At 62.5% G+C, this 113273-nt stretch carries 110 protein-coding genes and 2 tRNA genes (2 of these 112 cut by a window edge); 58 read left to right on the top strand and 54 right to left on the bottom strand.

All coding sequences use genetic code 11. From position 1 onward, the window contains the following. The 7 genes from G471_RS0109965 to G471_RS0109935 form a co-directional block, all read left to right on the top strand. On the top strand, positions 1-311 hold the end of the coding sequence (locus G471_RS0109965) for a class 1 fructose-bisphosphatase (protein ID WP_028995223.1). Its footprint begins 751 nt before the window's first position; the window shows 311 of its 1062 coding nt (coding positions 752-1062); the start codon falls outside the window, past its left edge; the stop codon is at positions 309-311. Positions 312-350: 39 nt separating this feature from the next. Continuing rightward, the gene (locus G471_RS0109960; protein WP_028995222.1) at positions 351-1223 is read left to right on the top strand and encodes a phosphoribulokinase; all 873 of its coding nucleotides are present in this window, start codon (positions 351-353) and stop codon (positions 1221-1223) included. Between the two features lie 31 nt (positions 1224-1254). Further along, positions 1255-3288 carry a transketolase gene (tkt, locus tag G471_RS0109955; protein ID WP_043421384.1) on the top strand — a complete coding sequence of 678 codons (2034 nt, stop codon included), beginning with the start codon at positions 1255-1257 and terminating at the stop codon, positions 3286-3288. Positions 3289-3333: 45 nt separating this feature from the next. Further along, positions 3334-4338, top strand: coding sequence for a type I glyceraldehyde-3-phosphate dehydrogenase (gap, locus tag G471_RS0109950; RefSeq protein WP_028995220.1), 1005 nt, complete (start codon positions 3334-3336; stop codon positions 4336-4338). A gap of 9 nt (positions 4339-4347) precedes the next feature. Further along, a complete protein-coding gene (fba, locus tag G471_RS0109945; protein ID WP_028995219.1) occupies positions 4348-5385 on the top strand; it encodes a class II fructose-bisphosphate aldolase in 1038 nt (345 codons plus the stop codon). A gap of 81 nt (positions 5386-5466) precedes the next feature. Beyond that, positions 5467-6171 carry a ribulose-phosphate 3-epimerase gene (rpe, locus tag G471_RS0109940; protein WP_028995218.1) on the top strand — a complete coding sequence of 235 codons (705 nt, stop codon included), beginning with the start codon at positions 5467-5469 and terminating at the stop codon, positions 6169-6171. Further along, entirely contained in the window at positions 6168-6830 is a 663-nt protein-coding gene (locus G471_RS0109935) for a phosphoglycolate phosphatase (RefSeq protein WP_028995217.1), read from the top strand. Before rpe ends, G471_RS0109935 begins: the two co-directional genes overlap by 4 nt. A gap of 22 nt (positions 6831-6852) precedes the next feature. On the opposite strand, the gene G471_RS0109930 is transcribed toward G471_RS0109935, so the two are convergent. From G471_RS0109930 to G471_RS0109905, 6 genes are all read right to left on the bottom strand, one after another. Continuing rightward, complete coding sequence (locus G471_RS0109930; protein WP_028995216.1) at positions 6853-8040, bottom strand: ATP-binding protein; 1188 nt, start codon at positions 8038-8040, stop codon at positions 6853-6855. Positions 8041-8191: 151 nt separating this feature from the next. Then, a complete protein-coding gene (gene fba / locus G471_RS0109925; protein ID WP_028995215.1) occupies positions 8192-9256 on the bottom strand; it encodes a class II fructose-bisphosphate aldolase in 1065 nt (354 codons plus the stop codon). Positions 9257-9302: 46 nt separating this feature from the next. After that, the gene (gene pyk / locus G471_RS0109920; RefSeq protein ID WP_028995214.1) at positions 9303-10742 is read right to left on the bottom strand and encodes a pyruvate kinase; all 1440 of its coding nucleotides are present in this window, start codon (positions 10740-10742) and stop codon (positions 9303-9305) included. Between the two features lie 39 nt (positions 10743-10781). Next, positions 10782-11888 carry a GGDEF domain-containing response regulator gene (locus tag G471_RS0109915; protein WP_028995213.1) on the bottom strand — a complete coding sequence of 369 codons (1107 nt, stop codon included), beginning with the start codon at positions 11886-11888 and terminating at the stop codon, positions 10782-10784. A gap of 5 nt (positions 11889-11893) precedes the next feature. After that, a complete protein-coding gene (locus tag G471_RS0109910; protein WP_028995212.1) occupies positions 11894-13078 on the bottom strand; it encodes a phosphoglycerate kinase in 1185 nt (394 codons plus the stop codon). Positions 13079-13096: 18 nt separating this feature from the next. Beyond that, a complete protein-coding gene (locus tag G471_RS0109905) occupies positions 13097-14128 on the bottom strand; it encodes a type I glyceraldehyde-3-phosphate dehydrogenase (protein ID WP_028995211.1) in 1032 nt (343 codons plus the stop codon). Between the two features lie 274 nt (positions 14129-14402). On the opposite strand from G471_RS0109905, the gene G471_RS0109900 reads away from it, so the two are divergent. Beyond that, positions 14403-14912: a hypothetical protein gene (locus G471_RS0109900; RefSeq protein ID WP_028995210.1), complete on the top strand. Its 510-nt coding sequence runs from the start codon at positions 14403-14405 to the stop codon at positions 14910-14912. Between the two features lie 47 nt (positions 14913-14959). On the opposite strand, the gene gap (G471_RS0109895) is transcribed toward G471_RS0109900, so the two are convergent. Then, positions 14960-15988 (bottom strand): type I glyceraldehyde-3-phosphate dehydrogenase, encoded by a 1029-nt coding sequence (gene gap, locus G471_RS0109895; RefSeq protein WP_028995209.1) that lies wholly within the window; start codon positions 15986-15988, stop codon positions 14960-14962. 35 nt (positions 15989-16023) lie between these two features. Then, positions 16024-18027 carry a transketolase gene (gene tkt, locus G471_RS0109890; protein WP_028995208.1) on the bottom strand — a complete coding sequence of 668 codons (2004 nt, stop codon included), beginning with the start codon at positions 18025-18027 and terminating at the stop codon, positions 16024-16026. A 188-nt stretch (positions 18028-18215) separates the two neighbouring features. Between tkt (G471_RS0109890) and G471_RS0109885 the strand changes: the two genes are divergently transcribed. Together G471_RS0109885 and G471_RS0109880 are read left to right on the top strand one after the other, a co-directional pair. Further along, a complete protein-coding gene (locus G471_RS0109885; protein WP_028995207.1) occupies positions 18216-18818 on the top strand; it encodes a TRAP transporter small permease subunit in 603 nt (200 codons plus the stop codon). After that, positions 18818-20563 (top strand): TRAP transporter large permease, encoded by a 1746-nt coding sequence (locus G471_RS0109880; RefSeq protein ID WP_043421383.1) that lies wholly within the window; start codon positions 18818-18820, stop codon positions 20561-20563. The genes G471_RS0109885 and G471_RS0109880 overlap by 1 nt, the downstream gene beginning before the upstream one ends. A gap of 121 nt (positions 20564-20684) precedes the next feature. Here the strand turns inward: G471_RS0109880 and G471_RS0109875 are convergent, their stop codons facing one another. From G471_RS0109875 to G471_RS0109860, 4 genes are all read right to left on the bottom strand, one after another. Beyond that, entirely contained in the window at positions 20685-21818 is a 1134-nt protein-coding gene (locus tag G471_RS0109875; protein WP_028995205.1) for a TRAP transporter substrate-binding protein, read from the bottom strand. 141 nt (positions 21819-21959) lie between these two features. Next, complete coding sequence (locus G471_RS0109870; protein WP_028995204.1) at positions 21960-22973, bottom strand: class 1 fructose-bisphosphatase; 1014 nt, start codon at positions 22971-22973, stop codon at positions 21960-21962. Positions 22974-23006: 33 nt separating this feature from the next. Beyond that, on the bottom strand, positions 23007-25490 hold the full coding sequence (locus G471_RS0109865; protein ID WP_028995203.1) for an EAL domain-containing protein: 2484 nt from the start codon (positions 25488-25490) through the stop codon (positions 23007-23009). A 61-nt stretch (positions 25491-25551) separates the two neighbouring features. After that, positions 25552-26109 (bottom strand): thioredoxin family protein, encoded by a 558-nt coding sequence (locus G471_RS0109860; protein WP_028995202.1) that lies wholly within the window; start codon positions 26107-26109, stop codon positions 25552-25554. Between the two features lie 42 nt (positions 26110-26151). On the opposite strand from G471_RS0109860, the gene G471_RS0109855 reads away from it, so the two are divergent. The 9 genes from G471_RS0109855 to G471_RS0109820 all read left to right on the top strand — a co-directional run bounded on the left by G471_RS0109855 (position 26152) and on the right by G471_RS0109820 (position 33984). Then, positions 26152-26889, top strand: coding sequence for a 16S rRNA (uracil(1498)-N(3))-methyltransferase (locus tag G471_RS0109855; protein WP_028995201.1), 738 nt, complete (start codon positions 26152-26154; stop codon positions 26887-26889). A gap of 2 nt (positions 26890-26891) precedes the next feature. Beyond that, the gene (pap, locus tag G471_RS0109850) at positions 26892-28391 is read left to right on the top strand and encodes a polyphosphate:AMP phosphotransferase (protein ID WP_028995200.1); all 1500 of its coding nucleotides are present in this window, start codon (positions 26892-26894) and stop codon (positions 28389-28391) included. Position 28392: 1 nt separating this feature from the next. Continuing rightward, positions 28393-29712: an amino-acid N-acetyltransferase gene (gene argA, locus G471_RS0109845; protein ID WP_028995199.1), complete on the top strand. Its 1320-nt coding sequence runs from the start codon at positions 28393-28395 to the stop codon at positions 29710-29712. A gap of 239 nt (positions 29713-29951) precedes the next feature. Continuing rightward, a complete protein-coding gene (locus G471_RS18770) occupies positions 29952-30353 on the top strand; it encodes an Arm DNA-binding domain-containing protein (RefSeq protein ID WP_081700205.1) in 402 nt (133 codons plus the stop codon). Beyond that, positions 30341-31618, top strand: a complete 1278-nt coding sequence (locus G471_RS0109840; protein ID WP_028995198.1) for a tyrosine-type recombinase/integrase — start codon at positions 30341-30343, stop codon at positions 31616-31618. The genes G471_RS18770 and G471_RS0109840 overlap by 13 nt, the downstream gene beginning before the upstream one ends. Positions 31619-32157: 539 nt before the next feature. Beyond that, positions 32158-32517, top strand: coding sequence for a hypothetical protein (locus G471_RS0109835; protein WP_028995197.1), 360 nt, complete (start codon positions 32158-32160; stop codon positions 32515-32517). Between the two features lie 99 nt (positions 32518-32616). After that, the gene (locus G471_RS19510) at positions 32617-33180 is read left to right on the top strand and encodes a JAB domain-containing protein (protein ID WP_051295421.1); all 564 of its coding nucleotides are present in this window, start codon (positions 32617-32619) and stop codon (positions 33178-33180) included. Between the two features lie 43 nt (positions 33181-33223). After that, positions 33224-33547: a DUF4258 domain-containing protein gene (locus G471_RS0109825; RefSeq protein WP_028995196.1), complete on the top strand. Its 324-nt coding sequence runs from the start codon at positions 33224-33226 to the stop codon at positions 33545-33547. A gap of 2 nt (positions 33548-33549) precedes the next feature. Then, the gene (locus G471_RS0109820; RefSeq protein WP_028995195.1) at positions 33550-33984 is read left to right on the top strand and encodes a helix-turn-helix domain-containing protein; all 435 of its coding nucleotides are present in this window, start codon (positions 33550-33552) and stop codon (positions 33982-33984) included. A 206-nt stretch (positions 33985-34190) separates the two neighbouring features. Here G471_RS0109820 and G471_RS0109815 read toward each other — a convergent pair whose 3' ends face one another. Beyond that, positions 34191-34751, bottom strand: a complete 561-nt coding sequence (locus G471_RS0109815) for a recombinase family protein (RefSeq protein WP_028995194.1) — start codon at positions 34749-34751, stop codon at positions 34191-34193. Between the two features lie 283 nt (positions 34752-35034). On the opposite strand from G471_RS0109815, the gene G471_RS0109810 reads away from it, so the two are divergent. From G471_RS0109810 to G471_RS0109765, 11 genes are all read left to right on the top strand, one after another. Further along, positions 35035-35361 carry a type II toxin-antitoxin system RelE/ParE family toxin gene (locus G471_RS0109810; protein WP_028995193.1) on the top strand — a complete coding sequence of 109 codons (327 nt, stop codon included), beginning with the start codon at positions 35035-35037 and terminating at the stop codon, positions 35359-35361. Next, positions 35358-35684, top strand: a complete 327-nt coding sequence (locus tag G471_RS17325; protein WP_051295420.1) for a helix-turn-helix domain-containing protein — start codon at positions 35358-35360, stop codon at positions 35682-35684. Before G471_RS0109810 ends, G471_RS17325 begins: the two co-directional genes overlap by 4 nt. A 32-nt stretch (positions 35685-35716) precedes the next feature. Continuing rightward, a complete protein-coding gene (locus G471_RS19115; protein ID WP_169720489.1) occupies positions 35717-36313 on the top strand; it encodes a hypothetical protein in 597 nt (198 codons plus the stop codon). A 155-nt stretch (positions 36314-36468) separates the two neighbouring features. After that, on the top strand, positions 36469-36696 hold the full coding sequence (locus G471_RS0109800; RefSeq protein ID WP_028995192.1) for a helix-turn-helix transcriptional regulator: 228 nt from the start codon (positions 36469-36471) through the stop codon (positions 36694-36696). Then, positions 36693-36917, top strand: a complete 225-nt coding sequence (locus G471_RS0109795) for a hypothetical protein (RefSeq protein WP_028995191.1) — start codon at positions 36693-36695, stop codon at positions 36915-36917. The genes G471_RS0109800 and G471_RS0109795 overlap by 4 nt, the downstream gene beginning before the upstream one ends. Next, a complete protein-coding gene (locus tag G471_RS0109790) occupies positions 36914-37135 on the top strand; it encodes a hypothetical protein (RefSeq protein WP_028995190.1) in 222 nt (73 codons plus the stop codon). Before G471_RS0109795 ends, G471_RS0109790 begins: the two co-directional genes overlap by 4 nt. A 371-nt stretch (positions 37136-37506) precedes the next feature. Then, positions 37507-40395, top strand: a complete 2889-nt coding sequence (locus G471_RS0109780; protein ID WP_028995188.1) for a tape measure protein — start codon at positions 37507-37509, stop codon at positions 40393-40395. A 12-nt stretch (positions 40396-40407) separates the two neighbouring features. After that, positions 40408-40959, top strand: coding sequence for a hypothetical protein (locus tag G471_RS19110; RefSeq protein ID WP_157272493.1), 552 nt, complete (start codon positions 40408-40410; stop codon positions 40957-40959). Then, complete coding sequence (locus G471_RS0109770) at positions 40952-43744, top strand: DUF927 domain-containing protein (RefSeq protein ID WP_028995186.1); 2793 nt, start codon at positions 40952-40954, stop codon at positions 43742-43744. Before G471_RS19110 ends, G471_RS0109770 begins: the two co-directional genes overlap by 8 nt. An 891-nt stretch (positions 43745-44635) precedes the next feature. Then, the gene (locus G471_RS18765) at positions 44636-45121 is read left to right on the top strand and encodes a transposase (protein ID WP_081700203.1); all 486 of its coding nucleotides are present in this window, start codon (positions 44636-44638) and stop codon (positions 45119-45121) included. Between the two features lie 199 nt (positions 45122-45320). Next, positions 45321-45593: an oxidative damage protection protein gene (locus tag G471_RS0109765; RefSeq protein ID WP_028995185.1), complete on the top strand. Its 273-nt coding sequence runs from the start codon at positions 45321-45323 to the stop codon at positions 45591-45593. A 48-nt stretch (positions 45594-45641) separates the two neighbouring features. Here G471_RS0109765 and G471_RS19105 read toward each other — a convergent pair whose 3' ends face one another. Then, complete coding sequence (locus G471_RS19105; protein WP_157272492.1) at positions 45642-45791, bottom strand: hypothetical protein; 150 nt, start codon at positions 45789-45791, stop codon at positions 45642-45644. Positions 45792-45891: 100 nt separating this feature from the next. Next, the gene (locus G471_RS19100) at positions 45892-46059 is read right to left on the bottom strand and encodes a hypothetical protein (protein WP_157272491.1); all 168 of its coding nucleotides are present in this window, start codon (positions 46057-46059) and stop codon (positions 45892-45894) included. 154 nt (positions 46060-46213) lie between these two features. Here G471_RS19100 and G471_RS0109750 point away from each other — a divergent pair, with 154 nt between their 5' ends. After that, positions 46214-48046, top strand: coding sequence for a GGDEF domain-containing protein (locus G471_RS0109750; protein ID WP_028995184.1), 1833 nt, complete (start codon positions 46214-46216; stop codon positions 48044-48046). Between the two features lie 101 nt (positions 48047-48147). On the opposite strand, the gene rpiA is transcribed toward G471_RS0109750, so the two are convergent. Then, entirely contained in the window at positions 48148-48816 is a 669-nt protein-coding gene (rpiA, locus tag G471_RS0109745; RefSeq protein WP_028995183.1) for a ribose-5-phosphate isomerase RpiA, read from the bottom strand. 113 nt (positions 48817-48929) lie between these two features. Between rpiA and G471_RS0109740 the strand changes: the two genes are divergently transcribed. Continuing rightward, on the top strand, positions 48930-49511 hold the full coding sequence (locus tag G471_RS0109740) for a hypothetical protein (RefSeq protein ID WP_028995182.1): 582 nt from the start codon (positions 48930-48932) through the stop codon (positions 49509-49511). A 51-nt stretch (positions 49512-49562) separates the two neighbouring features. On the opposite strand, the gene arsA is transcribed toward G471_RS0109740, so the two are convergent. From arsA to G471_RS17315, 6 genes are read right to left on the bottom strand one after another with little or no spacing between them, the layout of a single operon-like run. Further along, entirely contained in the window at positions 49563-51308 is a 1746-nt protein-coding gene (gene arsA / locus G471_RS0109735; RefSeq protein WP_028995181.1) for an arsenical pump-driving ATPase, read from the bottom strand. A 10-nt stretch (positions 51309-51318) separates the two neighbouring features. Next, a complete protein-coding gene (gene arsD, locus G471_RS0109730; protein ID WP_028995180.1) occupies positions 51319-51681 on the bottom strand; it encodes an arsenite efflux transporter metallochaperone ArsD in 363 nt (120 codons plus the stop codon). After that, positions 51668-52369, bottom strand: a complete 702-nt coding sequence (locus tag G471_RS17320) for an aquaporin (RefSeq protein ID WP_043421381.1) — start codon at positions 52367-52369, stop codon at positions 51668-51670. Before G471_RS17320 ends, arsD begins: the two co-directional genes overlap by 14 nt. Next, on the bottom strand, positions 52366-52770 hold the full coding sequence (locus tag G471_RS0109720) for an arsenate reductase ArsC (protein WP_043421377.1): 405 nt from the start codon (positions 52768-52770) through the stop codon (positions 52366-52368). Before G471_RS0109720 ends, G471_RS17320 begins: the two co-directional genes overlap by 4 nt. 8 nt (positions 52771-52778) lie before the next feature. Beyond that, positions 52779-53279 carry an arsenate reductase ArsC gene (locus G471_RS0109715; RefSeq protein ID WP_028995178.1) on the bottom strand — a complete coding sequence of 167 codons (501 nt, stop codon included), beginning with the start codon at positions 53277-53279 and terminating at the stop codon, positions 52779-52781. Further along, positions 53276-53641: an ArsR/SmtB family transcription factor gene (locus G471_RS17315; RefSeq protein WP_043421376.1), complete on the bottom strand. Its 366-nt coding sequence runs from the start codon at positions 53639-53641 to the stop codon at positions 53276-53278. Before G471_RS17315 ends, G471_RS0109715 begins: the two co-directional genes overlap by 4 nt. Positions 53642-53780: 139 nt before the next feature. On the opposite strand from G471_RS17315, the gene G471_RS17310 reads away from it, so the two are divergent. Next, on the top strand, positions 53781-55343 hold the full coding sequence (locus G471_RS17310; protein WP_051295418.1) for a CYTH and CHAD domain-containing protein: 1563 nt from the start codon (positions 53781-53783) through the stop codon (positions 55341-55343). A 57-nt stretch (positions 55344-55400) separates the two neighbouring features. Here the strand turns inward: G471_RS17310 and G471_RS18370 are convergent, their stop codons facing one another. After that, positions 55401-55832, bottom strand: coding sequence for an NUDIX hydrolase (locus tag G471_RS18370; RefSeq protein WP_081700202.1), 432 nt, complete (start codon positions 55830-55832; stop codon positions 55401-55403). 282 nt (positions 55833-56114) lie between these two features. Between G471_RS18370 and G471_RS17300 the strand changes: the two genes are divergently transcribed. The 10 genes from G471_RS17300 (at position 56115) to G471_RS0109650 (ending at position 67348) form a co-directional block, all read left to right on the top strand. Beyond that, complete coding sequence (locus tag G471_RS17300; protein WP_081700201.1) at positions 56115-57767, top strand: methyl-accepting chemotaxis protein; 1653 nt, start codon at positions 56115-56117, stop codon at positions 57765-57767. A 127-nt stretch (positions 57768-57894) separates the two neighbouring features. Then, the gene (locus tag G471_RS0109690) at positions 57895-58926 is read left to right on the top strand and encodes a substrate-binding domain-containing protein (protein WP_028995176.1); all 1032 of its coding nucleotides are present in this window, start codon (positions 57895-57897) and stop codon (positions 58924-58926) included. Between the two features lie 66 nt (positions 58927-58992). Further along, positions 58993-60372: a phosphate ABC transporter permease subunit PstC gene (gene pstC, locus G471_RS0109685; protein ID WP_028995175.1), complete on the top strand. Its 1380-nt coding sequence runs from the start codon at positions 58993-58995 to the stop codon at positions 60370-60372. Beyond that, complete coding sequence (gene pstA, locus G471_RS0109680) at positions 60373-61740, top strand: phosphate ABC transporter permease PstA (RefSeq protein WP_051295416.1); 1368 nt, start codon at positions 60373-60375, stop codon at positions 61738-61740. A 56-nt stretch (positions 61741-61796) separates the two neighbouring features. Continuing rightward, positions 61797-62597, top strand: a complete 801-nt coding sequence (gene pstB / locus G471_RS0109675; protein WP_281170395.1) for a phosphate ABC transporter ATP-binding protein PstB — start codon at positions 61797-61799, stop codon at positions 62595-62597. A 39-nt stretch (positions 62598-62636) separates the two neighbouring features. Then, complete coding sequence (gene phoU / locus G471_RS0109670) at positions 62637-63326, top strand: phosphate signaling complex protein PhoU (RefSeq protein ID WP_028995172.1); 690 nt, start codon at positions 62637-62639, stop codon at positions 63324-63326. Next, a complete protein-coding gene (gene phoB, locus G471_RS0109665) occupies positions 63323-64009 on the top strand; it encodes a phosphate regulon transcriptional regulator PhoB (protein ID WP_028995171.1) in 687 nt (228 codons plus the stop codon). Before phoU ends, phoB begins: the two co-directional genes overlap by 4 nt. A 6-nt stretch (positions 64010-64015) precedes the next feature. Continuing rightward, positions 64016-65296, top strand: a complete 1281-nt coding sequence (gene phoR / locus G471_RS0109660; protein WP_028995170.1) for a phosphate regulon sensor histidine kinase PhoR — start codon at positions 64016-64018, stop codon at positions 65294-65296. 68 nt (positions 65297-65364) lie between these two features. Continuing rightward, entirely contained in the window at positions 65365-66165 is an 801-nt protein-coding gene (locus tag G471_RS0109655) for a UDP-2,3-diacylglucosamine diphosphatase (protein ID WP_028995169.1), read from the top strand. A 1-nt stretch (position 66166) separates the two neighbouring features. After that, positions 66167-67348 (top strand): glycosyltransferase, encoded by a 1182-nt coding sequence (locus G471_RS0109650; RefSeq protein WP_028995168.1) that lies wholly within the window; start codon positions 66167-66169, stop codon positions 67346-67348. Positions 67349-67354: 6 nt separating this feature from the next. On the opposite strand, the gene G471_RS0109645 is transcribed toward G471_RS0109650, so the two are convergent. The 4 genes from G471_RS0109645 to G471_RS17295 all read right to left on the bottom strand — a co-directional run bounded on the left by G471_RS0109645 (position 67355) and on the right by G471_RS17295 (position 70723). Then, complete coding sequence (locus G471_RS0109645) at positions 67355-67729, bottom strand: Crp/Fnr family transcriptional regulator (RefSeq protein ID WP_028995167.1); 375 nt, start codon at positions 67727-67729, stop codon at positions 67355-67357. A 112-nt stretch (positions 67730-67841) separates the two neighbouring features. Next, on the bottom strand, positions 67842-68702 hold the full coding sequence (locus G471_RS0109640) for an EamA family transporter (protein ID WP_028995166.1): 861 nt from the start codon (positions 68700-68702) through the stop codon (positions 67842-67844). Beyond that, complete coding sequence (pbfA, locus tag G471_RS0109635) at positions 68695-70026, bottom strand: (R)-1-hydroxy-2-aminoethylphosphonate ammonia-lyase (protein WP_028995165.1); 1332 nt, start codon at positions 70024-70026, stop codon at positions 68695-68697. Before pbfA ends, G471_RS0109640 begins: the two co-directional genes overlap by 8 nt. Further along, positions 70016-70723, bottom strand: a complete 708-nt coding sequence (locus tag G471_RS17295; protein WP_051295425.1) for an FCD domain-containing protein — start codon at positions 70721-70723, stop codon at positions 70016-70018. Before G471_RS17295 ends, pbfA begins: the two co-directional genes overlap by 11 nt. A gap of 176 nt (positions 70724-70899) precedes the next feature. Here G471_RS17295 and G471_RS0109625 point away from each other — a divergent pair, with 176 nt between their 5' ends. The 8 genes from G471_RS0109625 (at position 70900) to G471_RS0109590 (ending at position 79547) form a co-directional block, all read left to right on the top strand. Next, entirely contained in the window at positions 70900-71928 is a 1029-nt protein-coding gene (locus G471_RS0109625) for a putative 2-aminoethylphosphonate ABC transporter substrate-binding protein (protein ID WP_043421374.1), read from the top strand. Between the two features lie 63 nt (positions 71929-71991). After that, positions 71992-73059 (top strand): putative 2-aminoethylphosphonate ABC transporter ATP-binding protein, encoded by a 1068-nt coding sequence (locus G471_RS0109620; protein ID WP_028995163.1) that lies wholly within the window; start codon positions 71992-71994, stop codon positions 73057-73059. Continuing rightward, positions 73056-74744 (top strand): putative 2-aminoethylphosphonate ABC transporter permease subunit, encoded by a 1689-nt coding sequence (locus tag G471_RS0109615; RefSeq protein WP_051295414.1) that lies wholly within the window; start codon positions 73056-73058, stop codon positions 74742-74744. The genes G471_RS0109620 and G471_RS0109615 overlap by 4 nt, the downstream gene beginning before the upstream one ends. Positions 74745-74764: 20 nt before the next feature. Beyond that, positions 74765-75883, top strand: a complete 1119-nt coding sequence (locus G471_RS0109610; protein ID WP_028995161.1) for a 2-aminoethylphosphonate--pyruvate transaminase — start codon at positions 74765-74767, stop codon at positions 75881-75883. After that, a complete protein-coding gene (locus G471_RS0109605; RefSeq protein ID WP_028995160.1) occupies positions 75880-77103 on the top strand; it encodes an NAD(P)/FAD-dependent oxidoreductase in 1224 nt (407 codons plus the stop codon). The genes G471_RS0109610 and G471_RS0109605 overlap by 4 nt, the downstream gene beginning before the upstream one ends. 27 nt (positions 77104-77130) lie before the next feature. Continuing rightward, the gene (phnX, locus tag G471_RS0109600; RefSeq protein WP_028995159.1) at positions 77131-77943 is read left to right on the top strand and encodes a phosphonoacetaldehyde hydrolase; all 813 of its coding nucleotides are present in this window, start codon (positions 77131-77133) and stop codon (positions 77941-77943) included. Positions 77944-78003: 60 nt separating this feature from the next. Beyond that, complete coding sequence (locus tag G471_RS0109595) at positions 78004-78420, top strand: diacylglycerol kinase (RefSeq protein WP_051295413.1); 417 nt, start codon at positions 78004-78006, stop codon at positions 78418-78420. Beyond that, positions 78420-79547 carry a glycosyltransferase family 4 protein gene (locus tag G471_RS0109590; RefSeq protein ID WP_081700199.1) on the top strand — a complete coding sequence of 376 codons (1128 nt, stop codon included), beginning with the start codon at positions 78420-78422 and terminating at the stop codon, positions 79545-79547. The genes G471_RS0109595 and G471_RS0109590 overlap by 1 nt, the downstream gene beginning before the upstream one ends. On the opposite strand, the gene G471_RS18365 is transcribed toward G471_RS0109590, so the two are convergent. The 8 genes from G471_RS18365 to glyQ are packed head-to-tail and all read right to left on the bottom strand — an operon-like array spanning position 79544 to position 88908. After that, complete coding sequence (locus G471_RS18365; protein ID WP_051295412.1) at positions 79544-82597, bottom strand: ATP-binding protein; 3054 nt, start codon at positions 82595-82597, stop codon at positions 79544-79546. The two genes, G471_RS0109590 and G471_RS18365, sit on opposite strands and share 4 nt — an antisense overlap. Continuing rightward, complete coding sequence (locus G471_RS0109580; protein ID WP_028995156.1) at positions 82581-83378, bottom strand: ABC transporter substrate-binding protein; 798 nt, start codon at positions 83376-83378, stop codon at positions 82581-82583. The genes G471_RS18365 and G471_RS0109580 overlap by 17 nt, the downstream gene beginning before the upstream one ends. Before the next feature lie 60 nt (positions 83379-83438). After that, positions 83439-83822 carry a lactoylglutathione lyase gene (gene gloA, locus G471_RS0109575; protein ID WP_028995155.1) on the bottom strand — a complete coding sequence of 128 codons (384 nt, stop codon included), beginning with the start codon at positions 83820-83822 and terminating at the stop codon, positions 83439-83441. Between the two features lie 11 nt (positions 83823-83833). Continuing rightward, positions 83834-84550, bottom strand: a complete 717-nt coding sequence (locus G471_RS0109570; protein WP_028995154.1) for a M48 family metallopeptidase — start codon at positions 84548-84550, stop codon at positions 83834-83836. After that, positions 84531-85280 carry a lysophospholipid acyltransferase family protein gene (locus G471_RS0109565; protein ID WP_028995153.1) on the bottom strand — a complete coding sequence of 250 codons (750 nt, stop codon included), beginning with the start codon at positions 85278-85280 and terminating at the stop codon, positions 84531-84533. The genes G471_RS0109570 and G471_RS0109565 overlap by 20 nt, the downstream gene beginning before the upstream one ends. Further along, on the bottom strand, positions 85277-85837 hold the full coding sequence (gene gmhB / locus G471_RS0109560; RefSeq protein WP_028995152.1) for a D-glycero-beta-D-manno-heptose 1,7-bisphosphate 7-phosphatase: 561 nt from the start codon (positions 85835-85837) through the stop codon (positions 85277-85279). The genes G471_RS0109565 and gmhB overlap by 4 nt, the downstream gene beginning before the upstream one ends. 16 nt (positions 85838-85853) lie before the next feature. Then, a complete protein-coding gene (gene glyS, locus G471_RS0109555; protein WP_028995151.1) occupies positions 85854-87962 on the bottom strand; it encodes a glycine--tRNA ligase subunit beta in 2109 nt (702 codons plus the stop codon). Position 87963: 1 nt separating this feature from the next. Next, positions 87964-88908 (bottom strand): glycine--tRNA ligase subunit alpha, encoded by a 945-nt coding sequence (gene glyQ, locus G471_RS0109550; protein WP_043421370.1) that lies wholly within the window; start codon positions 88906-88908, stop codon positions 87964-87966. A 308-nt stretch (positions 88909-89216) separates the two neighbouring features. Here glyQ and G471_RS17285 point away from each other — a divergent pair, with 308 nt between their 5' ends. Continuing rightward, on the top strand, positions 89217-89921 hold the full coding sequence (locus G471_RS17285; protein ID WP_043421368.1) for a transglycosylase SLT domain-containing protein: 705 nt from the start codon (positions 89217-89219) through the stop codon (positions 89919-89921). On the opposite strand, the gene lnt is transcribed toward G471_RS17285, so the two are convergent. From lnt to miaB, 5 genes are read right to left on the bottom strand one after another with little or no spacing between them, the layout of a single operon-like run. Further along, complete coding sequence (gene lnt / locus G471_RS17280; protein WP_051295411.1) at positions 89863-91347, bottom strand: apolipoprotein N-acyltransferase; 1485 nt, start codon at positions 91345-91347, stop codon at positions 89863-89865. The genes G471_RS17285 and lnt overlap by 59 nt on opposite strands. Beyond that, positions 91334-92182: a CorC family transporter gene (locus tag G471_RS0109535; RefSeq protein ID WP_028995149.1), complete on the bottom strand. Its 849-nt coding sequence runs from the start codon at positions 92180-92182 to the stop codon at positions 91334-91336. Before G471_RS0109535 ends, lnt begins: the two co-directional genes overlap by 14 nt. 5 nt (positions 92183-92187) lie before the next feature. After that, on the bottom strand, positions 92188-92649 hold the full coding sequence (ybeY, locus tag G471_RS0109530) for an rRNA maturation RNase YbeY (RefSeq protein ID WP_028995148.1): 462 nt from the start codon (positions 92647-92649) through the stop codon (positions 92188-92190). Next, positions 92621-93610, bottom strand: coding sequence for a PhoH family protein (locus G471_RS0109525; RefSeq protein WP_028995147.1), 990 nt, complete (start codon positions 93608-93610; stop codon positions 92621-92623). Before G471_RS0109525 ends, ybeY begins: the two co-directional genes overlap by 29 nt. Next, positions 93591-94928 carry a tRNA (N6-isopentenyl adenosine(37)-C2)-methylthiotransferase MiaB gene (miaB, locus tag G471_RS0109520; RefSeq protein WP_028995146.1) on the bottom strand — a complete coding sequence of 446 codons (1338 nt, stop codon included), beginning with the start codon at positions 94926-94928 and terminating at the stop codon, positions 93591-93593. The genes G471_RS0109525 and miaB overlap by 20 nt, the downstream gene beginning before the upstream one ends. A 119-nt stretch (positions 94929-95047) precedes the next feature. On the opposite strand from miaB, the gene G471_RS0109515 reads away from it, so the two are divergent. Together G471_RS0109515 and G471_RS0109510 are read left to right on the top strand one after the other, a co-directional pair. Then, a tRNA-Met gene (locus G471_RS0109515) sits at positions 95048-95124 on the top strand. Positions 95125-95195: 71 nt separating this feature from the next. Continuing rightward, on the top strand, positions 95196-95951 hold the full coding sequence (locus G471_RS0109510) for a glycosyltransferase family 2 protein (protein WP_028995145.1): 756 nt from the start codon (positions 95196-95198) through the stop codon (positions 95949-95951). On the opposite strand, the gene G471_RS0109505 is transcribed toward G471_RS0109510, so the two are convergent. The 6 genes from G471_RS0109505 to rpsU form a co-directional block, all read right to left on the bottom strand. After that, complete coding sequence (locus G471_RS0109505) at positions 95945-96832, bottom strand: lysophospholipid acyltransferase family protein (protein WP_028995144.1); 888 nt, start codon at positions 96830-96832, stop codon at positions 95945-95947. The genes G471_RS0109510 and G471_RS0109505 overlap by 7 nt on opposite strands. A gap of 53 nt (positions 96833-96885) precedes the next feature. Then, positions 96886-96962 (bottom strand) — tRNA-Ile (locus G471_RS0109500). A gap of 7 nt (positions 96963-96969) precedes the next feature. Further along, a complete protein-coding gene (gene rpoD, locus G471_RS0109495) occupies positions 96970-98943 on the bottom strand; it encodes an RNA polymerase sigma factor RpoD (protein ID WP_028995143.1) in 1974 nt (657 codons plus the stop codon). A gap of 46 nt (positions 98944-98989) precedes the next feature. Next, entirely contained in the window at positions 98990-100720 is a 1731-nt protein-coding gene (gene dnaG / locus G471_RS0109490) for a DNA primase (protein WP_028995142.1), read from the bottom strand. A gap of 7 nt (positions 100721-100727) precedes the next feature. Then, on the bottom strand, positions 100728-101174 hold the full coding sequence (locus G471_RS0109485) for a GatB/YqeY domain-containing protein (RefSeq protein WP_028995141.1): 447 nt from the start codon (positions 101172-101174) through the stop codon (positions 100728-100730). Between the two features lie 93 nt (positions 101175-101267). Continuing rightward, the gene (gene rpsU / locus G471_RS0109480) at positions 101268-101480 is read right to left on the bottom strand and encodes a 30S ribosomal protein S21 (RefSeq protein ID WP_028995140.1); all 213 of its coding nucleotides are present in this window, start codon (positions 101478-101480) and stop codon (positions 101268-101270) included. A gap of 137 nt (positions 101481-101617) precedes the next feature. On the opposite strand from rpsU, the gene tsaD reads away from it, so the two are divergent. Next, positions 101618-102649, top strand: a complete 1032-nt coding sequence (gene tsaD, locus G471_RS0109475) for a tRNA (adenosine(37)-N6)-threonylcarbamoyltransferase complex transferase subunit TsaD (RefSeq protein WP_028995139.1) — start codon at positions 101618-101620, stop codon at positions 102647-102649. A gap of 260 nt (positions 102650-102909) precedes the next feature. On the opposite strand, the gene plsY is transcribed toward tsaD, so the two are convergent. Beyond that, positions 102910-103506, bottom strand: coding sequence for a glycerol-3-phosphate 1-O-acyltransferase PlsY (gene plsY / locus G471_RS0109465; protein WP_028995138.1), 597 nt, complete (start codon positions 103504-103506; stop codon positions 102910-102912). Positions 103507-103573: 67 nt separating this feature from the next. Here plsY and G471_RS0109460 point away from each other — a divergent pair, with 67 nt between their 5' ends. Further along, positions 103574-103924: a dihydroneopterin aldolase gene (locus G471_RS0109460; protein WP_028995137.1), complete on the top strand. Its 351-nt coding sequence runs from the start codon at positions 103574-103576 to the stop codon at positions 103922-103924. Here the strand turns inward: G471_RS0109460 and G471_RS0109455 are convergent. After that, complete coding sequence (locus G471_RS0109455; RefSeq protein WP_028995136.1) at positions 103921-104796, bottom strand: ZIP family metal transporter; 876 nt, start codon at positions 104794-104796, stop codon at positions 103921-103923. The two genes, G471_RS0109460 and G471_RS0109455, sit on opposite strands and share 4 nt — an antisense overlap. Before the next feature lie 283 nt (positions 104797-105079). On the opposite strand from G471_RS0109455, the gene ybaK reads away from it, so the two are divergent. Then, positions 105080-105568, top strand: a complete 489-nt coding sequence (ybaK, locus tag G471_RS0109450; protein ID WP_028995135.1) for a Cys-tRNA(Pro) deacylase — start codon at positions 105080-105082, stop codon at positions 105566-105568. 190 nt (positions 105569-105758) lie between these two features. Here ybaK and G471_RS0109445 read toward each other — a convergent pair whose 3' ends face one another. The 4 genes from G471_RS0109445 to G471_RS19095 all read right to left on the bottom strand — a co-directional run bounded on the left by G471_RS0109445 (position 105759) and on the right by G471_RS19095 (position 108794). Further along, positions 105759-106193 carry a hypothetical protein gene (locus G471_RS0109445; RefSeq protein ID WP_028995134.1) on the bottom strand — a complete coding sequence of 145 codons (435 nt, stop codon included), beginning with the start codon at positions 106191-106193 and terminating at the stop codon, positions 105759-105761. A gap of 9 nt (positions 106194-106202) precedes the next feature. Then, the gene (locus G471_RS0109440; RefSeq protein ID WP_043421365.1) at positions 106203-106982 is read right to left on the bottom strand and encodes a hypothetical protein; all 780 of its coding nucleotides are present in this window, start codon (positions 106980-106982) and stop codon (positions 106203-106205) included. Positions 106983-107012: 30 nt separating this feature from the next. Then, a complete protein-coding gene (locus G471_RS0109435; protein WP_028995132.1) occupies positions 107013-108098 on the bottom strand; it encodes a hypothetical protein in 1086 nt (361 codons plus the stop codon). A gap of 390 nt (positions 108099-108488) precedes the next feature. Next, positions 108489-108794: a hypothetical protein gene (locus tag G471_RS19095; RefSeq protein ID WP_157272490.1), complete on the bottom strand. Its 306-nt coding sequence runs from the start codon at positions 108792-108794 to the stop codon at positions 108489-108491. A gap of 175 nt (positions 108795-108969) precedes the next feature. Between G471_RS19095 and G471_RS18755 the strand changes: the two genes are divergently transcribed. Continuing rightward, on the top strand, positions 108970-109467 hold the full coding sequence (locus tag G471_RS18755) for a helix-turn-helix domain-containing protein (RefSeq protein ID WP_081700197.1): 498 nt from the start codon (positions 108970-108972) through the stop codon (positions 109465-109467). 49 nt (positions 109468-109516) lie between these two features. Here the strand turns inward: G471_RS18755 and G471_RS19390 are convergent, their stop codons facing one another. Continuing rightward, on the bottom strand, positions 109517-111382 hold the full coding sequence (locus tag G471_RS19390) for a site-specific integrase (RefSeq protein WP_211226414.1): 1866 nt from the start codon (positions 111380-111382) through the stop codon (positions 109517-109519). Positions 111383-112267: 885 nt separating this feature from the next. Beyond that, a protein-coding gene (locus G471_RS19385; RefSeq protein ID WP_081700196.1) for an HNH endonuclease crosses the window boundary here: on the bottom strand, positions 112268-113273 show its 3' portion. 140 nt of this gene lie beyond the right edge of the window; 1006 of the gene's 1146 nt are visible here — the last part of the coding sequence; its start codon lies beyond the right edge, outside the window; the stop codon is at positions 112268-112270.

Below are 113273 nucleotides of genomic sequence, written 5' to 3'. Positions count from 1 at the left end.
TCCTGATGCGCGGCGGCATCTTCATGTACCCCAAGGACAACAAGGATCCGGCCAAGCCGGGTCGCCTGCGCCTGCTTTACGAAGCCAACCCGATGGCCATGCTGATCGAGCAGGCTGGCGGCGCGGCCTCGACCGGGCGCGGGCGCATCCTCGACGTGGCGCCGGAAGCCTTGCACCAGCGCGTGCCGGTGATGCTCGGCTCACGCGAGGAAGTCGAGCGGCTCGAACGCTATCACCACGAATACGATACCGGGGCCGACCGCCCCTTTGCGTCGCCGCTGTTCGCCGAACGCTCGCTGTTCCGCGACTGACGCCGCCCAAGAATTCCATATCCCGGGGAGTCATCCGCCATGTCCGTCAAGCACCCGATCATCGCCATCACCGGCTCGTCCGGCGCCGGTACCAGTACCGTGATGCAGAGTTTCCAGCACATCTTCCGGCGCGAGAAGCTCAACGCCCAGATCGTCGAGGGCGACTCCTTCCATCGCTACGACCGTAAAAGCATGCGCGCCGAGATGAAGGCGCAGGAGGAGCAGGGCAACCTCAACTTCAGCCATTTCGGTCCCGAGGCCAACCTGCTGCAGGAACTGCAGGACCTGTTCATCAGCTATGGGCGCGACGGCAGCGGCAAGGTGCGCAAGTACCTGCACGATGCCGGCGAGGCCGAGCCCTGGGGCCAGGAACCGGGTACCTTCACGCCGTGGCAGGACATTACCGGCGACACCGACCTGATGTTCTACGAAGGCCTGCACGGCGCCTGGGCCGGCGACGGCATCGACATCGCTGCCCAGGTCGACCTGTGCGTCGGCGTCGTGCCCATCATCAACCTGGAGTGGATCCAGAAGCTGCACCGCGACCAGAAGCTGCGCGGCTACTCTCAGGAAGCGGTGACCGACACCATCCTGCGCCGCATGCCCGACTACGTCAGCCACCTGTGCCCGCAGTTCTCGCGCACCCACGTCAATTTTCAGCGCGTGCCCATCGTCGATACCTCCAACCCCTTCATCGCCCGCGACATCCCGAGTGCCGACGAGAGCATGGTGGTGATCCGCTTCGCCAACCCCAAGGGCATCGATTTCCAGTACCTGCTCAACATCCTGCACGGCAGCATGCTGACCCGCCCGAACACCCTGGTCGTGCCCGGCGGCAAAATGGGGCTGGCGATGCAGATGATCTTCACGCCCATGGTCCTGCGCCTGATGGACCAGAAGCGTCGCGCCTGAGCTACGGAAATTTACCGAGATGGAGAGAGACATGACCACCACCGCATTCCGTCGCGACCTGGCCAACGCCGTCCGCTTCCTGGCCATCGACGCCGTCGAGCAGGCCAAATCCGGCCACCCCGGCGCCCCGATGGGCATGGCCGACATCGCCGAAGTCCTGTGGCGCGACCACCTGCGCCACAACCCGGCCAACCCGCAGTGGGCCGACCGCGACCGCTTCGTGCTGTCGAACGGCCACGGTTCGATGCTGATCTACGCGCTATTGCACCTGACCGGCTACGACCTGCCGCTCGACGAACTCAAGCGTTTCCGCCAGTTTGGCAGCAAGACCGCCGGCCATCCCGAAGTCGGCCACACGCCGGGCGTCGAGACGACCACCGGGCCGCTTGGTCAGGGCATCAGCAACGCGGTCGGCATGGCGCTGGCGGAAAAGCTGCTGGCCCAGCGCTACAACCGGCCCGGCCACGCCATCGTCGATCACCGCACCTGGGCCTTCCTCGGCGACGGCTGCATGATGGAAGGGATCAGCCACGAAGCCTGCGCGCTGGCCGGCGTGTGGGGGCTGAACAAGCTGGTCGCCTTCTACGACGATAACGGGATTTCCATCGACGGCCACGTCGAAGGCTGGTTCCGCGACGACACCGGCGCCCGTTTCCGCGCCTACGGCTGGGATGTCATCGGCCCGATCGACGGCCACGACGCCATCGCCGTTGCCGCCGCCATTGCCGAAGCCAGGCAGTCGCGCAGCAAGCCGACCCTGATCGTCTGCCGCACCCAGATCGGCTGGGGTTCGCCGAACAAGGTCGGCAGCCACGACGTGCATGGGGCGCCGCTGGGCGCGGCCGAGAACGCCGCCACCCGCGCCGCGTTGAACTGGCCGCATGCGCCGTTCGAGGTGCCGGCGGCGCTGCGTAGCGCCTGGGACGCCCGTGCCAGCGGTGCGGCGGCCGAAGCGCAATGGCAAGTTGAATTCTCTGCTTACCGTGCGCAATACCCCGAGCTGGCTGCCGAATTCGAGCGCACCCAGGCCGGTGGCCTGCCGGAGAGCTGGCCGGAAATCCGCGCCGAACTGCTCGCCCAGTCGGCAGCGAAGACCGGCGGCATCGCCAGCCGCAAGTCGTCGCAGAACTGCCTCGATTTCCTGATCGACCGCGTTCCCGAACTGCTCGGCGGTTCGGCCGACCTCACCGGCTCCAACCTGACCGCCGGCAAAGGCAGCGTTGCCTGGCATGCGGCCGGCGAGCGCACACCCAACTACATCTCTTACGGCGTGCGCGAATTCGGCATGGCGGCGATCATGAACGGTGTCGCCCTGCACGGCGGGCTGATTCCCTACGGCGGCACCTTCGCCGTGTTCTCGGACTATTCGCGCAACGCCATTCGCATGAGCGCGCTGATGCAGCAGCGCGTCGTCCATGTGCTGACCCACGACTCCATCGGCCTCGGCGAGGACGGGCCGACGCACCAGCCGGTCGAGCACGTCGGCAGCCTGCGCCTGATTCCCGGTCTCGATGTCTGGCGTCCGTGTGATGAACTGGAAACGGCAGTGGCCTGGGCCGAGTCGCTGGAGCGCCGCGACGGGCCGAGCGCCCTCTTCCTGTCGCGGCAGAACCTCGACCAATGCGGCGACCGCCCCGGTCGGGCCGAAGAGATTGCCCGCGGCGGCTACGTCCTGCGCGACGCCGACGGTCCTTTGCAGGCGGTGATCATCGCCACCGGCTCGGAAGTCGGCATCGCCCTGGAAGCGCAGCGCGAACTGGCCACCCACGGGGTTGCCGTGCGCGTCGTCTCCATGCCTTGTTGCGAACGCTTCGACCGCCAGAAAAGCGCCTGGAAGCGCGCGGTGCTGCCGCCGGAGGTCGTGCGCATCGCCATCGAGGCCGCGCATCCCGACCCCTGGCGCAAGTATGTCGGCCTGGTCGGCGAGGTGGTCGGCATCGACCGCTTCGGCGCCTCCGCCCCGGCGTCTGCGCTCTACGAACATTTCGGGCTGACCGCCCGCCACCTGGCCAGCGTCGTCGTCGAAACCATCGCCCGTGAAAGCGGCAACGACGGCGATTTCTGAACGCGCCAGCGACACCAGAATTTTCATAAATCAGGAGACAAACCCATGCCAATACGGGTGGCAATCAACGGCTTCGGCCGTATCGGACGCATGGCCTTCCGCGCCATCGCCCAGGAGGCCGAGTTTTCCGGGCTGGAGGTGGTCGGCATCAACGACTTGCTCGATCCGGACTACCTCGCCTATCTGCTCAAGCACGACTCGGTGCATGGGCGTTTTGCCGGTGAGGTGGCTGTCGAAGGCAGCGACCTGATCGTCGACGGCCGGCGCATCCGCCTGACCGCCGAGCGCAATCCGGCCGACCTCAAGTGGGGCGAGCTCGGTGTCGATCTGGTGATCGAGGCGACCGGCTTCTTCCTCACCCGGGAAAGCTGCCAGGCGCACGTTGCCGCGGGGGCGCGCAAGGTCGTCCAGTCGGCGCCGGCCAAGGACGATACGCCGATGTTTGTGTTCGGCGTGAATCACGCCGATTACGCCGGCCAGGACATCGTCTCGGCAGCGTCGTGCACGACCAACGGACTGGCGCCGGTGGCCAAGGTGCTCAACGACCGTTTCGGCATCAAGCGCGGGCTGATGAGCACGGTGCACGCGGCGACGGCCACCCAGAAAACGGTCGACGGCCCGTCCGGCAAGGATTGGCGCGGCGGTCGCGGCATCCTGGAAAACATCATCCCGTCGTCGACCGGGGCGGCCAAGGCGGTCGGCAAGGTGATTCCGGCGCTCAACGGCAAGCTGACCGGGATGGCCTTCCGCGTGCCGACCTCGGATGTCTCGGTGGTCGACCTGACCGTCGAACTGGATCGCGCGGCGAGCTACGCCGACATCTGCGCGGCCATGCGCGAGGCGGCCGAGGGGCCGCTCAAGGGCGTGCTCGGCTATACCGACGCAGCTGTCGTGTCGACCGATTTCCGGGGCTGCCCGCAGCCGTCGATCTTCGATGCCGGTGCCGGCATCGCGCTCGATCCGAGCTTCGTCAAGGTCGTCGCCTGGTACGACAACGAATACGGTTATACCTGCAACCTGTTGCGCCTGGCGCGCCACATCACGCACTGAGGAACCCCCATGGCCCTGATTTCCCTGCGCCAGTTGCTCGACCACGCCGCCGAGCACGCCTACGGCCTGCCCGCCTTCAACGTCAATAACATGGAGCAGATCCACGCCATCATGCAGGCGGCGGCGGACTGCGACAGCCCGGTCATCCTGCAGGCCTCGGCCGGCGCCCGCAAGTACGCCGGCGAGCCCTTCCTGCGCAAGCTGGTCGAAGCCGCCATCGAGCAATACCCGGACATCCCGGTCTGCCTGCACCAGGACCACGGCACATCGCCGGCGGTCTGCCTGCAGTCGATGCGTAGCGGCTTCTCCAGCGTGATGATGGACGGCTCGCTCGGCGAAGACGGCAAGACGCCGACCAGCTACGCCTACAACGTCGACACCACCTGCAAGGTGGTGGACATGGCGCACGCCATCGGCGTGTCGGTCGAGGGCGAACTCGGCTGCCTCGGCTCGCTGGAAACCGGCGAGGCCGGCGAGGAAGACGGTATCGGTGCCGCCGGCAAGCTCGACCACGCGCAACTGCTGACCGACCCCGACGAAGCCGCCGATTTTGTCGCCAAAACCGGCGTCGATGCGCTGGCCATTGCCATCGGCACCAGCCACGGCGCCTATAAATTCACCCGCCCGCCGACTGGCGAAATCCTGGCCATCGAACGGATCAAGGCGATCCACGCGCGCATTCCCGATACCCATCTGGTCATGCACGGTTCCTCGTCGGTGCCGCAGGAATGGCTGGCGACCATCCGCCAGTACGGCGGCACGATCAAGGAAACCTACGGCGTGCCGCTGGAAGAAATCGTCGAAGGCATCCGCCACGGTGTGCGCAAGGTCAACATCGACACCGACATTCGCCTGGCGATGACCGGCGCCATGCGTAAAGCGATGGCCGACAAGCCCGACGAGTTCGATCCGCGCGCCTTCCTCAAGGCCGCCGTGACCGCCGCCCGTGGCATCTGCCGGCTGCGTTTCGAAGCCTTCGGCTCGGCCGGGCGGGCGTCTGCCATCAAACCGATCCCGCTGGATCGCATGGTCGCCCGCTACCGCTGATCCCTACCGAAGTTCTCTGCGCGACCCTTGGTCGTTTTGGGCCCCGCCAGCCGGGGCCATTTTTTTGCTGAGGAAGAGCCCATGAATCCCCTGGAAGCCATCATTGCCCCGAGCATCCTTTCGGCCAACTTCGCCCGTCTGGGCGAGGAAGTCAGCAACGTCATCGCCGCCGGTGCCGACTGGATCCATTTCGACGTGATGGACAACCATTACGTCCCCAACCTGACCATCGGCCCGCTGGTCTGCGAGGCGATCCGGCCCTGCACGACGGCGCCGATCGACGTGCACCTGATGGTCAAGCCGGTCGACCGCATCGTTCCCGATTTCATCCGCGCCGGGGCCGATCTGATCACCTTTCACCCGGAAGCGTCCGAACACGTTGACCGCAGCCTGGCGATGATTCGCGACGGCGGCTGCCAGGCCGGCCTGGTCTTCAACCCGGCGACGCCGCTGGACTGGATGGACCACGTCATGGACAAACTCGACGTGGTCCTGCTGATGAGTGTGAACCCCGGTTTCGGCGGCCAGAAATTCATCGCCCAAACCTTGAACAAGGCGCGCGCCGCCCGTGCGAAAATCGATGCCTACCAGCAGTCGACGGGCCGGCGCATCCGCCTCGAAATCGACGGTGGGGTCAATCCCGGCAACATTGCCGAAATCGCCGCCGCCGGGGTCGATGCCTTCGTCGCCGGGTCGGCGGTTTTCGGCGCCGGCCGCGACAGCGATCCGCACCGTTACGATACGATCATCCGGACATTGCGTCAGGCGCTCAAGGAGTCCCCATGAAATTCCGTTCCATCACCTTCGACCTCGACGGCACCCTGCTCGACACCGTCGGCGACCTGGCCGAGGCCTGCCGCCTGATGCTGATCGACCTCGACCAGGCGCCGCGCAGTGAAACCGAAATCCGTCATTTCGTCGGCCGCGGCATGGTCGTGCTGGTCGAACGCTGCCTGACCCGCGAGTCGGCCCCCGACGCTGAACTGATGGCGCGCGGCATCGCTGCCTTCCAGCGGCACTACGCGGCGGTCAACGGTCACCGCACTGAATTCTTCCCCGGCGTCCGCGAAGGCCTCGCCGCCTGGCACGCGACCGGCCTGCCGCTGGCCGTGGTGACCAACAAACCGGCCGCCTTCACCGAGCCGCTGCTCGAACGCACCGGCATCGCCCATTATTTCCAGGCCGTCGTCTCCGGTGACACCACCCCGCACCGCAAACCGCATCCGGCCCCGCTGCTGCACGCCTGCGCCGCGCTCGGCTGCGCGCCTGCCGATAACCTGCACATCGGCGACTCCAAACACGACATCGAAACCGCCCGCAACGCCGGCAGCGCGGTGTACTGCGTGCCTTACGGCTACAACGAGGGCGAGCCGGTCAAGGCCGCCGATTGCGACGCGCTGGTCGCCGACCTGGGCGTGGCGCTACGGCTGGCGCACAGCGCCTAAGGGGATGCCAGAACAGGACGTGTCAGCGCCAGTCGTCGCTTGGCATGATCCGTTTCATGAACTCGTCGAACATGGGCACGGTGAACGCGGTGTCACCGTGGTTGGGGCTCCAGATCATCCCTTTCGTTATCAATGAGCTCCGCGTCGGGGCCAATGAAGAGACGGCCGCATCGAAGCAGCCGGCAATGTCGCCTGAGCGGTGGGGCCCCTCGCCCAGCTCTGCCATTGCTCGGAGATACTTTTTCTCCTTCGGGGTAAGGCGGTCGAAGCGCACGCGGAAGAAGCTCTCATCGAGCGCCGCTACGGCGGTGACAGATGCTGCGCTGACGGCGTCGCTATCGATCGGCGATGCCTGCGCCGCCTGCCAGGTGTGGCTGCCCCACTGTTGCAGAAAGTACGCGTAGCCTTGGGTGACCTGCAAAATCTGGCTCAGTGCCGATTCCGTGATCGCCACTCCTTCGTCCTCGAGTGGTTTCTCGATGGCGCGGCGGGCTGCGTCTGGGGGCAGCGGCCCGATCATGGGGAAATCAAACAGGCGTTCGGCGTACGACTTGGCGTTTCCCATCTGGCCGCGCAGTTGGGGCAGACCGGCGCCGACCAGAACGACGGGCAACTGGCGTTGTTCTGTTCGATGTATTGCCGTGATGAGGGCAGCTAGCTGTACCTCCTCCACGTATTGCAGTTCGTCGATGAAGATCGCTAGGGCAGTGTGGGCGGATTTTGCTGCCAAGCCGACTTGTTCGAACAGCGCTTGCAGATCGTGTTCAAGATCGCCATTGTCGGCCAGGCCCGGTTCGGGCTCGTAGTCGATGCCGACCTCGATATCACCGAAGGTGACTTTGAGCTTGCGGGCAAAACCTGCCAGCGCGCGCAATCCGCGCACGGCGTAGTCTTTCGCGGCCGCAATCTGGCTCAGGCGCAGCAGGGCCTGACGCAGCTGTGGTGCGATCAGCGCGGGTAGCGAGCGGCCTTCAGGTGCCTCGACACGGACCGTGTGGATTCCAGCGGCCTCCGCATCCATCCTGATACGGTCCAAGAGCACAGTTTTGCCGACGCCCCGCAGGCCCACCAGCATGGCACTCTTGGCAGGGCGACCGATCCTGGCGCGTTCGAGCGCGATGCGCAAGGACTCTCGCAGTTCGTCACGACCTGCCAGTTCGGGAGGTGGAGTGCCTGCGCCGGGGGCGAATGGATTACGAATCGGGTCCATGTGACGCAGTTTATATTGAGATTTGTCTAATTACAACAAAAAGATAATTTGAAAAATCTCAATATAAATTTAAAGTGGCTGGCTAACCGATGGTGCGAAACAAAACAGCCACCCGAAGGTGGCTGTTGGCGGACGAGCGTGAAAAACCGGCTTACTTGACGATCTGGTTCAGCTCGCCCTTGGCGTAGCGTTCGGCCATCTTGTCCAGCGACAGCGGCTTGATCTTGCTTGCCTGGCCGGCGCAGCCGAAGGCTTCGAAGCGGGCGAGGCAGATTTTCTTGGCGGCTTCGCGGGCCGGCTTGAGGTAGTCGCGCGGGTCGAACTTGGACGGGTTTTCGAACAGGTAGCGACGGACCGCGCCGGTCATCGCCAGGCGGATGTCGGTGTCGATGTTGACCTTGCGCACGCCGTGCTTGATGCCCTTGACGATTTCCTCGACCGGCACGCCGTAGGTTTCCTTCATGTCGCCGCCGAACTGGCGGATTTCTTCGAGCAGTTCCTGCGGCACGCTGGAGGAGCCGTGCATGACCAGGTGGGTGTTCGGGATGCGCGCGTGGATTTCGGCGATGCGGTCGATGGCGAGGATGTCGCCGGTCGGCTTCTTGGTGAACTTGTAGGCGCCGTGGCTGGTGCCGATGGCAATGGCGAGCGCGTCGCAGTTGGTCTGGCGGACGAAGTCGGCGGCCTGCTCGACGTCGGTCAGCAGTTGTTCGCGGGTCATCACGCCGTCGGCGCCGTGGCCGTCTTCCTTGTCGCCCTTCATGGTTTCGAGCGAACCGAGCACGCCGAGTTCGCCTTCGACCGAAACGCCGATGCTGTGCGCCAGTTCGGTGACCTTGCGGGTGACGTCGACGTTGTATTCGTAGCTGGCGACGGTCTTGCCGTCGGCTTCCAGCGAGCCGTCCATCATCACCGACGAGAAGCCGGACTTGATTGCGGCCATGCACACGGCCGGGCTCTGACCGTGGTCCTGGTGCATGACTACCGGGATGTGCGGGTAGGCTTCGAGCGCGGCCAGGATCTGGTGGCGCAGGAAGGGTTCGCCGGCGTATTTGCGGGCGCCGGCCGAGGCTTGCATGATCACCGGGGCGTCGAGCTGGCTGGCCGCTTCCATGATCGCCCAGACCTGTTCCATGTTGTTGACGTTGAAGGCGGGCAGGCCGTAATCGTGCTCGGCGGCGTGGTCGAGCAGTTGGCGCAGGGAAACGAGCGGCATGGGAACTCCTGTGTTCGGTAAGTTTCGGGATCAGCCCGCTATTTTATTACGGCTGGGTGTTCAGGTGGTCGCCGACGCGGACGATCTTCAACGTATTGGTGCCACCGATGCTGCCGATCGGCTCGCCGATGGTGAGCACGATCAGATCGCCGAGCTCGACCACGCCGCGTTCGATCAGCAGGCTTTCGGCTTCGGCCAGCAACTGCTCGCGTTCGGTGTGCTGCTGGGTCATCAGCAGCGGGCGGACTTCGCGGTACAGCGCCATGCGCGACAGCGAGCCGGCGTCCGGGGTCAGCGCGTAGATCGGCACGCCGCAGTTGAGGCGGCTCATCCACAACGCGGTCGAGCCGGACTGGGTGAGGGCGGCGATGGCCTTGACCTTGAGGTGGTGCGCGGTCCAGATCGCGGCCATGGCAATCGACTGATCGATGCGGGTGAAAATGCGGTCGAGGAATTCGCGGTCGAGCGTGACTTCGGCCGAGCGCTCGGCCTCGACGCAGATGCGGGCCATCGATTCGACGACTTCGACCGGGTACTTGCCAGCGGCGGTCTCTGCCGACAGCATGACGGCGTCGGTGCCATCGAGCACGGCGTTGGCCACGTCGGAGACTTCGGCGCGGGTCGGCACCGGCGAATGGATCATCGATTCCATCATCTGCGTGGCGGTGATGGTCAGCTTGTTCTTGTCGCGCGCCATGCGGATCATCTTCTTCTGCAGCGCCGGCACGGCGGCGTCGCCGACTTCGACCGCGAGGTCGCCGCGGGCGACCATGACGCCGTCGGAGGCGTCGAGGATTTCGGCCATGTTGGTGACTGCTTCGACGCGTTCGATCTTGGCGATCAGCACCGCATCGCTGCCAGCGGCGCGCAGCAGCTGGCGGGCCATGTACATGTCGGCGGCGCTCTTGGGGAAAGAAACAGCGACGAAATCGACGCCGATCTCGGCGGCGGTGCGGATGTCTTCCATGTCCTTGGCGGTCAGCGCCGGTGCGGTCAGGCCGCCGCCCTGGCGGTTGATGCCCTTGTTGTTCGACAGTTCGCCGCCGACCAGTACGCGGGTATGGATTTCCGTGCCGCGCACTGCGTCGACCGTCAGTTTGAGGCGGCCGTCGTCGAGCAGCAGGATATCGTTGGGACGCACGTCCTTGGGCAGATCCTTGTAGTCGAGGCCGACGCGTTCCTGAGTGCCGAGCTTGCAGGCGGCATCGAGGATGAAGGCGTCGCCTTGGGCGAGCGTGATCTTGTTGTTCTCGAACTTGCCGACGCGGATTTTCGGGCCCTGCAGGTCGCCGAGGATGCCGACGATCCGGCCGTGCTTGGCGGCGGCTGCGCGTATGCCATCGGCGCGGGCCTTGTGGTCGGCGGCGGTGCCGTGTGAGAAATTCATGCGGACGACGTCGATCCCGGCCTCGACCATGCGTTCGAGGACTTCCGGGGAGGACGAGGCTGGGCCGAGGGTGGCGACGATCTTGGTATGGCGGGTCATGGTTTGTCTCGTTTGTCGGTGTCTGGCCGGGTGGCCCGGCTATTCTGAAGGTGTTTCGTTGCCTGCGTGTTTCCGGAAATGGGCTTCCATCTCCGCCAGGGGCAGGCCGAGGCGGAACTGTTGTTCGAACAGGCGCATCATCGGTAGTAATTCAAGACCGGCCTGGCCCAGGCGCTCGGCGATGTTTTCCTGGCGCAGCAGGGCCTGCATGCGCACGAAGGGATCGTCCGGTTCCGGGTCGCGGGCAACGATGGGGTTGCCCGGTGTCTTGCGGGCCAAGTCGAGGCGTTCCAGCGCCAGGTCGATCAATTGGGCTGCGGATCGTTCGCCGTCGGCGGGCGAGGCGGCGATACCGGCGCTCAGGTTGATCCGCGTCTGCTGGTCGCCGATGGTGATCTTGCGCTCGCTGAAGGCGCGACAGACGCGCTGGGCAAAGGCGATGGCGGTGGCCTGGCTGGTGCCCGGCGAAACGATCACGTAGTTGGAGTCGCCGGTGTGGCCGATCATGTCGTGCCGACCGATTTTTTCGCCGATCACCCGGGCGATGCGTGTGCCGATGTCGACCATGGTTTCCGTGCCAAAGCGGTCGATCAGGCATTGTTCGTTTTCGATGCCGAAGGCAACGCAGCAGGCAGAGAAGTTTTCTTCCGGCGCGTGCGCGGCAATGTCGGCGCACAATTTGCGGCAGATCGGCGTGCGGCCAGGGAAGGGTTCGTCGGCATCGCTGTGGCTGCTGTCGGGGAGGCCGAGGTTGGACGAAATGTCCCAGTTGACCAGGCGGCCGATGCGCTGGCGGATTTCGCTGCCGGCCATGCCGCGCACGATGAAGTCGCTGACCCCGCGCCCCTTGGCCTGGTCGCGGTTGGGGGCCGTCTCATCCTTGGAAATGAGCAGGAAGAACGGCATGTCGCTGAGGCGCTGCAAGCGGTTTTCGCGCAGCCGGGACAGCAACTCGTAGCCGCTGGTCCGGGCCAGGCTGATCGCCGAGACGACGGCGATGATCGAGGCGTCGAGGACCAGCGTCTGCCAGGCCGATTCGCCGTCGCTTTCCTCGCGGATGTCGAAGTCGTCGCGCAGGTGCTTGACGAGCGCCGTCCTGGCCACCCGTGACGGATCGACGATCAGGATGCGGCGCTTGTCGCTCATGGCGCTCAGCCGGCGGCGCGTTCTTCGAGCACGGCGATGGCCGGCAGCTTTTTGCCTTCGAGGAATTCAAGGAAGGCGCCGCCGCCGGTCGAGATATAACCGACGTCGTCGGCGATGTGGAACTTGGCGATGGCGGCCAGCGTGTCGCCGCCGCCGGCGATCGAGAATGCCTCTGAGTGGGCGATGGCGGAGGCCATCATCTTGGTGCCGCCGGCGAACTGCGGCAGCTCGAAGACGCCGACCGGGCCGTTCCAGACGATGGTGCCGGCGTTGGCGATGATTTCAGCCAGCTTGACGGCAGTCTTGGGGCCGACGTCGAGGATGCGGTCATGGGCGCTGACATCGTCGATCGAAATCTTGTTGGCGCGGGCCAGGGCCGAGACTTCGTCGGCGACGACGACGTCGGTCGGCAGCGGCACTTCGGCGCCGCGTTCCTTCATCATGTCCATGATCGCGTGCGCTTCCTTGACCAGGTCGGGCTCGGCCAGCGATTCGCCGATGCGCTTGCCGGAGGCGAGCAGGAAGGTGTTGGCGATGCCGCCGCCGACGATCAGTTGATCGACCTTGTCGGCCAGCGATTTGAGGATGGTCAGCTTGGACGACACCTTGGAGCCGCCGACGATGGCTACCAGCGGACGCTTGGGCGCATGCAGGGCCTTGCTCAGGGCGTCGATTTCGGCGCCCATCAGTACGCCGGCGCAGGCAATCGGTGCGTATTTCGCCATGCCGTGCGTCGTTGCTTCCGCGCGGTGGGCGGTGCCGAAGGCGTCGTTGACGTAAACGTCGCAGAGCTTGGCCATCTTCTGGGCGAGTTCGTCGTTGTTCTTCTTCTCGCCCTTGTTGACGCGGCAGTTCTCGAGCAGCACGACTTCGCCCGGCTTGACTTCGAAACCACCGTCGACCCAGTCGGCGATCAGGCGCACCGGCAGATGCAGCATCTGTCCAAGGCGGACGGCGACCGGCATCAGACTGTCATCAGGCGTCAGTTCGCCTTCGGTCGGGCGACCCAGGTGCGAGGTGACCATGACGGCGGCGCCTTTTTCCAGGCAGTAGCGGATCGACGGCAACGAGGCACGGATGCGCGTGTCTTCGGTGATGTTGCCGGCTTCGTCCTGCGGCACGTTGAGGTCGGCGCGGATGAAAACGCGCTTGCCGGAAACATCGAGGTCGGTCAGCTTGATGACATTCATGGTCTTCTCCAGATGGGTTTATTGTTGGTGAGCGGTCCAGTGGCGTGACCAGTGGTCGGCCACTTCGAGCATGCGGTTGGCGAATCCCCATTCGTTGTCGAACCAGACGAAGAGATTCACCAGATGGTTGCCGGCGGTGCGGGTCTGGCTGCCGTCGACGATGGCCGAATGCGGGTCGTGGTTGAAATCGATTGAGGCGTGCGCCTGATCCGACCAGGCCAGACGACGGCACAGCGGTCCGGCGGCGGCGTCGGCGAGCAGACGGTTGATGGTCTTGGCTGAAACCGCCTGGCGAGTGTGGATGGTCAGGTCGATGGCCGACACATTCAGCGTCGGCACCCGGATCGCCTTGGCGTGTACGCGGCCGGCCAGTTGCGGCAGCAGGCGTTCGACGCCGCGCGCCAGCCCGGTCGACACCGGGATGATCGACTGCATGGCGGAACGGGTGCGGCGCAGGTCGTCGTGGTGATAACCGTCGATCAGCGGCTGGTCGTTCATGACGGAATGCAGCGTGGTCAGCAGCGCCTGGTCGATGCCGATTTCGCGGTCGAGCAGGTCGAGTACCGGCACGATGGCGTTGGTCGTGCAGGATGCTGCCGAGACCAGGCGCTGGCTGCCGTTCAGCTCGTCCTGGTTGATGCCGGCGACGATGGTCGCGTCGACATCGTCGGCGCTGTGGCCAGGGTGGGACAGCAGCAGGCGCGGGCAGCCGGCGCTGAGAAAACGGTTCAATTCATCGCGCCGGCCATAGGCGCCGGAACATTCGACCAGCAGGTCGATACCGTGCTCGGACCAGTCGACTTCCTCAGGCGTGCGCGCATGACTGACGGCAATCGCTTGTCCATCGACGAACAGCTTGCGTTCGCCCAGGCCGATCTCGGCGGGGAAGCGCCCGTGCGTCGAATCGTAGCGGGTCAGGTAGGCGATGCTGTCGAGGTTGGCCGGCTCGTTGATGGCAACGACCTCGAAACGCCGGCGGGCATCGCCTTCGTGCAGGGCGCGCAGGAAGCAGCGACCGATGCGACCGTAGCCGTTGATGGCAAGACGCAATGGCGAGGATGTCGCGGGAGTGGGCGCAGGCACGGGCCGGGATTGGCACTAGGATGAAAGTGGTGATTTTACAGCGATGCAGACTGACTGAACATTGTTAAACGGTCAGGATGTCTGAATTCGGCGTGTACTTCTGCTGAGGTTCGGGCGGCTTGCCGGCAATTTCTGCCGAGTGGACGCACAGGCGACTGAAAAACGCCGGAAACAGCGGGTGTTTTCGCTGGGTACGCAATTTGCATGAGGCCTGGGTCGATTTGTTTCAGGTGAGGACGATATGAAAATCGGAACGGATTATGCAGGGGCGGCAATCAGTCTCGGCGGCAGTGCGCCGACCGGAGCGGCGGGGGATTTTTCGGCCGCCATGGCTGACGCCCGGGCGGCACAGGAAGAGGCTGCCAGGGGCGAGGCCAAGCGCACGCCGACTGAAGCCGAACGTATCGAGGCGGCACGAGAGGCGAGGGCGAATCTGGTCAAGGAATTGGTCGATTTCCTGGAAAAGCCGCTGGAAGTGCATCTGCGCGAAGCGGTGATGAAGGAAATGGGGCTGACCGAAGCCGATCTTGCGGCGATGCCGCCCACCGAGCGCCTGGCCACCGAGGCGATGATTACCCAGAAGGTGCGTGAGCGCTTGCTTGAGCGCAAGGATGAGGGCGAGCAGTCGGCGATGGATCAGCCGCTGCGCCCCGGCAATGAGGTGGTGGCGGTGCCGGACGTGCAATTCTCCGCCGAACGGCTGGCGACGATCATGGCCAACAGCATGGCCATGGCGGCCGGCAAGCTATAAAAAAAACCGCCGGGCTGGCCGGCGGTTTCTTGTGTCGCTGGGGCGCCTTACTTGGCGGCCATCCAGGCGCGGGCGGCGTCGAGCATGCGGCAGGAGTAGCCCCACTCGTTGTCGTACCAGGCCAGCACCTTGACCAGGGTCGAGCCGTCTTCGGCCTTGAGGACACGGGTCTGCGTCGCGTCGAAGGTCGACGATACGGTGGTGTGGTTGAAGTCCGACGACACCAGCGGTTCGGTGTTGACCGCCATGATGCCCTTGAGCGGGCCGTTGGCGGCGGCGGTCATCAGCGCGTTGATTTCGTCCTTGGTGGTGGCGCGTTCGGCGGTGAAGGTCAAATCAACGAGAGACACGTTGATGGTCGGGACGCGCAGCGCGAAGCCGTCGAACTTGCCGACCAGCTGCGGCAGCACCAGGCCGACGGCCTTGGCGGCGCCGGTCTTGGTCGGGATGATGTTGGCGGCAGCAGCGCGGGCGCGGCGCAGGTCCTTGTGGCGGACGTCCACCGTGACCTGGTCGTTGGTGTAGGCGTGCACCGTGGTCATCAGGCCGGACTTGATGCCGATGTTGTCGGACAGCACCTTGGCCACCGGGGCCAGGCAGTTGGTCGTGCACGAGGCGTTGGAAACAACCGTCATCGCCTGGGTCAGGATGCTTTCGTTGACGCCCATGACGATGGTGCCGTCGACGTCGTCACCGCCCGGGGCGGAAATCAGCACGCGCTTGGCGCCCTGTTCCAGCAGCGCCTGGGCCTTGGCCTTGGAGGTGTAGGCGCCGGTGCATTCGAGCAGGACGTCGACGCCGTGGTCGGCCCAGTTGATGTCCTTGGGGTTCTTGGTCGAGTAGAAGGCGATCTTCTTGCCGTCGATGATGATGCAGTTCTCACCTTCGGTTTCGACGCTGGTCGTGAAGCGGCCGTGCGTCGTGTCGTACTTCAGCAGGTGGGCGTTGGTCGCCAGGTCGCCGGAGGCGTTGATGGCGACGACGTCGAACTCGCTCTGCAATCCCTGCTCGTAAATGGCGCGCAGCGTGCAGCGACCGATACGACCGAAACCGTTGATTGCAACCTTGATAGCCATGGATCTATTTCCTCTCTGCGTTGGATGTATTGAAATCAGGACAACAGGCTTTTCGCCGTGGCGACGACATTGCCGACGGTGAAGCCGAACATTTCGAACAACTGGCCGGCCGGCGCCGATTCGCCGAAGCGGTCGATGCCGATCACGGCGCCATGCAGGCCGACGTACTTGCGCCAGAAATCCGGATGCGCCGCTTCGATGGCGATGCGCTTCTTGCAGGTGCCGAGCACCGAAGCCTTGTAGTCGTCGCTCTGGCGGTCGAAGACATTGGTGCAGGGCATCGAGACGACACGTGCGGCGATGCCTTCGCCGGCCAGTGCGGCCTGGGCGTCGAGCGCCAGTTTGACTTCGGAACCGGTGGCGATCAGGGTGATCTGCGCGTCGGCGTTTTCGGCCAGCACGTAGCCGCCCTTGGCGATGTCGGCGTCGGCGGCGTTCTGGGTCACGGTCGGCAGGTTCTGGCGCGACAGGGCGAGCAGACTCGGGCCGTCCTGGCGGTCGACGGCGGAAATCCAGGCGATGGCGGTTTCCGTTGCATCGGCCGGGCGCCAGACATCCAGGTTCGGGATGATGCGCATCGACGGGATGTGCTCGACCGGCTGGTGGGTCGGGCCGTCTTCGCCGAGGCCGATGGAATCGTGCGTGTAGACCATGATCTGGCGCTGCTTCATCAGCGCCGCCATGCGGATGCCGTTGCGGGCGTAATCGGAGAAGACCAGGAAGGTGGCGGTGTAGGGAATCAGGCCGCCGTGCAGCGCAATGCCGTTGGCGATGGCGGTCATGCCGAATTCGCGCACGCCGTAGTAGCAGTAGTTGCCGCCTTCGGTGCGGGTGACGCCCTTGCTGCCCTTGACGAAGGTCAGGTTGGAGCCGGCCAGGTCGGCCGAGCCGCCGAAGATTTCCGGCACCGCCGGGACCAGCGCAGCGATGGCGTTTTGCGAGGCCTTGCGGGTGGCGATGTTCTCGGCCTTGTCGCGACAGGCTTGCAGGTAGGCGGCCTTGGTCGCTTCCCAGGTGGCCGGCAGTTCGCGATGCAGCACGCGGCGCTCGAATTCGGCAGCCATTTCCGGGAATTCGGCCTGGTACTTGGCAAAACGACGCTGCCAGTTTTCCTCGAAGGCGGCACCGCGCACCTTGCCGTTCCAGGCAGCGTACACATCGCCGGGGATTTCGAAGGGCGGATGGTTCCAGCCGATGTAGGCGCGGGCGGCGGCGATTTCGTCCTTGCCCAGCGGTGCGCCATGGCAGTCGTGGCTGCCCTGCTTGTTCGGCGAGCCGGCGCCGATCACGGTGCGGCAGCAGATCAGGCTGGGTTTGTCGTGCACCGACTTGGCAGCGAGCAGGGCGCGTTCGATGGCTTCCGGATCGTGGCCGTCGACATTGGGCACGACGTGCCAGCCGTAGGCTTCGAAGCGCTTCGGCGTGTCGTCGGTGAACCAGCCTTCGACGTGACCGTCGATCGAGATGCCGTTATCGTCCCAGAAGGCGATCAGCTTGCCCAGGCCGAGCGTGCCGGCCAGCGAGCAGGCTTCGTGCGAAACGCCTTCCATCAGGCAGCCGTCGCCGAGGAAGGTGTAGGTGTGGTGATTGACGATGTCGTGGCCGGGGCGGTTGAACTCGGCGGCCAGCACTTTCTCGGCCAGCGCGAAGCCGACGGCGTTGGTGATGCCCTGGCCGAGTGGCCCGGTGGTCGTCTCGACGCCCGGCGTGTAGCCGTATTCCGGGTGGCCCGGCGTGCGGGCGTGCAACTGGCGGAAGTTCTTCAGGTCGTCGATGCTGACGTCGTAGCCGGTCAGGTGCAGCAGCGCGTAGATCAGCATCGAGCCGTGGCCATTCGACAGCACGAAGCGGTCGCGGTCAGGCCACGCCGGATTCGCCGGATTGTGGCGCAGGTGGCGACGCCACAGCACCTCGGCGATTTCGGCCATGCCCATCGGGGCGCCCGGATGACCGGAGTTGGCCTGTTGCACGGCATCCATGGCCAGGGCGCGGATGGCGCCGGTCAGGGGATTGAATTTGGGAGGGATGCTGATGCTCATGTTCCGGAAATCCAGCCTGCTTAAAAACGTGAATTATCGGCGAAAAGCACTGTTTTGGATAGGCGTTGGCCTTTCTCCAGTGACCCCGGAGGTGATTTGATCAGGGCTATCCCTAATGGGGGTGTGGCAATCGCGCAGGTAGACTCTGTCGCTGAAGTGCCGCCCTTCGAGCGGCCTAGGAGGATGACATGCAGCTTCTGCTCAAGCTGTCGCGTTTGATCGACGCGTTCAGCGAACGTTTGGGAAACCTGATTTACTGGCTGGTTCTGCTGGCCGTGCTGATATCCGCGGGTAACGCGGTGGTGCGCAAGACCCTGAATATCGGGTCGAACGCCTTTCTGGAAATCCAGTGGTACCTGTTCTCGGCGGTTTTCATGCTGGGGGCGGGTTACGTGTTCCTGAAGAACGCCCACGTCCGTATCGATTTCCTGTCCAACCGCTTCTCGCCAAAGGTGCGCAATATCGTTGATATTGTCGGCATCCTGCTCATTCTGACCCCTTTGTGCGTGGTCTTCATCGATCTTTCCTGGCCGCTGTTCCAGCGCGCCTGGGTCAGTGGCGAAATGTCGCAGAACGCCGGTGGCCTGGTTCGCTGGCCGGTGTATCTGCTGATGCCGCTGGGTTTCGGTTTGCTGCTGCTGCAGGCCGCATCGGAACTGATCAAACGTTTTGCCTTCCTCGCTGGCCTGATCCCTGATCCGATTGGCCACAACCCGCATGCGCCGGAGGAAGAGGTTCTTTCCTATGAAATTGAGGAGCACGCCGGTCGTGCCCGCGAGGAGCTGCGCTAATGGCCTTCATCGTCGAATACTTCGTGCCCCTGATGTTCGTCGGGCTGATCCTTTTCCTCATTTCCGGTTTTCCGGTGGCTTTTGCCCTGGCCGCGACTGGCCTCCTGTTCGGCACCATCGGCATGGAAGCGGGGCTGTTCCCGTCCACCCTGTTCCAGGCCTTGCCGCTGCGTTTGTTCGGTATCATGCAGAACGACACCCTGCTGGCCATTCCCTTCTTCACGCTGATGGGCATCATCCTGCAGAAGAGCGGCATGGCCGAGGATCTGCTTGAATCGATCGGTCAGGTCTTCGGACCCCTGCGCGGTGGTCTGGCACTGGCCGTGATCATCGTCGGCGCGCTGCTGGCGGCGACCACCGGCGTGGTTGCCGCATCGGTGATCGCCATGGGCCTGATCTCGCTGCCGATCATGTTGCGCTACGGCTATAACCGCGCCATTGCGGCCGGGACGATCACCGCGTCCGGCACGCTGGCGCAGGCAATTCCGCCGTCGCTGGTACTGATCGTCATGGCCGACCAACTGGGTCGCTCGGTGGGCGACATGTACGCGGGCGCAATGATTCCGGCCTTCATGCTGGTTGGGCTCTATGTGCTGCTGATCATCGGCCTGGCGATTTTCAAGCCCGACTGGGTGCCGGCGCTGCCGCCCGAGGCGCGTATCTATCGCGAGCCGAATGGCAGCAGTGGGCAGCTGTCCCTGTGGATACTCTCGGCCGGTTCCTGGGCGGTCGGGGCCTTGCTCTACTTCAACTACAACAGCGTTGCTGCCAGCCTGTTCGGCAGGAAGGGCGAAGCACCGTTCGATGAACGGGTGATTTTCACGCTGTCGGTGATCGGCATCATTGCCCTGCTGCTGGCGATCATCAACAAGAAACTGAAGCTTGGTCTGCTGTCGGTGCTCGCCGAGCGCGTGACCTTTGCCCTGATTCCGCCGCTGGTGCTGATTTTCCTGGTACTCGGCACGATCTTCCTCGGTATCGCCACGCCGACCGAGGGCGGCGCCATGGGGGCGGTCGGTGCACTGATCATGGCCTTGTCGCGCCGTCAGCTGTCGATGGTTTTGCTCAAGGAAGCGCTCGACAACAGTGCACGCCTGTCCTGCTTCGTGCTCTTCATCCTGATCGGCTCGACGGTGTTCTCCTTCACCTTCAACGCCGCCGACGGCCACATCTGGGTCGAGCACCTGTTCGACAAACTACCCGGCGGCCAGATCGGCTTCCTGGTGTTCGTGAACCTGCTGGTCTTCGTCCTTGGCATGTTCATCGACTTCTTCGAGATTGCCTTCATCGTCGTGCCGTTGCTGGCGCCGGTTGCCGAGAAGATGGACATCAACCTGGTCTGGTTCGGCATCATGATCGCGATGAACCTGCAGACATCTTTCCTGACGCCGCCCTTCGGCTTCGCCCTGTTCTACCTGCGCAGCGTCGCAGCGCGCACGGCGTACAAGGATGTGGTGACCGGCAAGCAGATCGAGCCGCTGACGACACCGCAGATCTACAAGGGGGCCATTGCCTTCATCTTCCTGCAGGTGATCATGGTTGCGCTGCTGATCATGTATCCGGGGCTCGTCACCGGCAACCTGGACGAGAAGGTCAAGGTCGATCTCAACACCATAGAGCTTGATGCGGGTGGTGCAGGCTGGGGGGATGCGCCTGATCTGCCCGAGCCGGCTGCACCGGTCGACGCCCAGGCCGACCCGGCAGCTGCCCTGATGGAACAGGTGCGGCGCGACGCGCAGCGCTGAGTTCTTCGAACATAAAAGCCGCCCCGCTGTCGCCGGGCGGCTTTTTTGCGTCTGCGCGCTGAAACGACAGGCGTAAAAAAACCCGCAGACTGGCTGCGGGTTGTGTTGCCTGGTGTTTTGCTTACAGCTTCTGGGCCTGCATGTAGCTGTCGAAACCGGCTTCGGCGAAGCGGAACCACTGGTGCTGCTCGCGGCGGAAAGCCTCGTAGTCGGCGTAGATCTTCTTCCAGTTCGGGTTCTTTGCCGACAGTTCGGCGTAGTGCTCCTGCGAGTACTTGAAGGCGGCGTCCATGACGTCCTTCGGCAGGCGGAACAGCTTGGTGCCGCTGGCGACCAGTTCCTTCAGTGCGGTCGGGTTGCGGGCGTCGTACTTGGCCTGCATGTCGACGTGGGCGAAGGCCGAAGCGCACTCGATGATCGCCTTGTATTCGGCGGACAGCGAATTGTAGGCCTTGTCGCTGACGTACAGCGTCAGCTGCGGGCCGCCTTCCCACCAGGCCGGGTAGGCATAGTAGCCGGCAACCTTGTTCAGGCCGAGCTTCTGGTCATCGTACGGTCCGATCCATTCGGTCGCGTCGATCGTGCCCTTTTCCAGCGACTGGTAGATTTCACCGGCCGGGATGTTTTGCGGCACACCGCCGATGCCAGCGAGGATGCGACCGCCGAAGCCGCCGATGCGCATCTTCAGGCCGTTCATGTCGGCCAGCGACTTGATTTCCTTGCGGTACCAGCCGCCCATCTGGGCACCGGTGTTGCCCATCGGGAAGTTGACGATGTTGTACTGGGCGTAGAGTTCGCGCAGCAGCTTCAGGCCGTTGCCCTGGAACATCCAGGCCGTGGTCTGGCGGGAGTTGAGACCGAACGGGATGGTGCAGTCCATCGCGAAGCTCTCGTCCTTGCCGAAGAAGTAGTACGGCGCGGTGTGGGCGCATTCGACGGTGCCCTGCTGAACGGCGTCGAGGACGCCGAACGGCGGAACCAGCTCGCCGCCCGGGTGGATCGAGATTTCGAACTTGCCGCCGGACAGTTCCTTGACCTTGGCGGAGAAGGTTTCAGCCGCGCCGTAGATGGTGTCGAGCGATTTCGGGAAGCTGGATGCCAGGCGCCAGCGGATGGTTTCGCCGCCGGTGACGACGGCCGGTGCGGCCGGGGCGGCAGTTTGTGCTTCTTCTTTCTTGCCGCAGCCACTCAGTAGCAGGCCGGCGCCGGCAGCGGCGCCAAGCGAAGCGGTGGTCAGGAACTTGCGTCTTTCCATGAAGGGTCTCCTCGGTTTTGATGCCCTGCAGACGCAGGGCGGATTGATGCAGCGTCTATCGAAGCGAATCGATAGACGCCATGGTCAGCCCATTTGCTTCAATACCGAATTAGGAGATTCCCTAATCGCCGTGCCGCGTCTTTAGTTGCTGTGATAAGCGGTGACACGGTCGACTTCGGTTTTCGAACCGAGAATCACCGGGACGCGCTGGTGCAGATGCGCCGGTGCGATGTCGAGAATGCGCTGGTGGCCGGTGGTGGCGGCGCCACCGGCCTGCTCGACGAGGAAGGCCATCGGGTTGGCTTCGTACATCAGGCGCAGCTTGCCGCCCTGGGCGCGAACCTTCTCGTCCATCGGATACATGAAGATGCCGCCGCGGGTCATGATGCGATGCACGTCGGCGACCATCGAGGCGACCCAGCGCATGTTGTAGTCCTTGCCCAGCGGACCGTTCTTGCCGGCGACCATCTCGTCGACATAGCGCTTGACCGGCGCTTCCCAGAAGCGCTGGTTCGACATGTTGATGGCGAATTCCTTGGTTTCGGCCGGAATCTGTACATCTTCCTGGGTGAGCACGAACTGGCCCTGCTCGCGGTCCAGGGTGAATACCGCGACGCCGTCGCCGACGGTCAGTACCAGCAAGGTCGTCGGACCATAGACCGCGTAGCCGGCGGCAACCTGCGCGGTGCCGGGTTGCAGGAAAGCCTGTTCGGCCGCTTCCGCAGAAGACAGGTCGGCGCCATCCGGGCACTTGAGGACCGAGAAGATGGTGCCGATCGAGACATTGACGTCGATGTTCGACGAGCCGTCGAGCGGATCGAAGGTCAGCAGGTACTCGCCCTTGGGGAAACGGTGCGGCACCAGGTGCGGCAGGTCCATTTCCTCGGAGGCCATGGCGGCGAGGTGACCGCCCCATTCGTTGGCTTCGAGCAGGATTTCATTGGACAGCACGTCGAGCTTCTTCTGTGCTTCGCCCTGGATGTTGTCGCTGCCGGCTTCGCCGAGGACGCCGCCGAGGCCGCCCTTGCCGATGGCAATCGAGATGGCCTGGCAGGCGCGCGAAACGACCTCGATCAGGAACTTGAGATTGGCCGGAATGCGGCCCTTGTTGCGATGCTCTTCGGTCAGATAGCGAGCCAGCGTGCGCTGTGCCATGGGAACTCCGGACGGGAAGTAAAAACCGGAATTTTACTCCGCCCCGGCGTTGGCGTGCAGGAAGGCGAAAGCGGCACCGCCGGTCAGCGGCTTGCTGAACAGGTAGCCCTGTACCTCGTCGCAGCCGTTGCTGCGCAGCAATTCAAGCTGGTCGGGCGTTTCCACGCCTTCGGCGATGACGTTGAGGCCGAGCGAATGGGCCAGCGCGATGGTGCCGAAAGCGATCGCCCGGTCGTTGAGGTCGTGCTCGATGTCGCGGACGAAGGAGCGGTCGATCTTCAAGTGGTCGATGGGGAAGAGCTTCAGGTAGGCGAGCGAGGAATAGCCGGTGCCGAAATCGTCGATGGCCAGGCTGACGCCCATGCGGCCCAGACGTTCGAGGATGAGAATGGCTTCCTGCGGGTTTTCCATCACCGAGCTTTCGGTGATTTCCAGTTCCAGCAATTCGGCCGGCAGGCCGGATTCGGCCAGCGCGCCGGCGACGGTTTCGCAGAAGTCGCGGCGGCGCAACTGGCGGGCCGAGACGTTGACGGCCACGCGCACCGGCTTGAGGCCGCTGTCGATCCAGTGCTTCATCTCGCGGCAGGCGGTATGCATGACCCAGTCGCCGATCTCGACGATCATTCCGGTTTCCTCGGCGACCGGGATGAAGCGGTCGGGCGGGATCATGCCGTCGCTCGGGTGGTGCCAGCGGAGCAGGGCCTCGACGCCGGTCGGATGCTTGCCGTCCGACCCGAACTGCGGCTGGTACACCAGCGCCAGTTCGTTGCGGCTGATGGCGTGGCGAAGCTTGCGTTCGATGTCGAGACGTTCGGTCGCCTGCTGGTTCATGTCAGCGGCAAAGAACTGGTAGTTGTTCCGGCCGGCCGCCTTGGCGTGGTACATCGCGGTGTCGGCATTTCTCAGGATGCTGTCGCCGTCCGGGCCGTCGTCCGGAAACAGGCTGATGCCGATCGACGGGCTGGTGTGCAGTTCATGGCCCTCGGCTTCGATCGGGGTGCTCAGTGCATTGATGATCTTGCTGGCGACCAGCGCCGCGTCGGCCGGGTTGTTGATGCCGGGCAGGATGACGACGAATTCGTCGCCGCCGAGACGGGCCACGAAATCGGTTTCGCGGACGACGTTGGACAGCCGGCAGGCCACTTCGCGCAGCAGTTCGTCGCCGACCTGGTGACCGAGTGTGTCGTTGATGATCTTGAAGCGGTCGAGGTCGATGAACATGATCCCGACCTTCCACTCGTGGCGGCGGGCTTCCGGCAGCAGCTGCGCCAGGCGCATGAGCAGCGACAGACGGTTGGGCAGGCCGGTCAGCGAATCATGCTGGGCGATGTGCTGCATCCGCGCTTCGGCTTCCTTGCGCTCGGTGATGTCGGCGAAGATCCAGATGTAGTGTCGGGGCAGGCCGCCGTTGTTTTCCTCGACGCGGTTGGTGCGCAGGCTGGCCGGGAAACTCTGGCCGTCGTGGCGCTGCATCGAGACTTCGCCGCGCCAGGTGCCGTGCAGGGCCAGTGTGGCCTGCAGTTGATCCTGCTTCCAGTCGGCTTCGGCGAGCACCAGGTCGAGTATCGAGGTGCCGAGCAGTTCGTCGGCGTTGCGCCCGGTCATGCTTGACGCTGCCGGGTTGAGCGACAGCACGCGGAAATTCTCGTCGGTGACGATGATGCCGGCCGGGGTGTGGTTGAAGACGACCTGGGCCAGTTGTTCGCGCTCGGCACTGGTGCGTCGCTCGGTGACGTTGGTGTAGATGGTGACCAGGCTGTTGTCGTCCAGCGGTACGCCGCGCACGTCGATGGTCTGGCCGTTCGGCCGGGTGCGCTCGAAGTGGTGGGCGACCGGGTGGCGGGCGCGGGCCATCAGTGAGCGAACGATCTGTTCCGGGTCACCGGGGCCGTATTCGCCGCGTTCGGCGTTGAAGCGGAAAATCCGCTCCATGGTCACCGGCGGGTTCTCGAACAGGCTGTCCGGCAGTTCCAGCAGCTTGGTGAATTCCTGGTTGTGCAGCAGCAGTTTCTGGTTGCTGTCGAACAGCGTGACGGCGCAGGGAATGGCCTCGATCACCGTTTCCAGCAGCGCGTGCTGGTGCCGCAGTTGCTCTTCCGCCGATTTGCGCTCGGTGATGTCGGTGTAGGTGGTGATGAATCCGGCCAGTTGGCCGTTGATCCGCAGGGGCTCGCCATGGACCAGGTGGGTCCGTCCGTTCGGCCGCGTCCGTTCGAAACGGTGCGGCTGGAATTTCAGAGCCAGCTCGGTGATCCGACGGACATGGGCTTCCGGGTCGCCGACGCCGTACTCGCCGCGCATCGCCGGGATACGGATGAGGTCGGAAAAACTGACGCCGTCGACGACGATTTCCGGTGGCAGACCGACGATCTCTACGAAGCCCGCGTTCCAGACGCGCAGCTTGAGATTTTCGTCGAAGACGCTGATCCCTTGCGGCATGCTCGACACCACGGCCTGCAGATAGGTCAGCCGTAGTTTTGAGTTGTCGGCAGTCGAGAGGATGTCGTCGATGTTCAAGGCCGGATCAGTCGAGTCAAGGTAATGGTGGATGATAACCCAAGGTGACCCAGTGGCTGGCTCAGGTATTGCGCCATTTGATCGAACAGCCGATCGATGCGGTCTGTTGCTGCGGACCCTGGCTGCCGGTGGCGATCATGCGCATGGCATCGAACAGTTCGCGCGGCGCGTCCGCCGGTCCGGGGTTGCGCCCGGAAGCGTCGAGCCGGCCGCGGTACTGGAGTTCCAGGTTGGCGTTGTAACCGAAGAAGTCCGGTGTGCACACGGCGCCGTAAGCTCGTGCCACTGACTGGTCGGCATCGAGCAGGTAAGGGAAGGGGAAAGCCAGTTCCTCGGCCCAGCGTTTCATGTTGGGAAAAGCGTCGTCCGGGTAAGCCTCGGTGTCGTTGCTCATGATCGCCACGCTGCCGATGCCGTGTCCGGCGAGCTCGCGACAATCGCGGATGAGTCGGTCGATGATCGCCTGGACGTAGGGGCAGTGGTTGCAGATGAACATCACCAGCAGGCCGTTCGGGCCGCGGCAGTCGGTCAGGCGGTAATGCCGGCCGTCAGTGGCCGGCAGCAGGAATTCGGGGGCCGGCTGACCAAAATCGCAGACCGGCGGATTGAGTGCGACCACGATGCTCCCTTCGACAACGCGTTTCGCCGCATAATAGCACCGATGAATCTGCCCCGTTTCTATTGTCGGGAGGCCCTTTCGCCGGGCGCCCATATCGAACTGCCCGAGCCGGTGGCGCGCCACGCCGTGCGTGTTTTGCGCCTGCCGCCGGGGGCGCCGATGGTGTTGTTCGACGGTCGTGGCGGCGAGTATCCCGCCCACATCGAACGCATCGAGAAGGACAAGGTCTTTGCCGAACTGGCCGCCTGGCGCGAGGTCGAGCGCGAGTCGCCGCTGGCGGTGACGCTGGTGCAGGCGCTGCAGGCCGGCGACAAGATGGATTTCACCATCCAGAAAGCGGTCGAACTGGGCGTGCGCGACATCGTGCCGGTCGAGAGCCGGCGCAGTGTCCTGAAGCTGGCCGGCGACCGCGCGGCCAAGCGCGTTGCCCATTGGCAGGGCGTTGCCGCTTCGGCCTGCGAGCAGTGCGGGCGTAACCAGGTGCCGCTGGTGGCGCCGCTGGAAAGACTGGATCAATGGCTGGCCCGGCCGGCCGACGGCGTGCTGCGCCTGATGCTGGCGCCGGATGCCGAAGAAACGCTGGCCGGCATCGTGCCGGCCAGCCAGGTACAACTGCTGATCGGTGCCGAAGGGGGGCTCGATCCGCAGGAAGTGATTGCCGCACGGCAATCGGGTTTCCGGGCGGTGCGCCTGGGACCGCGCGTGTTGCGCACGGAAACGGCCGGGCTGGCCGCGTTGGCCGCCCTGCAGGTGTTGTGGGGTGACTTCAGGGGGGAGTGAAGATGTTCGAATCGGCAGAGCTGGGACACAAGATCGACAAGGAAACCTTCCGGAAGGAGGTGCCGAAACTGCGCGCCGCCTTGCTCGACGTTCAGTACGATGTCCTGCAGAAAAAGGAGTTTCCGGTCGTCATCCTGATTTCCGGGGTTGATGGCAGCGGCAAGGGGGAGACCATCAACCTCCTGTATTCGTGGATGGACCCGCGACACATCTCGACGCTGGCCTTTTCCGAGCCGAGCGACGAGGAAGCCGCCCGCCCGGTCATGTGGCGTTACTGGCGTGCCCTGCCGGCCAAAGGCAAGGTCGGCATCTTCGCCGGTTCCTGGTACTCGCAGCCGATTGCCGACCGCATCACCGGCAACATGCGCCGCGCCGAACTCGACGAGCGCCTCGACGACATCAACCGTTTCGAGGCGATGCTGGTCAACGAGGGCGCGCTGGTGCTCAAGTTCTGGTTCCACCTGTCCAAGGACGCCCAGAAGCAACGCCTGAAGGCGCTGGAAAAGGACCCGCGCACGGCCTGGCGGGTGACCAAGGAAAGTTACGACCGGCTGAAGACTTACGACAAGCTGCAGGAAGTGGCCGGCCATGTGCTGCGCGTGACCAACACCGCCAAGGCGCCATGGATCATTGTCGAGGGCACCGATGACGCCTACCGCTCGCTGACCGTCGGTCGCATCGTTCTCGACGCCATGAAGCGCCGCCTGCAGCAGTCGGTGCCGCAGGTGCCGGTGGCACCGCCCATTGTCCAGGCGATCGATGGCCGGAACGTGCTCAGCGAACTCGACCTGACGCAGAAGCTGGCCAAGAAGGATTACGAAAGCCAGTTGGCCAAATACCAGTCGCGCCTGTCGGAACTGGTCCGCGATCCGCGTTTCACTGGCAAGCATTCGCTGGTGCTGGTCTTCGAGGGGTCGGATGCCGCCGGTAAAGGCGGCAGCATCCGCCGGCTCGGGGCAGCGATGGACGCGCGTCAGTACCAGATCATTCCGATTGCCGCGCCGACCGAGGAAGAGCGCGCCCAGCCCTACTTGTGGCGTTTCTGGCGCCATCTGCCGCGTACCGGCCGGGTGGCGATCTTCGACCGCTCCTGGTACGGCCGGGTGCTGGTCGAGCGGGTCGAGGGTTTCTGCAGCGAGGCCGACTGGTTGCGCGCCTACGCCGAAATCAACGACTTCGAGCATCAAATGGCCGGCGCCGGTTGCATCGTGATCAAGTTCTGGCTGCAGATTTCTGCCGAAGAGCAGTTGCGCCGCTTCAAGGAGCGCGAGGATACCGAATTCAAGCGCTTCAAGATCACCGACGAGGACTGGCGCAACCGCGAGAAGTGGGATGCCTATGTCGATGCCGTGTGCGACATGGTGGAACGGACCTCGACCGGGCTGGCGCCGTGGACGCTGGTCGAGGCCAACGACAAGAATTTTGCCCGCGTGAAGGTCCTCAAGACCGTCTGCGAGCGTATCGAAGCCGCCCTGGATGGCGAGGGGAAAAAGAAGAGCTGATATGAGCGAAAATTCCTACGACGAAAACTTCGTCGCCTGGTTCCGGGCGGTCACGCCCTACATCAATGCCTTTCGCGGCAAGACCTTCGTCATTGCCTTCGGTGGCAAGGCGATTGCCAGCGAGTTCATCAAGACCCTGGCTTACGATGTCAATCTGCTGGCCAGCCTGGGCATCCGGCTGGTACTGGTGCATGGTGCGCGACCGCAGATCGAGGAAGAGCTGCGCGAGAAGAACCTCGAATCGAAGTACCACCGCGGCTACCGCATCACCGATGCCGATACGCTCGATTGTGTGCTCGACGCGGTCGGCAGCGTCTATCTCGAAATCGAGGCCATGCTGTCGCAGGGTTTGCCGAATACGCCAATGGCCAACAGCCGGATCCGCGTGATCGGCGGCAATTTCATCACCGGCCAGCCGATCGGCGTGCTCGACGGCATCGACATGCATTACGCCGGCAAGGTGCGCAAGGTCGATAGCGAAGGCATCAATGCCCAGCTCGGCCTGGGCAACATCGTCCTGCTCAACTGCGAGGGGCCGTCGCCGACTGGCGAGATATTCAACCTGCAGATGGAAGAAGTTGCGGAAGGTGTCGCCGTCGCGCTCAAGGCCGACAAACTGGTGTACCTGACCGACAGTGCCGGTGTTACCGACCGTGCCGGCGAACTGCTCGACGCAGTGACCGCCGACGAAGCCTCGCAGTTGCTGCGCGATGCCGACTGGCTGACTTCGGACATGATGCGCTACCTGCCCTGTACCGTCCGCGCCAGCCGCTCCGGCGTCGGTCGCGTGCACCTCATTGGCTATGCCCAGGACGGCGCGCTGCTGCGCGAACTGTTTACCCATGACGGCGTCGGTACCGTGATCACCCGCGAATCGCTGGAAAATATCCGCGAAGCCAAGCCAGACGATATCGCCGCGCTGATCGCGCTGATCGAGCCGATGGAGCAGGAAGGCATCCTCGTGCACCGCCCGCGCGAACTGCTCGAACGCGAGATCGAACGTTTCTCGATCATGCTGCACGACGGCATCATCGTCGGTTGCGCCGCCCTCTATCCGCACAGCGAAGAGGAGGCCGAACTGGCCTGCCTGGCCGTCAACCCGGATCACCGCGAGTGGGGTTACGGCGAGCAACTGATGGAACGCATCTTCCGCCGCGCCAAGAAATCCGGCATCAAGCGCCTGTTCGTGCTGACTACCCGCACCGAGCACTGGTTCGTCGAGCGCGGCTTCAAGCTCGGAACGGTCGATGATCTGCCGGCGGCAAAAAAGGAGATGTACAACTATCAGCGGCGGTCAAAGGTGCTGTTCAAAACCCTTTGATGTGCCTTTGCTTTGTTTTTCAGGTTGTTTCATAACAAGTCACACTGAATCGGATTTGCCAATAAACCCCGGATTTCCGGGGATTTTTTTGCCTGCTTTTTATGCTTTTGGTTTCGGGGTGTTGCGTAACGCGGCATGACAGCGCATAATTTTTAGTAGCTGTTTTAGTTGCTTTTCGTGATTTCTGTTGGCTTGTTTAGTAGCTGATTATTTTCCTAGTAGCTTTTTGGGGCGGTGGCATGGGTAGGCTGAGCGAAGAGCAGCTTCTTGAATGGATCGAAGATGGTAGGCCGGTCGCCGGGAGAAGCGACGGGGTAGGCTTGACGTTTACCTTGTCGGCAGCAGGAACGGCGGCATGGGTGTTGCGCTACAGCCTGGGTGGTGAGAGAAAAGAACTGACCCTTGGTCGATACCCAGAAATGAGCCTGGCAAAAGCCCGTGACAGGGTAGATGCGGAGCGCCGGCAGATTGCTAGTGGTTGCGATGTTGCTGCAGAAAAAACAGCGGCTAGACGTGTCTCTCGTCTTGGCGCCCTGGGGCGCAAATTATCGACTTGCGAATCTGAACTTGAATCCATCTCAAACCGCTTGGCAGCGGTTCGCTTGGAACTCCAGAAAGAGATAGCGAAATGGGAAAGCTGACAGACGTTGAATTGCGGAACTGGATCAAGGCCGGCAAGCCGGTGGCAAAGACCGATGGTGATGGCCTGACCTTCACCTTGTCCGCCAAGGGCACAGCGGCATGGACACTGCGTTACAGCTTTGGGGGCAAACAGAAGGAATTGACACTTGGTCGTTACCCCGACCTAGGGCTGTCAAAAGCTCGCGAGATCGCAGCAGAAAAACGCACATTGGCCCGGCTGGGCACCGATGTGGCTAAAGAAAAGCAAGCGCAGAAGGAAGCGGCGAAGCGAGCGGCAGAGTTGGCGAAGTTGGCGCCAGAGTTGGCAAAGGTCGGCACGGTTAAGGCACTATATGAAGATTTCTACGATCGGCAAATCAAGGACCGCCGGCAACACCCAGAACAGGTGGCCGGCGTCTTCGCCTTACACATCCTGCCCAAGCTGGGACACAAGCAGGTTGCCGATGTGAAGCCGGCCGACATTGACGCCATGCTTCGCCCCCTGTCGGATCGCGGTGTATTCCGAACCGCTGCCAAGGCGCTGCAACTGACCAAGGCGCTGTTCAACTACGCGATGAAGCGGCATATCGTCGAGTCGAACCCAGCCGCCCCCTTCAACTGGACGGATGTGGGCGGCGAGGTGGGACCGCGTAGCCGGGTGTTGTCCAAGGCCGAACTGGTCAAGTTCTTCAAGGCCATGCAGGACACCCCGAACTTCCCGCCCCACTCGGCGGCAGCGCTCAAGCTGCTACTGGCGCTGGCGGTGCGGAAGATGGAACTGCTTACCGCAACCTGGGACCAGTTCGACCTTGGCGCTGGAGAGTGGCACTTACCAGCCGACCAGACCAAGACAGACGCAGCAATCCGCATTCCCCTGTCGCCCTGGGTGATCGAGATATTGAATGACCAGCAGACCAGGCAGCACAAGAACAACCCCTATGTCTTTCCGGTGCAGCGCCTGGCTCCTGGCAAGACTACCCGGTACATGGGAGAGACAACGCTGAATCATGCTCTGTACATGCTGCAGTCTGACCTTGACCCCTTCACCGTCCATGATCTGCGTCGCACCGCCCGCACCCACCTTGCCGCCCTGGGTGTTGCCCCCCACATCGCCGAGCTATGCCTGAATCACAAGGTCAAGGGAATCGAAGCTGTCTATAACGTCCATGACCATTTCGAGGAAAGACGTGCCGCCTTGTTCGCCCTGTCTGACCTGCTGGCCCAGTGTGAAGCCGGCAAAGCTGACCAGGTGATCCCCATCAAATCGAGGAGGCGCAGCGCATGAAAAACACACCGCTTTCTTTTCCTCCCCTGATTTTTCACTGGGACAAGTGGGACAACTGGGACAAATCGCCGAAAGCCTTGCCAATAGGAAATTTGGCGTTTTCATTCTGCATATTTTAAGTGGGACAGCACTGGGACACGGTGGGACAACTCAGTATCAGAACGTGTCAGGACGGAAAAAGCACCGCGCAAAGGTATCTGCCGGGTACCCCGTCCGGGCCGGGATTTCGACTTGCACAAAAGGGATGAAAAAATGTCCCAGCGTATTGAATTCAGGCAACCGAATCAGCGCCGTGAAGATTGGCGTGTGCTGTTGAATGGTCGGACGGTTGGTAGCGTCTGGCGGGCTGGTGAAGGGCGCTACCTGGCGAATTGCACGCATCAGGAAGAGGCGCCGGACTAGGCCAAGGCGTTCAAGCTGGCGCGCAAGCAGTTGAAGTGCATCACCGTCGCCTGACGGCTTCAGGTAATCGAGGCGGACCGCCGGGGCGTTGCAGCGTCCCAGCGATCCCGGCTATGACCAATTGAAAGGAAAGAACAATGACCAAGAAAGATGAAAAAAGCGTCCCGGCAACTGTAATCAATGAACCGCTTGTTAAGCAGGCGCATTTCATTCTGATGGAGATATCCAGCATCGCGGGATCGATGCAGCAGCTATTGATTGACGCAACCCCTGGCGATGAAGAGATTGACGATAGGAGGCGCGCCGCAAATATTCGGGCGTGCGAGACATTGACGGGGGTTGTTGGTTATTTGTCTGACCTGGCACAAGAAAAAATCGGCGGCATTGCCGAAAGGGAAGGGGCTGATGATTGGTTGCTCAGTCCCATGTATCAAGCGTGGAAGCACGAACCCGAACAATTCGCCCATTTGCGTCTTGCAGCTCGTGGCGCTGCGTGACAGGGTATTTTCTCGCGTAGGTTTCAAGCAATTGAAGCGGACCACCTGGCCGTTGCAGCGTCCCGGTGGTCCTGACCACAAATCACTGAAAGGAAGTGAATGATGGCTGTCCAGAATACTACCCCAGCGAGTGCGCCCCCTGCTGCCAAGCGTCGGGGTCGCCCCCCAAAAATCCGGGCGCAGGAGGTTGCGCCGCCGTCCTGCATCGAGCGCCTGGAGCCGGGCGCGCGGCGTGCTGTTGAGCGGGCAATCAGGGCGCTCGAAGAAAGCGCGGTGTATCGAACCGAACCCATGAACAACCCCGGCGCTGCCGGCCTATATCTCAAGTTGCGATTGGCTGCCCTGGAGCATGAAGAGTTTCACGTTCTTTGGCTGGATGCGCAGCACCGCCTGATTGTTGCTGAGGCCATGTTTTCCGGGACGCTGACACAGGCATCCGTCTATCCCCGCGAAATCGTCAAGGCGGCATTGCGACACAACGCGGCAGCGTGCATCCTGGCCCACAATCACCCGTCTGGCATCCCGGAGCCGTCCCGCGCTGACGAATTGCTTACAGGCAGCATCACGCGCGCCCTGGCGCTGGTTGATGTGAGGGTCTTGGATCACTTCATCGTTGCCGGTACGGCTGAGCCATTGTCGTTTGCCTCGCGTGGTTTGCTCTGAAAGTGCTTGCTTTTCATCAAGCAACCTATAAAAATCATAGGTAATGAATAGGCCAACACCCTACCGGCTGAACGACGCCAACGCCCTGAAGCTATTGCGAGAGGTCGCCGCTGATTCCGCGCGCGTCGTGCTGTTGCCGCATGCACGGCAGCGCATGAAGCAAAGGCAGGTGACTTTGCCTCAGGTGCTGGAAGTTCTGCGAAAGGGCAGGCTGACAGAGCCGGCGGCGCTGGATATTCATGGCAACTGGAAGGTAACGGTCAAGGCGCTGACATGCGGCCAGTCGGTGACGGTGGCCGGGGCGATTGAAATGCAGAAGGAACCCGGAAAGCGGGTGCTGGTTATCACGCTGTTTGGGAGTGATTGAGGATGTACCACTATCAGGAAAGCGGCTTGCGTAACGTGTGGCTGGCCAATGGCTACCAGGAACACGAAACGCCCTATGGGGCCGGCGTCTCGATTGAGGACGCCGAGGGATTGCACCGCCTGATCGGCCAGAAACTGGCAACCGAAAAACCAATCCTGACCGGGGCGGAGTTCCGCTTTCTGCGGAAGGAGCTGGGTCTTTCGCAGTCCCGTCTAGCTCAGTGGTGGGGTTACGATGCCCAAAGCGTTGCCCTGTGGGAGAAGCGGGGGCGGGTGCCGAGGATTGCGGACCGCTTCATTCGTGCCATTTACCTGGAAAAGACGGCTGGCAATCCCTCTATCACGGAAATCATTGAACGGCTGGCCGATGCAGACCGCCAGGAAGAAGGCCGGCTGACGTTCGAGGAAACGCCGGATGGCTGGCGCCTGGCAGCCTGACATGCGGCAACGGAACCAGAACCGCAAGCCGATGCACTTAGCGTGTTCGGCGTTTCAGGATTGCTGAGCAGTCTTCAAGCTGAGCGCGCGCTTGTTGCGGATTGAGTGGTATTGAGGAAACGCGGGAAGTGCAGACGTTTGTACAAAATGGCGCTAGCAGACGAAGGCTGCAGAGTACAGGCGGATTGAGAGGATAGCCGCCTAGGTTAGCCGCTAATGTAGCTATACAAGGTTGCCCGGCTGATTCCGAATTCGCGGGCAAGTGCGGCCTTGTTTTCGCCTTCGCCTGCACGTCGTTTGAGTTCGGCCGCCTTCTCATCTGACAACGAAGGCTTGCGCCCCTTGTAAACGTCGCCCTTTGCCTTGGCGAGAGCAATACCCTCCTGGCGTCGTTCGGCGATTAGTGACCGCTCGAACTCGGCAACCGCGCCCAGCATGGAAAGCAGCAGTGTGGCCATGGGGGAATCTTCCCCGGTAAAGGTCAGTCCCTCCTTATGAAACTTCACGGCTACCCCCCTGCCGGTCAGTTCCTTGACCACGCGCCGCAAGTCGTCCAGGTTGCGGGCCAGGCGGTCCATAGAATGCACGTGCAGCGTGTCGCCTTCGCGAAGGTATGCAAGGCAATCTTGCAGCGCCGGTCGGTTCGTATCCTTCCCGCTTACTTTGTCCTCGAACGCGCGATCGATGTTCACGCCGTCAAGCTGGCGGGCCGTGTTCTGCCCGATGCTAGATACTCGAATGTATGCGACTTGCTGACCGTTTGCCATGATGCGCCCCCTGTTGAATATGTCTGGTTGAATTCTATAAACCAAAGCGGATTGTGTCAATAAATAAAAACACGGATCCTAGATAGACACATTTTCGAGGTAGAGGCGGTGTGTAGTTAGGCTGTACCCTAAATCGACATGGACGGCGGCATGATTGGAAGAATGTACGCTCCTACCACCTTGCACAGCGCTGGTCGGCTGGGTTGATGGTCTCGGGCCGAGCATACCCAGCACCGCCCGGTATCAGGCTTGGTGGTATATAAAATAATGTATAATTCATGGCATGAAACAGGTCGATTTCTGCGGCGATGCTCTGGATGCACTTCGGGCCTTTCCCTTGGGGGCGAGGCGTGAGGCTGGCTACCAGATAGACAAGGTTCAGCATGGACAGACGCCGGATGACTGGAAACCAATGAAAGCCATTGGCCCCGGCGTTCGTGAGATTCGCATCTGGGATGAGTCTGGCACCTTTCGCGTTATCTATGTGGCCAAGTTGGCGGACGCAGTTTATGTCCTGCATTGCTTCCAGAAAAAGACTGAGCAGACCAGCGAGCGGGATGTAAGCCTAGCCCGCAAACGGTACAAGGAACTGATGGAGATGCAACGATGAGTGAGAACCGATTTGCCAGCGTGTGGGATGCCTTGGAAGACACCCCTCAGGAAGCTGCCAGCATGAAAGCGCGTAGCGAGTTGATGCGCGCCCTGCAGGCCTGGGTAAAGCAGAAAGGATTGACCCAGACAGCCGCTGCCGCGCTGTTTGGCGTAACCCAGCCGCGTGTTTCTGATCTGATGCGGGGGCGGATCAACCTTTTTTCGACCGATGCGCTGATTGACATGGCGGCATCTGCCGGCCTGTCGCCACATGTGACCATCCGGCAGCCAAGGCGCCCGGTTCGTCGCAAGGGGGCGGCCGGCGAAGTCGTGGCGGCTTGATAAGCGGCATCGGAATCCAAACAGAAAACCCAATGAAGTCATTTCCCTTCTCTATAACACTTGGTCATGCCGGTCAGCTTGATCTGTTAGGCGCCTTTCGACAGGACGGGGGAATTGACGCGCAAGGATTTTGGTTTACTGAGTTCGCCGATCCCGTGAAGGTTTCAGGCCAGCTTGTTCCCCCTGCTAATTGTCGGTTCGTGCCTTCGCGTCGCCGGGGGCGCCCAAAGGGATGCAAAAAGATGCCTGAGTATGTTGCAACCTTGGCGCATGACCAGATGTCGGAAATGCATTACCCGGATTGGACAAAGACTCAGCGTGTTTTACATTTTCGAGAAGAGGTGTGGCGGCGTGCAATTCAATCAGGCGATAACGAATACAAGATGGCAAACGATTGGATTAGACGTACAAAATCATTAACGCCCCCAATCACTGCGCATCTTGTGGTCTTCGAACGTTCTATCGAGAACAAACCGCGTTGGCTCTGGATCGGGCTAGAGGATCACAGCGCCGCTATTTCTTCTGGGAGCTTCACAATAGATGCTCAGGCTTGGTGGTGTTTTTGGGGGGAGCGTGAAGCCGCCTATGGGCGTCTGTTAGTTGATGCCAAAGCCAGGCCGCCAGTTTAGACAAACTCAAGCTACAGGCTAGTTTGGGGTGGAGAAATAAATATCGGCTAATTTTCTGTCCTTTTTTTGCGATAGCAGCCAAAACAATACTTGCGCCGTCCAGACCGTTCTGGACGTTTCCGGAATCAACCGGAATCCGACTAGGAGCGCTAGCCATGACAGACAGTAAGACAGTACCTACCGCCGCAACGGTGGTAGCCCTTGAAAAAATCCCCCATGCGGCCAGGCGCATGTCGATATCGACATGCCAGCTATACCGCGAGGCCAAGGCGGGTAGGCTGAAAATCATCAAGGTCGGAGTGCGTGCTTCCGCCGTGAACTCCATTGATGTTGACAGATGGATTGCTGACCGCATCGCGGCGGCGAAAGGTGGTGCCGCATGAGCACCGAGACAGGACATGACCTCACCGATATTGAAGCCAGCGCTATCAACTCGGCTGCGTTTATGGTGGAGCAAGCGTTGCTACGCAGCGACGATCCCGAGGGGGTTGAAGTAATAGCGGCAACGGTTGTGGCAACAGCTATCTGCTATCACGCCGAGCGGTTTGTTGACGGTTGCGAGATGATCGCCAAAGCCATCATGGCGAGCGAGAACAATTCATGAAGCCGCCCGCCGTCGAAATCCGCCTGACCCTGCCGGCGCCCGGCATGGGCTGGGATTACGTCGCTCGCAAGCAGGGCGAGGTAATCGCAGCGAGTGGGGGCGATGCCTGTTTCTCGAACGTCGGGCCGGCGTTTGCGGCATGTGTTGCCGAAATCAACCAGCATTTTGCTGCAAAGAATCGCACTGCCGACCTGCACGGGGAACGGGAGCGCGAATGAACAGGCGTAATCAGCAGCCTCCAAGCCAGAAGGCCACAAAGCGGCGCCAGCGGGCCTTGCTACTCGCAACCCTGAGAGAACAGCGCCGGAAGATGGCTGGGGCGTCGTACTACCAGCGGACAGACGCGCCAGAGTTGTTTGACTTGGCTATCGCCGCTGATCGGGTCCGACCGGGGCGCCGAACGTTCATTTTTCGGGGAGTGCGGTTTCGGCTGAATTTTGGCTGGCGGCGTTACGTCCTTGACCCCGTTACCGGCGAAACGATCTGCGGCGGCAAGTGGCTGGCATGAGGCTGCTTATTTGGCAACGCCAGGTAAGCACTGCTACCGGCGTTCTGCCCACCAACAAACATTCGATTTAGTGAGGTTGCAATGGCTATTTTGTACGGCGACGAAGTACAACTTCGAATCTCATCCAGAGTGGATGGGCTGGCGGATATCAACGCACTCGAAGGGGGCGTAGGGGCGCTAGAAAATGAAATGCGGGAGCTTGCTGAGGCTGCCGACGAATCCGGCAAGCGCCAGGCTGATGCTGCTGAACGCCTAGAACGGGCGCGGCAAGTGCAAGATGATCTGCGCCTCTCCATCATGTCAGCCCGAAACAGCTATGCGCACCTGGCGGAAAGGGCAAAGGAAGCTGGCGCTGGACAGGAGTTGTTTGCCAGGCAGGCTGACACGGCCAAAAAACGCCTTGATGAACTGGCAACGGAAATGGTTGTTGCCAAGGGGAACGTCAAGCTCATCAGCAAAGAGTATCGGGCGGCGATGTGGGAAACCAAGAAGCTGGAGACCAGCCAGAAGCACCTAAAGCAGGCGCTACGCGATGCCCACAAGGAAGCCGCTGCAGCCGCCGGCAATGTCGATCTGCTGAAGAACAGTGCCAAGGGTCTTGCCGGCGCTATGGCTGGGGTGTTTGCTGCGGGCCAGTTGAAGAACTACGCACAGGACGCCATTGCGGTAGCCGATGCATATGGCCAGATGGCCAGCCGGATCGAGAAAGCGACAGCCGGCCAGGAAGAATATGAGTATGTGCAGCAACGCCTTCTTGCCAGCGCTGCCGCAACATATCGGCCATTGGCGGAAGCTCAGGAAATGTACATCCGCACCGCCGATGCGCTCCGGGGGCTGAACTACACCACTGAGCAGGCATTGGATATCGGTGACTCCTTCAGTTATCTGCTGGTTTCAGATGCTGCCAGCGCCGACAAAGCCAGCAGCGCTATCAACGCCTACACCAAGAGCATCCAGTCCGGAAAGCTTGAGGTTGATGCCTGGCAAAGCATCATGGCTGCAACACCGAGCATCGTTGATGCAGTGGCTGCCGCTACCGGCAAAACTACTGACGAAGTGCGCAAGCTGGGTGTGACCGGCAAGCTGGCTGTTCGCGATCTGAACGAAGGACTGCGGCAGACGCTTGCTGCCAACAAAGCCGTTGCCGACAGCATGCCCACAACGGTTGCCGATGCGCTCGTTCGCCTCAATACGGTGTGGGGCGCCTATATCGGCGAGGCAAATCGCGCCAACGGGGCTACTACGGCCATTGTCGACAAAATAAACTTGTTGAGCGAGAACCTGGATAGCGTTGTCAGAGCGGCAACGGTTGCCGGTCAGGTGATGGTCGCTGTTTTCGCTGTGCGAGCACTGAACGCGGTTCAGGCCTACATTGCCAGCCTGATCATTGCGAGAACTCAAACGGACGCCCTGACCGTATCAACTGCAGCGGCGGTAAAGCAGGCCGGGCTTCTTGCAACCGCTGGCCGCTTGGCGGCGGCGGGGTGGATCGGCTGGGAGATAGGGGCTCACTTGAAAGATGAGTTTCTGATCGTTGAACAGCTTGGCATTTCCCTCGCTGCGGGCCTGACAAAGACTGCAGCACGGGCGCAGACCGCTTGGGAAATGATCAAGGCCCCATTCACCGAAGACACTATTGATGAAGCATACGGCAGGCTTCAGGTGCGTCTTGTGGAAATCGATAATGCCTACGCCGAGCTGTTCGCCGAAGCGGAGCGGAACCGGCAGGCCATGGAAAGCGGCACGGTGGCGAGTGATGCACAGACCGCCGCCATGGGCAGGCTATCCGGCGCCGCTTCCGCTGTTGCTGCCAAGCTTGCTGTCACGAATGAGGAGCTGGGCAAAATGTCCGCCGCCGATATCGGCAACCTTGCCAAGGAATTGCAGGAAGCCTATCAAAAGGGGGAGATATCGGCCGGCCAGTTTGCACAGGTCAATGACCAAATTGTCATGGCAAGCTTGGACCGCCTTGGCGTAAATGCTTCGGCAACAATGGACCGCCTTAGCGCCGAGACCTTGAGCGCGATCGCTGATATTGAAAACCTTGCTGTGGCGATGGATGGGGCGATTTACAGCACAGAGAACATTTCTGGTGCGCTTGAGGCGGCATTCCAGAAAGCGCTTGAGACAGCCAAAAGCATCAGCGACATTGGCGCCTTGTCTGAAAAGCTCGCCACGCTGGAAAAAGCAGGAAGGATCGGCGGTGACGCAATGGGGCGCCTGGCTGACGCAGCGGAGAGCGCCCGCCAGCGGATCGAGGGGATTGTTCCCGGTATCCAATCCGTTGAAGAAGCCTTCAGGTCGCTTGGGATTGTTTCTGATGCCGAACTGAAGCGGCAAGCTGACAGTGCCAAGGTGGCTTATGAAAAAATCAAAACATCGGGGATTGCCAGCGCCAGGGAGATTCAGGAAGCGTTCTCCAAGTATGCGGAGCGGGCGATTGACGCCAATGCGGGTGTTGTGGCCGATTCGCTAAGGGTTGAAGCGGCTATGGCTGGGGTCAAGCTGAAAGTGGCAGAGGCGGGCGAGGCCAGCACCAAGGCAGCCAAACAGCACAGCGGGCTGGCTAATTCCCTTGGGCAGGTTGCCGACGAAGCCGAGCGTGCAGCAGAAGCGCAGACCCGGCTTTCTGGTAGCGCAGCCTCTCGGGACGGCGGCAGCGTCGTTTTGCCGGCTGACATGCTTCCATCCGCGCAGCGCTCAGGGGTAAAGCCGATTTACCGAAGCACGCCGATTTCGCAGGAACAAGTTCAGCAAAGGGCGGCGCCCCAGGCGGTAGCCGATGTTCAATCGCAGGGCGTGCCCAATACCCCTCAACCCGGTCCGCGTCTGCAGCAATCCACTTTCCGCATTGATCTGAGCATCAATGGTCGGCAGGGCACATCGCTGGACGTTGCGTCCCGGCGTGATGCTGATGCACTCAAGGGCTTCCTTGCTGTGCTTGAGCAAGAAGCTTTTCGTTCGAGCTGAGCGAGGTTGAACATGAAAAATTCACCTCGCCAATGGCTGGCCAATACCTATGGCCCTACAGCACTGCTGCATGCAATCGGGCAGGAAGGCCGTTTTCACTTAGGGCAGTTGCCATACCCATCCATGTGCGTACCTGCGCATGAAGACCATGAAGAAGGTCGCTGTTCGCCGGCGGGACTGGGCTGGGCCTTGGCTGTGTCGTTCATGAAACTGAAACGGCCTGTGCCTGGCTACAGGGTTCGCCTGGGCGGAGACGATGATCTGCACTCCTATCTGGCTGCCATGCAGCACGATGACATCAAGAGAGAGTTCCTTTGTTACCTGGAGAGGCTGCTTAGCATTGCGCTGCTGTACCCGGCGCGTTTGCCGGTGCTAATTGGGCGCCTCGATGCGCTGGACAACCATGATCTGACCGAGCAGGCCACGCGGGCATTCCTGCGGGAGCCAGAAGGACAGCATGCGGGGGGTGACTACTACTTTGGCGACGATGACGGGATCTTCGCCGGCCTGCTGGATAGCGAATTGTGGACGGCTGCGCCGGGTATCGGGGGCGCTGATGACTGATAACTTCATTCAGCGTGTCGCAGCGGCAGCGCTGGCGGATTTTGATGGGGCCATGTCCTTTCTTGGTCTGTCTGGCGGCAAGAATCAGGGCCGGGAGTATCTGCCTTTGAATCCCCGGCGCAAGGACACGAAGCCCGGTTCATTCACCATCAATCGAGACAGCGGCGCGTGGTCGGACTTTGCTACTGATGACAAGGGCGGTGATCTAGTCGCACTGGCCGCGTATGTCCTGGGGTGCCGCCAGTTTGAGGCAGCGGAACGCCTGGGGGTTGAATATGGGATCAACCGCGCCGAATCTGTGCAAGGAAAACGGGCGGCGGGTGCAGACGTTTGTACTACCCCGCAAGCGCGTTGCCTGATGCCTGTTCCCGACGACGCGCCCACCCCGCCGGCTGCCCATTCGCGGCACGGTCGGCCGGCTGGCCGCTGGACTTATACCGATGCCGCCGGCCGGCTGTGCTTCTTCCATGATCGGTATGAACCCAAGGGCGAGCGCAAACAGTTCAGCCCGCTGACCCTGTGGCGACTCCCGGACGGCCGGCTGCAATGGCAGTTCAAGGCACCGCCGGCACCGCGCCCGCTGCTGGGCTTGCCTGACCTGGCGGCGAAGCCGGGGGCCTTGGTGATTGTCGAGGGCGAGAAGGCACGGGACGCAGCGCTGTTGCTGTTGCCTGAACATCCTGTGATCTGCTGGCAGGGCGGGGCGCAAGCTGTCAGCAAGGCGGACTGGTCGCCGCTGGCCGGCCGTGATTGCTGGGTGTGGCCGGACAACGACACCGCCGGCAGCAAAGCCGCTGCCGATGTGGTCGCCGCGCTGGGCAAGGCCGGTGCAGCCAGCGTCAAGCGCTTCAACCTGAGCGCATTCGCACGGCAAGCCAGCGAGGAAGGCGGCGCGCCGGCCTTGGTGGGGGCTGAACCCTTGGGCGATGGTGACGACGCTGCCGACCTGGCGGCACGCGGCTGGACGGCCGGCCACATGGCGCTTGTCCTGGCCGATGCTTCGGCACTGGCCGAGGTTGCAGCGCCGGCCGGCGAGCGGGCCGAGCAGAAGAAGCAGAACGAGCCGGCAGCGGCGCGCCGCTTCGAGCTGGACGCGCGTGGCGTGTGGTTGCATGAACCCGACCGCGCGCCGCGCTGGGTGTGCAGCCGGCTGGACGTGGCTGCGATGGTGCGGGACCCGAAAAACGCGGGATGGGGCCTGCTGTGCGAGTTCTTCGACCCGGACAAAGTGCTGCATCGGGTGATTGTCCCGGCGGCGCTATTTCGTGGCGATGGTGCCGAGGTGGCCGGGCTGCTGCTGGATGCCGGTTTGCGGATCGCGCCGCGCGCCAAACCGGCCTTGATCGAATACTTGCAGACAGCAACCCCCAAGGATCGCGCCCGCGTGACGAACCGCACCGGCTGGCACGATGCTGGACCCGAGGGCGCGGCATTCGTCCTGCCTGATGGCGCTATCGGGCCGAATGCCGGCGCCTGGCTGTTCGAGGCGGAGGGCGGCGCTACCACCTTCGCCATGCGGGACAGCCTGAAATATTGGCGGGAAGAGGTTTCCAGCCTGTGCAGTGGCAATACCCGGTTGTTGTTTGCCGTGTCGGTGGCCTTCGCGGCGCCGCTGCTGTATCTGACGGGCAACGAGAGCGGCGGCTTTCACTTCCGGTCGAATTCCAGCGACGGCAAGACAACGGCGCTACGGGTGGCCGCTTCGGTGTGCGGCGGGCAGGACTTCATGCAGCGATGGCGGGCGACTGACAACGGGCTTGAAGCCCTGGCCATGCAGCACTGTGACGCGCCCCTGCTGCTGGATGAACTGGCGCAGATGGACCCCAAGGCAGCCGGCGAGGTCGCCTATATGCTCGCCAACGGCAGCGGCAAGGCACGTGCGGCACGAACCGGCGGCGCCCGTGACCGGGCAAGCTGGCGGCTGTTGTTCCTGTCGGCCGGGGAAATCGGCCTGGCTGAGCATATGGGCGAGGTCGGCAAGACCCCGAGAGCCGGGCAGGAACTGCGGCTTGCCGAGATACCGGCGGACGCGGGGGCGGGCTTGGGTGTGTTCGAGGACCTGCACGGCTACGCCAACGGCGCTGACTTCGCCAAGGCGCTGGACAGGGCGGTACGCAAGCACTACGGGACCGCCTTTCATGCCTTCGTGTCCGAACTGGTCAGCAACCAGGCCAGCATTTCCGAGTTGGCAAGGGAGGCGCAGCGGAAGTTTGAAGCGGCCTGTCTGGATGCTGCTGCACATGGGCAGGCGCGCCGGGTGGCCGCCCGCTTCGCGCTGGTCGGTGCGGCCGGAGAACTGGCAACGAAGTGGGGCGTAACGGCCTGGGAACCGGGCGAAGCGATGCGGGCGGCGGTGACGTGCTTTCGCGCCTGGCTTGGACGGCGCGGCGGCCAGGGTAATCAGGAAGAGCGGGTAATGCTGCAACAGGTCAGGGAGTTCCTGCGCCGCAAGGGTGAGAGCGCCTTTACCGACTGGGACCGGCCGGCGAACGACACCGACAAGCACGCCCCCGGCAAACCCGACCGGGCAGGCTACCGGCGCGCCTGCATCGACGCGGACGGTAACGACGCTCAGGAATTCTTTATCTTCAATGAGGCTTGGCGCGGGGTGATCTGCAAAGGCTTTGACCATGGCGCTATCGGTCGCCTGATGGTTGCCAAGGGGTATTGCCGCAAGGGCAGCGAGGCCGGCCGGGAATGGCTGGTCAAGGAAGCGTTACCAACTGAAGGTCGCGCCCGTGTGGTCCATGTCCTGCCGGCCTTGTTTGATGATGACGGCGATTGACTGGGACAGCATGCTGCACGGTGGCGAGTCAGCACCTGGGCAGGACGTGGCGCCAGGGCCTCAACGCCAGGCAACGGACTGCTTGGCCGACGACATTCAGCAGCGGGCGCAAGACGGTGACAACCGGCGGCGCTGCCTGGAGTGTGGCAGGCGTGCACCGAACGGGCGGTGTTTGGCAGCGGCTAAGGGTGAGATAGTCGCCAGCAGCAGCTATCAGCCTGACCCCGTGCTGTTGCGCCGCTGTGAAGGCTTCCGGCCGCTGCCTGATGATCCAGACCAGCGTAGCGGGTGGGACAGGTGGCCGGGGCTTCCTGGTGCCCCAAAGCTATGAACACAGAACACGCTTCAGGACATGCCCGACGTTGTTCATTCACGCCCGGTTTTCTGTCCTGATACGTTCTGAAACTGATTTGTCCCACCGTGTCCCAGTGCTGTCCCACTGAAAATATGCAGAATGAAAATACTAGGCGCCCTATTGGCAAGGCTTTCGGCGATTTGTCCCAGTTGTCCCACTTGTCCCAGTGAAAAATCATGGGGGTGGGAAAGCGGAGCTTGTATTGCATCGCGCGCTAAGGGGGCGCGGAGGGGTACGCTTTGCGCTGGCCTGGCTGGTGGTTGGTGCTCGTCAAACGACAGTGACAATCAAGGCCGGGCTGTCCATGGTGGTGCTTATGGGTCCTTCCTGTGGTTCAAGCATGCGGGTGCGTAGAGTCCCGTTTCTGGACTGTTTTTGACGTTTGCATAGGGGGTTCCGGTTTGGTTGAGGGTTGCAATCCTGATGGCGGCGCTGCTTTGGGTCCCTCTCTGTGGTTCAAGCATGCGGGTGCGTAGAGTCGCAACATAGCTCTAGGCTATCGATATTGTATATATGCAACAAGCGAGGCAATCTTTATGAAACATGGGAAACAAGCACTTTCTGCGGGTTCAAGTCTGTTCTGCGGAGTGCGCTGGCCGAAAGCCAAGCAACCAAAGCGCGCCGAGGTGCTTGAGTTTCTCTCAAGCACAATCCCTTTTGATCGGCTTGAGGGCATCGTTCGCCCCCACTTCGCTAGCGACAAACGGGGGACGGGGCGGCCAGGCGTGAGCCTGGGAATGCTCATTCGCTGCTATGTTGTTCAGCGGTTCTGGTCGCTATCGGATGCGGGTGTTGAGGACATGATTCTCGACAGCCATGCTACCGCCCGTTTTATCGGGTCTGATCCGTGGCAGCCCCGCCCGCCATCTGCAAGCCGGATCAGGCAGTTTCGCCATCTACTCGAAAACACCATGGTTTCTTTCGACATTGATCGGGAGATTTCTGAAGCGCTTTGCAATGTAGGGATCGAGGCCAGAGCAGGACGAATTCAGGAGCCTGTATTCAGAAGGGGAACACAATAGCGACTTGGCCGCTTGGATTTTGGGGCGGGCGCCGTTGTTTTGGGTCAAAATACCCACAGCAGGTGTTTCCCGTGTAGCCACGTGAGTAGCTACGAAATTCTTAAATCTTGAAAACCCTTTGTTTGTAAGGCTTTGGCGGTGGTTTGAAGGGTCTGTTCAAAACTCTATAATCCCCGCATTCATTCCCAAGGAGAACAACATGGCAAGAATGGTCAATTGCATCAAGCTCGGCTGCGAGGCTGAAGGGCTGGACCTGCCGCCCTATCCGGGCGAGCTGGGCAAGCGTATTTTCGAGAACGTCTCGAAGGAAGCCTGGCAGCAGTGGATCAAACTGCAGACGATGATCATCAACGAGAATCGCCTGAATCTCGTCGATGCCCGGCACCGTAAATATCTGGCCGAGCAGATCGAAAAGCATTTCTTCGGTGACGGCGCAGACCAGATCCAGGGCTATGTTCCGCCCAAGCCCTGATCCGGAAATTGGTGCAACCCGACCCCGCTACGGCGGGGTTTGTTTTTTTCAGGGACTGATCTGCAGTCCGAGGATGTAAAGCACAGCCCCGGTTCCTGGAAGAATGGCGCCATTCACCCAGAACCAGGCGAGGCGCAGTGTTTTGTCCAGATTGGCGCCGATGTTATCGGCTTGCTCGTTGTAGCTTGTTGTTGTCATTGGTGGCTCCCTTGGATGCGTCGCAATTCAAGGGCATGATATACCGATTGGATTCGCGCTGGATGACATTTGTGTTTGTCGTCCGGTGTCGGCGTGCCGATCATCCAGTCATTTTCTGGGCCAGGTAAAACAGCACCAGGGCCGCCGGCAGGGCGACCGAGGCAGTCAGCAGGCCAGCGCGTTTCAGTCGATTGATCTGTTCATCGAGGAATTCCTCCATGTCGTCGAACAGTTCCGGGAAACTTGCAATGTCGTTCGGCTTGGGCATGTCGTTTGATCATCGGGTTACGGGTGGGAAAAGCATGCCGGGCGATGGTTACATCGCCGTGACACAGCATCCTTGCATGCTGTATGGGTTTAACCGGGCTGAAATATACGAGCCATACACTTGACGATCCCGTATTCCATGAGCTGTCATCGCCATGCTTTCCGTTATCGACCAGGAAGTTTCCGAGTTGCGCACCATCCTCGCCGAGGGGCTGCTCGTGCCGGTATTCCAGCCCATTGTCGATTTCCGGGCGCGCGCGATTTACGGCTACGAGGCGCTGATCCGTGGTCCAGAAGGCAGCGTCCTGCATCGCCCCGAAAAAATGTTTGCAGCGGCGCGGCGCGCCGGCTGCTCGCTGGCACTGGAACATGCCTGCCGCGAAACCAGCATGCGGGCGTTTGTCGCTCAGTCGCTAGGGGGGCGGCTGTTCCTCAATGTCACGCCAGGTTGCCTGCTGGCGCCGCAACTGATGAATGGGGAAACGCAGGCCTTGCTGCGCGAACTCGGTTTGCCCGCCAACCGCATCGTGCTGGAATTGACCGAGAACCAGCAGATCACCGATCTGCCAGGCATCCAGGAGGCCTTGCTGCATTACCGCGGGCGCGGTTTCCAGATTGCCATCGACGATCTCGGCGAGGGTTTTGCCAACCTGCGCATGTGGTCCGATTTACGGCCCGAGTTCGTCAAGATCGACAAGCACTTCGTTCACGGCATTGCCGACGACCGGATCAAATACCATTTTGTCCGGGCCATGCAGGACCTGGCGGGGATCTGCAATGCCTCGCTGGTGGCCGAGGGCATCGAGCGCCAGGAAGATTTCAATTGCATCCGCGACATGGGGATCGCCTGCGGGCAGGGCTACTTCATCGAGCGTCCGGTCTCGGTGCCGGCGCGTCAGTTGAGCTTGCCGGTGATTACCGCCCTCGACCAGCGTCGTGTTGCGTTGACGCCAACCCAGGGCGGGCAGGGCAAGGTGCCGACGGCACGTAACCTGTTACGGGCCATTGAGCCACTCTCGCACCTGGCCACCAACGACGTCGCAATCGCCCGTTTCGAGGCCGATCCGGAGCTCTACGTGTTGCCGGTCGTCAACGGTCAGCAGCCGATTGGCATGATCAACCGGCACAGTCTGATCGACCGCTTTGCCCGGCCGTTCCGCCGCGAGCTCTATGGCAGCAAGTCTTGCGAACTGTTCATGGATCATGCGCCGCTGATCGTCGATCAGCATGCCAGCATCCAGGAACTTGCGTTGATGCTGGCGCTGGCGCCGAAACACTACCTCTACGACGGCTTCATCGTGACCGGTGAGGGCGGCTACCTTGGGATAGGCAACAGCCAGGACCTGATGGCGACGATCACCGAAATGCAGATCAGCGCCGCCCGTTACGCCAACCCGCTGACCCAGTTGCCCGGCAACGTGCCGATCAACGAACACATTGACCGGATGCTCGACGCCGACGTCGAGTTTGTCGCTGCCTACATCGATATCGACAACTTCAAGCCGTTCAACGACAACTTTGGCTATCGCCGTGGCGACGACCTGATCCAGACGCTGGGCCAGCTGATTTGCGATGCCGTCGACGAGCGCAACGATTTTGTTGGCCACATCGGTGGCGATGATTTCTTCGTCATCTTCCAGAGTGCTGACTGGGAGAACCGTTGCTGGCAACTGGTGCACGGCTTTGCCGAGCGGACGCAGGCCATGGTCGGTCCGGAAGAACTCAGCCAGGGCGGCTACATGGCCGAGAACCGACGCGGCGACCTGGGTTTCCAGGCCCTGCCGACCCTGTCGATCGGCGCTGTTCGTATCCAGCCTCATCAGTACGATTCGCACCGGGAGGTCGCTGCCGCCGCGTCGGTCGCCAAGAAGCAGGCGAAGAAGCGGGTCAAGGAACAGAGTGAAGGGGTGATCGGCGGCAGCGTATTTGTCGAGCGCCGACGCGGCGGGTTGGAGGCACCGCAAATGCCGCTGCGCCAGTTGAACTGAGCAAAAAAGAAGCCCGACTGACGCCGGGCTTGAATGGAGAGAATTGGGGTTTCTGTTTTTGCTGGACGAACTTTAACCCCAGGATGTGACAGGAAAATGACTCAGCCGATCCGGCGTACGCCATCGGCCGTACCCAGCAACAGCAGGTTGGCCGGACGCACGGCAAAGAGGCCGTTGGTGACGACGCCAACGATCTGGTTGATCTGTGCTTCCAGCCCTTTGGGATCGGAAATTGCCAGGCCATGGACATCGAGGATCAGGTTGCCGTTGTCGGTCACGAAGCCTTCGCGCAGCACCGGCTTGCCACCGAGTTTGGCCAGTTGGCGGGCGACGTGGGCGCGGGCCATGGGGATCACTTCGACCGGCAACGGGAATTTGCCCATGGTGTCGACCAGCTTGGAACCGTCGGCGATGCAGACAAAGATGTCGGCCACCGCAGCGACGATCTTTTCGCGGGTCAGCGCGCCACCTCCCCCCTTGATCATGTTCAGGCCGGCATCGACCTCGTCGGCGCCATCCACATAGACCGGAATATGCTCGACCTCGTTGAGGTCGAGGACCGGGATGCCGTGACCTTCGAGGCGCTTGCGGGTGGCCTCGGAACTGGCGACGGCACCGCGATAGCGGTCTTTAAGCGGGGCCAGCGCGTCGATGAAGAAATTGGCCGTCGAGCCGGTACCGACACCGATGATGGCACCCGCCGGGGCCTTTTCGGCAACGTAGTCAGCCGCCGCCTGGGCAACCGCCTGTTTCAGTTCGTCCTGGGTCATGAAAAGTGCTCCGTGGTTCAAGTTGAGGCGCATTTTACCTGTCAAAAAACTTTAATCTTGTGACAGTGCAAAATCGCTAAACTACACATACCGTTTTTACAGGGAAAGTAGCCATGACCAATACCAAGCAAGCGCCGCGAAGCGCCGCACAGAAGCCCGCAGCCAAGCCCGCAGCCAAGCCCGCAGCGGCCGCCGCCAAAGTCGCCACCCCGGCGGCGGCCGTTGCCGAAAAACCGGTAGCCGCCGCGCCGGCCAAGGCCGCGGCTCCCGCCCGGGCGCGTACCCCGCGCAAGGCGCCGGCTGTTGCCGAGACCGTTGCCAAGCATCAGAAAGCCCTGGCCGAAGCCTTGGAGCAGGCCGAGGCCATCTGCTACGACCCGCCCCAGGCACCCAAGGCCAAGCCGGTGAAAGCCAGCAAGGCCAAGCCCGCCAAGGTGGAAAAGCCGGTAAAGGCTGAAAAGCCCGCCAAGGTCAGGAAGCCGAAGCTGGTCCGCGACAGCTATGCCATGCCGGAAGCCGAATACGCCCAGATCGCCGTGCTCAAGAAGCGCATGGGCGGCCTTGGCGGCGAGGTCAAGAAGAGTGAGCTGCTGCGTGCCGGCGTTGCCGTACTGGCCGCGCTCAACGATGCCGAACTGAAGGCGGTCATGGATCGCGTCGAGCGCATCAAGACCGGACGTCCGAGCAAGAAGTAAGCAGGCAACGGGCCGGTGTCCCCGGCCCGCTTCCCGGATGGGCTGCCAGGATCAGTGATCCAGTTGCCGCAACCCGTCCACCCCGACCGGTGCGGCTGCCAGCCACGGCACCAGCGCGCAGCGCGGCGCCAGCGTGTCGGCGACGCGGCGGATGAACGGGATTTCGTAAGCGCCGCGCAGCGACAGCATTGGGTCGCGGCTGCCGCTGGCGAGCAGGCTCTGTTCGATGACCCAGGCCCAGGGCTGGATGCCGGCGCGGGCCAGGTCGCCCTGCAGGCGCTCGGCTTCGTGCACCGGCGTCGCTTCCGGTAGGGTAACGACCAATACATGCGTAAAGGCCGGGTCGCGCAGGCGCGGCAACAACTGCGTCACGGCGGCCGGCATTTCGCCGCGGGTGCGCAGCACCTCGCGATGGTAGGCCTCGGCGGCGTCGAGCAACAGGATGGTGTGGCCGGTCGGCGCGGTGTCGAGGACGACGAAACCCTCACTGCCGCGATCGACCTCGCGGGCGAAGGCGCGGAACACGGCGATTTCCTCGGTGCACGGCGAGCGCAGGTCTTCTTCCAGCAGCGCCAGGGCGCTGGCGTCGAGTGTGCCGCGCGCCTTGCTCAATACTTCTTCGGTGTAAGCGGCCACTTCGTCGGCGGGGTCGATACGGCTGACCGAGAGCCCGGGAATTTCGCTGCCAACGGCGGCGGCGACATGGGCGGCCGGGTCGGTGGTCGATAGGTGCACCTTGTGTCCACGCCGGGCCAGCGCGACGGCGACGGCCGCCGCGACGGTGGTTTTGCCGACGCCCCCTTTACCCATGGTCATGACCACGCCGTGACCGGCGCTGGCCAGTTCGTCGATCAGCGCGCCGAGGCCGGCGGGCAACGGGGTGCTGGCGTCGGCCGGGCCTTCCGGCGTAGCGATAGCTGCCGGATCGACGATGGCGCGCAGGGCGTCGAGCCCGACCGTGCCGCGTGGCAGGAAGGGGACGACCTGGCGCGGCAGCCCGGCCAGGCCGGGCGGCATGGCGAGCAGGGCAGCGCTGCTGCGCTGGTCCATGGCCTGGGCGATGGCGTCGTCCGAACGGGCCGAGAACAGGCCGTTGACGATCAGGTGCAGGTTGCCGACGCCGAGTTCGGCCAGCTCGTGACGGGTGCGCTCCGCCTCGCGCAACGCCGCGCTGTCGGCCCGGGCGACCAGGACGACGCGGGTCTGCGCCGGGTCGGACAGGCGGTCGACCGTTGCTGCGTACAAGGCCTTCTGCTTTTCCAGTCCGGCCAGCGGGCCGAGGCAGGAGGCGCCGCCCTGGTTGCTGTCGATGTAGCCGCTCCACGCCGATGGCAGCGTCAGCAGGCGCAGTGTGTGGCCGGTCGGCGCGGTGTCGAAGATGACGTGGTCGAAGTTTGCCGTGGCGCCGGCGTCGCCGAGCAGCTTGGCGAACTCGTCGAAGGCCGCGATCTCGACCGTGCAGGCGCCAGAGAACTGCTCTTCCATGCTCTGGATCGCCGCCGCCGGCAGGAGGTTGCGGTAGGGCGCGACCATCCGCTCGCGGTAGGCGGCAGCGGCTGCTTCCGGGTCGATGTTCAGCGCCGCCAGGCCGGGCACCCCGTTGATGGCGGTCGGGCTGCCGGATAGCGGCGTTTCCAGCACTTCATCGAGATTCGATGCCGGATCGGTACTGACGATCAGCACCCGTCGCCCTTGTTCAGCCAGGGCCAGCCCGGTCGCGCAGGACAGCGAGGTCTTGCCGACGCCGCCCTTGCCGGTGAAGAAGAGGTGACGCGGTGTGCCGTTCAGCGCGATCATGGCCATTTCCTCAGCAGCAGCCGGATTTTGGCGAACAGCAGGACTTTGTCGGTGTCTCTTCGCCGCCGCTCAGTGTCAGGCCGAGCTTTTGTGCCAGTTGCGCGCGCGACGGATAGAGGCCGGTGGTGACGATCTGGCCGTCGATGGCGATGATCGGCAGGCGGTCGATGCCGGCTTCCATTTCCTTGACCACCGCCGGGTTGGCGGCGAAGGCTTGCGGCTCCTGGCCGAGGTTGTAGCGCTGGACAGCAACGCCCTGCTCGCCGACCCAGGCGAGGTCGGCAGCGAACTGGACGAGTACGGGATCGACATCGACGCCGCAGACGCCGGTCGAGCAGCACATGGCGGGATCGTAGATTTCAAGCTTGGGCATGGTTTTTCTCCTCGGTGGTGTTGGCAGAGCGAGCAGGCATCAGCCAGGCAAACAGCGCGGTTGCGGCAAATGCGCCGAGCAACTGGGCGATGATGAAGCCGGGGACATCGTCCGGGCGGATGCCGGCAAAGCTGTCGCTGGTGGCGCGGGCGATGGTGACGGCAGGATTGGCGAAGGAGGTGGACGAGGTGAACCAGTAGGCGGCGGTGATGTAGGCACCGACGACATAAGGAACGGCCGAAGGGCGTTGCCGCACACTGCCCCAGATCGCAGCAAGCAGGCCGAAGGTGGCGATGAACTCGCTGAACCATTGCGCGCCACCAGTACGCACCTTGGTTGAGGCAAACCAGGCCGGGTTGTCGAACATCAGGTTGGCCACCGCGACACCAATCAGGCCACCGACAACCTGCGCCAGGATGTAGGGGGCAACGTCGCGTTTGGCCAGGCCACCCTGCCAGGCGTCGGCGAGACTGACGGCCGGATTGAAGTGGGCACCGGAGAGCGGACCGAAAATCAGGATCAGCACGACCAGTACGGCACCAGTGGCGATGGTGTTGGCCAGCAGCGCCAGCGCGATGTTGCCATCGGCCAGGCGCTCGGCCATGATGCCCGAACCGACGACCGTCGCCAGCAACAGCGCCGTGCCCAGCATTTCGGCAGTCAGCCGACGGCTCAGGCAGGTGCTCATAAAGCGAATGCCTTGCGGACTTCGCCAATCAGCCGCTGGCGAATGTCGTCGCGGACGGCGATGAAGCTGTCCAGCGGTTCGCCGTGCGGGTCGTGGAAGGGCAGGTGAAGGCGCGGAATCGGGCGGGGAAAAACCGGGCAGCTTTCCTTTGCGTTGTCGCAGACCGTGACCACCAGATCGATTTCCTCGCCGATGACGGCGTCGATATCCTTGGGCTGCAATCCGGCAGTCGAAATGCCCGCCAGTTGAAGGGCTTCAATGGCACCGTCGGCCACCTTGGGTTGCGGCACGGTGCCGGCCGACAGGGCGCGAACCTGACCGGCCAGATCGTGGTTGACCAGGGCCTCGGCCATCTGGGAGCGGCAGGAGTTGCCGGTGCAGAGTATCAGTACGGTTTTCATGTCGGGACTCAGTCCTTTTGCTGGCCGATATCGTCCAGGCTCTTCTGCAGCGACATGTTGTCCAGCTTGTTCATCGGCAGCGCCAGGAAGAGCTCGATGCGGCGCTTGAGTTGGATGAAGGCTTTCATCACCGCCGCGCGCTTCTGTTCGTCGTCGCCGCTGACGGCGGCCGGATCTTCAACGCCCCAGTGAGCGGTCATCGGCTGGCCGGGCCAGATCGGGCAGACTTCGCCGGCCGCGTTGTCGCAGACGGTGAAGACGAAGTCCAGTGCCGGGGCACCGGCGGCGGCGAATTCGTCCCAGGACTTGCTGCGCAGATGTCCGGTCGGCAGTTCCTGGCGGTTGATCATTTCGAGCACGAAGGGATTGACCGTGCCATTAGGGTGGCTGCCGGCGGAAAACGCCTGGAAGCGGCCACGGCCGAGGTGGTTGAGCAGGGATTCAGCCAGGATGCTGCGGGCGGAATTGCCGGTGCACAGGAAAAGTACGTTGTAGATGCGATCGCTCATGTTGGCTCCTTGGCTAACGGGGTGGTGGGGCGGCGTTTCTCGATGCTGTCGCAGCCTGCAGTCAGTGGCAGACAGCTTTCGCCCTGGCAGCAGTTGCGGGTGAGGAAGGCGATCAGGGCGTCCATTTCCGGGTAATTGGCCGAGTAAATGATGCTGCGCCCTTCGCGCCGGCTTTCCAGCAGCCCGGCACGCGCCAGGTGGGAAAAATGGAAGGACGCGGTCGCCGCCGGCATCGCCAGCGCCCGGCACAGATCGCCGGCGCAGAGACCTTCTGGGCCGGCTTCGACGAGCAGGCGGAAGATGGCCAGGCGCGATTCGTTGCCGAGCGCGGCGAGTTTTTCGGTGGCGTCTTTGATTTCCATATTTCCAATAATATCGAATTGTTGTTGCAATTGTATGTCGATTCCGTGACGCTGAGAACACAATAATTTGGGTGTGCGAGGTAGAGCTGAAATATTGCCTTCGCTAGACTCCGCTTCATTCCGACTCCAACCGCGACAAATGGCCACTGAAGTTGAATTGAAGCTCTATTGTTCTCCAGGCGAAATAGCTCGGGTCGGCACTCATCCACTGGTTGCTGCAGGGATCGAAGTCGGCACCCTGCAGCGTCTGGAGAATGTTTATTACGACACGCCGGACATGGCTTTGTACCGGGAACGAGTGGCGCTACGTCTTCGTACAACGCCCACCGAGCAACTGCAAACGGTCAAATGTGACGCCAAGGCCGTGGCCGGTCTTGCTGTGCGGCCCGAGTGGGAAACTTCCTACAAGGGCGCCTTCGACTTCAGCGCCATCGAGGTATCAACGCTTCGAGATTTTCTGGAGGAACGGCAATCGAGTCTGCAGCCCGTCTTTGTCACCTCGTTCGAGCGACGAACCTGGCGCGTGGATATTGCCAGGAAGATTGCTATCCGGGTCATGGTCGATAGCGGTCATGTCGTCTCCGATGGCAGGTCCTTGCCGATTTCCGAGGTAGAGCTTGAACTGGCGCAGGGAAAGCCCGAAGACCTGCTTGATTTTGCGATCGCCCTGGCCACGCATTTGCCTCTGGTGCCGCATGATGTCAGCAAAGCCGAACGTGGCTACCAGCTATTTCTCAAGCAGCTTCCCGGTGCCCGTAAAGCCCCCCCGAGCCTCGTCGGGGCCAAGCAGGATTCGTATGCGGCATTCCAGTTTCTGGCCAGCCAGGGATTGCAGATGTGGCAGGCCAATCTATTGGGGGTGCTGACATCGAAGGATCAGGAGTTCGTTCACCAATTCCGCGTTTCCTTGCGCCGCCTCGGCAGCCTTCTCAAGGTCTTCAAGCCGGCTTTGCCCGGTCGTTATCATGCGCGATGGACGAAACGGGTCAAGGAGCTGTCCCGGGTTGCCGGTGATGTTCGAGATCTGGACGTGATGCGCTCAGGTATTCTGGCGCCCATGTTGCAATGCGGGGACGCTGGTGCGGAATTGCATGTCAAGGCGGCGCTTGCAGCGTTTGACAGGGCGCAAGCGGAGGCGGTCACGCAATTGGCCCAACTGCAATACGGGGCTCCGGTTCTCCTGTTTGTCCGCGACTTGCAAGACCTGGATGCCGGTGATTTTTCCAGGAATCTGTTCCGGTTCGCCGAGAAGCAGCTCGCGGGCTTGCACCGCAGTGCGCTGAAATGTCTGACCCGGACCCTCAAAACGCCCACCCCGGAGCGAGCGCACCGTTTGCGCATTGCGCTGAAGCACCTGCGCTACTCATGCGAGTTTTTTGCGCCCCTGTTCGACAAGGACGAAATGCTGGATTACGCCAAATCGGTTGCCAGCTTGCAGGACGCGTTCGGGTTCCTCAACGATTTTCACGTGGCGCTTTCCAGATTGCAGGACTGGGTCGGGGACGGAACAATTCCGCAGGAATCACGCGACGCTATCGCTGCCTGGCATACTCCACAGGCGCAAGCGACAATGATCGACGCCCTGCATTTAGCCGAGTCGTTGATGAACCGCTGCCAACCCTGGTGCACCGAATGCGAGCGACGGGGGGTGGCGACAATTCGGCGCCTCATGAATCAAGAGATCAAGCTGCATGTCGAATAGACGGCTGGCTCCGGCGTCTTGGAATGTGCCGTCAGTTGCCTGGTATTTTGACCCTGCCTAGTCGCGGGCCGCCTTCGCGAACAAGCCTTTCTTGATGGCAATCGAGGTGGGGGCGTTGTACCTCGATGGGAGTTGCTTGGCTGCGAACCAACCGAAATCGCTATGCTCCCGGTTCAGTCGCGGAGAAAATTCGTGCGCAGCGCGAATCACGAAATAGTGCATATCCCGCTCGAACTGCCGGGAACGCAGCTTTTTGCTCACGGTGTCCAGCTTGGCAAGGCGTTTGGCCTTGATGCGGATACCCGCTTCTTCACCCAGTTCTCGCAATAACGCTTCCCTGGGGCGTTCGCCGTCATCGATCCGGCCACCAAAGAGATTCCACACACCTGCCTTGTTGACCTTGGCGGAGCGTTTGCCCATCAGAAATTTGCCTGTGGCAGCGCAGTAAATGACGGCCCATGCTCCCGGCTGGCTGTGTCCCTTGTCCATGTACGAATTCAGTAATGAGGGGTTGGAGGGGTTTGTTGGTGAGTAATTTAAACAATAAATATTGTTTATTTATTTCCGTTCGGTGACATCGCGCTGTCCGATCAAGGCGATAGGCTCGCAAAGTGACTGTGTTGGGCGAGTCAATACCGGGAAATTCCAGCCCCCGGTAGTTCCCGGTCGCCTTGCACGAACTTCGGCCCATGGTCGGTGAGCTTGTAGTGGTCGTCATCAAATTGAAAAATCAATGTGAAATATTTCCAAGTCGTTATTGATGTGCTAAAAATGACAGGAGTTCACATGGGCAGGTTTCAGATTCGTACGCGCTTGCTTCTGCTCAGCGCTGCTTTGCTGCTGTTGCTGTGTCTGACAGGGATCTGGGGGGTATACGGGATGCGCACCAGCCTGACCGGCCTGGAGTCGGTCTATACCCAGCGCGTCGTGGTGCTCAGGGATCTGAAGCAGGTCGCCGACATGTACGCCGTGAACGTCATGGGGGCAGCCTACAAGGCCAACGGCAGCCTGATGCCGATGAGCCAGGCGCGTGATCTGGTGGTGGCGGCGGAAACTCTGGTCAGTGAGAAACTGGCGGCCTATGAGCGTCTGCCCAAGTCTGCCGTCGAGCAGGCGGCAGCAAGCGAGCTGCAGACTGGCGCGGCCCGGGCCAATGCCGCCCTGGGGGAGTTGAAGCGGATTCTCGACGCCGAGGATATCTTTGCGCTGGGACAGTTCGTGGTGAAGACCTTGCCGGCGACCATCGACCCCCTGTCGCTACGGATTGCCGAGCTGATCGAGCTACAGCTCGACATGGCGCGAGAACAGTATGAGGCAGCTCAGGCGCGCTACCAGCGTGATCTCCTGCTGATGCTGGTGGGCGGTGGAATGGCAGTGCTGGTCGGCGTCGGACTGTCGCTGTGGGTGCGCTTGAGCATCGTCCGCGAACTGGGCAGCGAACCCCGGGCGCTGGCGGCTATCGCTCGTGATGTGGCCGAGGGGCGCCTGGATGCGGTTCCGCCCGACGGGCCGGCACAGGGTGTCCTGCATTCGATCCAGGACATGCAGCAGCAGCTGATTCGCATCATTGCCGCGATCAAGGCTGGCGTCGTCGAAATCGAGACCCATTCCGGTCAGTTGGGCGGTATTGCCGATGGCGCACTGTCAGCGACCGCTACACAATCGGATTCGGCGGCGGAAATGGCGGCTGCGATGCAGGAACTGGCCACCGCCATCGGAGTTATCGCTGCCGGAGCCGAGGATGTGTTGGCGACGACCGAGTCCGCCAGGGCCAGCGGTACCGAGGGGGGACGGGTGATTGCCGGGATGTTGGCCGAGATGGATCTGATCACGGCGGCCATTGCCGAGGGGGCGGACGACATTGCGCGGCTGGATGAGAACTCGGTGCAGATCGGCACCATGGTCGGCGTCATTCGCGAAATTGCCGAGCAGACCAACCTGCTGGCGCTCAATGCCGCCATTGAAGCCGCCCGAGCCGGCGAGCAGGGGCGCGGTTTTGCCGTGGTTGCCGATGAGGTGCGCAAGTTGGCCGAGCGGACGGCGCTGTCGACGCGGGAGATCGAAGCGGTGGTCAGCCAGAACCAGACCGGGATCGAGGCGGCCAGTCGCAAGGTGTCGGCGGCTTGTGCTCGGGTCGAGCAAGGGCGCAGCCAGGCCGTTCGTGCTGGCGAGGCCATGACCCGGATCGGCGAGGCGATCGAGCGAACTCTGGCAGAAGTGACTGGTATGGCCGATACCCTGCGCTCGCAGCGTCAGGCCAGCGATCTGGTGGCGGTTCAGGTCGAGTCGCTGAGCCAGGCCAGCGAGCGCATTGCTGCGGGGCAGCAAGCGGTGGCTGGCGCCGTGGTGTCGCTGCGTACGTCGAGCGAAAGGCTGGCCGGAACGGTATCAAGGTTCCGCTTGCGGGCAGTCCCGGCACTGTAATCTTGCTGTCACATTGGGCTTTTATAGTGCTTCTAGTCGCCGGCAAATCAGCTGTCGACCGAACGTATTCACGCTGTCGCCCCGGGGGCGGCAGGACAGATTCCCATCCGTACCACGAGAGGTAAATATGAAATTCCGCCTTACTGCTCTTGCTGTCACCGTCGCCGCTGCGACTGCCGCCATGCCTGCCATGGCCCGCGACAACATCCAGATCGCCGGTTCCTCGACCGTGCTGCCGTTCTCCTCGATCGTTGCCGAAAACTTCGGCAAGACCTTCCCGCAATTCAAGGCACCGGTGGTCGGTTCCGGCGGTTCGTCGGGCGGCCTGCGCCAGTTCTGCCAGGGTGTCGGCGCCAACACCATCGACATCGCCAACTCGTCGCGCCAGATCAAGGCCTCGGAAGTCGAAGCCTGCGCCAAGGCTGGCGTGACCAAGATCATCGAAGTCAAGATCGGCTACGACGGCATCGTCTTCGCTTCGCGCCGCGACAGCGGCAAGTTCGCGCTTGAGCCGCGCCACATCTTCATGGCTGCCGCCAAGGAAATCCCGCAAGACGGCAAGATGGTCGCCAACCCCTACACCCGTTGGTCGCAGATCGACCGCAGCCTGCCGGACCAGGAAATCACCCTGGTGATCCCGGGTTCCAACCACGGTACCCGCGAAGTCTATGAAGAAAAGACCGTCATTCCGGGCTGCAAGACCTTCGCCGAAGTCAAGGCAATGACCGACGACAAGGCGGTGCACAAGTTCTGTAACGCCATCCGTACCGACGGCCGTGTCGTCGAAGTCGCCGGTGATTACACCGAAACCCTGGCTCGTCTGGATGCCCAGAAGACCGCCGTCGGCGTCTTCGGTCTGTCTTTCTACGACCAGAACCGCGATCGCCTGCAAGTCGCCACCATCTCCGGCGTCGTGCCCAGCGAAGCGACCATCGAAACCGGCAAGTACCCGGTCTCGCGTCCGCTCTACTTCTACATCAAGGATGCTCACGTCGGCGTCATTCCGGGTCTGCTGGAGTTTGCCCAGTATCACCTGTCGCCGCAGGTTTCCGGTTCTGGCAGCCCGCTCGACAAGGCTGGCCTGATTCCGCTGAACGCCAAGGAGCGTGCTGAAGTCGTCAAGGCCATCAAGGACCGCAAGGCTGTTGAAGTCAAGTAATCCCGTGCAGGGGCAAGGGGGGCGTGTGCCCCCCTTTTTTTCAAGTCAAACAAGCGGAACAGCACAATGAACAATTTCACCGTCGCCATCGCCTTGCTGGTGCTCGCGGCGCTGGCCTATCAGATGGGGCTGGTGCGCGGACGCGGTGTGGCAAGCCTGGCTGGCCCGCGCGCCACACATTCCCGTCCGGGCTACCACGGTGCCCTGGCCATCCTGCGCGCCGCCCTGCCGGCGTTTGCTATCTATGTACTGTGGGTGATCTTCGGCAACCAGATCGTCCATACCCTGGTTCTGGGAACGATCCCGATCGAATTCCTGCCCCAGGATGCGATGCAGCAGAAAGTGCTGCTGCAGCGTCTGGCGAATATTGCCACCGGCTTTGGTGTGTTGGGTGAAGCGCAGCCGTACGAAATGGCCGCTGCCGACGCCATGCGTCATTATCAGGGCCTCGGCCAGGTGCTGGTGGCTGCTCTGATGGCTACCGTTGCCGCCCTCGGGCTGTTCTGGTCCTGGCGAACGACGACCGCCGAAACCCGGGCCCGTAACAAGGTCGAGCGCGCAATCAACATCGCCCTGATTTTTTGTTCGGCGGTGGCGATCCTGACGACCGTCGGCATCGTCATGTCGATGCTGGGCGAGTCGCTGCGTTTCTTCCAGATGATCAGCCCGAGCGACTTCTTCTTTGGTACGGTGTGGAATCCGCGCTTTGCGACGACCGGGGCGGAAGGACAGAGCGGTTTCGGCATGCTGCCGCTGATGGGCGGCACCCTGTTGATCTCCTTCATTGCCATGCTGGTGGCCATTCCGGTCGGCCTGATGACGGCCATCTACATGGCCGAATACGCCAGCAACCGGGTGCGCTCGCTGGTCAAGCCGGTGGTTGAAGTGCTGGCCGGCATCCCGACCATCGTCTATGGCTTCTTCGCGCTGGTCACCGTCGGGCCGTTGCTGTCGGCACTCGGCGCCGGTATCGGCCTGGATATCCGGGCAACGTCGGCACTGACTGCCGGCGTGGTCATGGGCATCATGATCATCCCCTTCATCTCGTCGCTGTCCGACGACATCATCACCCAGGTGCCGAAGACCATGCGCGACGGTTCGCTGGCCCTCGGCGGCACCAAGTCGGAAACCATCGTCAAGGTGGTGCTGCCGGCCGCGCTGCCGGGTATCGTCGGCGCGATCCTGCTGGCCCTGAGCCGGGCCATTGGCGAAACCATGATCGTCGTGCTGGCGGCGGGCAACAGCCCGGTGCTGACGGCGAACCCCTTCGAGGCGGTGTCGACGGTGACCGTTTCCATCGTCAATCAGCTCACCGGTGATCAGGACTTCGCCAGCGCCCAGTCGCTGGTGGCTTTCGCCCTCGGCCTGACGCTGTTCGTGATGACCCTGATCCTCAACGTAATTGCCCTGGTCATCGTACGCAAGTACCGTGAGCAGTATGAATAAATGAGCCAACAAGCCATGAACAAACCTAATAATCAAGGGTATGCGGCCATCGAGGCCAAGGTGAAGGCTTCGCTGCAACGCCGCCAGCGCCAGGAAACCCGTTTCCGCTTGGTCGGTGTCGGTGCCGTGCTGATCGCGCTGGCACTGGTCGCCTCGCTGTTCGGCACGATCCTGAGCAAGGGCCTGCCGTCCTTCTGGCAGGCGACTTTCGAGATCGACGTCCATTTCGATCCGGAAATCGTCCAGATTGGTCCAAAACCGGTGCAGGCTTCCGGTGAATCACCCGCCCAGTTCAAGGAGCGGGATATGGCTTGGCAGATGGATTTGGGCTTTGTCGACTTCAGCCAGTTGCTGGTCAATGCCATCGCCAAACACATCCCGGCGGCAGCCGATTCGCCGCGAGATGCAATCGCCCTGATTACCAGTGGCGAGGCCTTCGCGCTGCGTGATCGGATCGTTGCCGATCCGTCCATCGTTGGCAAGACCGTCAAGCTGAAGCTGCTGGCCGATGCCAACGTCGATGTCTGGCTCAAGGGCAACATCGACCGCAGTCTGCCTGACGACCGCCAGCAGTTGAGCGCCCAGACCCGCGAGTGGGCTGACAAGCTGTACGCCGACGGCGTCATCAAGAATAGCTTCAGTACCGCCATTTTCCTCAATACCGACTCGCGCAGCTCGCTGGCGGCGGCTGGTCTGGCCGGCGCCTTCATGGGCTCGCTGATGATGATGATCATCGTCATCCTGCTGGCTGTGCCGATCGGTGTGGCTTCGGCGATCTACCTCGAGGAATTCGCACCGAAGAACCGCATCACCGACCTGATCGAAGTCAATATCAACAACCTGGCGGCGGTGCCGTCCATCGTCTTCGGTCTGCTCGGTGCGGCAGTCTTCATCCTGTGGTTCAAGTTGCCGATGTCGGCACCGGTCGTCGGCGGTCTGGTGTTGACGCTGATGACCCTGCCGACGGTGATCATCGCCACCCGGTCGACGCTCAAGGCGATTCCGCCGTCGATCCGCGAAGCGGCGCTGGGCATTGGCGCGTCCAAGGTTCAGGCGACCATGCACCATGTGCTGCCGCTGGCACTGCCCGGAATCCTGACCGCCACCATCCTCGGGGTCGCCCAGGCGCTGGGCGAGACCGCGCCGCTGCTGCTGATCGGCATGAGTGCCTTCGTCTCGGCCGTGCCGGCGACGCCGTTCGATCAATCGACGGCACTGCCGGTGCAGATATTCCTGTGGCAGGGCAATGAACTGCGCAATTTCTTCGAAGGCCGGACTTCGGCCGCAATCATCGTGCTGCTGGCCCTGATGCTGTCGCTGAATTCAATGGCGATCTGGCTGCGCAAACGTTACGAAACCAGGTGGTAAAGATCATGAGCATGACGCAAACTCTGAACATTCCAATGTCGACCTCGGGGAGCACCGTGAAAACCCATATCAATAAGCAGCCGGCGGCTCAGGCCCAAGGGGAGGTCAAGCTAAGCGCCAGCGATGTCCGCGTGTTCTACGGACAGAGCGAAGCCCTGCACGGTGTTTCGCTGGACATCGTCAAGAACGAGGTGGTGGCCTTCATCGGCCCGTCGGGCTGCGGAAAATCGACTTTCCTGCGCAGCTTCAACCGCATGAACGACACCGTCGCTGGTGCTCGCGTGACCGGCAAGATCACCGTCGATGGTCGTGATATCTACGACCCGTCGGTCGATGTCGTGCTGCTGCGCGCCCAGGTCGGCATGGTTTTCCAGAAGCCGAATCCCTTCCCCAAGTCGATCTACGACAACGTCGCCTATGGCGCCAAGTTGCACGGTTTGGCCTCCAGCAAGAGCGAGATGGACGAGATCGTCGAGTCCAGCTTGCGCCGCGCCGGCCTGTGGGAAGAGGTCAAGGACCGTCTCGAGGCGCCGGGGACCGGTTTGTCCGGTGGTCAGCAGCAGCGCCTGTGCATCGCTCGCGCGGTGGCCGTCAGCCCGGATGTGATCCTGATGGATGAACCCTGCTCGGCCCTCGATCCGATCGCCACCGGCATCATCGAGGAGCTGATCACCGAACTGAAGAAGAACTACACCATCGTCATCGTCACCCACAACATGCAGCAGGCTGCTCGTGTGTCCGATCGTACCGCCTTCTTCCATCTCGGCGACCTGATTGAAATCGGCGAGACGGCGCAAATCTTCACCAATCCGACGCAGAAGCGCACCGAAGACTACATCACCGGTCGTTACGGTTAAGCGTTGCGTCCCGATGACTAGAACAGGACAGGACAGGACATGAACGAGACCCAGCATATTTCCAGTATCTTCGACGAAGAGCTCAATCGTCTGCGCACCCATGTGCTGCAGATGGGTGGCCTGGTCGAAACCCAATTGACCGCCGCCATCGACGCCTACAGCAACGGCGACGTCGGTCATGTGAAACATATCGTCGACAATGATCGCAAGATCAATGAACTGGAAGTGACCATCGACGACGAGTGTGCACATATCATCGCGATGCGCCAACCGACCGCTTCCGACCTGCGCCTGGTACTCGGCATCAGCCGCATGGTGCCGGATCTGGAGCGTGCCGGCGACGAGGCCAAGAAGATCGCCAAGGGCGTGCGCCGCATCTACGACAATGGCCACATGCCATCGCAGTATGCGGTTGGTGTGCGTCACCTGGCCGGTGAGGCGCTGGTCATGGTGCGTCAGTCGCTCGATTCATTCGCCCGCCTTGACGGCGAACTCGCCAAGAGCGTGATCCGTGCCGACGACAACGTCGATGCCGAGTTCAAGTCGGTGATGCGGCAATTGATCACCCACATGATGGAAGATCCGCGTACCATCACGGTCGCGATCGACATCCTGTCGATTGCCCGGGCCATCGAGCGGATCGGTGATCACGCCAAGAACATTGCCGAGCATGTGATCTTTATCGTCGAGGGCCGCGACATCCGTCACAACAAGGAGGCGATCAAGTGACACCGACGATTCTGGTCGTCGAGGACGAACCGGCGATTCAGGAACTGGTTGTAATCAACCTCAAGCATGCCGGCTTTCTCGTCGTGCGTGCTGGCAGCGCGGAAGAGGCCGATTCGGCGATCCGCGCAGCCTTGCCCGATCTGCTCATTCTGGACTGGATGCTGCCGGGACAATCCGGTGTCGCGCTGGCCAGGAAGATGCGCAGCGACGAACGTACCCGTGACATCCCGATCATCATGCTGACCGCCCGTGTCCATGAAGAGGACAAGGTCCAGGGCCTGGATGCCGGTGCCGACGACTACGTCACCAAACCGTTTTCACCCAAGGAACTGGTCGCCCGGGTTCGTGCCGTGCTACGCCGCCGGGCACCGCATCTGGCCGGCGAAGCTGTCGAGGTGGGTGGCCTGCAGCTCAATCCGGCGACCCATCGCGTGCTCGCCGATGGCCAGCCGATCGAATTGGGGCCGACCGAATTCCGCCTGCTGTTCTTCTTCATGACCCATGCCGAGCGTGTTTATACACGCGCCCAGTTGCTTGATGAAGTCTGGGGTGACCATGTGTTCATCGAGGAACGCACCGTCGATGTCCATATCCGTCGCCTGCGTGCGGCGCTCGAACCCTCCGGTCATCAGGAGCGGGTCGAGACCGTGCGCGGTACCGGTTACCGTTTTCGGGGCGCCTGACCGGCCGTGCAACGGGCGCTGCTCTATGGCCTGCTGACGGTCATCGTCTCCTTCCTGCTCGGTTGGTATGTCGAGACCTGGATGGGCTGGGTGTTGTTCTACACCGGCCTGTCCATCCATCTGTCGATGCATTACCGGAATTTTTCCCGCCTCGAACGCTGGTCGCGCGAGCGGGTGCTCGATGCCAGCCTGGAAGGCGACGGCGAATGGGACCAGGTGTTCCGCCGGCTCTATCGCCACGAGAAGGAGTTGCTGGAAAAGATCGAGCAGCGCGAGCGCGACATCGCCCGCCTGATCGCCGCCGTGCATGCGATGAACGACGGCATTGTCCTGCTCGACGGCGCCTTCCGCATCCAGTTCTGCAACAAGACGGCTGAACGTCAGCTCGGCCTGGCCACGGCCAGTGATCGCGGTCAGGCCATCGGCAACATCGTCCGCGCGCCGGCCTTCATGGCCTATCTGGAAAAAGCGGATTACACGCGCCCGCTGACTCTGCGCCTGGACCGTTATTTTGAACGTGTGCTGTCGCTGTACCTGATGTCCTACGCCGAGGACTGCTGGCTGCTGCAGGTCAAGGACATCACCCAGACCGACCGGCTGGACAGCATGCGGCGCGATTTCGTCGCCAATGTTTCACATGAATTGCGCACCCCGTTGACGGTCCTTTCGGGCTTTGTCGAGACGCTGCAGGAAATCGAGGTCGACGAGGATACCCGCCGGCATTACCTGCAACTGATGGGCGAGCAGTCGCAGCGCATGCAGTCCATCGTCCAGGATCTGCTGACCCTGTCGTCGATCGAATCGGCGCCGCCGCCCGAGGATCAACTGGTCGACATGGCCAGCCTGGTCGACAAGCTGCGTCGCGATGCCGAAGCCTTGTCCGCCGGGCGCCACCATATCGTGCTCGACAGCGAAGGCCAGGGCGACCTGCTCGGGGCCGAATCCGAACTGGTCAGTGCCCTGGCCAATCTGGTTGCCAATGCCGTGCGCTATACGCCGGCCGGTGGCACGATCACGTTGATCTGGCGGATTTCGCCGGAAGGCGCGGAGTTTGCCGTCCAGGATACCGGCATCGGTATCGACGCCAAGCATATCCCCCGCCTGACCGAGCGTTTCTACCGCGTCGATCGCGGTCGTTCGCGCGATGCCGGCGGCACCGGCCTCGGCCTGGCGATCGTCAAGCACGCGCTGAGCCGTCATCAGGCGACGCTCGAAGTCAGCAGCGAGCCCGGCAAGGGCAGCCGTTTTGCCGCCTGCTTCCCGGCCAGCCGGGTGCGTTGCGAGTGAGCCTCCCCGTCACGGTTTTGTAATCTCCCCGTCACCGGGGCTTCATGCGCCGCCGCTATCGTGGCGACATGCCAAAAGTCAGAAGCCTGTTTTTATCCGACATCCACCTCGGCACCCGGGCGTGCCAGGCGGACAGACTCCTCGATTTCCTGCGCGAATACCCGGCCGAGCAGACTTTCCTGATCGGCGACATCGTCGATTTCTGGGCCATGAGTCGCAGCATCTGCTGGACGCAGGCACAGAACACCGTGGTCCAGAAACTGCTGCGCCGGGCGCGTGCCGGCGAACGGGTGGTGTTCATCCCCGGCAACCACGACGAAGCCCTGCGTGATTACTGCGGCATCGTTTTCGGCGACATCGAGGTGGCCGACGAACTGGTGCATGAAACCGCCGACGGACGTCGCTACCTGCTGATCCACGGCGACCAGTTCGATCAGGTCACGCGCCACCACCGCTGGGTCGCGGTGCTCGGCGACAAGGCCTACGACCTGCTGGTCCGACTCAACCACTGGCTGTCGTGGATACGCCGCAAGCTTGGTCGGCCCGGTTACTGGTCGCTGGCCGGTTACGCCAAGCGGCGGGTCAAGACGGCGCTCAACTTCATTTTCGATTTCGAGGAATCGGCCGTTCATCACGCCCGCGAGCGCGGGCTGGACGGCGTCATCTGCGGCCACATCCACTGGGCCACGATCCGCAAGATCGACGGTCTGGATTACATCAACTGCGGCGACTGGGTCGATTCCTGCACCGCTATCGTCGAGCACTTCGACGGTCGGCTGGAACTGGTCGAGTGGGGCGTGTCCTCAGCCCGGCCCCTGGCCCTGGCCGCGCCCCGGCGCGAAGCCGAAGAAGACATGGCGGAGGCCTGAAATGCGCGTACTGATGGTGTCGGATGTTTATTTTCCCCGCGTCAACGGGGTATCGACTTCGATCGAAACCTTCCGCCGGACGCTGGCCGGGCAGGGCGTCGAAGTTCGCCTGGTGGTGCCACGTTACGGCGAAGAGCCTGACGAGCCGGGCATCGTTCGCGTGGCCGGACGACCGGTGCCGCGCGATCCGGAGGACCGGCTGGTCGGCTGGCGGGCGATGCACCGGGCGGTGCTGGCCGCGTCGGCAGATTGCGACGTGATTCACGTGCAGACGCCCTTCGTCGCCCACTATGCCGGTCTCAAGGCCGCCCGACAGCGCAACTTGCCGGTGGTCGCCACCTATCACACGCTGTTCGAGGAATACGTCGAGTACTACGCGCCCTTCCTTCCCGGCAACTGGCTGCGTGCCCAGGCCCGGCGCCTGTCGCGCCGCCAGTGCAACGCGCTCGATGCGGTGGTCGTGCCGTCGACGGCGATGCGCGACCGTCTGCAGGCTTACGGGGTGACGGTGCCGATGCAGGTCTTGCCGACCGGGATTCCGCTGGCCCAGTTCGCCAGTGGCGACGGGCTGGCCTTCCGGGCGGCCCACGGCATTGCGCCGGCGCGGCCGGTGGCGCTGTTCGTCGGCCGGGTCGCCCACGAAAAGAATATTGCCTTCCTGTTCGACGCCTTGCGCCATGCCCACCGTCAGCAACCCGACATCCTACTGGTGGTCGCTGGCGAGGGACCGGCGATGGGCGAATTGCAGGCCCGGGTCAGCGAACTCGGCTTGAACGACGCCGTGCGTTTCATCGGCTACCTCGACCGCCGGCGCGGCCTGCCCGATTGCTACGCAGCAGCCAATGTCTTCGCCTTTGCCTCGCGGACCGAAACCCAGGGGCTGGTCCTGCTCGAAGCGATGGCTGCCGGTCTGCCGGTGGTCGCCCTGTCGGAGATGGGCACCGCCGACATCCTCGATAGCGGCCGGGGGTGTTTCACCCCGCCCGACGATCCCCAGGCCTTCGGCGAAGTACTCGGGCGGATACTGGCCAATCCGGCGGCTTGGGGGCATCTGGCCGACGAAGCACGCGGGCTGGCCGACGACTGGTCGGATACCGCCATGGCCGGCCGTCTGGCCAACTGCTACCGGGCCTTGCTGCAAGCGCGCAGCACGGCGTCGGCGCCGGTCACCGCCGGCGCCTGAGTCGGCTCAGATTTCCTCGATGACCGGCAGCAGCCGGTCAACGGCGCGCAACCGCTCGGCCATCACGCGCATCACCTGCATGGCGAAGAAGGGCGTGTTCTGGACCAGGAACTGGAAGCGCTTCTCGTCGATGGCGACGAATTCGCAGTCGCTGGTAGCCAGGACACTGGCTGAACGGGGGCCGGGTGAAACCAGGCCCATCTCGCCGACGATGCTGCCGTGCTGCAACTGTTCGACGACCAGGTTGTTGACCATCACGTCGGCGTTGCCGCTGGCCAGCACATACATCAGGCCACCATCGTCACCTTCCTTGAACAGGGTCTCGCCGGTCGCTACGCGAACGATGGTTGGATTGTGGGCAAACAGTTCGAAGAAAACCATGCTGCTTTCCATAGGAGTTGGGATGCACCATTTGTAACATGCCGAGTCGTTGCCAATATTTCACGGCAATGACAAAGACTCCCAGCTTGATCCAGCGCAAATCGCCGCGCGCTTACAGGCGTAACAGGACGATGCCGAGTACCACCGCGCTGCCGGCCAGCAGTCCCTGGCGCAGGCGGCCTTCCTTGAACCACAGGCTGCCGATGAGGACGGCGAAGACCACCGAACTCTCGCGCATTGCCGCGATCATCGCCACCGGTGCCTGGGTCATTGCCCACAGGACGGCGGCGTAGGCGGTGGTCGAGCATAGGGCACCCGCCAGCCCCAGGCGCCAGTGCGTGCGGAAATGTTCGAGCATCGGGCGACCCCGGCGGCGGTACTGCCAGGCCAGGATGAGCAGGGGCTCGCACAGGTAGAGGCAGCAGGCGTAGGCCAGCGCATTGCCGGCGGCGCGCGCGCCCATGCCGTCGACCAATGTGTAGGCAGCGATGATCAGGGCGTTGAGCATGGCGGCCCGGCTGGCCGGATGGGCGATGATCCGGCCCGGCGTCAGGCCGCCGGCCAGGCCGATGCCGAGCACGCCGGCGCAGATCGCGGCAATGCCCAGCCAGTCGCCCAGGCCCAGAGGTTCGTCAAGCAGCGGTGCGGACAGCAAGGCAACCAGCAGCGGCGGCAGACCGCGCATCAAGGTGTAGCTGACGGCCAGTTGCCCGCCGTCGTAGGCGCGCATCAGCCAGGCGATGTATACCGTATGCAGCAGCGCCGAGGTGAGGATGTAGGGCCAGCTGGCGGCATCGGGCAGGCCGAGGAAAATGAGACCAATGCCGCCCAGGGTGCCACTGCAGGCATGCAGCAGCAGGGTGTACAAGCCCTTGTCGCCGGCGCCACGGATCAGTGCATTCCAGCCGGCATGCAGCAGCGCAGCCGCCAGCACGACGAGGATGACGTTGACCGGTAAACCAGCTTCAGGCAAGGCTTTCCGCCCGCAAGGCCGCGACCATACAGGCCAGCGCCCAGTCGAGGTCGGCGGCGTCCACGTTGAGCGGTGGGGCCAGTACCAGCACTTTGCCCTGGCCGACCTTGAACGACAGGCCTTCGCTCAGGCAGCGGTAGAGGACTGCTTCAGCGAGGTCGGCGTCGTTCAGTTCGATGCCGAGTAGCAGGCCGGCCCCGCGCACCTCGATCACCGCCGGCAGCTCGGCGGTCGCCGCGCGCAATTGCGCCAGCGCGGCGGCGCCGAGGGTTTGGCTGCGTTCGAGCAGGTTTTCCTCGGCGATCACGTCGAGTGTCGCCAGCCCGGCGGCGCAGGCGAGCGGATTCTTCTCGTGCGTGTAGTGGCCGAGCGAGATGTCCTGGCCGACGTTGAGCCCGGCGCGGGCGATCAGCGCCGCCAGCGGCAGGGCGCCGCCGCCCAGGCCCTTGCCGATGACGATCATGTCCGGTTCGATGCCGTAGCGTTCGACGGCGTAGAGGTGGCCGGTGCGGCCGAGAGCGATGGGAATCTCGTCGAGGATCAACAACGCGCCGTGGCGGTCGCAGATGCGGCGCAGGCGCTGGTAGTAATCGACGGGCGGCACCTGGACATCGGTGCAGCGCACGGTTTCGACGATGACGGCGGCGACGTCGCCCTCCTTGCCCAGGCAGTAGTCGATGTAATCGACGCAGCGCAGCGCGCACCGGCCGCCGCAACCGAACACGCAATGGCCCGGGTCGTGTGGCGGCACGTGCTCGGCACCGGGCAGCAGCGGGCCGATGCCGCGGCGGAAGACGGCTTCGCCGCCGAGCGAGATGGCATCCAGCGAGGCGCCGTGGAAGGCATCCCACATCGACAGCGTCTTGAAGCGGCCGGTGGCCAGCCGGGCCAGCTTGAGCGCCATGCCGATGGCCGCCGTGCCGCCCGGCGCAAACAGCAGTCGCGCCTCCGGCATCGGCGCCGCTTCGCACAGGCGGCGGGCCAGCTCGACCGCCGGCCGGTTGGCGTAGCGGCGCGGCGAAAAGGGCAAGGTCGCCAGTGTTTCCTGAATCGCCGCGACCACTTTCGGGTGGCCGTAGCCGATCTGGTGCAGGCTGTTGCCGTGGAAATCGAGGATGCGCCGGCCGCTGAGGTCGGTCAGCCAACTGCCCTGGGCGCCGGCCAGCGCGTTGAGGCAGGGCGTGGACATCGACTGGTGCAGGAACCAGCGCGCGTCCTCGGCCAGCAGTGCGCGCGTCGCCGCGTCGAGATGCTGGTCCTGCCAGGTGACGCGGCGGGCGCCGAGGTTGATGTCGCCTTCGCTGCGGTCCACTTCAGGCGGCATTGGATACCTCGCCGAGTTCTCCGTCGCGCAGCATGCGTTGCCGGCCGCCCTGGGCGTGGGCATAAAGCGTTTCGGCGGCACCGGCGCCGTCGCCGGCGGCGAGCCGGTCGACGATGGCCGAGTGCTCGTCGGCAAAGTGCGGGATGGCCTGCGGTGCCAGCAGGTTGCGTCGGCGGAACAGCGCCAGTTGCTTGACCAGGCGGCGGTAGACCTCGTTCAGGGCGCGATTTCCGGTCATCTCGACGATGCGGTCGTGAAAGGCTAGGTTGAGCCGGTGGAAGGTGTCGACATCGTTCGTGCCGGCGGCGGCCTGCATGCGTTCGGCGAAGCTGCGCAGTTCGGTGATTTGTGCGGCATTGATGCGCTCGGCCAGGAGGCGGCCGGCAGTGGCGTCGAGGCCAGCGCGGACGGCGTAGATGTCTGCAGCCTCCGCCAGTTCGATCTCGCGGACATGGGCGCCACGGTTCTTTTCCTGGCAGATCAGGCCGTTTTCTTCGAGGCCTCGCATGGCCTCGCGTAGCGGCCCGCGGGAGATGCCGAAGCGTTCGGCGAGTGCGGCTTCGTTGAGTTTGCTGCCGGGCGGCAGTTCGCCCGACAGGATCAGGTTTTCCAGCGCTTCGCCGACCAGGCGGGGCAGGGAGGTGCGCTGGACCAGCGCGAGCACGCTGCCGGCCGGTAGGGAAGTGGATTCGGACATGGCTGTCTGGGCAAATTCGAAAGCCGAATTGTAATTCATTTGTCCATTTGTAGATTGTCAACAATCTGCAATAAACCGTCATTAAGATGTGTTCAGTCTAGTTCGACGGGATGTCAGTTCGATGACAGGCCGGTCAGCAGGAAAACCCCCTTCACCCATTCCCGGAGGAAATCCGCATGAAACTGAAGCAACTCATCCGCAGTTTTGCCGTTGCCGGCCTGGCCCTGGCCATGCTCCCGGCGCACGCCGAGAAGACTGTCCTCAATGTCTATACCGCGCTGGAAACCGACCAGCTCAAGGCCTATCAGGAAGCCTTCAACAAGTCGCATCCGGACGTCGAGATCAAGTGGACGCGCGATTCGACCGGCATCATCACTGCCAAGCTGCTGGCCGAGAAGGCCAAGCCGGTGGCCGACGTGATCATGGGCGTTGCCGCCTCCAGCATGGTCGTTTTCGACCGGGAGAAGATGCTGCAGCCGTATGCACCGGCCAACCTGAAGGCGCTCAACCCGCGCTTCCGCTCGGCCGGTGCGACGCCGACCTGGGTCGGCATGGACGTCTGGGGCGCGGCGATCTGCTATAACGTCGCCGAAATGCAGAAGCAGGGCCTGCCCCGCATCGAAAGCTGGAAGGACCTGCTGAAGCCGGAATTCAAGGGCAAGATCGTCATGCCCAACCCGAACTCGTCGGGCACCGGCTTCCTCGATGTCACCGCCTGGCTGCAGATGTTCGGCGAGAAGGGTGGCTGGGAGTACATGGACAAGCTGCACGACAACATTGCCGTGTATACCCATTCCGGTTCCAAGCCCTGCGTGATGGCCGGTGCCGGTGAGTTCCCGGTCGGCATTTCCTTCGAGTACCGGGCCAACACGGTGCGCGCCAAGGGGGCCCCGATCGACATCATCTTCCCCAAGGAAGGCCTGGGTTGGGACATGGAATCGATCGCCATCGTCAAGGGCACGCCCAAGCTTGATGCGGCGAAGAAGCTCTCGGACTGGGCGACCACCCGCGAAGCCAACGAGTTGTACGCGAAGAACTTTGCCGTTGTCGCCATGCCCGGCATCGCCACGCGCCTGAAGTACGTGCCCAACGACTACGAGCAGCGTCTGGTCAAGAACGACTTCGAGTGGATGGGCAAGAACCGCGACGCCATCCTGGCCGAGTGGCAGAAGCGTTATTCGACCAAGTCCGAACCGAAGAAGTAATTCCTTCCAGACAACCGTCCGTGCCCGTGGGGGGCGGACGGTTTTTTCTATTTGCGAGGTTTCATGGCCCATCTCGACATCCGCCAGTTGAGCAAACGCTACGGCCAGTTTGTGGCGCTCGATCACATCGAACTTGCCGTGGACGAAGGTGAATTCCTGGTCCTGCTCGGTCCGTCCGGCTGCGGCAAGACGACCCTGCTGCGCGCCATTGCCGGCCTGGAAATGCAGGACGAAGGCGAGATCGTCCATGCCGGTCGCGACATTTCCCGACTGCCGCCGGGGCAACGCGATTACGGCATCGTCTTCCAGTCGTATGCACTGTTCCCCAACCTCTCGGTTGCCGACAACGTCGCCTACGGCCTGAACTCGAGCCGCAACGAACGCCGCCTGGCCAAGCAAAGGGTCGAGGAAATGCTCGAGTTGGTGGGGCTGCCGGGCACCCAGGCCAAGTATCCGGCGCAGTTGTCCGGCGGTCAGCAGCAGCGCATCGCGCTGGCGCGGGCACTGGCGACGGCGCCCGACCTGTTGCTGCTGGATGAACCGCTGTCGGCGCTCGATGCCATCGAGCGCGTCCGCCTGCGCGGCGAAATCCGCGCCCTGCAGACCCGTCTCGGGGTGACCACGATCATGGTCACGCACGATCAGGAAGAAGCCCTGGCCATGGCCGACCGCATCGTCGTCATGCAGCAGGGGCGCATCCAGCAGATCGGCGAACCGCGCGATATTTACCGCCAGCCCGGCAACGATTTCGTCGCCGACTTCATCGGTCGGGGCAATTTGCTCACAGCCGAACGCGTCGGGCCGCACCACGCCCGCAGCGGCGACCTGCTGCTGCGCACCGCCGCCGAACTGCCGGCCGGGGCGACCGCCCGCTTCTACGTCCGTCCCGAGGACATCCGTCTGCACGATACCCTCGACCAGGGCGAGAACACCTTCTACGGCCATGTGCTCAAGTGCGAGTTCCTCGGTCCGTATTCACTGGTCACGCTGCGCGCGCACACGGCCGACGGTCGGCCGCTGGTCGCCCAGTTTTCCAGCAACTACCTGTGCGGTCGCGAAATCCGCCCGGGGGCGATGTTGCGCCTGGGCATTCCCGCCGAGCATCTGCAGCCCTTGCCGGAGGCGGCATGATCCTGCGCCGGCCGCTTGTTTTCCGCTCCGGCGCAGAGCGTCTGCCGGGCGTCCTGCTGCTCGGTGCCGCCGTCGCCCTGGCCTTGTTCCTGGTGCTGCCGCTGCTGGCCCTGCTGGTCGGCAGCGTGCGCGACGACGACGGCGCTTTCAGCCTGCTCCGCTTCGTCGAATTCGCCGCCACGCCGGGGATGGCGACGGCGGCCTGGAATACGCTGTGGGTGGCGGCGCTGGTGACGGTGATCACGGTGCCGCTGGCCTTCCTTTACGCCTACGCCATCCAGCGCGCCTGTCTGCCGCTGCGCGGCCTGTGGCGGCTGATCGGTCTGTCGGCGCTGCTCGGTCCGTCGCTGGTCGGGGCGATTGCCTTCATCCAGTGGTTCGGCACCCAGGGCGTGCTCAAGGCCTGGCTGGGCGGTGCCTCGGTCTATGGGCCGGTCGGCATCGTCATGGCCACGGTCTATGCGGCCTTTCCGCACGCCCTGATGATCCTCGTCGTCGCCCTGGCCACCGCCGACGGCCGTCTCTACGAAGCCGCCGATGCGCTCGGTGCCTCGCGCTGGCGGCGCTTCCGCACGGTGACGCTGCCGGCCGCCAAATACGGGCTGATCAGCGCGGCGCTGGTGGTATTCGCCTATTCGGTCAGCGAATTCGGCATTCCCAAGGTGATCGGCGGCAATTTCCCGGTGCTGGCGGTCGAGGTCTATGTCCAGGTCGTCGGCCAGCACAACTTCGGCCGCGGCGCCATCGTTGCCCTGCTGCTCCTGCTGCCGGTGCTGTTCGCCTTCGCCATCGATACCTGGGTACAGCGCCGCCAGCAGGCCAGCCTGACCGCCCGCGCCGTCCCCTACCAGCCGCGTCCCGACCGCCGCCGCGACCTGCCCTTGCTGCTCTACTGCCTGCTGCTGGCGACGGCGATGTTCTGCGTGCTCGGCATGGCGATGTATACCTCGCTGGTCCGCTTCTGGCCGTACAACCTTGAACTGACGTTCGACCACTACATCTACGGCCTGGCCGAAGCCGGTGTCCTGGCCGCCTGGCAGAACAGCCTGAAGATTGCCGCGCTGACCGCGTTGTTCGGCACACCGCTGGTCTTCCTCACCGCCTGGTTGCTCGAGCGCACGCCGGCGCGGCCGGCTGCACTGGGGACAGCGGTGCGGGCGATGGCGGCGCTGCCGATGGGGGTGCCCGGCCTGGTGCTGGGCATCGGCTACATCCTCTTCTTCAATTCGCCGGATAACCCGCTCAACGGGCTCTATCACACACTGACCATCATGGTCGTCGCCACCGTCGTGCACTTCTACACGCCCTGCCACCTGACCGCGGTGACCGCGCTGAAGAGCCTGGACCGCGAATTCGAGGCGGTTTCGGCCTCGCTCAAGGTGTCGCGCTTCGTCACCCTGTGGCGGGTGACGCTGCCGGTCTGCCTGCCGGCGGTGCTGGAAATCGCCCGTTACCTGTTCATCAACGCGATGACCACGGTGTCGGCGCTGGTCTTCCTGTATTCCAGCGAGACCCTGCCGGCGGCCGTCGCCATCCTCAACCTCGACGAGGCCGGCGAACTCGGCCCGGCGGCGGCGATGGCGACACTGATCGTGCTCACCTCGGCGCTGATCAGTCTCGTCTATTCCCTGCTCACCCACCTGCTCTTGCGCCGCCACCAGGCCTGGCGCCATTTCCAGCGCTGATTTTTTCGGAGAACCTATCCATGTACGCCGTCGACCGCGACCCGCTGCTGCTCACCCCCGGCCCCCTGACCACCTCGCTGCGCACCAAACAGGCGATGCTGCACGACTGGGGTTCCTGGGACGCCGCCTTCAACCGCATCACCGCCGACGTCTGCCGGCAACTGGTGGCCATCGCCCACGGCGAGGACAGCCACGTCTGCGTGCCGCTGCAGGGTTCCGGCACCTTCTCGGTCGAAGCCGCGCTGGGCACCCTGGTGCCGCGCCAGGGCAAGGTGCTGGTGCCGAACAACGGTGCCTACTGCGCGCGCATCCTGAAGATCCTCAGCTACCTCGGGCGCGAGGCCGTCGAACTGCGCTTCGCCGAAGACCAGCCGGCCGACCCGGCGGCCATCGAGGCGGCGCTCGCCGCCGACCCGGCGATCACCCATGTCGCCCAGGTCCATTGCGAAACCGGTACTGGCATCCTCAACCCGCTCGCCGAGATTGCTGCCGCCGTCGCCCGCCAGGGCCGCGAGCTGATCGTCGACGCGATGAGCTCCTTCGCCGCGCTCGACATCAACCTGCGCACGATGCCGATTGCGGCATTGGTTGCTGCTTCCGGCAAGTGCCTGGAAGGCGTGCCCGGGATGGGCTTCGTCATCGTCCGCCGCAGCGCGCTGGAAGCCGCCGCCGGCAACTGCCACTCGCTGGCGATGGACCTGCACGACCAGTGGATCTACATGCAGAAGACCACGCAATGGCGCTTCACGCCGCCGACCCACGTCGTCGTCGCGCTGCACGAAGCGCTTGCACAGTACGCCGAGGAAGGCGGACTGCCCGCCCGCCAGGCGCGCTACGCCGCCAACTGTGCAGCGCTGGTCGACGGCATGGCCGGCCTCGGCCTGCGTCCTTTCCTGGCACCCGAACACCAGGCGCCGATCATCGTCACCTTCCACGCGCCGGTCAGCCCGAACTACGACTTCAAGACCTTCTACGCGGCGGTGCGCGACAAGGGCTTCATCCTCTACCCGGGCAAGCTGACCGAAGTTGAAACCTTCCGTGTCGGCTGCATCGGCGCGCTGACCGCTCAGGACATCGCCAAGGTCGTCGATGCCGTGGCTGCGACGCTGCGCGACATGCAAGTTGCGGTAGCTGAATGAACGAACGTGACATCCTGATCGTCGGCGGCGGCATCTTCGGCGCCGCCGTCGCCTACGAACTCGCCCGCCACGGACTCGGCGAGCGCGTCCTCGTCCTCGAACGCCTGCAGCCGGCGGCCGGCGCGACCAGCCGGGCAGCGGCGCTGCTGACCATGGTGCGCGACGATCCCGGGCAGATCGCGCTGGCCCGCCAGACTTTCCGCACGATGGCCGAACTCGAACAAGAACTCGGCGAAGACATCGGCCGGCGCACGGTCGGCGCACTGCACGCGGCACCGGCCAGCCACCTGGCAGTGTTGCAGGCGCGTGCCGAAGTCGCCGCCGCGCACGGCATCGCCAGCACCTGGCTGGACAAAGCCGAGGCGCTCGCCCGCGCCCCCTGGCTGGCGCCGGAATCCTTCGACCACGCGGTTTTCTTCCCCGACGAGTGCTACGTCGAACCCTATCTGTTTGCCACCGCCCTGCTGCGCGCCGCAATCGCCCGTGGCGTGCGCTGCGAGGCTAGTGAGGTTAAACGTGTCGTTGTCGATACCGGGCGCGTCTGGGGTGTCGAGCTGGCCGATGGGCGCCGGCGTGCCGCCAGCGTCATCGTCAATGCCGCCGGCGCCTGGGCCAACCGCCTCAGCGTCGATCTTGGCCTGCCGCTGCCGATGGCGCCGGTACGCAGCCAGTACTGGATCAGCGAGCCGGCACCAATTTTTCCGCGCGACGGCGCCATCGTCCTGCTGCCGGCAATCCGCGCTTACGCCCGGCCCGAGGTCGGGGCGCTGCTGTTCGGCATCCGCGAGCGCCAGCCGGCGGTCGCCGACGCGCGCACGCTGCCGGCCGACCTTGCCGGCTTCGTCTTCGATCCGGACGACGCCGACGGCTGGGCCAACCTGGCCGAGGGGGCCGACGAACTGGCGCCCTGCTTCCCGGCGCTGAACACGTTGGGCATTGCCCATTACCTGACCGGGCCGAGCAACTACACGCCCGACCGGCAACTGGTCGTCGGCGCCGCGCCGATGATCGCCGGCTTGTACGTCGCCAGCGGCTGCAACGGCTCGGGAATCAGCTTCGCCGGCGGCGTCGGTCGCCTGATCGGCGAACTGATCCGTGGCGCTGCGCCCTTCGTCGATCCGCAGCCCAGCGCCCCGGGCCGGCGTGGCGATTTCGACCCCTACGCTCCCGACTTCCTCGCTGCCTGCGCCGCCGCGCGGGCCGGAAAAACTTCCGGCTGAACCGCCGCCACCTTACGGAGACATCCCATGCAACAACAACTCGAAGCCGTCATTTTCGACTGGGCCGGGACCACGGTCGATTTCGGCTCCTTCGCGCCGACCCAGATTTTCGTCGACGCCTTCCGCGCCGCCTATGACTTTGACCTGAGCCTGGCCGAAGCGCGCGGCCCGATGGGCCTGGGCAAATGGCAGCACATCGAGGCGCTCGGCCGCGATCCGGCGGTCGACGCCCGCTGGCGGGCACAGTTCGGCCGGCCGATGAATAGCGACGACATCGATCACATCTACCGCACTTTCCTGCCGCTCCAGGTCGAACGCGTCGGCGAACACGCGGCGTTGATTCCCGGCACGCTGGAGACGGTTGCCGCCTTGCGCGAGCGTGGCCTGAAGATCGGTTCGACCACCGGCTACCCGCGCCAGGTCATGGAAAAACTGATGGTCGCTGCCGCCGCCAATGGCTACGCGCCGGACTGCACCGTCTGCGCCGATGATCTCGCCGCCGGTGCCCGCCCCGGGCCGTGGATGGCGCTGCAGTGCGTGCTCGACCTGAAGGTCGGCAACGTGGCGCATTGCGTCAAGGTCGACGACACCCTGCCGGGCATCCTCGAAGGGCGCAACGCCGGCATGTGGACGGTCGGGCTGATGCTCTCCGGCAGTCCGGCCGGGCTGACGCAGGCCGAGTTCGAGGCGGCCGACGAGGATACGCTGGTCGCGTTGCGTGCCCGCATTGCCCGCGAGTTCACCAGTGCCGGTGCGCATTACGTGATCGACACGATCGCCGATCTGCGCACGGTCCTTGCCGACATCGAGAACCGTCTCGCGCATGGCGACCGGCCCTGACCGGCTTGTCATGAAAGCTTAGCAATGGGTGTTTAAGGTGCGTTCAGCCAAGGAGGATTCATGAACGCGCCGCACCCCGACGAACTCGGCCTTGATCCGGCCAACGAATCGCCCTTCAAGGGCAAGACCGGCCTGCGCCGGGTCTGGAATGCCTTCAACTACTCGCTCGACGGCCTGCGCGCCGCCTACCTCTGCGAGGATGCCTTCCGCCAGGAAGTGTGGCTGGCGCTGCTGCTGATTCCGCTGGCCATCTGGCTGCCGGTCGGCTGGCTGGCGACCGGCCTGCTGATCGCCAGTGTGCTGCTGGTGCTGGTCGTTGAACTGCTCAACTCGGCGATCGAGGCCGTGGTCGATCGCGTCGGCCTGGAGAACCACCGCCTGGCCAAGCGTGCCAAGGACATCGGCAGTGCCGCCGTGCTGGTCTCGCTGCTCCAGGTGCTGGTGGTCTGGGGCGGTGTCCTGCTGGAGAAGCTGTGATGCTCGATATCGCCTTTGTCACCGAAACCTATCCGCCCGAGGTGAACGGGGTGGCGATGACGGTCGGCCGCCTGGTCGGTGGTCTGCGCGATCTGGGGCACCGGGTCGAGGTGCTGCGTCCGCGCCAGGGCGCGGAAGACGCCGGCAGCGAACTGGATGTTCCCCTGCCCGGCGTGCCTTTGCCCGGTTATCCCGGGCTGCGTTTCGGCCTGCCGGCCGGGCGGATGCTGGCCCGGCGCTGGCGCGGCCGGCGGCCGGACCTGGTGCACGTGGTCACCGAGGGGCCGCTCGGCTGGTCGGCGGTGGCCGTGGCGCGGCGGCTGGGCATCCCGGTGACTTCGGGATTTCATACCAATTTCGACCGCTACAGCGTGCATTACGGCATGGGCTGGCTGCGTCCGGCCGTGGCGGCCTACCTGCGCATCCTGCATCGGCGCACCTTGGCGACCATGGTGCCGACGGCGGCGCTGGCCGCCGATCTGGCCGGTGCCGGCGTGCCCGGCGTGCGGGTGGTCGGGCGCGGTGTCGATACCGTGCTGTTCGATCCGCAGCGGCGCGATCCGCTGCTGCGCGCCGGCTGGGGCGCCGTCGGCGAAGGGCCGGTGTGTCTCTACGTCGGCCGTCTGGCGCCGGAAAAGAACCTGGCGCTGGTCGAGAAGTGCTTTGCCGCCATCCAGGTCTGGCATCCCGATGCCCGCATGGTCTGGGTCGGCGACGGACCGTCGGCGCGCCGGCTGAGGCAGGAACACCCCGATCATCATTTCGCCGGCATGCGCCATGGCGAGGATCTGGCGCGCCATTATGCGAGCGCCGACATCTTCCTTTTCCCAAGCCTCAGCGAAACCTACGGCAATGTCGTGGCCGAGGCCATGGCCAGCGGCGTGCCGGTGGTGGCTTACCGCAGTGCGGCGGCAGCGGAACTGGTGGTCGACGGCATCAACAGTGTGGCCGTCGCGCCCGGGGACGAGAAAGCTTATGTCGATGCCGCGCTGTGGAGCGTCGAGATGCCTGAACGTCTGGTCGGGATGAGCGTGCGGGCGCGCGATGACATGCTGCTGCGCAACTGGCCCGGGGTGGTGAACACGTTTGAACAGGTCGCCCGCGAAGCCATCGCCGGCAGAAATTAAACCCGGCCGTTGCTCCAGCGGATCAGGACCTGCTTCAGCGCGGCATTGCTGACCGGCTTGGCCAGGTAATCGTCCATGCCGGCCGCCAGGCAGGCCTCGCGGTCGCCCTGCATGGCATTGGCGGTCATGGCGACGATGGGAGTCGTCTGGCTGCTGCTGCCGGCTTCGCCGGCCCGCAGGCGGCGGGTGGCCTCGAAGCCATCCATGACCGGCATCTGGCAATCCATCAGGACCACGTCGAATGTCTCTTCGCGCAGGCGGGCCAGGGCCTCTTCGCCATTGTTCACGGCAACGTGTTGGCAGGCGAGCTTGCCGAGCAGGGCGCCGGCGACTTTCTGGTTGATCAGGTTGTCCTCGACCAGCAGTACCCGCAGGCCGTCACGTAGCTGCGTGCCCGGTTCGCTGGCCGGGCGGGCCAGCGCGCTGCTGCGGTCGATGGCGAAGGGCAGTTCGACGCGGAAGATGCTGCCTGCGCCGGGCGTCGATTCGACGGCGATGCTGCCGCCCATCAATTCAATCAGGCGCTTGCAGATCGACAGGCCGAGGCCGGTACCGCCGAACTGGCGGGTGGTCGAGGCATCGCCCTGGAAGAAGGGTGAGAACAGGCCGGCGATCACGGTCGGCGCCATACCGATGCCGGTGTCGCTGACCGAAATCTGCAGGCGCAGATTGTCGTCGCCGTCCGGCCAGCCGGTGAAGTGGACGCAGACGCTGCCGACTGAGGTGAACTTGACGGCGTTGCCGACCAGGTTGATCAGGATCTGGCGCAGCCGCCCCGGATCGCCGATCAGACGGGCGGGAACGGCCGGATCGATCGTGCCGTTGAGGGCGATTTCCTTGGTCCCGGCCGAGTGGCCGAGCAGTGCCAGGGTGTCGTGCAGGATTTCGGCCGGGGCGAAGGGAATGTTCTCGACTTCCAGCTTGCCGGCTTCGACTTTGGAAAAGTCGAGCACATCGTTGATCAGCCCGAGCAGGCCGTCGGCGCTGTGACGGATGGTTTCCGCATAGTCGCGCTGTTCGGCGTTCAGCGGCGTGGCCAGCAGGAGGTCGGCCATGCCGATCACGCCGTTCATCGGGGTGCGGATTTCGTGGCTCATGTTGGCCAGGAAGCTGCCCTTGGCGACGCTGGCGGCTTCCGCTGCGGCACGGGCCTTGTCCAGTTGCTCGTGGGCGCGCATGCGTTCGATCACGGCGCCGGCCCAGCGGGCCAACAGCTGGATGAACTCGAGGTCCGAGGGGTCGAAATCGTGGTCGCGATGCTGGCGCGACGAGAAATTGATCGTCCCGTACAGCGCGCCGTCGACGCGGATCGGCGTGCCGAGGAAGCTGGCCAGCTTGAATTCGCGGAAACTCGGATGGTCGCAGTACTCGGATTCGGCGGCATTGACCAGCTGGAACAGCTTGTCCTGGTGAATGATTTCGGCGCAGAAGGTATCGCCCAGCGGGAATTCCTGGTTGTCGGCGAGCAGGCCGTCGGGGCAGACCTGGACTTCGATCCGGTAGCTATTGGCTGCCGGGTCGATGTGGCTGATGATGCCGTATTCGAGGTGCAGGTGCTCGCTGGCCAGGCGCAGTCCATGGCGCAGGATTTCCCGCGGGTCGAGGCCCTTGATCGTGGCGATTTCGTTGAGCGCCTGCAGCGCGGCCAATTGGCGCTTGAGGCGTAAAGCCTGCAGGCGCTGTTCGGTGATGTCCTCGAAAACGCCCAAGTAATTGACCAGCTGCCCGTGGCTGTCGCGAACCACCGAAATGGTCAGCCATTCCTCGATCAGGCGGCCATCCTTGCGCTGGTTGATGATTTCGCCACGCCAGATGTCGTGTTCGTCGATGGTTTCCCACATCTGCCGGTAGAACCCGTCATCATGCCGGCCGGAGCTGAATATCCTGGGGGTCTGGCCGATCAGTTCCCTGGCGTTGAAGCCGGATACCTTTTCCAGATGCGGATTGACGGCGAGGATCCGCCGTTCGGCATCGGTCACCAGGACGCCGCTGGTACTGTTCTCGAACACCTGGGCCGCCAGTTGCCGTTCGTGATGCAGGCGGGCCTCGTTGATCAGGCCGCGGCGGATGCGGCCGATCAGCAGCAGGCTGAGGGTGATGATGACCAGCAGTGCGGCGCCGGTGACGGCCAGGGTGATCTTTGCTTCCGCGTACCAGTGTTGCAGCGCCTGTTCCCGATCGATATGCACGAGCACGAACAGGGGGTAGCTGCGCGAGGCGCGGTAGGCGCTGAGCATCTGTCGACCGCCGTCGATGTCTTCGGCGCGGCTGCCGATTTCGCTGTCGCGCATTTCGGCCAGCGGCGACCCGCTCAGATGCAGGCTGCCCGGCATCAGATCGACGCGCGACGAGAGCATGACGATGCCGTGATAGTCGAGGATCTCGACCTGCGTCAGTTGCGGATCGATGTGGTGCGAGAAGTGGTTGATGAAGTAGTCGGGATTGAGGGCGGCGACCATCTGCAGCCGGCGTGCGCCGACCTGGGCCTCGCGGATGACCGGGAAGAAGTTCGGGCTGTCCGGCGGGATCGGGCTGCGGGTCGTGCTCGGCGAGGCATCGGCTAGGTCGCGGCCCTGCCAGGGGACGCCAATGCGCAGGAAGCTGGCAGTTTCGTTGCCTTCGCGTGGCGGCTGGAAGTCCTTGCTGTCGATCTGCTGGCCGACGTTATCCGGGTTGGAACTGACCAGGATGCGGCCATGTTCGTCGGCAATCGACAGCGAGCGGAGGAAGAGGAGGCGGCGCAGCATGCCTTCCAGTTGCCGGGCTGTCGCCTTTTCGTCGATCTGCGCGCCGTCGATCAGTTCAGGCATGGCCTGCAGGCTGAGGTCGGCCAAGGACAAGGTTTGCGTCAGTTGTTCCTCGAATACCCGGGCGTGGGCGCGGGCCTCGTCGAGATGGCTGTCCAGCGCATCCTGGCGCAGGCGCAGCACGTGCGACAGGCTGCCGAGCAGCACGGCGACGATCAGCACCACCTGCAGACCGATCAGCAGGCGGGTGATGACGCCGGTACGGCTGCCGGCCGGTAGCGGCGCGTCAGTCGAGAACGGCAATTGGCAACAGGCCGTGGCGGTCGGCGAAGGCCTTCAGCTCCCCGCTGCGCTTGGCGCGCGCCAGGAAGTCCTCAACCCGTGCGTGCCAGCGGTCGTCACCCGGGCGCATGGCCCAGGCGTAGGGGGTGATGTGATAGCTGCTGTCCGGCTTGACCAGGCGCGCCCAGTCGGTGGTGCGCAGCATGCGCAGGCTGAACGGGAAATCGGTCATGAACACGTCGGCACGTCCTGATTCGACTTCGCGCTCGCGCGCCTGCGGGGTGTCGAGCACCTTCAGCGTTGCCGATTTGAGGCGGGCCTTCATCACCGGTTCGTGCAGGGTGCCCTTGGCCACGGCGACGACGACGCCGGCCTGGTCGATGTCGTTCCACTGGCGGATGCGCCGGTTGCTCTTGGTGGTGATGGCGTAGATGTCGCTGGCCATGTGCGGCCGGGTGAAGCGCAGTTTTTCCTGGCGCAGCGGCGTGATGCCAATGGCGAACATGGCGATGTCGCAGCGGTCCTGGGTGACATCGTCGATCAGGCGGGCGAAGGAACTGTCGACAAACTCGACATTGGCGCGCAGGTCGCGCCCCAGTGCCTTGGCCATGTCGACATCGATGCCGGACAGCTGGCGGGTTTTCGGGTCGCGGTAGCTGATGCCGAAATAGTCCGGCCAGATGCAGACGCGCACCGTCGACGTGGCGGCGATGCGCTCAAGGACGCCGGTTTGCTGCGCTTGCGCCGGAACGGCAGCAAGCAGCAGCGCAGCGGCGAGCAGGATGGGCGGGATCGCTTTCACTTTTATTACCTTTGGAATACATGAACGATTCGCAGTGTATCAAAAGCGGCGCCGCCAGGCTCAATCCCGTTCGATCAATTCCACTTTGTAACCGTCCGGGTCTTCGACGAAAGCGATGATGGTCTTGCCGTGCTTCATCGGCCCGGCTTCGCGTACCACCTTGCCACCGCGCGCCTTGATCGCGGCACAGGCGGCGGCAGCGTCGGGAACGGCCAGGGCAATGTGGCCGTAGGCGTTGCCCAGCTCGTAACTGTCGGTGTCCCAGTTGTGCGTCAGTTCGAGCACGGCTTCGCTGTCCTCGCTGCCGTAGCCGACGAAGGCCAGCGTGAACCGGCCTTCCGGATAGTCGTTGCGGCGCAGCAGCTGCATGCCGAGGATTTCGGTGTAGAAGGCGATCGAGCGGTCGAGGTTGCCGACGCGGAGCATGGTGTGCAGGATGCGCATGAGGTGTCCTTTCAGAATTGCGGGAGTTGCCGGCCGAGGCGGCGCAGTTCGTTGCGCTGCGCTTTCCAGTTCGGGCAGAGTTGTTCGACCACAGACCAGAAACGCGGACTGTGGTTCATTTCCTTGAGGTGGGCCAGTTCGTGGCAGACCACGTAATCGACGATGGCCGGCGGCATCAGGATCAGCCGCCAGTTGAGCGCGATGTTGCCGCGTGCGCTGCAACTCCCCCAACGGGTGCGCGCCGACGACAGGCGTAAGGGCGGCGGGGCGACGCCAAGCTGCGGGGCGAAATGGGCCAGGCGCGCCGCGAACAGCGTTCTGGCCTGGTGGCGCAGGGCGTTCTCCAGCACTTTTCCGGGGGCGGTGCCGGCCGGTACGGCCAGGTGGATTTCATCAGCGGAGAAGGCGCTGGCGGCCCGGGTGGCGGGCACGACTCGCAGCCGGGTCGGCGTGCCGAGAATCTCGAGCAGGGCGCCGTCGATCACCGCGAAGCGTTCCGGCGGTGGCCGTTCGCGCCAGTCGGCCAGTTTGTCGAGCACCCAGATGCCGTGTTCGCGGATCAGCGTCTCGATGTCGCGCAGCGGGGCGCGCAAGGGGGCGCCGACGCGCAGACCGCGATGGTCGATGCGCAGGCCGATGCTGCGCCGGGCGCTGCGCTGCAGGGCGAAATCGACGGCTTGCCCGGCGAGGACGATGCGGTGTCGGGTCTCAGGCGGCCTGAGCGGCATCGGGGTAGCGGTGCGGGGAGATGCGGCGCATCTCGGCCTCGATCCAGTCCTCGACGCGTTGATTGACGTCCATCTCGCTCATGCCGGTGGCGTCGAAGGCCGGGCCGATGCTGATGGTGACGGTGCCGGGCTTTTTCAGGAAGGCCTGGCGCGGCCAGAATTCGCCGGCGTTGTGGGCGATCGGCACGACCTTGCAGCCGACGTGGGTGGCCAGATAGGCGCCGCCCGGTTTGTAGCGGCGCTTCTCGCCCGGGGCCACGCGCGTGCCTTCGGGGAAGATGATCACGTAGTAGCCCTGTTTGAGCCGTTCGCGACCCTGGGTGACGACCTGGTCGAGGGCGTTCTTGCCGGCGTTACGGTCGATCGAGATCATTTTCATCGCCGCCAGCCCCCAGCCGACGAAGGGAACCTTGAGCAGTTCCTGCTTGAGCACGAAGACGCAGAAGGCGTCGTCCGGCACGCAATCCTGCAGCGTCATGGTTTCCCAGGCCGACTGGTGCTTGGCCATGATCACGCAGGCTTCGTCCGGCATGTTCTCGCGGCCGATCACCTGCGGGCGGATGCCGAGCAGGTTTTCGACGCCCCATTGCGTGCCGAGACGCCAGACGCGGCCGAAACGGTAGGCCCAGACGCCGCCGAGCAACGGCCCGGCAATGACCACCAGCGGTGCGCTGAGCACCGACCAGATGATCGCGTAGGTCATGAACAGGGTGGAGCGGATGGCGTTCATTTCTTTTCCTTGGGCTCGGGCGCCAGCAGGTGATCGACGGCGCTGGCCAGATCGGCAAAGATCAAGGTGCCGGCGGGCAGGTCGCCTTCGGCCTGAGTCTTTTCACCCTTGCCGGTGAGTACCAGGATCGGCCGGCAACCCATGGCCGCGCCGGCCTGCAGGTCGCGCAGCGAATCGCCGACGGTGACGACGCCGTTGAGGTCGGCATTGAGGGTGTCGGCAATGCGCTTGAACATCCCCGGCTTCGGTTTGCGGCAGTCGCATTGCGAATCGGCGGTGTGCGGGCAGTAGAAGATGGCGTCGATGCGGCCGCCGAGCTCATTGGCCGACTTGTGCATTTTCTTGTGGATGCGGTTGAGCGTGTCCATGTCGAACAGGCCGCGGCCGACACCGGATTGATTGGTGGCGACGACGACGCGGTAGCCGTTCTGCTTGAGCCGGGCGATGGCCTCCAGGCTGCCCGGGATCGGCTTCCATTCTTCCGGGCTCTTGATGAACTGGGCGGAATCGAAATTGATTACGCCATCGCGGTCGAGAATGATCAGCTTGCCGGGCATGGTGGGCTCCCGTGACTCAGGCAGACAGCTTGGACAGGTCGGCGACGCGGTTCATCGCTGCGTGCAGCATGGCCAGCAGGCCGAGGCGGTTGGCCTTGAGCGCCGGATCGTCGGCATTGACCATGACGCCGTCGAAGAAGGCATCGACCGGGGCGCGCAGCCGGGCCAGGACCTGCAGCGATTCGCTATAGTCGCCGGTGAGGAAGGCGGCGTCGGCCTGCGGCACGACCTCGACCAGCGCTGCATGCAGCGCGCTTTCGGCGGCTTCGCGCAGCAGCGCCGCATCGACGCGGGCGTCGACGACGCCCTCGGCCTTCTTCAGGATGTTGCCGACGCGCTTGTTGGCGGCGGCCAGCGCGGCCGCTTCCGGCAGCGCCGAGAAGGCGCGCACGGCGGCCAGGCGCTTGACGATGTCGCCCAGGCGCTGCGGCCGCTGGCTGACCACGGCATCGACTTCCTGCGCCGTGTAACCCTGCTCGCGCAGGCTGCCGGCCAGGCGGTCGTAGATGAAGTCGGCCAGCGCCTGCGGGTTCGGGGCGAAGCCCTCGACACCGTTGAACTGCGCGAAAACGCCGGCGAGCAGGCCGTCGACCGCCAGATTCAGGTCGCCCTCGGCGAGCATGCGGATGACACCGAGCGCATGCCGACGCAGCGCGAACGGGTCCTTGTCGCCGGTCGGAATCTGGCCGATGCCGAACATGCCGACCAGGGTTTCCAGCTTGTCGGCCAGTGCGACGACCGTGCCGACGCGACCGCGCGGCAGGCTGTCGCCGGCGAAGCGCGGCTTGTAGTGGTCCTCGATGGCATCGGCGACATCGGCGTTCAGGCTGTCGTGCTGGGCGTAGTAGCGGCCCATGATGCCCTGCAGTTCGGGGAATTCGCCGACCATGTCGGTGAGCAGGTCGGCCTTGGCCAGTAGCGCCGCCTGTTCGGCGTGCTGCACCAGTTCGCCGCCGCCGAGCGTTTCGGCAATGGCGCGGGCAATCGCCGCGACGCGCTGGACGCGTTCGCCCTGGGTGCCGAGCTTGTTGTGATAGACGACCTTGGACAGACCGATCACGCGGGATTCGAGCGACTTCTTGCGGTCCTGGTCGAAGAAGAACTTGGCATCAGCCAGGCGCGGGCGCACCACGCGCTCGTTGCCGCCGATCACCGCGCTCGGGTCGGCCGGCGAGATGTTGCTGACGACGAGGAACTTGTTGGTCAGCTTGCCAGCAGCGTCGAGCAGCGGGAAGTACTTCTGGTTGGCCTTCATGGTCAGGATCAGGCATTCCTGCGGCACGGCGAGGAATTCTTCCTCGAACTGACCGACCAGCACGTTCGGGCGTTCGACCAGCGCGGTGACTTCGTCGAGCAGGGCGTCGTCTTCAATCGGCTTGCCGCCTGCTTTGGCCGCAGCAGCGGCGAGCTGGCGGGCGATTTCGGCGCGGCGTTCAGCGAAGGAGGCGATGACCGAGCCGTCCTTGAGCAGCGTTTCCGCGTAGCTGTCGGCGTCGGTGATCACCACCGGATCAACGGCGGCTTCGAAGCGATGGCCCTTGGTGGTGTTGCCGGATTGCAGGCCGAGCACCGAAACCGGCACGACATCACTGCCGTGCAGGGCGACCAGCGCGTGCGCCGGGCGCACGAAATTGACCGTGTCCCAGCCGTTGGCCAGCTGGTAAGTCATCACCTTTGGAATTGGCAGCGCAGCCAGCGCGGCTTCGACGGCCTTCTGCAGGCCATCGGCCAGCGTCGCGCCCTTGGCCAGGCTGTCGTAGAACAGGATGTCGGCCTTGCCGTCGTTTTCGCGGCGCAGGCTGGCGACGGCGGATTCGTCGGCGCCGAGTGCGGCAAGTTTCTTGAGCAGAGCAGGCGTGGCATTACCGTTGGCGTCGAGGCCGACGGCGACCGGCATCAGCTTCTGCACCACGGGCTTGTCGGCGGCGACGGCGGCAACGCCGGTCACGTGCGCGGCCAGCCGACGCGGCGAGGCGTAAGCGGTCACTTGTGCGCCATCGGCGGCCAGGCCGTCCTTCTTCAGCGAAGTGGCGAGCGCGGCGGCGAAGCTTTCGCCGAGTTTTTTCAATGCCTTGGGCGGCAGTTCTTCAACGAAGAGTTCAACGAGCAGGTTCTTGGCAGTCATCTCAGGCGGCTTTCTTGGCGTTCTGTTCTTCGAGCTTGGCCAGCACCTCGCCGGCCCATTCCTTGGGTGCCATCGGGAAGCCGAGGCGGGCGCGCGAGTCGAGGTAGGCCTGGGCGACAGCGCGGGCCAGGTTGCGGATGCGGCCGATGTAGGCGGCGCGCTCGGTCACGGAAATCGCGCCGCGCGCGTCGAGCAGGTTGAAGGTGTGCGCGGCCTTGAGCACCTGTTCGTAGGCCGGCAGCGCCAGTTGCGCGCCCATCAGGTGCTGTGCCTGCTTCTCGTGCGCGCCGAAGGCGTGGAACAGGAAGTCGACGTCGGAATGCTCGAAGTTGTAGGTCGATTGTTCGACTTCGTTCTGGTGGTAGACGTCACCGTAGGTCAGGCCGTCGGTCCAGACCAGGTCATAGACGTTCTCGACGCCCTGCAGGTACATCGCCAGGCGCTCGATGCCGTAGGTGATTTCGCCGGTGATCGGCTTGCAGTCGATGCCGCCGACCTGCTGGAAGTAGGTGAATTGCGTCACTTCCATGCCGTTCATCCAGACTTCCCAGCCCAGGCCCCAGGCGCCCAGCGTCGGGTTTTCCCAGTCGTCCTCGACGAAACGGACGTCGTTCTTCTTCAGGTCGAAACCGAGCGCTTCAAGCGAGCCGAGGTAGAGCTCAAGGATGTTGTCAGGTGCTGGTTTCAATACCACCTGGTACTGGTAGTAGTGCTGCATACGGTTCGGGTTCTCGCCGTAGCGGCCGTCCTTGGGGCGGCGCGAGGGCTGCACGTAGGCGGCCTTCCACGGCTCGGGGCCGATGGCACGGAGGAAGGTGGCGGTGTGGCTGGTGCCGGCGCCGACTTCCATGTCGTATGGCTGGAGCAGGGCGCAGCCCTGGGCGCTCCAGTATTGCTGCAGACGCAGGATGATTTCTTGGAACGTGGGTTTCTTGCTGGTCGTCATCGGACGCACTCGGAAAGACGGAAAACGCCAGATTTTACAGGCTTTTGCGCTGTCCCGGCAGCTTGGCGCCTGTGGCGTGCATACAACGCTTTAGTCCGTGGTGCTGCGCCCGGTTCTTGACTTATTCAAATAAATCAATAGAATGCGCGCTGTCTTGTTGCGGTGCAACACCGGTGTTTCCACGCTTTCGGCCAGACTCGGCCTGTTGGAAACCTTGCTTCCTCCCACGGAGGAATGGATTGGTGTCGTACCCCCCGTAACCGTTCGCCGGCTGTTTGATCGCCGGTGGCAACAGTGAAGGAGGGCGCATGTTCGCTTCGCAGTTCCTTTCTCCCGCAGCTTCGCGGGTTGTCGCGGCCGTCTCGCACGTCGTCCGCAAGTTTTTGATGTTGGCCGGGCTGGTTTTCGTGCTCGGTCTGGCCGGTACCTACAAGGGCCATTCCGGTCTGCTCGACGGCCTGCAGGCCATGTTCCCCGGTGGCGTAAGTGCCAGCGAGAGCGAGAGCGAGCTTGGCGATGCCGCCGTGCAGCCGGTCGCCCTGAATCAGGAGCGTCTGGTGCCGAGCATGCAGCAGGCCTTGCACTACGTTGCCCGCCGCTACCGCGTGTCGAATGAAGTGCTGGTGCCGATCTTCCTGACGGCGCAGGACAGCGCCCGTGAACTCGGCCTCGATCCGTTGTTGATCATCGCCGTGATTGGTGTCGAGTCCAGCTTCAACCCCTTCTCGCAGAGCGTGGTCGGGGCACAGGGGTTGATGCAGGTGATGCCGCGCTTCCATACCGACAAGCTGCCGGAAGACGCCGGCGAGCTGCCCTTCTTCGATCCGGTGACCAATGTCCAGGTCGGCGCCCGCATCCTGCGTGAATCGATTGCCCGCAATGGCGGCCTGGTTCCCGGTCTGCAGCAGTTCGGCGGGGCGATCAACGACCCCGAGCGCCGCTATTCGAGCAAGGTCATGGCCGAGCGTCAGCGCCTGGAGCAGGCGATCCAGCAGCAGATGCAGCGCGCCTGATCTGCGCGGCGCCCGCGCCAGCCAGTAGCAGGACGAGGAAACCCAGGTTGCCCCAGGCAATGTAGGGTGTGCTGCCCTGGTAAGCGCGCACTTCGCCGGTGAGAACGGCGGTCTCGAACGGTGCCAAGGCCGACACCACGTCGCCGCGCGCGTCGATGATCGCGGTCATCCCGGTATTGGTCGCGCGCAAGCTTGGCCGGCCGGTTTCGGCCGAGCGCATGCGGGCGATCTGCAGGTGCTGCGGTTGCGCCAGAGAGCGGCCGAACCAGGCGGTATTCGACAGGTTGGCGAGCATCCCGGCCTGCGGCAGGGTGCGGATGATCTCCTCGCCAAACACATCCTCGTAGCAAATATTGAATGCCACCAGCTGACCGGCGACGCTCAGCGCTGCCGGCCGGCTTGGGCCGGCGGAAAACGCCGACATCGGGATGTTGGCCTGGGCCATGAACCAGGCAAAGCCGGCCGGAATGAATTCGCCGAAGGGCACCAGGTGCTGCTTGCTGTAGGTTTGCTGTGGCGCGCTGCCGAGGCTGACGGCGCTGTTGTAGTAGCCGGTTTCCGGGTTGCCGGTCAGCGTGCCGACGACGATGTCGCCACCGTGTTGGCGGGCCAGGGTGCTCAGTTCATCGAGATATTCGGGGGGCAGCCGGTCGAGGAAGGCGGGCAGGGCGGTTTCCGGCAGGATGGTCAGGCGGGCGGGATGCGCTGCGATCATGTCGCGGTAGCGCAGCAGGGTGCGGACGAAGTTGTCCGGATTGAATTTCATGTCCTGCGGAATGTTGCCCTGGAGCAGGGCGACGCTGACCGGCTCGCCGACCGGCTGCGTCCATTCAAGCTGACGCAGGCCAAAACCAGTGGCAAGCAGCAGCGCAAGCACCGGCAGGCCGACGCGCCAGCGCAGCAGCAGGGCGGCGCTCAGCGCCAGCAGCAGCGACAGGCCATAGACGCCGATCAGTGGCGCGAAACCGGCCAGCGGGCTGGGCGGCGCCTGGGTGTAGCCGATGGCCAGCCAGGGAAAACCGGTAAACAACCAGCCGCGCAGCCAGTCGGCGGCGGCGATGAGGACGGCGAACCACAGCGCCTGGCGCCAGAATCCGGCGGGTTGCCAGCGCTTGAACAGCCAGCCGGCGAGCGTCGGATAGAGCGCCATCGCGGTGCAGAACAGCAGTGTCGCCGGGCCGGCCAGCCACCAGGGCATGCCGCCGAACACTGACAGGCTGACGTAGATCCACGAGACGCCGGCGAGGAAGAAGCCGAGACCGAAGAGGAAGCCGACGAGCGCGGCCCGGCGCGCGTCCGGTGCCTGCCGCCACAGGGCGAACAAGGCCAGCCAGGGCAGCGGCGCCAGCCAGAACAGGTCAAACGGGGCGAAGCAGAGGACGCCGGCTGCGCCGGCAAGCAATGCCGCCAGTTCAGGCCGGCGCATCTTCGCTGACGGGTTTCGGCTTGGGTGGGTCGACCAGCAGGGTGTACAGCCGGCGGCTGTCGGCACGCAGGACCTGGAAGCGCATGCCGTCGATTTCCAGACTCTCGTTGCGTTTGGGAACGCGGCCTAGCTGGCGCAGTACGAGTCCACCGACGGTATCGAATTCCTCGTTCGAGAACGTGGTCGAGAAGGCTTCGTTGAAGTCCTCGATCTCGGTGCGTGCCTTGACCCGGTAGCGGCCGGTCGAATCGAGGCGGATGTTGTCGTGCGCTTCGTCGAAGTCGTACTCGTCCTCGATGTCGCCGACGATCTGTTCGAGCACGTCCTCAATGGTGACCAGGCCGGCGACGCCACCGTATTCATTGACGACGATGGCCATGTGGTTGCGCGAGACGCGGAATTCGCGCAGCAGCACATTGAGGCGCTTGGATTCGGGAATGAAGACGGCCGGGCGCAGCCAGTCACGCAGGTCGAAATTCTCTTCGGTGTGAATGCGTAGCAGGTCCTTGGCGAGCAGGATGCCGAGGATGTTGTCGCGGTCGCCGTCGACGACGGGAAAACGGGAGTGGGCGGTCTCGATGACCACCGGGACGATTTCGTCCAGCGGGTCGTCGACGTCGATGACGTCCATCTGGGCCCGCGGAATCATCACGTCGGTGACGCGGGTTTCCGAGGCGGAAAGGGCGCCTTCGATGATGGTCAGCGCGTCGGCGTCCATCAGGTTGCGTTCGTAGGCGGCATGCAGAATCTGCATGAGCTGCTGGCGATCCTCGGGTTCGCGCAGCAGCAGGGAGGTCAGGCGTTCGATAAAACCGGGTTTACTGTCACTGTCCATGATGTTCAGGCGGTGGTTTCGTCCCCATAGGGGTCGGGGAAGCCCAGGGCCGCCAGTATTGTCCTTTCTTCGTCTTCCATGTCACGGGCTTCCACGTCATCTTCGTGGTCCCAGCCTTGCAAATGCAGCATACCATGCACCGTCAGGTGCGCGTAATGCGCGGCCAGCGGCTTGTTTTGCTCGGTCGCTTCGCGGGCGACGACGGCCGGGCAGATGACCAGGTCGCCCATCACCAGCGGTTCGGTTTCGTACGGGAAGGACAGCACGTTGGTCGCGTAGTCCTTGCCACGGTAGTCGCGGTTCAGCGCCTGACCTTCGTCGGCATCGACCAGGCGGATGGTGACCTGGCCGCCGCCGATCAGGGCGGCGCGTGCCCAGCGCACGAAATCTGCGCGCAAGGGTAGGCCCTCACGGTTACAGGCGTATTGCACCGACAGGTCAAGACGATTGCTGGCTGCGTTTTTCATAGGCTTCGACGATGCGGGCGACCAGCGGGTGGCGCACCACGTCCTCCTTGCGGAATTCGGTAAAGGCGAGGCCGCGCACGTCGCGCAGGACCTCCATGGCTTCCTTCAGGCCGCTCTTGTGGCCCTTGGGCAGGTCGATCTGGGTGACGTCGCCGGTGACCACGGCCTTGGCGCCGATGCCGATGCGGGTCAGGAACATCTTCATCTGTTCCGGCGTCGTGTTCTGCGCCTCGTCGAGGATGATGAAGGCGTGGTTGAGCGTGCGACCGCGCATGAAGGCCAGCGGCGCGATCTCGATGGCGCGTTTTTCGTAGAGCTTGGCGACGCGGTCGGCGCCCATCAGGTCGTAGAGCGCGTCGTACAGCGGGCGCAGATAGGGGTCGATCTTCTGGGTCAGGTCGCCGGGCAGGAAGCCGAGGCGCTCACCGGCCTCGACCGCCGGCCGGGTCAGGATGATGCGCTGGACCAGGTCGCGCTCGAAGGCATCGACGGCAGAAGCGACGGCGAGGTAGGTCTTGCCGGTGCCGGCGGGGCCGATGCCGAAGGTGATGTCGTGTTCCTGGATCGCCTTCAGGTATTCGACCTGTCGCGGCGTGCGACCGTGCAGTTCGGTCTTGCGGGTGACCAGTTGCGGACCGTCGGTCAGCTTGTCGCCGTTTCCGATGCGGCGGACCGGGGCGTTGGTCAACTCGACCAGGCCGAGCTGGATGTCGTCGACTGACAGCGGCTGGCGGGCCATGGCGTAGAAATGGCGGATCGCGTCGGCGGTCAGTTGCGCCTGCTCGCCGGTCACCGAGAAACGCTCGCTGCGGCGGCGGATGATCACGTCGAAACCGGTTTCGATCTGCCGGATGTTCTCGTCGAGCGGGCCACAGAGATTGGCCAGCAGGGTGTTGTCGACCGGTGCGAGGGCAAACTCGACCGGTCGTGACTTGGGTGCCCTAGTTTTCGCGGATGACAATTTCGCCTCGCAGGCTGTGGGACAGCGACTGGGTGATCCTGACATCGACGAACTGGTTGATCAAGCGTGGGTTGCCGACGAAGTTCACGATGCGGTTGTTGTCGGTGCGCCCGGCGACCTCGTTCGGGTCCTTCTTCGACGGGCCTTCGACCAGCACGCGCTGGATGCTGCCGACCATGCTCTGGCTGACCGCCTGGGCCAGTTCGTCGATCCGCTGCTGCAGCCGGGCCAGGCGCGCCGATTTGACCTCGGCCGGCGTGCTGTCTTCGAGTTCCAGCGCCGGCGTGCCCGGACGCGGGCTGTAGATGAAGGAGAACGACGCGTCGAAGGCGACGTCGTCGATCAGCTTCATCGTCTTCTCGAAGTCCTCGTCGGTCTCGCCCGGGAAGCCGACGATGAAGTCGGACGACAGCGAGATGTCGGGGCGCGCGGCGCGCAGCTTGCGCACGACCGACTTGTATTCGAGCGCCGTGTAGCCGCGCTTCATTGCCGCCAGCACGCGGTCGGAACCGGACTGCACCGGCAGGTGCAGGTGCGAGACCAGCTTGGGCACCTTGAGATAGGTGTCGATCAGGCGCTGGCTCATCTCGCGCGGGTGCGAGGTGGTGTAGCGGATGCGCTCGATGCCCGGCACCTCGGCGATGTATTCGATGAGTATTGCGAGGTCGGCCTTTTCTTCCGTGCCGTCCATGTCGCCGCGGTAGGCATTGACGTTCTGGCCGAGCAGCGTCACTTCCTTGACGCCGTGCGCGGCGAGGTCGGCGACTTCGGTCAGGATGTCGGTGAACGGCCGCGACACTTCGCCGCCGCGGGTGTAGGGGACGATGCAGAAGGTACAGAACTTGGAGCAGCCTTCCATGATCGAGACAAAGGCGCTGGCGCCCTTGACCTCGGCCGGCGGCATGGCATCGAATTTCTCGATCTCGGGGAAGGAAACGTCGACCGCCGCCTTGCCCTTGCTCTTGCGCTCGGCAATCAGCTGCGGCAGTCGGTGCAGCGTCTGCGGCCCGAACACGACATCGACGTAGGGCGCACGGGCGACGATGGCGTCGCCCTCCTGGCTGGCGACACAACCGCCGACGCCGATCACCAGATCGGGGTTCTTCTGCTTCAGGTGGCGGACCCGGCCGAGATCGTGGAACACCTTTTCCTGCGCCTTCTCGCGCACCGAACAGGTATTGAACAGGATGATGTCGGCTTCCTCGGGGTTGTCGGTCTTGACGATTCCTTCGGAGGCGTTGAGCACATCGGCCATTTTGTCCGAATCGTACTCGTTCATCTGGCACCCGAAAGTGCGGATGAATAGTTTCTTGGGCATGGGAAAACTTTTTAAAATCAGTGGCGACGCTTCGGCAAGCCGCGCGCGGAAAAGTTGCGCATTATAACGCGGTTGACCGCGTGGCCGCCGGCCAACTATAATTCGCGCCCTCTAAGCGTGGTGATGTAGCTCAGACGGTTAGAGCGATGGATTCATAACCCATAGGTCGGCAGTTCGATTCTGCCCATCACCACCACGCATCTCCTGAAAACCCGCCGCGTGCGGGTTTTCGTCCATTGGCGAAACCGCATTGGATGGTGGTGGGCTATGAATCCGGTCAGTGTGGTCATCATCACAAAGAACGCAGGCAGCGTTGTCGGGGCATGCATTGACAGCGTGCGTGGGCTTGCCGACGAGGTTGTCGTGCTCGATTCCGGAAGCAACGACGTCACCCGGGAGGTCTGCGAGTCTCGTGGGGCGCGTTTCGTCGAGACGGACTGGCCGGGATTCGGGCCGCAAAAACAGCGTGCGGTGCAGGCTGCGCGCAACGACTGGGTGTTATGCCTCGACGCCGACGAGCGTCTGTCTCCTGCGTTGCTGGATAGTATGCGCAAGGCCATGGCGCAGCCCGCGTTTGCGGCCTATCGTTTTGCCCGCAGCAATCGTTTCATGGGGCGCTACCTGAAGTTTGGCGAAGGCTACCCGGACTGGAGTCTGCGTTTGTTCGATCGGCGTGTCGCACACTGGTCGGATGACGTGGTGCACGAAAAAGTGCTCTGCTCCGTGCCGGTCGGGACCTTGGCGGGTGATCTTCTGCATGATTCCGCGGAGACGCTGGCATCGTACATGACCAAGCAGAATCGCTATACATCGCTGGCCGCCAGTGCGGCATTGATCGAGGGGCGACGGGTGTCGGTTGCCCGGTTGCTGCTCTCGCCGCTGGTCAGGTTTGTAAAGTTCTATTTTCTTCGTGCCGGATTTCGCGACGGTTTGCCAGGCCTGGTGCACATCCTGCTGGGGTGTTTCAACAGCTTTGCCAAGTACGCCAAGATGCTCGAGCAGCGGCGCACCGGGGATCAGTAGATCCGCGGCTCGCCGGCTGGCCGGGTTTTGAAACGGCGATGCACCCAGTAGTACTGTTCCGGCATGGTGGCAATGGCGTCTTCGATGAAGGCGTTCATGCGCCGGGTGTCGGCCTCAATGTCCTCGGTGGGGAAATCATCCCAGGGGTCGCCGATTTCGAGCTGGTAGCCCGGGCGGTCAGGGTGCATGCGCGTGACGCAGGGAACTACCGTTGCGCCTGCCGCTCGCGCCAGGCGTGAGAGTCCCGTGATGGTCGCCGTCTGGATGTTGAAGAAGGGAACGAAGACCGAGTCGCGTCTTCCGAAATCCATGTCAGGCAGGTAGTAGTAGGGGCGACCAGCGCGCATGGCCTTGATCGTGGCGCGAATGCCGTCCTGGCGGGAAAGCAGGAACTGGTTGCCGAAGCGCTGCCGGCCGCGCAGTATCAGTTCGTTGAATATCGGATTTTTCTGGTTCGAGTAGGTGCTGACGATGTCAAAGCGCATGATCAGGGCAACGCCGCCGGCATCCAGGCCCAGGAAGTGCGGCGCAAAGAGGATGACCGGTTTGCCCTGATCGAGCAGTTCGCGAAGCTTTTCCTCGCCCCGGATCGTGATCAGGCTTTCGAGATACCGGGGGGGGCGCCACCAGAACAAGCTGCGGTCAAGCATGGCCCGGCCGAGCAGGGCGAAGTGGGCCTTGCCGATCAGGCGGCGTTCATCTTCTGATTTTTCCGGAAAGCAGAGGCGCAGATTGGTTTCGGTGACGCGACGCCGGTCGCGACCGAGTCGATAAAGTACCGCGCCTATCCCTGTGCCGAGTCCGGCGATTGCTACCGGTGGCAGGAAGTGAATCAGCCAGAGAAGAAAAACGGCGCATCGACTGAAAAAACGGCTCGCCATGCAGTGTGCTTGCTCGGTGAAACTCCCGGCTTTGCGCCGGGAGGTGTCGTCGTTGGTGGGCCCGCAGGGACTTGAACCCTGGACCAAAGGATTATGAGTCCTCTGCTCTGACCAACTGAGCTACAGGCCCGGAAAGCTTAGTTGCCGGTCGGGTCGAGGAAGCTGCGCAGTTTGTCGGAGCGGCTCGGGTGGCGCAGCTTGCGCAGGGCCTTGGCTTCGATCTGGCGGATGCGTTCGCGGGTGACGTCGAATTGCTTGCCGACTTCTTCCAGCGTGTGGTCGGTATTCATTTCGATCCCGAAACGCATGCGCAGGACCTTGGCTTCGCGGGTCGTCAGGCTGTCGAGAATGTCCTTGGTGACGCCGCGCAGGCTGGAGAACATCGCCGCGTCGGCCGGGGCCAGCGTGGTGTGGTCTTCGATGAAGTCGCCCAGGTGCGAGTCGTCGTCGTCGCCGATCGGCGTTTCCATGGAGATCGGCTCCTTGGAAATCTTCATGATCTTGCGGATCTTGTCTTCCGGCATGTCCATCTTCTTGGCCAGCGTTGCCGGATCGGGTTCAGAGCCCGTCTCCTGGAGGATCTGGCGGCTGATCCGGTTCATCTTGTTGATCGTTTCGATCATGTGCACCGGGATGCGGATGGTCCGCGCCTGGTCGGCGATGGAGCGGGTGATGGCCTGGCGGATCCACCAGGTGGCGTAGGTCGAGAACTTGTAGCCGCGACGGTATTCGAACTTGTCCACCGCCTTCATCAGGCCGATGTTGCCTTCCTGGATCAGGTCGAGGAACTGCAGACCGCGGTTGGTGTATTTCTTGGCAATCGAGATGACCAGGCGCAGGTTGGCCTCGGTCATCTCGCGCTTGGCGCGACGGGCCTTGGCTTCGCCGGTGGACATCTGCTTGTTGATGTCCTTCAGTTCCTTCAGCGGAATGCCGATGCGGTCCTGGAGGGCGAGCAGCTTGCGCTGTTCTTCCTGGATGTCCGGCGCGCTGCGGGTCAGGATGGCAACGTAGGTCTTCGGGGCGGCGGCGATTTCGGCCTCGACCCAGTCGAGGTTGATTTCGTTGCCCGGGAAGGACTGGATGAAGTGCGGGCGCGGCATGCGTACGCGGTCGACGCAGATGTTCTGGATCTTGCGCTCGCAGCCGCGAACTTCCTCGACCATGCCGCGCACGCTGTCGCACAGGCGCTCGATGCAGCGCGAGGTGAAGCGGATGTTCATCAGCTCGTCGGACAGCTGCTGTTGCAGCTTGAGGTAGGCCTTGTCCTGCGAGCCCTTGCTGCCAAGGGTCTTCTGCATCTTGGCGTGGATCGCGCGAATGGACTTGAAGCGTTCCAGGCCTTCGGTCTTCAATTGCAGCAGCGAGGCTGCAGCGGCGCCGCCGCCTTCTTCGCCGCCGTCTTCGTCGTCGTCGCTGTCGTCGTCGGTCTCGATGGCGCTGGCTTCTGCCGCCGGTTCTTCCTCAACGGCGTTCGGATCGATCAGGCCGTCGATCAGTTCGTCGATGCGCATTTCGTCGGTTTCGACCTTGGCGGCCATGTCGAGGATGTCGGCAATCGTCGTCGGGCAGGCCGAGATGGCCTGGATCATGTGCTTCAGGCCTTCCTCGATGCGCTTGGCGATCTCGATTTCGCCTTCGCGGGTGAGCAGTTCGACCGAGCCCATTTCGCGCATGTACATGCGCACCGGGTCGGTGGTCCGGCCGAATTCGGAATCGACGGTGGACAGCGCCTGTTCGGCCTGGGCTTCGACTTCCTCATCGTCGGCGGCGCCGGCAGCGGTGTCGGACATCAGCAGGTCTTCGGCTGCCGGGGCTTCGTCGAAGACCTGGATGCTCATTTCGCTGAAGGTCGAAATGATCGCCTCGATCGACTCGGCATCGACGACATCGTCGGGCAGGTGGTCGTTGATTTCGGCGTAAGTCAGGTAACCGCGTTCCTTGCCCAGCTTGATCAGCGCCTTGAGGCGCATCTTGCGCGCTTCAGCGTCGAGCGGTTGCGGGGTTTCTGCCATCGCGCCTTCGAGCAGCGCCTTTTCGGCAGCCTTATCCTTGGCCTTGCTGGTGCGAGCCTTGGGAGCTTCCTTAGCGGTGTCTTTTGCCTTAGCCATGAACACGATCCATGTAATTGGAGAAAACCGTAAATTTTACCACAACTTAGCTGCGATTTCCCCGGGTGCTTAGAAACTGGATGTAGGCCTGCTTTTCGGCGGCGGACAGACCGGCGACGCCGAATTGCTGGGCTTTGACCTGTAGTTCGGCGAACTGGCGCATCTGTCCGCCTTCCTGGAGTTTTTCCACGGTGGCGCGGAATTCCGCCTCGGCCTCTTCTTCGTCAAACGGCAGGCCGAGAAGTTCCGACGCGGCGGCCTCGATGATCTGCTCTTCCGGCAGTCCGCGCAGTTGTTCGCGCAGTGCGGCGTAGCCCTGGCTGCCGTTGCCGGCGCGGACCAGTTCTTGCAGGCGCAGCAGCGCCGGGCGTTCGGGGGTGTCGGGGAGGAGTTCGCCTGGAAGTTGTGCGGCCAGCAGCGGCTTGTGCAGGATGATGCGCAGCAGGTTGCGGGTCAGCGACGGCGCGCTGCGCTTGGCTTTCGGCGGTGCGGCCGGCGCGTAGGACTTGAGTTCGCACAGGCGCTCGACTTCCTGCTGGGCGAAGCCGCTGGCTTCGGCCAGGCGCTTGACCAGTTGCAGCCGGAGCAGCGGCGTCGGTAGCTTGAGCAGCAGCGGCTTGGCTTCGTAGATCAGCTTGGCCTTGCCTTCCGAGCTGGTCAGGTCGCAGCGCTGCGCCAGTTCGCGCAGCAGGAAATCCGACAGCGGCATGGCTTGCGTCACCTGGCGGTCGAATTCGGCCTTGCCGTGTTCGCGGATGAAGCTGTCGGGGTCGTGCTCGGCGGGCAGGAAGACGAAACCGATCTGCTTGTTGTCGGCCAGTGCTTCCAGCGCGTTTTCCAGCGCCCGCCAGGCGGCCTTGCGGCCGGCGTTGTCGCCGTCGAAGCAGAAGACGATGCGGTCGACCTGACGCAGGAGCTTTTGCACATGCGTCGGCGTCGTCGCCGTGCCGAGAGTGGCGACCGCGTTGCCGACGCCGTTCTGGGCCAGTGCGATGACGTCCATGTAGCCTTCGGTGACGATGGCTGTGTTGGTTTCTCGCATGGCCTGGCGGGCCTGCGGCAGGCCGAACAGTTCGCGGCCTTTCTCGAACAGGGGGGTTTCCGGCGAATTCAGGTACTTCGGTTCGCCCTGGTCGATGATGCGTCCGCCGAAAGCGATGATGTCTCCCTTGGGATTGATGATGGGAATCATCAGCCGGTCGCGGAAGCGGTCATAGCGGCGGCCGGAGTCGTTGTCGATGACCAGGCCGGCGAGCTTGAGCTCATCGCTGTCGTAGTCGGGGAAAATGCTCTTCAGGCCATTCCAGCCGTCGGGCGCGTAACCCATGCCGTAGCGGGCGGCGATCTCGCCGCTGAGTCCGCGTTTCTTGCAGTAGGCGATGGCCTTGTCGGAGCGGCGCAACTGCTCCTTGTACCAGGCGGCGGCGCGACTCATGATTTCGACCAGGTTGCGTGTCTGGCCGTGCTTTTCTGGTGAAAAATCGCCGCTGTCCGGGACCGTCATGCCGACCCGCGAAGCCAGCTCCTTGACTGCGTCAACAAAGCCGATGCCCTGGTATTCCATGACGAAGCCGATTGCCGTGCCGTGCGCGCCGCAACCGAAGCAGTGGTAAAACTGCTTGGTCGGGCTGACCGTGAACGACGGCGATTTCTCGTTGTGGAATGGGCAGCAGGCAGCGTAATTGGCGCCGGCTTTCTTCAGCGGGACGTAGCTGTCGACCAGGTCGACGATGTCGACCCGGGCCAGCAGATCCTGAATGAAGCTCTCCGGGATCATGGTGCGTTCAACCGGCCAGGGCGGCCTTGACCAGTTTCGAAACCTCGGCCATGTCAGCCTTGCCGGCCAGGCGCGGTTTGAGCACGGCCATCAGTTTGCCCATGTCGGCCGGTCCGCTGGCGCCGGTTTCGGCGACTGCTGCAGCAACGGCGGCAGCGGTTTCCTCGGTGCTCATCTTTTCCGGCAGGTAGGCGGCGAGGATAGCGATTTCGGCCTGCTCGGCGTCGGCCAGGTCCTGGCGGGCGGCGGCCTGGTACTGGGCGACGCTGTCCTTGCGCTGCTTGACCAGCTTTTCGATGACGGCGGCGACGGCGGCATCGTCAAGTTCGACGCGCTCATCGACTTCCTTTTGCTTGATCGCGGCGAGCAGCAGGCGGATGGTCGCCAGGCGGGTTGCTTCCTTGGCCTTCATGGCCGTTTTCATGTCTTCGGTGATGCGTGCTTTCAGGCTCATGGCTTACCTGGGTGAAGTGCGGCGGTAAAAAAAGACAAAGCCGCCAGCTTTTGAGGGCGGGCGGCTTTTAATTTGCTGCAAAGGCGTACTCGATCAGTACATCTTCGGCGGCAGGGTCAGGCTGCGGAGGCGCTTGTTCTGGCGTTTGACGGCAGCAGCAGCCTTGCGCTTGCGCTCGGCGGTGGGCTTTTCGTAAAACTCACGGGCGCGCAGCTCGGTCAGGAGGCCAGTCTTTTCGACAGTGCGCTTGAAGCGGCGAATGGCCACCTCGAACGGCTCGTTTTCCTTGACACGAATGTTCGGCATATAAATCACCCCCTTCCGTTAGGCGCCTGCCAGGTCAAGTAAACGGCAGTGCGCGCAAAAATGATTCCGCGTTTTGCGGACAGCCAAGCATTCTATGCGAGATCGGCTTGCTCGATCAAGTGCTAAAATGCGCGCCCATGTTGATCCTCGGTGTTGAATCTTCCTGCGACGAAACCGGTATCGCGCTTTACGACAGTGAAGCCGGCCTGCTCGCGCATGCCCTGCACTCGCAGGTGGCGATGCACGCCGAGTACGGCGGTGTCGTTCCCGAGCTGGCGTCGCGCGACCACATCCGGCGTGTCGTTCCGCTGCTGCGGACAACGCTGGCGCAGGCCGGCCGCAGTCTGGCCGAGGTCGATGCCGTCGCCTATACGCGTGGGCCCGGTCTGTCAGGCGCGCTGCTGGTCGGCTGTGCCTTTGCCGAGGCGCTGGCGCTGGCGCTCGACAAGCCGACCATTCCCGTGCACCACCTCGAAGGGCATCTGCTGTCGCCGCTGCTGTCGGCGGATCCGCCGGTTTTCCCGTTCATCGCCTTGCTGGTCTCCGGCGGTCACACGCAACTGATGAAGGTGACCGGCGTCGGTGAGTACGAACTGCTCGGCGAGACGCTTGACGACGCCGCCGGCGAAGCCTTCGACAAAAGTGCCAAACTGCTCGGCCTGCCTTATCCGGGCGGTGCCTTGCTGTCGCAACTGGCGGAGCGTGGCGATCCGGAAAAATACAGTCTGCCGCGGCCGATGCTGCATTCCGCCGACCTCAACTTCAGCTTTTCCGGTTTGAAGACGGCGGTGCTGACATTGGTGCGTGAGCAGGCCGAGCCGCTGAGCGACGACTTCCGGGCCGACGCGGCGCGGGCTTTTCAGGAAGCCATCGTCGATGTGCTGGTGAAAAAATCGCTGAAGGCGCTGAAACAGACTGGCCTCAAGCGCCTGGTTGTGGCCGGCGGCGTTGGTGCCAACCGGCAACTGCGAGCCATGCTTGACGATGAGGCGAAGCGCAAGCGCTTCCGCGTGCATTACCCGGAACTGGCCTTCTGTACCGACAACGGCGCCATGATCGCGCTGGCTGGTTGCCTCAGATTGCAGGCCGGTTCCTCGGCCAAGCCGGCCGGCAGTTTCAGCGTGCAGCCGCGCTGGCCGTTGATGCAGATGACGGAAAAGTCGAGCTGATTCCTGCGTTTCGGGCATTTCCGACACGCCGGCTTCTTGCCGCAACAGTCCTTTTTACCCATGGCGGCTGGCGGCTCAGAAGTTTTCCGGCAGGCTGGCGAAGACGTCGAGGTAGTTTTCCCAAGGCGCTTCGTCGCCGATCAGGGATTGAATGAGGCGGCTGAGCATGATGGTCTCCTGTGCGTTGCTGACCTGCTCACTTTAGGCAAACTCAGCGCTGGCGACCAATCGATTTTCTGCATCCGGCCGATGCCTTGCCGCTATCCCTTCTTCTTGCTGCCGATCTTGCTTTCCTGGCCGGCCATCAGGCGTTGCAGGTTCTGCCAGTGCTTGATGATCAGGGCCATGGCGATGATGCCGACGACGGCAAACTGACCGTTGGTGCCGTGCATCAGTGCCGAGTACAGCGGTGCGGTGGCGGCGGCGATCAGCGCGGCGAGCGAGGAATAGCGCGACACATAGGCGACCAGCAGCCAGGTGCCGAGGACCATCAGGCCGAGGATGGGATCGAGCGCGAGTAGCGCGCCGGCGCCGGTGGCAACGCCCTTGCCGCCCTTGAATTTGAGGAAGATCGGGAACAGGTGCCCGAAGAACACGGCCAGTGCGACGAAGCCGACGGTCATGCCGGAGAGTTCGGCCTGCTGCGCGAGGAAGACGGCCAGCCAGCCTTTGAGGGCGTCGCCGATCAAGGTGAACAAGGCAGCTTTCTTGTTGCCGCTGCGCAGCACGTTGGTCGCGCCGGGGTTGCCCGAACCGTAGGTGCGCGGGTCGGCCAGGCCGAACAGCTTCGAAGAAATCATCGCGAAGGGCACGGAGCCAAGCAGGTAGGCAGCAAGGATGGCGAGCAGGATTTCCATGGGTTTTGGCGGTCTCAGAGGTACAATCGCGGCGAATTTTACACCCCGGATCACGGTCGACCGTCACATGGACATCATTTTCATCGAGGAACTGCGCGCCGAAACGTGGATAGGCATCTATCCGCGCGAAAAGGCTGTGCCGCAGACGGTCGAAATCACGCTGCACATCGGTGTATCGACGACCTCGGCCGGGGCCAGCGACGACATCCGCGATACCGTGGACTACGCGGTCGTCGTCGAGCGACTGCGCAAGGACCTCGCCGCCAGCCATTTCAACCTGCTGGAAAAGCTGACCGAGCACATCGCCACCTGGCTGCTGGAGAACTTTGCCGCGCAGTGGGTCCGTGTCTCGGTCGCCAAACTTGGCATGATGCCGGGCGTCAAACGCGTCGGCGTGGTCATCGAGCGCTCGATTTAAAGCCCGACCGCCAGCGTCGTCATCACCGCGAAACCGGCGAGCAGGCCGGCGGTGCCGGCGGCCTCACGCCCCGGGCGGTGCGAGGCCGGGATCAGTTCGTGGCTGACCACCCAGAGCATGGCGCCGGCCGCTGCGGCGAGCGTCAGCGGCAGGGCGGCGCCGGCTGCCGTGCTGGCAATCACCCCGAACAAACCGCCGACCGGTTCGACCAGGCCGGTGGCCAAGGCCATCAAGGCGGCGCGCAGCGGGCCGGCACCGAGGGCGATCATGGCGCTGGCGACGATCCAGCCTTCGGGTACGTTCTGGATGGCGATGCCGAGCGTCATTCCGTGATCGACGCCGGAAGCCGCAGCAACACCGACCGCCAGACCTTCCGGGACGTTGTGCAGGGCGATGGCGGCGACCACCAGGCCGACCTGCGGCAGCGCCCGGCGGCTGTCGACCGATTCGACGTGGCTGTGTTCGGTCCGCTGGTCCATCCAGTGCATCATCGCCGCGCCGCCGAGCAGGGCCAGCGCGGTGGCGATGCCGAGGCCGAGCGGGGCGCTGCTGGTGGCGACCGTCTGCACGGCCGGGACGAGCAATGAGAACAGGCTGGCGGCGAGCATCATGCCGCCGGCGAGGCCGAGCATCGGCGCCATCAGGTGTTCCGTCGGGCGGCGCATGAAGAGTACGGGAATGGCGCCAAGACCCGTGGCCAGGCCGGCGAACAGACTGGCCTGGAGGCCGGTCAGGGCCATCGGGTGGGCGGCGAACCACTGAGCGGCCTGGTCGATGCCGAAGGCCAGGGCGACGACGGCCATGGCGATACCGGTCCACAAATGCTTGCGGGCGGCGGGGCGGGCGTAGTGGCGGGCAACGATCTGGGTCATGGCTTTCTCCTCGTGATGGAGGAACTTTATGCCGTAACCGTCGATTGATCTAATCGATTGATTAAATTCTAGTGATAGCTTGTTTTAATTTGGTAGAGCGGCGTCGACCGGTTTCGCCTTGAGCACGCTGCTCAGGATGGCCGGGTCGATACCGACCAGAAAGCCGCGCTTACCGCCGTTGATATAGATAAATGGCTATTAGCTGCGGATTTTTTGGGTGCCTGAAAACCCTTGTGCAGTATGGCTGAAGGCCGTATGCAAGGCATCGGGTATCATTCTACCCATGAAGACCGAACATGCACCGGAGACTCCGGCAACCAAGTTCCTGAAGGCACATAAAGTCGCCTTCTCTACTCACTTGTACCCCTACGAGGAGCACGGCGGCACCAAGGTCTCTGCCCGCGAACTCAATGTCGACGAGCATGCCGTGGTCAAAACGCTCGTTATGGAAGACGAGCATGCCAAACCTCTCATCGTCTTGATGCACGGTGATTGTAAGGTTTCGACCAAAGAGCTCGCCCGGCAAGTCGGCTGCAAGAAGGTCGAACCATGCAAGCCGGAGGTGGCCAATCGCCACAGTGGCTATTTAGTTGGGGGCACAAGTCCCTTCGGCACAAAGAAAGCCATGCCGGTATTTATCGAGAAGGGCATCTTGTCCCTCTCTGTCATTTACATCAACGGCGGACGCAGGGGCTTTCTTGTGGGCATTCACCCTCACGACCTGCTCAGGGTGCTGCAACCTATAGTTGTAGAAGCTGCTCTACCGGGCTAGTTAGCCTATCCGGAGTGAAGTGTGCAGGAGCCTTACGCATAGGACATCATTCCTTCTCGCGGCGCTTCGTAATTATGCTTTGGAAAAAAATGCCCGCTGGATTTTCATCCTGCGGGCGAAGGAGCTTGAAGCTCTACGAAAGGTTCCAGTCTCTCCTGGCGTCACGCCTAACCGGCGTTGGGCATGACTTTTAAACCGGCTGACCTGCCAAACCGGCAAGCAATGTCGTTAGCGCCTTGAGGCTCCGAACTTTGTAGCACTTCCCGTATGGCTCGTTCTTCCCTGGAATATCGTTCGGGAAATTTCCACCTCGATAGTTGCTGCTGTGATGGCGATTGACCTTGCTCTGACTGCTGATGTAGTCCTCAATGCCAAGTGCGGGGTTAATTAGTTCGACCTTAAAAAACTCAGGCCGTACTGCGACTTTCAAGTAGCTAAAGTCGCCGGATGACTTACTGACGCCAGTCACTTTGTCGATGAATACAGCCGACTTGAAGTACGGAGACTGAAACATCAAGTTCTTATCGTAATGGTCAGCACCTGCATGGTCGACCATTGCAACGAACGACTTGCTCTTCGCAACCTCAAGAATGCGCTGGCGAACTTCATTGGACATATTGGCCATGGCTCCCCCTTAAGCCAACGCCAGAACGCGCTTTTGGAGCCCCGTGCGGGCTTCATCCAGCTTTTCCGGATTCGTTTTGACAGATAGTTCATGGCGCGGCTTCCGACCCATGAAATAGGCGATGCGCTCAGCATTTGCACCTGATGGATGCGGCAGTCCATCCAAGATTCGAGAACGGTCCATCAAACCTTGGGTAGCCAGGTAGTGCAGCGCTTCAGCGACCTTATCCCCGAGCGGAACGAAAACCGCTTTTGGCAGTGCAGCCACATCTTCGGCAAAGTAGGTTGTCAGCTGCTTTTGCAAAAGCGCGTTCTTCGTCATGTTAGGCGTGCCGTTATAGTTCTCACCCTTAACGAAAACAGGATTCCGCAGGACCGACGTCGTTTGCACCAAGTGAGCAGCCGACTGAAAAAGCTCAGTACAACTGCTGATGCCCAACCACTTGTGAATACCCACAGCGTCCAGAAGGCCGGTCAAATTTGGGCGCATCGTACCACTGAATGCACCGGTTGCCTTGGCTGCTTTCAGAACAACCTCATTCGTAGCTCCCTGGTCTAGTTGACGGCGTGCCTCTTTCAGAGCGTTCAGCATCTGTGTGTGCCCGGGGGTAATACCAACGATAACGACTCGAGCCTCGGGATTGATGTACTCAAAAGGAACATAGCAAACGCGGAGGTCGCCCTGCTCGGCCAAGGTCAGCTTGTCGTAGAGCGAGGGGGCACCAACCAGCTCTGCGGGGGAAAGGGAACGGATGACGGGAGCAAAGCGTTGAAAGAGGCTCTTTTCCATGATTTTTAAGGTCTCCTGGGAATGCAAAAACTATTTTTGTTGGGCAGAAAGGTCTTTGATTGCCCGCTCAATGTTGCGAAGGCTTTCAGCTGCCAAAGCCTCTTTCCCACGAAGCAGGAGAAGTTCCTCCGGCAGTCCAAAAGTCCGTGCCAAACCGCGTGTCATGTCTTCGTGGTCGAATAGGTCGTGTGGCAAGCAAATGCGAGTAGTCCCGGGACTAAGTTCCGAGAAAATTCCGAGTTCAACCAAGGGGGACCCAACACTCTCAAAGCCCTGTTCGAGGACAAGCCTCGTGTAGCGAGACTCTAGGGCGGAGAGCAAGTCATCGCGGCTAGTAAAGCGACGTTGTTCAAGATTGATGTCACCTCCACGGTAGCATCGAGTGATTGGCACATAGCGTTTCTTCTGGATAAGCCATTCTTTGACGACGGCGCTTTCAAAGCGAGTGCCGTATTCAGTCTTGGTAGGCTTCAATTGATTCGCACGATTCGGATTTGCCGCTGCACGGATGCTCATTTCTTCCATGCCACTCAGCAAGGCGACCTGCCTGACGTTCAGCATGTTTTCGTCGCAGAAATCCTCTTTGCCTTGCGAACTGAACAGGTAAAACGCTTCATGACCTTCCAGGATTCGACGTGCATTGGCTGTATCACAGACTTTCTCGCACCGGCGGGCGCAATCAACGACGTCTAGGCCATATGAGTCCCACTCGTTGCCGACAGCACCTGCAACATCAAGTACCAGAGCCGTTATCCAGGTGTGAATAGATTCGTAAGTCAGTGTATCGCCACTCAAATCAAGCTGACCGAAATATGCGTAGTCATACATCCGTTGCATCGACTTGGCGAATTCGGTGTCCTTGATGTGCGAATAGGTAAGCCCCAGGTCGGAGGCACGAAGTTCCGGATGGAGAAGGTCGGAATCCCGCTCAAGTGCAGGCGCGCCGGTAATGGACCAAGCGGTCTTTGCATCAACCAGCCACCCAATGTTTCGAATGTAGTGCAGGAACACATTCGTTACGTCGTCGTGGAATGAGTCCAGAGGAACAAGCGGAGTCAGAGCGGTGACCGCCTGCTCGGTGGCGGTGATTTCCGGGGGGGATATCTTCTTAGGCATTTTGCCCTCTTGGCTTCATGATGTGGATACTGAACATATGCACAATATACATGGCTGCGCACAAAGACGTCAATGCCATGCATATCGATTGTATGCATGGGTTTGCTGCGAACACCCTCTGCTTGCCGTGCTGGGTTTCCTGAAGCCGATTAGCGGAGGGGTTGCGTATCTCCCAAGATTACAAGCTGCTGGCAACCAGAGCAGGTCCTTTGGCTGAGCCGCCTATACCCATCAATGGAGGCGACAGTGGCATTCTGGTGGGTATCCCCCTCACGACCTACTCTTGGTGCTCCAACCCAGCTAAAGAGGCGGCTCTACCTGAATAACCAAAACAAAAGATTTTCGGGAGGGTAAGAGGGCACTTCCTTGGCGGATGTGGCCCTCCCACCGTCAAACCCCGTTTTGCTCAAGCCCTGCGTCAATTTGCAGGCGCGCCTCTTCTTTGAGCGAATAAGCGCGAAACTGGCCATTTTGGGCGAACTCGACGAATCGCCCGAAACTCTCAATATCGGAATTCCCGGGCACAAAATCATCAACACAGCCAGCGACGATATCAAAGAAACGAATGCTGGTTCCCTTGTTTCCGCAAAGTGGGCAATAAGTGCAATCAAGCACGTAATTCTCCGGTTCCGTGGTGCATACAACAAAAGCAGCATCACAGTACAGGCAGTTGTGTTTTAACTGAAAATAGCTCATTACCTTCTCCAAAAATCCACGAAGGTTAAAGGCTGGCGCTACACAGTCAAATGCAAACACCGGGGGTGTTTATTATTTGCCAGCAGCAAACCACTCCAGCGGATTGCGTGCAAAAAGCCCTAATAAAACTATACGTGTAACGGACATATGTTCGTTCACTAAGTAAAGGGCAAAAATGAGCATAGAGAACCATCGGTCTGCGCTTGCAATGCTGCTCGCGGCAAAAATTGGCGAAGCTTCAATCTCTCAATCAAAGCTTTCAGAGATACTTGGAATAAGCAAAAGCTACGTTTCGCAGCTTCTGTCTGGCGAGAAGCAGACAAGACACATTAACATTGAAACATTACGCGCGATTGCAGCTTACTTAAAGCTACCAGTAATTGATTGTCTGGTATTGGCAGAAGTGCTAAAACAGAAAGACTTTATGCCTGGCCAAAAAGATGAAACGTTGACCATTGAGAGAGCGCTAAATTTTGTAGCGATGAGCACAATGGCGCAAACTATTGGCGTAACCAAAAATGAGCTTTATAAAATCCCGGAGAATGCAAAAGTCCTGATAATAAAGCTATTCGAAACAGGCTTCGATGTTAGATTGTTGCCAACGCCAAATAATTGCAGTTACCAAAACTCGGAGATACCTCGCTTTACGGTTAAGGAAAATAGAGCAAAATAACTGAAGCCCCCCATTTTCACAGGGGGGCTCCTTCGAAGATAAATAATTGCTACATCTTACTAAACGGCCCCTCCAAAAGTCGGGCCATCCGTGAAGCACCATCGCTACTACGCACCCCGGAGTAGTTACGCTCCACGGTTTGAATTCGGTCATTAAGTACTAAGGCTGCTGTTTTATAATCCCCTCCATCTGCTTTTAAAATCGCCGTCGCCACAATATGCCGAAACGCGTGAGCTCCGATACCAGAGCTGCGAGGCAAATATTTTGACGTCAGTTCTTGAACGCGCGCACTCAACCCAGTCCATGGCCTGTGAGAAACCCCATGAGAGCTTTTTGTGAGAAAAACCAAGTCAGTTGGAGAGCGAAGCAAGGTTGGTCGATATTTAAATATATAACGTTCAATATCAAGCCAAGCTGAAGGGTGGACTTGACAGTCGTATATATTATCACCGGCTGCACCCATTCTATTTTTAAACTTATTCTTTGCAATACGCACCCACCAGGACTTGTCAACTCGCTGGTACAAATCGCCGCTGTTATCGGCCCGCCAAGTGAGATGAGCCAAGTTGCGGCGGCGTAGCGGATTCGATACAAGCAATTTGACAAGAAGAATGTCGCGCGCCCAAATTGACTCCCTCCGGGGCTGCCCAATTGGCCTATCCCCCTTCATTCGCTGAATCATGTCCGCTATTGCGTAGAGCGGTTGCTCCATCTCAACAATTTCGCGAATAGGAGCAAATGAGTCACGCGACGCCTCTATTTCGCTGGCGTACGCCGTCACTAGGCACTCAGTCAGCTCCAGTTGGCGGTCACAAATGGACTCCCAGGGTTCTGAATGAAATTCCTCTGGTAGAGTTTTCTGCAATTCTGGCTTTTGGCGGAGATAGCCAAATCGCGGTCGTACCAAGGAAGCAATAAGCGCCAAAAAATGGTTAACGCTTCGATTGCGTTTGCCCATACGACTATGCATCCAGTCAAGATAGCTTTCCAAATAATCAGGAATGGCAAGCCAAGCAAAATTCATTGCAACTGCTACGGGGAGTCCAATCCCGTTATTTTCCAGGGGAGTGGACAGATAGCCCAGATACCCAGCAGTGCGAGACCAGTTCATTCGCGCTGATGCAATTTCCTTTCCATCCAAAAACTCAAACCAGTTTGCCTCTGTGGGCGGCGATAAAGGGCAAGGAGAAAATCGCCATTTTCCTTTCTTTGTTCGCTTTAACTTTGGCACTGCTGCTGTTTTGTAAACTAGATATTCGCGCCATTGCAACCGGAGAAGTGAGTCTTCTTCGGGCTTAACCAAATATGGTGTTTTTGCAAGCAGCGCAACTTTTTCGTTGTACTCGTTCTTTCGAGGGGGGCCACCAAGCTGAGCCTTTCCTTCGGTAGCTTTAGCCCCAGTTAATGACAAGAGAGTGTTTCTTTCAAGTCCGAAGTGCGATTCAAGTCTGATTATGTAACGAGTACTAGAGCTTCTTGGTATTTTTCCAAGACACCATCCGCGTAACATATCTGGTGGCACCCCAGCTTCCCGTGCAACGGTTTTAATTGCTTTGCCTTCCAGTAAACTTTGCAAGGCCTGGCAAAACGGTGTGTTTTCGCCTGTGCTAAGTGCCTGTTGTGTGTCGTACTCCACTACAGATTCTCGCCAACGCGCCATAGCTGAGCGGGTATTAGTTATTGATTTATTAGAGCGTCCCTGTGCAACCAAATCATTCAAATACGTTTCGAGCGCCTCAGGGTATTTCATTCGCATTTCATCACCGATGACGTCATCAATACCAAGATGATTCGCTTTTAAAAAACCTCTCAAGGCAGTGGCTCTGTTTGCAGCGGTTTGTTCGTTTAGATTTTCCAATTGAACGCGTCGTGTTTGCTCTTCAATGAGCGATGTATAAGTGAACGGCCCAGGCATTCGGCTTCTCCGCGCCCGCACTTTGTTCCCTGTGCGCGTCTGCGAGGCAGTGATAGACGACGGAGTCAAATACTTGCTAATTTTGTAAGCGGCTGATTTGCTTTGGAATTTGCCGCTCACAGTAGTCCGCCTTTAAAAAAATAAGGCTCGATGATTGCAAGTATCACTCAGGGGAAAAAATGCGAGCAATAACCTGCATCGCCTTCTGTATAGTGCAGTTTTCGAATCTCGTGCAATTTTCGCAACAAATACCGGCACCAGCTGGACAGACCATCCCTGCCTGGCAGCAAGGCCAAAATTCTCATTTTCGAATACACGTGGGTACTGTGTCTTGCCCCATATGCTCGTCACTGCATATGCTAAGCAAAGGCAAAGGTTGCGCAATCTTGGGTTTTTGTTCGAAAACAAAAATTTGCGTTATACAACAAGTGGGTCGTGTTTTGTGTTCAGTCTCTCGCTTGCTCTCGCCAACCTGAGTCCGAGTGAAAATTGAATCCAAAAACTTCTCACCGCTCGGTTGGACGGGGACATAACGTCAGCGACCGGGGGATATGCGTGCTGGGGGAGAGGTTTGAGACAACGCACGGGGTGGCGAAGCTAGCGCCCCGAACCGAACGGCTTGCGGGTGACGGGCTCCATACGACTCGATTTTCTGGGCGGTGTTGGACGGGCACAGACTAATCCCTTTACGGGATGGGCTGGGCTCGTCCACCACCGCCACGGTAGACAGATATTTAAACCAGTACGTGTTTGATAAAGGGAATTTCCAAAAAATGGTTTTCCTTTCTCTTTTAAAGGGAAATTCCTTTAACCATATATAAAGCCATTTCGCTGTTATCGTATTTTCAATACCATGAATGAATCGCTGACTATTTCCGTAAAGCTTTACGGGTTATTTCGAGTTAACAGACGGAAGCAATGCTCCCGATGCCATGCCAAGTAAGCTTGATGCCGCTCAGTCAATCCATGGACGGTTTCGGTACCGGTAATACCCAAGCGTGCTCGACTGTCAGCATCTAGCTCTCCGGAGATTTGAATTTGTCCTGTACTCATAAAGGTCACCCAGCCTCCATCGAATAATGCATCGAGGTGCGGCGCTAGCAACAAACCATTGTATACATCGAGCCGTTCAGCATCTGAGGCACAGTCAGCCCAGGGTTTGATATGGGAGGCGCGGAGAAGCCCGGGTACCGCCAGCCCGCTGATTGCGCACCGCTGCCCCCAGTACGCCAGTAATGAAGCGCGGAATATATCCTGCCCAACCCGTTGCGTGACCAACCGGGCGGCTTCCGTTGAATCGGGTGGTAGGCGGCGGCTTTCCTCAAAAGATTTTAGCCCTTCGCCCGCCAGCGTTCGGCTCACGGCAGGAATACGACAGAACAACAAATGAAGGGTCGGATAGTCGGCAATCCCATTTAGGCATACCGCCCATGGTGCGGGCACTTCGGATACCTCTAGCCCAAACTCGGTGGCGACTCGCCTAGCAAGATTGGCATCGCTGACCACCACAGCATAGCCGATGGACGATGAGGCAACCCCCACGGCGCAAGGAAAAGCAGTCGAACGAAAGACCATCCACTGCTCATCTGTTTCCACCGAGCGGTCGAAGCCGGCGTCTTGCGCCGCTTTTTCAATGCGGACGCTCTCCACCGGCTTTGCTGCAATAGTGCCCGCAGCCTTGGCCCCTCTAAGCTCAGTCAGCGCTGCCAGAAATGCCCGCAGTTCCTGCGTATTGCCAAATGCTACACCGGGATACCCCCCACGTTGTCCGCGCTGGGCTCGAATTCGGCCAGTTACAGCAGACTGTTCCGCAATCCAGCGCCGCAAGGCAGGCTCATCGGCGCCAAGCAAGGGTGCCAAAGCAACAGGATTCAAGCCAATTTCAACCGCG

Source organism: Azonexus hydrophilus DSM 23864, assembly GCF_000429605.1.
GTDB classification, from domain to species: Bacteria; Pseudomonadota; Gammaproteobacteria; order Burkholderiales; family Rhodocyclaceae; genus Azonexus; species Azonexus hydrophilus.
This window is presented reverse-complemented; position numbering and strand designations above follow the sequence as displayed.

Coding starts and splice junctions, on each gene's coding strand:
- argA (WP_028995199.1), top strand. CDS start 28,393: ATGAGCGAAAATTCCTACGACGAAAACTTCGTCGCCTGGTTCCGGGCG.
- glyS (WP_028995151.1), bottom strand. CDS start 87,962: ATGACTGCCAAGAACCTGCTCGTTGAACTCTTCGTTGAAGAACTGCCG.
- G471_RS0109790 (WP_028995190.1), top strand. CDS start 36,914: ATGAAGCCGCCCGCCGTCGAAATCCGCCTGACCCTGCCGGCGCCCGGC.
- G471_RS17315 (WP_043421376.1), bottom strand. CDS start 53,641: ATGGAAATCAAAGACGCCACCGAAAAACTCGCCGCGCTCGGCAACGAA.
- G471_RS0109765 (WP_028995185.1), top strand. CDS start 45,321: ATGGCAAGAATGGTCAATTGCATCAAGCTCGGCTGCGAGGCTGAAGGG.
- G471_RS0109485 (WP_028995141.1), bottom strand. CDS start 101,174: ATGAGCCTGAAAGCACGCATCACCGAAGACATGAAAACGGCCATGAAG.
- G471_RS0109595 (WP_051295413.1), top strand. CDS start 78,004: ATGAACGCGCCGCACCCCGACGAACTCGGCCTTGATCCGGCCAACGAA.
- G471_RS0109435 (WP_028995132.1), bottom strand. CDS start 108,098: ATGCCTAAGAAGATATCCCCCCCGGAAATCACCGCCACCGAGCAGGCG.
- G471_RS0109930 (WP_028995216.1), bottom strand. CDS start 8,040: ATGGACCCGATTCGTAATCCATTCGCCCCCGGCGCAGGCACTCCACCT.
- G471_RS0109835 (WP_028995197.1), top strand. CDS start 32,158: ATGACCAAGAAAGATGAAAAAAGCGTCCCGGCAACTGTAATCAATGAA.
- G471_RS0109440 (WP_043421365.1), bottom strand. CDS start 106,982: ATGGAAAAGAGCCTCTTTCAACGCTTTGCTCCCGTCATCCGTTCCCTT.
- G471_RS0109590 (WP_081700199.1), top strand. CDS start 78,420: ATGCTCGATATCGCCTTTGTCACCGAAACCTATCCGCCCGAGGTGAAC.
- G471_RS0109800 (WP_028995192.1), top strand. CDS start 36,469: ATGACAGACAGTAAGACAGTACCTACCGCCGCAACGGTGGTAGCCCTT.
- G471_RS0109655 (WP_028995169.1), top strand. CDS start 65,365: ATGCCAAAAGTCAGAAGCCTGTTTTTATCCGACATCCACCTCGGCACC.
- gmhB (WP_028995152.1), bottom strand. CDS start 85,837: ATGCCCGGCAAGCTGATCATTCTCGACCGCGATGGCGTAATCAATTTC.
- miaB (WP_028995146.1), bottom strand. CDS start 94,928: ATGCCCAAGAAACTATTCATCCGCACTTTCGGGTGCCAGATGAACGAG.
- G471_RS0109960 (WP_028995222.1), top strand. CDS start 351: ATGTCCGTCAAGCACCCGATCATCGCCATCACCGGCTCGTCCGGCGCC.
- G471_RS18770 (WP_081700205.1), top strand. CDS start 29,952: ATGGGTAGGCTGAGCGAAGAGCAGCTTCTTGAATGGATCGAAGATGGT.
- G471_RS0109875 (WP_028995205.1), bottom strand. CDS start 21,818: ATGGAAAGACGCAAGTTCCTGACCACCGCTTCGCTTGGCGCCGCTGCC.
- G471_RS0109615 (WP_051295414.1), top strand. CDS start 73,056: ATGATCCTGCGCCGGCCGCTTGTTTTCCGCTCCGGCGCAGAGCGTCTG.
- G471_RS0109910 (WP_028995212.1), bottom strand. CDS start 13,078: ATGAATGTCATCAAGCTGACCGACCTCGATGTTTCCGGCAAGCGCGTT.
- phoU (WP_028995172.1), top strand. CDS start 62,637: ATGAACGAGACCCAGCATATTTCCAGTATCTTCGACGAAGAGCTCAAT.
- tsaD (WP_028995139.1), top strand. CDS start 101,618: ATGTTGATCCTCGGTGTTGAATCTTCCTGCGACGAAACCGGTATCGCG.
- G471_RS0109740 (WP_028995182.1), top strand. CDS start 48,930: ATGACCAATACCAAGCAAGCGCCGCGAAGCGCCGCACAGAAGCCCGCA.
- G471_RS19095 (WP_157272490.1), bottom strand. CDS start 108,794: ATGAGCTATTTTCAGTTAAAACACAACTGCCTGTACTGTGATGCTGCT.
- G471_RS0109750 (WP_028995184.1), top strand. CDS start 46,214: ATGCTTTCCGTTATCGACCAGGAAGTTTCCGAGTTGCGCACCATCCTC.
- gloA (WP_028995155.1), bottom strand. CDS start 83,822: ATGCGCATCCTGCACACCATGCTCCGCGTCGGCAACCTCGACCGCTCG.
- G471_RS17310 (WP_051295418.1), top strand. CDS start 53,781: ATGGCCACTGAAGTTGAATTGAAGCTCTATTGTTCTCCAGGCGAAATA.
- rpsU (WP_028995140.1), bottom strand. CDS start 101,480: ATGCCGAACATTCGTGTCAAGGAAAACGAGCCGTTCGAGGTGGCCATT.
- G471_RS0109840 (WP_028995198.1), top strand. CDS start 30,341: ATGGGAAAGCTGACAGACGTTGAATTGCGGAACTGGATCAAGGCCGGC.
- G471_RS18755 (WP_081700197.1), top strand. CDS start 108,970: ATGAGCATAGAGAACCATCGGTCTGCGCTTGCAATGCTGCTCGCGGCA.
- G471_RS0109915 (WP_028995213.1), bottom strand. CDS start 11,888: ATGAGCGACAAGCGCCGCATCCTGATCGTCGATCCGTCACGGGTGGCC.
- dnaG (WP_028995142.1), bottom strand. CDS start 100,720: ATGATCCCGGAGAGCTTCATTCAGGATCTGCTGGCCCGGGTCGACATC.
- G471_RS0109650 (WP_028995168.1), top strand. CDS start 66,167: ATGCGCGTACTGATGGTGTCGGATGTTTATTTTCCCCGCGTCAACGGG.
- G471_RS0109870 (WP_028995204.1), bottom strand. CDS start 22,973: ATGGCACAGCGCACGCTGGCTCGCTATCTGACCGAAGAGCATCGCAAC.
- pap (WP_028995200.1), top strand. CDS start 26,892: ATGTTCGAATCGGCAGAGCTGGGACACAAGATCGACAAGGAAACCTTC.
- G471_RS0109535 (WP_028995149.1), bottom strand. CDS start 92,182: ATGGACAGTGACAGTAAACCCGGTTTTATCGAACGCCTGACCTCCCTG.
- G471_RS17285 (WP_043421368.1), top strand. CDS start 89,217: ATGTTCGCTTCGCAGTTCCTTTCTCCCGCAGCTTCGCGGGTTGTCGCG.
- tkt (WP_028995208.1), bottom strand. CDS start 18,027: ATGAGCATCAGCATCCCTCCCAAATTCAATCCCCTGACCGGCGCCATC.
- G471_RS0109605 (WP_028995160.1), top strand. CDS start 75,880: ATGAACGAACGTGACATCCTGATCGTCGGCGGCGGCATCTTCGGCGCC.
- G471_RS0109565 (WP_028995153.1), bottom strand. CDS start 85,280: ATGAACGCCATCCGCTCCACCCTGTTCATGACCTACGCGATCATCTGG.
- G471_RS17325 (WP_051295420.1), top strand. CDS start 35,358: ATGAGTGAGAACCGATTTGCCAGCGTGTGGGATGCCTTGGAAGACACC.
- tkt (WP_043421384.1), top strand. CDS start 1,255: ATGACCACCACCGCATTCCGTCGCGACCTGGCCAACGCCGTCCGCTTC.
- G471_RS19105 (WP_157272492.1), bottom strand. CDS start 45,791: ATGACAACAACAAGCTACAACGAGCAAGCCGATAACATCGGCGCCAAT.
- G471_RS0109770 (WP_028995186.1), top strand. CDS start 40,952: ATGACTGATAACTTCATTCAGCGTGTCGCAGCGGCAGCGCTGGCGGAT.
- G471_RS0109460 (WP_028995137.1), top strand. CDS start 103,574: ATGGACATCATTTTCATCGAGGAACTGCGCGCCGAAACGTGGATAGGC.
- rpe (WP_028995218.1), top strand. CDS start 5,467: ATGAATCCCCTGGAAGCCATCATTGCCCCGAGCATCCTTTCGGCCAAC.
- G471_RS0109445 (WP_028995134.1), bottom strand. CDS start 106,193: ATGGCCAATATGTCCAATGAAGTTCGCCAGCGCATTCTTGAGGTTGCG.
- G471_RS19100 (WP_157272491.1), bottom strand. CDS start 46,059: ATGCCCAAGCCGAACGACATTGCAAGTTTCCCGGAACTGTTCGACGAC.
- G471_RS0109620 (WP_028995163.1), top strand. CDS start 71,992: ATGGCCCATCTCGACATCCGCCAGTTGAGCAAACGCTACGGCCAGTTT.
- G471_RS18765 (WP_081700203.1), top strand. CDS start 44,636: ATGAAACATGGGAAACAAGCACTTTCTGCGGGTTCAAGTCTGTTCTGC.
- G471_RS0109815 (WP_028995194.1), bottom strand. CDS start 34,751: ATGGCAAACGGTCAGCAAGTCGCATACATTCGAGTATCTAGCATCGGG.
- G471_RS0109855 (WP_028995201.1), top strand. CDS start 26,152: ATGAATCTGCCCCGTTTCTATTGTCGGGAGGCCCTTTCGCCGGGCGCC.
- pbfA (WP_028995165.1), bottom strand. CDS start 70,026: ATGCCGCCTGAAGTGGACCGCAGCGAAGGCGACATCAACCTCGGCGCC.
- phnX (WP_028995159.1), top strand. CDS start 77,131: ATGCAACAACAACTCGAAGCCGTCATTTTCGACTGGGCCGGGACCACG.
- G471_RS19115 (WP_169720489.1), top strand. CDS start 35,717: ATGAAGTCATTTCCCTTCTCTATAACACTTGGTCATGCCGGTCAGCTT.
- G471_RS19110 (WP_157272493.1), top strand. CDS start 40,408: ATGAAAAATTCACCTCGCCAATGGCTGGCCAATACCTATGGCCCTACA.
- G471_RS0109900 (WP_028995210.1), top strand. CDS start 14,403: ATGAAAATCGGAACGGATTATGCAGGGGCGGCAATCAGTCTCGGCGGC.
- G471_RS17320 (WP_043421381.1), bottom strand. CDS start 52,369: ATGAGCACCTGCCTGAGCCGTCGGCTGACTGCCGAAATGCTGGGCACG.
- G471_RS0109570 (WP_028995154.1), bottom strand. CDS start 84,550: ATGCCGCTCAGGCCGCCTGAGACCCGACACCGCATCGTCCTCGCCGGG.
- lnt (WP_051295411.1), bottom strand. CDS start 91,347: ATGCGCCGGCCTGAACTGGCGGCATTGCTTGCCGGCGCAGCCGGCGTC.
- G471_RS0109625 (WP_043421374.1), top strand. CDS start 70,900: ATGAAACTGAAGCAACTCATCCGCAGTTTTGCCGTTGCCGGCCTGGCC.
- G471_RS18370 (WP_081700202.1), bottom strand. CDS start 55,832: ATGGACAAGGGACACAGCCAGCCGGGAGCATGGGCCGTCATTTACTGC.
- G471_RS0109795 (WP_028995191.1), top strand. CDS start 36,693: ATGAGCACCGAGACAGGACATGACCTCACCGATATTGAAGCCAGCGCT.
- rpiA (WP_028995183.1), bottom strand. CDS start 48,816: ATGACCCAGGACGAACTGAAACAGGCGGTTGCCCAGGCGGCGGCTGAC.
- gap (WP_028995220.1), top strand. CDS start 3,334: ATGCCAATACGGGTGGCAATCAACGGCTTCGGCCGTATCGGACGCATG.
- G471_RS0109715 (WP_028995178.1), bottom strand. CDS start 53,279: ATGAGCGATCGCATCTACAACGTACTTTTCCTGTGCACCGGCAATTCC.
- G471_RS0109455 (WP_028995136.1), bottom strand. CDS start 104,796: ATGACCCAGATCGTTGCCCGCCACTACGCCCGCCCCGCCGCCCGCAAG.
- G471_RS0109825 (WP_028995196.1), top strand. CDS start 33,224: ATGAATAGGCCAACACCCTACCGGCTGAACGACGCCAACGCCCTGAAG.
- G471_RS0109720 (WP_043421377.1), bottom strand. CDS start 52,770: ATGAAAACCGTACTGATACTCTGCACCGGCAACTCCTGCCGCTCCCAG.
- G471_RS0109880 (WP_043421383.1), top strand. CDS start 18,818: ATGGCCTTCATCGTCGAATACTTCGTGCCCCTGATGTTCGTCGGGCTG.
- G471_RS0109610 (WP_028995161.1), top strand. CDS start 74,765: ATGTACGCCGTCGACCGCGACCCGCTGCTGCTCACCCCCGGCCCCCTG.
- G471_RS0109885 (WP_028995207.1), top strand. CDS start 18,216: ATGCAGCTTCTGCTCAAGCTGTCGCGTTTGATCGACGCGTTCAGCGAA.
- pstA (WP_051295416.1), top strand. CDS start 60,373: ATGAGCCAACAAGCCATGAACAAACCTAATAATCAAGGGTATGCGGCC.
- glyQ (WP_043421370.1), bottom strand. CDS start 88,908: ATGACGACCAGCAAGAAACCCACGTTCCAAGAAATCATCCTGCGTCTG.
- G471_RS0109645 (WP_028995167.1), bottom strand. CDS start 67,729: ATGGTTTTCTTCGAACTGTTTGCCCACAATCCAACCATCGTTCGCGTA.
- G471_RS0109505 (WP_028995144.1), bottom strand. CDS start 96,832: ATGGCGAGCCGTTTTTTCAGTCGATGCGCCGTTTTTCTTCTCTGGCTG.
- arsA (WP_028995181.1), bottom strand. CDS start 51,308: ATGATCGCGCTGAACGGCACACCGCGTCACCTCTTCTTCACCGGCAAG.
- G471_RS19510 (WP_051295421.1), top strand. CDS start 32,617: ATGATGGCTGTCCAGAATACTACCCCAGCGAGTGCGCCCCCTGCTGCC.
- plsY (WP_028995138.1), bottom strand. CDS start 103,506: ATGGAAATCCTGCTCGCCATCCTTGCTGCCTACCTGCTTGGCTCCGTG.
- G471_RS0109510 (WP_028995145.1), top strand. CDS start 95,196: ATGAATCCGGTCAGTGTGGTCATCATCACAAAGAACGCAGGCAGCGTT.
- G471_RS17295 (WP_051295425.1), bottom strand. CDS start 70,723: ATGTCCGAATCCACTTCCCTACCGGCCGGCAGCGTGCTCGCGCTGGTC.
- G471_RS0109780 (WP_028995188.1), top strand. CDS start 37,507: ATGGCTATTTTGTACGGCGACGAAGTACAACTTCGAATCTCATCCAGA.
- pyk (WP_028995214.1), bottom strand. CDS start 10,742: ATGACCCGCCATACCAAGATCGTCGCCACCCTCGGCCCAGCCTCGTCC.
- G471_RS0109935 (WP_028995217.1), top strand. CDS start 6,168: ATGAAATTCCGTTCCATCACCTTCGACCTCGACGGCACCCTGCTCGAC.
- G471_RS0109810 (WP_028995193.1), top strand. CDS start 35,035: ATGAAACAGGTCGATTTCTGCGGCGATGCTCTGGATGCACTTCGGGCC.
- gap (WP_028995209.1), bottom strand. CDS start 15,988: ATGGCTATCAAGGTTGCAATCAACGGTTTCGGTCGTATCGGTCGCTGC.
- ybeY (WP_028995148.1), bottom strand. CDS start 92,649: ATGAAAAACGCAGCCAGCAATCGTCTTGACCTGTCGGTGCAATACGCC.
- pstC (WP_028995175.1), top strand. CDS start 58,993: ATGAACAATTTCACCGTCGCCATCGCCTTGCTGGTGCTCGCGGCGCTG.
- G471_RS19390 (WP_211226414.1), bottom strand. CDS start 111,382: ATGCCTGGGCCGTTCACTTATACATCGCTCATTGAAGAGCAAACACGA.
- fba (WP_028995215.1), bottom strand. CDS start 9,256: ATGCCGCTCGTTTCCCTGCGCCAACTGCTCGACCACGCCGCCGAGCAC.
- G471_RS0109820 (WP_028995195.1), top strand. CDS start 33,550: ATGTACCACTATCAGGAAAGCGGCTTGCGTAACGTGTGGCTGGCCAAT.
- fba (WP_028995219.1), top strand. CDS start 4,348: ATGGCCCTGATTTCCCTGCGCCAGTTGCTCGACCACGCCGCCGAGCAC.
- arsD (WP_028995180.1), bottom strand. CDS start 51,681: ATGCCCAAGCTTGAAATCTACGATCCCGCCATGTGCTGCTCGACCGGC.
- G471_RS17300 (WP_081700201.1), top strand. CDS start 56,115: ATGACAGGAGTTCACATGGGCAGGTTTCAGATTCGTACGCGCTTGCTT.
- rpoD (WP_028995143.1), bottom strand. CDS start 98,943: ATGGCTAAGGCAAAAGACACCGCTAAGGAAGCTCCCAAGGCTCGCACC.
- ybaK (WP_028995135.1), top strand. CDS start 105,080: ATGAAGACCGAACATGCACCGGAGACTCCGGCAACCAAGTTCCTGAAG.
- G471_RS0109690 (WP_028995176.1), top strand. CDS start 57,895: ATGAAATTCCGCCTTACTGCTCTTGCTGTCACCGTCGCCGCTGCGACT.